Raw genomic sequence first — 100,390 nt, forward strand, 5'->3', positions numbered from 1 at the left:
ACTCTTTCATTGCACTGATTATCATCGGGCGTGAAATCACGATTTCAGCCCTGCGCGAATGGATGGCTAAAATAGGAGCCAGCGGCAGCGTGGCGGTGCATTGGCTGGGCAAGTTCAAGACCGCGGCGCAGATGATCGCCATTCCTTGCCTGTTGTACTGGCGGCCGTTCCATGGCGTATCCCTGGAACTGATCGGCCAGATCCTGATCGTCATCGCCGCCATCCTGACCGTCTGGTCCATGTGCTATTACTTGCGCCGCGCGTGGCCCGAAATACGAGATCGATCCGACCGGCGCAGTTGATGCTTTTCACGAGAGCGCGATGACCGCCGCAAGCCCAGCCCAAGTCCCCGATACGCCAGCCCTGAAACGCCGGGACTGGAGCATTATCGGCCTGATCGCCTCGGCGCACGCTTCGTCACACTTTTTCCAATTGGTGTTTCCCACCTTGTACTTGTCGCTGGCGCACGAGTACGGCTACGATTTCGTCAAGCTGGGAATGCTGGCCTCGGTGTTTTTTCTGGTGTCCTGCCTGGGGCAGGCTTCGTCCGGTTTCGTGGTCGACCGTATCGGTCCCGCGCCGGTATTGCGCTTCGGCCTGGCCAGCTTCGTGGTTTCAGGCGTCCTGATAGCCGCCTCCAACGGCTATGCCATGCTGATGCTGGCGGCCATTATCGGCGGTCTGGGAAATTCGGTGTTCCATCCTGTGGATTACTCCATCATCAATCACCGAGTCAGCCAGCGACGGCTGGGCCATGCCTTCAGCACGCACGGGTTGACGGGCAATCTGGGGTGGGCGCTTACGCCGGTTTTCATGGCGGGCATCATTCATGTGTCTAACTGGCGGATTGCCGCTTATGCGGCGGCCGCGCTGGTGGCGTTTGTCTTGTTGCTGACCTGGCTGGGCCGCGATCTTCTGGCCGGACGGAATGCGGCGCTCGAACCGGAGCAAGCCGCGGCCGCCGATGCGCCGGCCGACCTGGCGCAACAAACGGTCGGCCAGACCCTGGCCATCCTATTGGTGCAGCCCGCGCTGTGGGGCGCCTTCCTATTCTTCGCCTTTACGTCCATGGCGCTGTCGGCCGTCCAGAACTACACCATACCGATGCTCGGCGATGTCTACGGCATCGACAAGGTCATGGCCGGCACGACCTTGTCGGCCTATATGGTCGCCGCCGCCGCGGGCATGCTGGCGGGGGGCTTCCTGGTCGGCGCCACGCCAAACACCGAGCGCACCGTGGCCATTTCGCTGCTCCTGGCGGGCGGGCTGCTGGTCGTGCTGGCTCTGGGATCGGTTCCGCCTTCCTTCGCCATGGTGCTGGTGGCCGCGGCGGGTTTTTGCTCGGGCGTTTCAGCTCCCTCGCGCGACATGCTCATACGGCGGGTAACGCCCAAGGGCGCCACCGGCACGGTCTACGGTCTGGTGTATTCGGGCATGGACGTGGGCTCTTCGCTGGCGCCGGTGGGCTTCGGCCTGATGCTGGATGCCGGCCTGCGTCAGGGACCGTGGTTCGGAGCCGCCACGGGCTTTACGGTGGCGGCGGTGCTGGCCGTGATGGTTGCCAAATCGGCCGGCCGGAGCATCGCGCACACCGCCACGGCACGCGCCTAAGGCGCCTATTGCCTTAGACCGCGGTACTGGCTTACCTCGGCCGGTTCGCTGCCGCGCCATGGATTGATGTCCAGGCCGCCGCGGCGCGTATAGCGGGCATACACCAACAAGGATTGCGGCTTGCAGGCATGCCAGATGTCGCAATACATCTTCTCGACGCAATGCTCGTGGAATTCAGTGTGCCGGCGCAAGGAAACGATATACGCCAGCAAGGCCTCGCGGTCGATGCGCGGACCGGTGTAGCGGACCTGTACGCTGCCCCAGTCCGGCTGGCCGGTTACCGGACAGTTCGATTTCAGTAGTTCCGATACCAGTGTTTCGCTGATGACTTCCCCGTTGGGCAGGCAGCGCAGCAGCCCCGGCGTGGGTTCGTAGGCGGTGATTTCAATGTCGGCGCCATCGATGTTCACGCCTTCCAGGGCCTGGCAGCTTAAGCGCTCGGCCTGCCCAAGTTCATTCAGTGCGATCCGGACCGGCGCGCCGGCGGCCTGGCTCAGGTCGCGTGTCATGATATCGCGCACGGCCTGGGCATTATCGAAACGCTCTTCATTGAAGGAGTTCAGGTAAAGCTTGAACGACTTCGATTCGACCAGCATGGGACTTTCCTGCGGAAAGATGAAACGAGCCAGGGCTGCCGTGGGCTTGCCTTTTTGATTCAGCCACGAGACTTCATAGGCGTTCCAGATATCGGCGCCGTACCAGGGGCCGGGAATTTCCAGCGAACGCCGGTTGGCGGCTCGGTCGATGGGAAACAGAAGGCCGGGATCATAGGAATTGGGGTAGGACACGTCCTGGCCCAGGGGCGCTTGGACTAAGGAAGGATTTTGCATTGCGGCTGATCTAGGGTCGTGACGATGCTGGAAAGGCGGCGTCGAGTTCAAGGACTGCCCTTATTGTACTCTTGGCCACCTGCATTCCCGCATTATGAAAAATGAATTCCAGCTTATGAAAAATTCATGTTGCGCTGCATGATTTCATGTTTCATACGGGAAAATAACGTTTCGCATTAAGAAATAAAAAATATAAGCTATTGTATTTAAACATTAATATTTTTTGTCTTATATAAGACATAAGTGTGGTTTGCCTCGCAGCAAGGGCGTAGACTTTTCTCATCGATTTCATTCTTTCTTCTTCTTTTTCACTTCAAGGAAAGCATCATGAGCACACGAGAAAACGAGATACGCGGCCTGCAGAAGACCTGGGCGGAAGATCCGCGCTGGCAAGGCATCAAGCGCGGCTACGGCGCCGAAGACGTGGTAAGGCTGCGCGGTTCAGTGTCGGTGGAGCATACCCTGGCCCGCCGGGGCGCGGAAAAGCTGTGGGGGCTGTTGCATACAGAGCCTTTCGTCAACTCGCTTGGCGCCCTGACCGGCAACCAGGCCATGCAGCAGGTCAAGGCCGGTCTCAAAGCCATCTACCTTTCGGGCTGGCAGGTGGCTGGCGACGCCAACGGCGCGGGTGAAATGTACCCCGATCAATCCCTGTACCCCGCCAATTCGGTTCCTCAAGTCGTGCGCCGCATCAATAATGCGCTGACGCGCTGCGATCAGATCCAGTGGATGGAAGGTAAAAATCCCGGCGATCCCGATTACCTGGATTACTTCGCCCCCATCGTGGCCGATGCCGAAGCGGGGTTTGGCGGGGTGCTGAACGCTTTTGAATTGATGAAATCCATGATCGAAGCGGGCGCGGCCGGAGTGCACTTCGAAGATCAACTGGCGTCGGTCAAGAAATGCGGTCATATGGGCGGCAAGGTGCTCGTGCCCACCCGCGAAGCCGTCGCCAAGCTGGTGTCGGCCCGCCTGGCCGCCGATGTGCTCAATGTGCCCACGCTGCTGCTGGCCCGCACCGATGCCGATGCGGCCGACCTGCTGACCAGCGATATCGACGATAACGACCGTCCTTTCATTACCGGCGAACGTACCGCCGAGGGCTTTTTCCGTACGCGGGCCGGTATTGACCAGGGCATTGCGCGCGGCCTGGCCTACGCGCCTTATGCCGATTTGCTGTGGTGCGAAACCTCGACTCCCAATCTGGACTACGCCCGTAAATTCGCCGAAGCGATTCATCGCCAATTTCCAGGCAAGATGCTGGCTTATAACTGCTCGCCCTCGTTCAATTGGAAAAAGAACCTGGACGACGCCACGGTGGCGAAGTTCCAGCGCGAGCTGGGCGCCATGGGCTACAAGTTCCAGTTCATCACCCTGGCGGGCTTCCACGCCCTCAACTACGGCATGTTCGAGCTGGCCCACGGCTATGCCCGCCGGCAGATGAGCGCTTTTGTTGAGTTGCAGCAAAAGGAGTTCGCCGCCGCGGATATCGGATTCACCGCCGTGAAGCATCAGCGCGAAGTCGGCACGGGCTACTTCGATGCGGTCACGCAAGCCATCGAAGGCGGCCAGTCCTCGACTACCGCCCTGACCGGCTCCACGGAGGAAGCGCAATTCGAGACCCCATCGGGGGAAGGCCTTAAGGTGGCGTGACCGCCGCCTTGCCTGCAGCCGGCCCGCGCGGGGGCCTGGCCGGTTGCGGGCGCGGGCCTTTTGCGGCGCCTTCGGGCGCCGCACGCATTGTGGGGGCAAGCGCGGACTTGATTAATATCAATACGGTAAATCCCGCCTTTGGTATAGTCTCTGGCCATGCGCGCCTTTTCCATTTTTTCCACCCCCAACGGGCTTTCCGGCGATGATCGGCAAAAGCGCCGCCATATGCTCGCCCGCCTGGGCTTGGGGTGGCTGGCCATGATGCAGGTCATGATGTTCGCCTTTCCGGGCTATCTGCGTTCCGAAAGCATGGCGCCGGACAACCTGCAACTGCTGGACCAAGCCATTTTCATGATGAACTGGATCAGTTTGGTGCTGACGGTGCCCGTCATGCTGTATTGCGCCTGGCCGGTCTGGGGCGGGGCGGTCCGCATGCTGTTGCGCGGGCGGGTCGGCATGGATGTGCCGGTTGCGCTGGGCATCGTCGCGGCATTCATCCCCAGCGCCCACGCCACATGGGTCGGCCACGGCGAAGTCTATTTCGACTCCGTCACGATGTTCGTGGCTTTTCTGCTGACGGCCCGCTACCTTGAATTATGCGCGCGCCAGTCCATCGCCGCGGGCGGGGCCCATCATCTTGTCGAGCAGTTCCGCGCCGCGGTTTCCATTCGCGCCAATCAATTGGCCTTCTGGTTCGTGACCGTGCAAATAGCGCTGGCCTTTATCGTCGGGGCATTTTGGTATGTGTATGCGCCTGCGCATGCGGTGGGCGTCATGGTGGCCTTGCTGGTCATGAGTTGCCCCTGCGCCATGGCGATGTCCGTTCCCACCGCCGTCGCGGCGGCCCATGCCAGCCTGTCCGCCGCGCCCGATCGCGGGGACGGCGATGTGCTGCGCCTGATCCAGGCCGCTGGCGTGGTGTCAAGGCAGAACCTGTACGGTTCCGTGGCCTGGCATTTGTTGATGGTCCCCTTGGCCGTGGCGGGATGGGTGGCCCCTTGGCTGGCGGCCATCAGCATGCTGCTGTCCTCGCTGGCGGTTGCGGCAAATTCGTGGCGCCTGTTCCGGCAACAGACCCGCCGGCCGCCGCTCACCGCCTGGGAGGGTGCGGCGGCGAGGGGGCTGGGGACGGTTGGCCTGGACAGGCCCTAAGCCATGGAGGCCTCTTTATTCCTGCTGCTTCCGATCTCGCTGCTGCTGGTGATCGCCATCGGAGCGGCCTTCTGGTGGGCCATTTTCGCCGGCCAGTTCGACGACACGAACGAAGCGGCGCAATCCATCCTGCTGGACGACGATAATCCCGATACGAAGCAGGTGGCCGGAAAAGATAGCTAGCCGGATCGCGACACAGCGGTCCGAATGTTTTTTATCGATTAAGTGTGGCGCGAAAACGTCAGAAACGGCAGGACTGGACCCATCTTGATGCAAATCAAAGAGGGCTTGGGCCTGCCGGGCCATCATGCTGGCGTCTCGTATTGTTTTATTTGTTTTAGGGGAAGCTCATGGGCACTTCCGATACTGTCGGAAATCAGGCTGAAACCTTCAACTATGGTGTCGTCAGGCAATTCACGATTGCCACCATAGTCTGGGGAGTGGTCGGCATGGCGGTCGGGGTACTGATCGCGGCGCAACTCATCTGGCCAGAACTCAATTTCAACACGCCGTGGCTAAGCTACGGCCGTCTGCGCCCATTGCACACGAACGGCGTGATTTTCGCCTTCGGCGGCAGCGCGCTGTTCGCCACGTCCTATTACGTGGTGCAGCGCACCTGTCAGGCGCGCCTGTTCAGCGACAAACTGGCCGCGTTCACCTTCTGGGGTTGGCAGGCCGTCTTGGTGGGGGCGGTCATCACGCTGCCCATGGGCTTTACCAGCACCAAGGAGTACGCCGAGCTTGAGTGGCCCCTGGATATTCTGATTGCCCTGGTCTGGATCGCCTATGCGGTGGTGTTCTTCGGCACCATCGCCAAGCGCCGTGTCCGGCACATCTATGTGGCGAACTGGTTTTTTGGATCCTACATCCTGACCATCGCCGTCCTGCATATTTTCAATAACCTGGAAATGCCCGTTTCTTGGTGGAAATCGTATTCCATCTACGGCGGCGTGCAGGATGCCATGGTGCAGTGGTGGTACGGCCATAACGCCGTGGGCTTCTTCCTGACCACCAGCTTCCTGGGCATGATGTACTACTTCGTGCCCAAGCAGGCCGAACGCCCCATCTATTCCTATCGCCTGTCCATCGTCCACTTCTGGGCGCTGGCCTTCACTTATATGTGGGCGGGTCCGCATCATTTGCTGTACACCTCTTTGCCCGACTGGACCCAATCGTTGGGGATGGCCCTGTCACTGATCCTGCTGGCGCCTTCCTGGGGCGGCATGATCAACGGCATCATGACCCTGTCGGGCGCCTGGCACAAGCTGCGCACCGACCCGATCCTGAAGTTCCTGGTCGTGGCCCTGTCCTTCTACGGCATGTCCACCTTCGAGGGCTCGATGATGTCCATCCGTACCGTCAATGCGCTGTCGCATTACACCGACTGGACGGTGGGCCACGTGCATTCGGGCGCGCTGGGCTGGGTTGCCATGATCACTTTCGGCTCCTTCTACTACATGATTCCGCGCCTGTACGGACGCAGTTCCATGGCCAGCATGAAGATGGTCGAGCTGCACTTCTGGCTGGCCACCTTGGGCGTGGTGCTGTACATCAGCTCCATGTGGATCGCCGGCGTCATGCAGGGCCTGATGTGGCGGGCAACCGGCGTGGATGGCACCCTGACCTACAGCTTCGTCGAAGCGGTCAAGGCCACTTATCCCTTTTATGTGATCCGCTTGCTGGGCGGCCTGTGCTTCCTGTCGGGCATGTGCCTGATGGCCTGGAACACCTGGATCACCGTTAAGGGCCAGCCCAAGCCGAATCCCGTTGTGTATAAGCGTAGTCCGGATCCTGTTGATCCCGCGCTGCTTGGCCCGGCATCCGCCACGGCCACGGCTTAAGGAGAACCGACATGAGCAAGAAAACTACCGGTTTTTCCCACAAACTGATTGAAACCAACGTCGGCCTGCTCATCATCCTGAGCATATTGGTGATTTCATTCGCCGGCCTGGTGCAGATCGTTCCGCTGTTCTTCCAGCACTCCACAACCGTGCCGACGGCTGGCGTGCAGCCTTACGAGCCGCTCAATCTTATCGGCCGGGACGTCTACATACGCGAGGGCTGCGTGGGCTGCCATTCGCAGCAGATCCGCATGCTCAGTTCCGAGGTGCTGCGCTACGGGCCTTATTCGCTGGCGGGCGAGTCGACCTACGACTATCCCTTCCTGTGGGGCTCCAAGCGCACCGGGCCCGACCTGGCCCGGGTCGGCCAGCGGTATTCCGATGATTGGCACCGCGTGCACTTGCGCAATCCGCGCGACGTCGTGAAGGAATCCAATATGCCTGCCTACCCATGGCTGCAGCGCAACCGCATCGACCAGGAGAATGTCCAGGATCGCATGCGCGCGCTGCGCAAGGTGGGTGTGCCCTATACCGACGAGCAGATCCAGAAGGCGCCCGAGCAACTGAAGGGCAAGACCGAAGAAGACGCACTAGTGGCGTATCTGCAAGGCCTGGGCGTGGCCGGCCGAGAGGCGGCCGCCAAGGCGGTTTCAGAAGGAGCGCTGTGATGGCTATTGTCAATGGAATTGCAACCGTCATTGCGATGCTGACCTTTCTGGGCATCGTATGGTGGGCTTACTCGCGCGGCCGGGCCGACGCGAACCGCGAAGCATCGCTTCTGCCTTTCGCCATGCCCGATGAACGCTTGACCGATAAAGACGCAGGGGGCTCCAATGAGTGATTTCGTCAGTGGCTTCTGGAGCTACTTCATCGCCATCATCTCCATCGGCGGGATCATTTTCTGTCTGTGGCTGCTATTCACCCAGCGAGCCTGGCTGAAGAAAACCGTTCCGCAGGTCGAAGATACGGGACACGTCTGGGATGGCGACCTGACCGAACTGAACACGCCCGTCCCGCGCTGGTGGACGGTGTTCTACGTGGGACTCTGCGTCATCGCCCTGGGCATGCTGTTTTTGTATCCCGGCCTGGGCAGCTACGAGGGCAGCCTGGGCTATACGGCGGCCAAGCAGGTCAAGGCTCAGCAAGAGGCCCTGAACGAGCAGATCCGGCCGGTATACGCCCGGTATAAGGAAATGCCGATCACCGAGGTCGCCCGCGATGATCAGGCGCGCGAGATCGGCCAGCGGCTGTTCCTGAACAACTGTGCGCAATGCCATGGTTCCGACGCCCGGGGCAGCGGCAATTTCCCCAACCTGGCCGATGGCGACTGGCTGTATGGCGGCGCGCCGGAGCAGATACTGCAAACCATCACCAAGGGTCGGCATGGCATGATGCCGCCCTGGAAATCGCAGATCAAGCCGGCCGAGGCGGCCGACATCGCCCAGTATGTGCGTTCCCTGTCCGGCCTGGCCAGCGACCCGCTGCGTGTCGTGCCGGGCAAGCGCGGTTTCGAGACTTTCTGTGTTGCCTGCCACGGCGTTGAAGGCAAGGGCAACACCGCGTTGGGCGCGCCCAACCTGACCGACAACGTCTGGCTTTACGGCAGTTCAGAGGCCTCTATCGTGGAAACCATCCTGAACGGACGCGAGAACCGCATGCCGGCCCAGGAAGGCATCCTGACCGAGGACCAGATCCGCATGCTTGCCGCATGGGTATGGGGCTTGTCCAATCAGGGAATCAGCACGGCAGCAAAATAAAGGCCACACATGAGCAGCGAACCACCTGTCAACCCCACGACGCAAGCGCCCGCGGCGGCGCCCGCCTGGCAACCGCCGCGTGTATCGAAGGTTGGGGGTGGCGTTTCTCCGCAGGTCGAGAAGGCGCTTTCCGATGTGCGCAGCAAGATACACCCGCGCTCGGTGTCGGGTATCTTCGCGCGCTGGCGCATCGCCATGGTGTTCGTCACGCAACTGATCTTCTACGGCCTGCCCTGGCTGCAATGGAATGGCCGGCAGGCCGTCCTGTTCGACCTGGCCGCGCGCAAGTTCTACATTTTCGGCATGGTGCTGTGGCCGCAGGACGTCATCTACCTTGCCGTCCTGCTGGTCATTTCGGCTTTCGCCTTGTTTCTGTTCACCGCGATGGCGGGGCGCCTGTTCTGCGGATACGCTTGCCCCCAGACGGTCTATACCGAGATATTCATGTGGGTCGAGCGGCGCATCGAAGGCGACAGGCTGGCCCGCATCCGTCTGGACGAGCAGCCCTGGACATGGCGCAAGGTCCGCCTGAAGGCCTCCAAGCACATAATCTGGATACTGATAGCCTGGTGGACGGGATCGACCTTCATCGGCTATTTCGCGCCCATACGCGAATTGGGCATGGGCCTGCTTACCTGGTCGCTCGGGCCCTGGCAGTGGTTCTGGATGGTGTTCTATGCCTTTGCGACCTGGGGCAACGCCGGCTTCATGCGGGAAGCTGTCTGCAAGTACATGTGCCCCTATGCGCGCTTCCAGAGCGTGATGGTCGATGACGACACTTTCGTCGTCACCTATGATCACGCGCGCGGCGAACCCAGGGGCGGGCGCTCGCGCCGTATCGACCATAAGGAAGCCGGCATGGGCGATTGCGTCGATTGCAGTCTTTGCGTGCAAGTTTGCCCCACCGGCATCGATATCCGCGATGGCCTGCAGTACATGTGCATAGGATGCGGCGCCTGTGTCGATGCCTGCGATCAGGTCATGGAGAAAATGGACTATGCCAAGGGTCTTATCCGCTATACGTCCGGGCGGGCCATTACCGACGGCCTGACGCAAAACCAGGTTCGCAAGCGCATGTTGCGTCCGCGGGTTCTGGCTTATTCCTTGATATTGGGACTGATCGTCATCGGATTCGCCGTGTCGCTGGCCACGCGCACGACTCTGCGCGTGGATGTCATTCGCGATCGGGGCGTACTGGGCCGCGAGGTGGCCGGCGGCATGGTGGAAAACGTTTACCGCCTTCAGTTCATCAATACGTCGGAATCGCCGCTCAGTCTTACCCTGAGCGCAAATGGCTTGCCTGAACTATCCATCATGACCGCCGATCATGGCGCGACCACCTTGAATGTCGATCCGGCATCGAATCGGCTGGTGCCTGTCGTGCTGCGGGTTCCGGCAGGCAAGGTAAGCCCGGGCCTGTACGATATCGAACTCACGACGGTAGGCAGGTATGGCGACGGACGCGAAACCACCGTGGTCGAGCGTTCCAGTTTTTTTGTGCCAAAATGATTTCAGGAGGTATCCCATGTCCGACATGCAGCGCAGCAGTGCGGCCGAACCGGAAAGCGGCAAGCCGTGGTGGCGCGAACCCTGGCCCTGGATACTCATGGCCGGCCCGGCCGCGGCCATCGTCGGTTGTATCATCACCATCGTGCTGGCCGTGCAGAATTTCGGGGATCAGGCGATTACCGATGGGGGCGTCAAGCGCGGCCTGGTGGTAAGCAAGCAGGTACAGGCTCCGCCGCCGTCCGAAAAGCCCTAGACAATCAAAAAAGCACAAAGGAGACTTGTTATGCGTTGGCGTTCACTGATGTGGATTTTATGGCCCTCGTTCCTGGTCGGCGCGGCCACCAGTGCAACCGTGTTCGCCATGGTCGATCCCCTGGATATCGCCTTTTTCGGCTATATGGAAGCCAGCCGGCAGCAAGTGTATGCGGGCGGTTTTTTTCTTTTCTGGCTGATGGCGGCCTTGTCCAGCGCCTTGAGCCTGCATCTGGCGCCCCGCGGCCGCTTGTTTGACGAATTCGGCGACCCCATAGAACAATGAGGCCGGCGGCCGATGCAAGTCGGTTGCGGATTCAGCCGCAGTCGGTGCCGGCCAGCGCCTGAAGATTGCGCATGTCCAGGATGTGAACTTCGCGTTGCTGGACCCGGATCAGGCCCTCGCGCGCAAAACGGGAAAACAGGCGGCTGACGGTTTCCAGGGTCAGGCCCAGGTAATTGCCGATTTCCTCGCGGCTCATGCGCAAGATGAATTCACTGGCCGAATAGCCCAGCACGACAAGCCTTTGCGACAGGTTGACCAGAAAAGCGGCCAGCCGTTGTTCGGACCGCAAGGCGCCCAAAGCCATGATCAAATGATGCGAACGGCTGATTTCCTTGCTCATGAGACGGCGGAATTGCTGCTGCAGTATGGGCAGATGCTGCGACAACTGATCCATTTCGTCTATGCGTATGACGCAGACCTCGGTGTCTTCCAGCGCGATGGCGTGCGATACATGAGTGTTGTCCAGCAATCCGTCCATGCCCAGGATTTCGCCAGGCAGCAGAAAACCGGTGATCTGCACCTGGCCGGAGGAGTCTTCCAACTGGGTCTTGATCGAACCCGACCGGATGCCGTACACCGCTTCGGTCTTGTCGCCAAGGCGGAACAGCGCGCCTGCCTTGGGGATGCGGATGCGCTCTTTGACCAGCTCGTCCAGCTTGGTGACCTCGCTGCGCGGCATGCCCAGTGGCAGGCAGATTTCACTAAGCATGCATGTGGAGCAGCGTGTCGACTCGGGTGTAACGGAAATTTTCTTCTGCATGTATCAAGTATACGGTAGCGGGGTTTTATTCCAGCAGCTATGACGCCAGTGTGGTTTTTTCGCCAGCGGGGCTCCAGTAGTCGGGCGAGGCATAACGGGCCTTGAGCATGTCGATGAACAGGCGCACCCGCAGGGGCAGATGCTTGCGCTCGGGGAACATGGCGAAAATGCCATTGGCCGGGGCCGCGTAACTATCCAGCACACTGACCAGGCGGCCTTCGGCCAAGTCTTCCTGGACTTCCCACAATGAGCGCCAGGCCAGGCCGATGCCGGCCAGAGTCCACTGATGCAGCACCGACCCGTCGCTGCAGGCCATATTGCCCTTGACGCGCACGGCTCGCAGCTCCCCGTCTTGTTTCAATAGCCATCCCCGGGCTTGATTGCCCTGATTTCCGAACGACAGGCAATTGTGTTGCGCCAGGTCGTCGGGAGTGTTGGGCCGGCCGTATTCCTGAAGGTAGGAAGGGGCGGCGACGATGACTCGTTTATTGTCGGCCAGACGCAGCCCGACAATCTGGGAGTCATCCAGTTCGCCCAGACGGATGGCGCAGTCGTAGCGTTCCTCGATCAGATCGACCAGACGGTCGCTCAAGTCCAGAGTAATGGTGACATCGGGATAAGCGGCGATGAATTCGGGTACCAGAGGAGCTACATGGCGCCGTCCGAATCCCGCCGGAGCGCTGATGCGCAGGTGTCCGCTGGGCTTGATGCTGCCTTGCGAAATGCGCGTTTCCGCATCGTTGAGCTCGCGCAGGATGCGCTGCGCCTCTTCGAACAGTTCGCTCCCTTCCGAGGTCAGCGACAGGCGGCGGGTGGAGCGCAGCAGCAGCTTGATGCCCAGGCGCGCCTCAAGCGAGCTGATGCGCCGGCCCATCATGGCCGGGGCGATGCCTTCCGCGCGGGCGGCTGCCGACAGACTGCCCAGTGTGGCAACGGCCACAAAGCTTTCGAGTTGTTTGAATTTGTCCATACTGGCGATAGGTGGGCGGCGGGCCGGTGCAAGGCCTGCCAGGTGCAATAGTATCAGCAAGGCGGCATGGCGGGCGTGTAGCCGTTGGGCTGAAATACCCTTGAAATCGCCTGTTTCGGCCGCACATATTCACTATTCGAGCACATGCTCTCCCATTTCAGTGAAAACCATATTATGCGATTCGATAAATTGACAACGAAATTCCAGCAGGCCATTGCCGATGCGCAAAGCCTGGCTGTGAAGCATGATAATCCTTACATCGAACCCGCCCACGTCCTGGCTGCTTTGCTGGCCGACACGGACAGCGGCGCCGCCAGCCTTCTTGCGCGTGCCGGCGTGGCGGCAAATCGCCTGGGGCCGGCCCTGAATGCCCAGATAGAAGGCTTTCCCCAGGTACAGGGCGCCGAAGGCAACATTCAGGTCAGCCGCGAACTGCAGGCGGCGCTGGCGCGCACCGACAAAGAAGCCTCCAACCGGGGCGACGCCTACATTGCCAGCGAGCTCTTTTTGCTGGCAATGTCCGACGACAAGGGCGAAACTGGCCGGCTTCTGCGCGAATCGGGCTTGCAGCGAAAGGCGCTGGAAACGGCCATCGAAGCCGTGCGCGGCGGCGCGTCGATATCGGATTCCGAAGGTGAATCCAACCGCGAGGCCCTCTCCAAGTACACCACCGATCTGACCGAGCGCGCCCGGCAGGGCAAGCTGGACCCCGTGATCGGCCGGGACGATGAAATCCGCCGGTCCATTCAGATACTGCAGCGCCGCACCAAGAATAATCCCGTGCTCATCGGCGAACCCGGCGTGGGCAAGACGGCCATCGTCGAAGGCTTGGCGCAACGCATCGTCAACAACGAGGTTCCCGAGACGCTGAAGGGCAAGCGGGTGCTGTCGCTGGACATGGCCGCCTTGCTGGCCGGCGCCAAATACCGCGGCGAGTTCGAAGAGCGCCTGAAAGCCGTCCTTAAGGAACTGTCCCAGGACGATGGCCAGACCATCGTGTTCATCGATGAGCTGCACACCATGGTGGGCGCGGGCAAGGCCGAGGGCGCCATGGATGCGGGCAATATGCTCAAGCCCGCCTTGTCGCGCGGCGAGCTGCATTGCATCGGCGCCACCACGCTGGACGAGTACCGCAAGTACATTGAAAAGGATGCCGCGCTGGAGCGCCGCTTCCAGAAGGTGTTCATCAACGAGCCCGATGTCGAATCCACCATCGCCATCCTGCGCGGATTGCAAGAACGCTACGAACTGCACCATGGCGTTGCTATCACCGATCCGGCCATTGTGGCGGCTGCGGAGCTGTCCAACCGCTATATCACCGACCGCTTCCTGCCGGACAAGGCCATAGACCTGATTGACGAGGCGGCGGCGCGCATCCGCATGGAGATCGACTCCAAGCCCGAAGTGATGGACAAGCTGGATCGCCGCATCATTCAATTGAAGATCGAACGCGAAGCGGTCAACAAGGATACGGACGAAAGTTCGCAGCGCCGCCTGAAGGCCATTGAAGACGAGCTCGTGAAATTGCAGCGCGAGTACAACGACTACGAAGAGGTCTGGAAAGCCGAAAAGGCCGCGGTGCAGGGCTCCCAGACGATCAAGGAAGAAATCGAACGTACCCGGGCTGAAATGGCCGAGCTGCAACGCAAGGGCCAGTTCGATAAATTGGCCGAGCTGCAATACGGCAAGCTGCCCGAGCTGGAAGGCCGCCTGCAAGCCGCCGAGGCTGGGCAGCAGGCCGCCGCCGCGTCCGAGCAACCGCGCCTTTTGCGCACTCAGGTCGGCGCCGAAGAGATCGCGGAAGTCGTGTCGCGGGCGACGGGCATCCCTGTGGCCAAGATGATGCAGGGCGAGCGCGACAAGCTGCTGAAGATGGAAGACTTTCTGCATCAGCGCGTGGTGGGCCAGAACGAAGCCGTCAGCCTGGTGGCCGATGCCATCCGCCGCTCGCGTGCGGGTCTGTCGGATCCATCCCGCCCTTATGGCTCTTTTCTCTTCCTGGGCCCCACCGGGGTGGGGAAGACGGAATTGACCAAGGCGCTGGCCAGCTTCCTGTTCGATTCGGACGATCACATGATACGCATCGACATGAGCGAGTTCATGGAGAAGCATTCGGTGGCTCGCCTGATCGGAGCGCCTCCCGGCTACGTCGGCTACGAAGAGGGCGGCTACCTGACCGAGGCCGTGCGCCGCAAGCCGTATAGCGTCATTTTGCTGGACGAGGTCGAGAAGGCGCATCCGGATGTGTTCAACATCCTTTTGCAGGTGCTGGACGACGGCCGCCTGACCGATGGGCAGGGGCGCACGGTGGATTTCCGCAACACGGTCATCATCATGACGTCCAACCTGGGCTCGCAGCACATCCAGAGCATGGCGGGGCAGCCCTACGATGTGGTCAAGGAGGTTATCTGGGACGAGCTCAAGCAGTCGTTCCGGCCCGAGTTCCTGAACCGGATCGATGAGGTGGTGGTGTTCCATGGCCTGGAGGCCAAGCACATCGAGTCGATTGCACGCATACAGCTGCAACGGCTGGGGCAGCGACTGGCGCAGAAGGAAATGCGGCTGGAAGTGTCGGATGCGGCGTTGGCGCAGTTGGCCCGGGCCGGCTTCGACCCGGTCTTCGGAGCGCGGCCTTTGAAGCGGGCGATTCAGCAGCATATCGAGAACCCGATTGCGCGCCTGATACTGGAGGGCAAATTCGGCCCGAAGGATGTGGTGCCTGTGGATTGGCAGGGCGACAAGTTCGTGTTCTCGCGGACGCTGCAGTAGGCAAATGCGGGCGGTCGGGCGGCATGGCGCCGCCGGCCGCCCGCTATGTCGCTATTCCGGCCGTTGCGGAGCCGATGCGCTGCTCGCCGCTTGCGCCGTTTGCCGGAATGCCATGGCCAGGCCGGCCAGGATCGCCGCCAGCCCGGCCAGGGCCAAAGGCGGCATGGCGTTGCCCAGGATCAGGTAGTCAAGGATGGCGGTGACCACCGGTACCAGGTAGAACAGACTGGTGACGTTGACCACGTTGCCGCTGCGTATCATCCGGTACAGCAGCAACTGGGCCGCCACCGATATGAGCAGTCCCAGCCATAAAAGGGGAATCAGGAATCCCGGGTTCCACTCGAAGTGGAAGGGCTGGAACGGGGCCAGTAACAAACACAGCACCAGGGTTGCGGCATACTGCAATGGCAGCACTTGCGCCGGCGCCTGCTGGCTGCGCTTTTGCAGCATGGCGCCCAGCGTCATGCACAGCAAGGCCCCCAATGCAAAGGCCATGCCCAGCCCGGAGAACTGAGCTCTTGCCAGACTCTGATAAACCACCAATGTCAGGCCGGACAGAGCCAGCAGCAGGCCGGCAAGTCGCCAGGGGGAATAGCGCCGTTCAGTCAGCAAAAGCGTAAGGATGGGCTGAACGCCCAGCAAGGTGGCGATCAGGCCGGGAGTGATGCCATGCGCCATAGCCTGGAAGTAGCAGACGGAGTAGCAGCCTATCAGCAGCAGTCCCGTCCCTGCGACCTGCCGGCGTGTTCCGGGAGCGGGCAGCCAGCGCTTGCCGGGCAGCCCTATCAGCAGCAGCGCGCACAGCGCCACGGAAAAACGCAGGATCAGCAGGGCAAAGACAGAGCCATGGTCCAGGCCCCAGCGGGTGAAGATGGCCGCGCTGCCCCAGAGCAGCACGAAAGCGGACATGGCGGCATAGGCCGTCCATGTGGATGATTTTGTAGTCATGTTGAACTCAACCGTCGAATAAGAAACAGGCCCGGCCGTCCGGCGGACGCAGTGGCGTCAGCGCAAATACGGAGTGGAGGCGGGTCGCGTAGCGGGCTGGATCAGCCCTGGGCGATGATGCGCGGCGGAGGCGGGCTTGCCGCGGCGATGATCGCCGGGGGTGCGACGGAAGAGGGAGGAGGGTTCGTGGCACGCACACCGCCGGCCGCGTAGTTAGCGGCAAGGGCAAATGATTCGGCGCGTGCAATTGCTGTCATGAGGGTGTCGTGCTTGAGAACATAACGCTGGCGTCAAATTCCCATGGCGACCAGTAGGGAAAATATAACATAGTGGTAAAAAGACGATAGGCGGGAAAGCAGATCTTGCCTCGCCTGGCCGGCGGCCGGTTTTTTTCCGCATCCGTTCGAGCGCGATTGCCGCAGGCCGTAGGAGAACATCCACCTTTTTCTGCCCAAAGGCCATACATCATGACTACTGGAACTGTTCGTCTTCATCGCGTCTTGCGCGCAAGCCCCGAGCGTGTCTATCGCGCTTTCCTCGAACCCGACGCTATCGCCAAGTGGTTTCCGCCCTTCGGGTTTACTTGCCAGGTCCACCACATGGACGCCAAGGTTGGCGGGACTCACAAGATGTCGTTTCGCAACTTCAGCAGCGGCTCCAGCCATGCGTTCAGCGGCGAGTATCTTGAATTGGTGCCGTTCGAAAAGATCCGCTACTCGGATCAGTTCGACGATCCGAACTTGCCTGGCCGGATGCTCAACACCATTTCATTGCGGCAGGTGTCCTGCGGGACGGAGCTGAATATCGTACAGGAGGGCGTGCCCGAAGCCATTCCTGTGGAGATGTGCTATTTGGGCTGGCAGGAGTCGCTTGCTCAATTGGCGAAGCTGGTGGAACCCGAGATTCCCGATTGAGCGGGTTTGCACAAAAGCGGGCCAGGGACCGGCGGTTCATTTCCCCTGGCCGCCGCTTCGGTCTTCCGGGCCATGGGGCCGTTGCTGGGGAATCCCCCATCAAAGTGTAAACTCCTAGGTTTTTGTCCCAGGTGGTATGGTGCAAGAACTACCGCGGCGCACAAGTTCCAGCGGGCCGGCGCTTATCCGCCTGCTTGCCCGCTTGAGCGATGCCGATATCCTCGAACCTAGGCAATCGCTTCCGGACCGTCTGAGCCAGTGGCTCGGCTGGACGGACGCTATCGCGTTGGCGGCGGCTTTGAATGGCTCTTCGCCCGCTGCGACGGCAAGCGAAGAGGATCCAGGCAGTGCGGGGCGCAGCTTGTATGTCCGTGTGAAAACAGAGCTGAAAGGCGCGATTGTCGGCGTCAACGCGCCTCCGGCGGCCAGGCAGCGGGGCCATAGGGCCGCCCCTGTGCAGGGCGATTCCAAGCCCGCGGAGCCTGTGGAGTTCGCGACGTATCGGCGGCGCTACATTTCGCTTCAGCAGGCGATGGAGGCCAGTGTCGCCAATCTGCGTTCGCGCCTGCGCGGCATGCTGGCTTGCCAGCCCGGCATGGCTGGCCTTGCGGGCGTGGATGCCGCCATGGAGCAGGCCTTGAATGAGCGCGAGTATCGTCTGCTGGCTGGCTTGCCGGCGCTGCTCGAAACGCGCTTCGAACGCTTGCGCCGGGCCGGCGCGGAGGCGCCCGCCGATGAGCTTGCTGCGTCTCCGGCCGGCGGCGCCGGCGCTTGGCTGGATGTGTTTCACAAGGATATGCAAAGCGTATTACTGGCCGAATTGGATATTCGTTTACAACCGGTCGAAGGGATGCTGGCTGCCCTTCGGGCCTGTTAACCTCAAAACCTTATGAATCGATTTCTTCATTTTCTTGTATTTGCAGTGGGCCTGGCCGGCGTCTGCTGGATCGGCGCCGGCTACCTGGCTTCGAACCCGCTGGCGCTGGCGGTCACGGCGCTCATTGCCGCCGTCTACCTGGTCGGCGCGCTGGAGCTATATCGCTATCAGCAGTCCACGTCCACGCTGACCGCGGCGCTGGCGGACCTTTCCGGGCCTCCAGCCAGCCTGAGCGACTGGCTCTCCAGGATTCATCCCGCTTTGCGTGTATCGGTGCGGCAGCGCGTCCAGGGCGACCGGGCCGGCTTGCCAGGGCCGCTACTGACCCCGTATCTCGTGGGATTGCTGGTTTTGCTGGGTATGCTGGGTACTTTCCTGGGCATGGTCGCCACCTTGCGGGGTACCGGCTTGGCACTGGAGGGCGCAACCGACCTGCAGGCAATCCGCGCATCGCTGGCCGCGCCCGTCAAGGGGCTGGGATTCGCATTCGGCACATCGGTCGCTGGCGTCGCCACGTCGGCGATGCTTGGGCTGTTGTCCGCTTTGTGCCGCCGCGAGCGTATCCGGGCGGCTCAAATGCTCGATACGAAAATCGCAACGGCATTGCGGGTTTACTCACCGGCTCATCAGCGCGATGAGAGTTTCACGCTTTTGCAGCAGCAGACCCAAGGCATGGCTGCCGTGGTGGACAAATTACAAGCCATGATGACGGCCATGGAAAGGCAGGACCGGGTATTGAGCGAAGGATTGGCGGCCCGTCAGGACGATTTCCATGTCAAGGCCGAGGCCGCTTATACGCGCCTGGCCGGCTCAGTGGAACAATCTTTAAGGGAAAGCGTGGCAGAGGGGGCCCGCGCGGCTGCCACGGCGGTCCAGCCCATTGTCGAAACCACGATGGCCGGCCTTGCCCGGGATACCGCGACGTTGCATGATACGGTCACGCAGGCTGTGCAGCGGCAATTGGATGGCTTGTCCACTCGTTTCGAAGCCTCGTCGGCCACGGTGGCGGATATCTGGAAAAACGCATTGGCCGAACATCAGCGCGCCAGCGACTCGCTGGCGGGCGACCTGCGCTTGTCGCTGGATGGCTACTCGCAAACTTTCGAACAGCGCTCCGCCAGCCTGCTGGACCAGGTTTCCGCCCGCATGGAGGCAACGGCAAGCTCGATGTCGCAGGCATGGGACACGGCCCTGTCCCGGCATGAGAGTGCCAGCGGGAAGCTTGCAAGCGACAACCAGCTTGCCCTGGCGTCTACGGTGTCGGCTTTTGAACAGCATTCCGCATCGCTCGTGCGTACCGTGGACCAATCGCAGAGCGAGCTGCGCGCGCAATGGGTGGCGCAGGATGAGCAGCGGCTGGCGGCATGGAACAGCGCGCTGGACGCTACGTCGGCAGCGCTGCTGCGCAAGTGGGACGAGGCGGGTAGCCAGGCGGCGGAACGCCAGCGGCAGCTTTGCGAATCCTGGGTGCAAGCCGCGGACAATGTGGCAGCGCAGGCCCAGGCGCAGGCCAGCGGCACCCTTGCGCAGATCGCGGGGTTGATCCAAACCGCTGAAGAGGCTCCCAAAGCCGCGGCCGGTCTGGTGGCTGAAGTACGCCTGGCCTTTTCCGACAGCATGGCGCGCGACAACACCATGCTCGAAGAGCGCAACCGTCTGCTCGAAACGCTTGGCACCCTGCTCGACGCCGTGAACCACGCCTCGTCGGAGCAGCGCGGGGCGGTCGATGCCTTGCTTGCCGGCTCGGCGGATATGCTGGATCGGGTCGGCGCTCAATTCACCGAGAAGCTGCGGGCCGAAGCCGATGGGCTCGGCAACGTCGCCGCGCAGCTTACCGGCAGCGCCGTCGAAGTCGCGAGCCTGGGAGAAGCCTTCGGGGCCGCCGTGCAATCGTTCGGCCAGTCGAATGCCGCCCTGATGGAGCACCTGCAGCGCATCGAAGCGGTGCTGGACAAGTCGATAGCGCGCAGCGACGAACAACTGGCTTATTACGTGGCGCAGGCGAAAGAGGTCATAGACCTGAGCATCATGTCGCAAAAACAGATTATCGAAGAACTGCAGCAAATGGCCGGCCGGCAGGCATCCGCCGGCCCGGTATCGGCATGAGCGGGGAACTGGACACAGGCGTCGAGCCGACGGCGCCGGTATGGGCCGTCTTCGGCGATTTGATGTCCGTGCTGCTGGGCGCATTCGTTCTCGTCCTGGTGGGCGTTATCGGCGTGCAACTGGAGCTCTCGGCCAGGCTAGACCATGAAATCCAGCAACGCCAGGAGGAAACCCAGCGCCGCAAGACTTTGGAGCAGGCGCTCGCCAGACCGCTGGCGGAGGGCAGGGTGACCTTGGTGGACGGGCGCATCGGGATCAGCGGCAGCGTGCTGTTTGCGCTGAACTCGGCTGACCTGCAATCCGAAGGTCGCGAGGTATTGCGGTCCCTGGTCGGGCCGCTGTCCGATTACCTGCGATCCCACGATCAGGTCCTGATGGTCAGCGGCTTCACCGACGATCAACCCGTACACGAGGGCAATCGAAAGTTTGCGGATAATTGGGAACTCTCGGCCCAGCGCGCCCTGACCGTCACGCGTGCACTGATCGATGAAGGCATCCCGTCCTCGTCGGTTTTCGCGGCCGCGTTCGGCGCCCAGCAACCCGTGGCGCCGAACGCCGACGAGGAAGGGCGCGCTCGCAACCGGCGTGTTGAAATTGCGCCTATTGCCAAACCGTCCGCCACAGCGGTGCCACATGGATAGCCAGGTCGTAAGCGAAGCGGAAACGCTGCTCGCCGCTTGGCGCGAGCGCGGCTTCGATCGCCTGGATCCCGTCCGCTACCATTTCATCGAAGCCCTGGCCAGGCGGGCCGGCACCCACAACGGCGAGGCAAGGCGGCTGCTGGACCAGAGGCTGTCCGAACTGCTGCAAGCCTATCGGGACCGCGGCGCGGGCCATACAGACGATAGCGGCGCGGCCACGGACAAAGCTGTAAGGGACTGCGGCGCACACTCCGGATCCCTGGCCGGACTTGCCTCTTACATCGCCAGCCAGGCGCCAAAGGGCGGCGTGGCCCTTGAGATTCATGATCCCGGCAGTCAGGACGCCTCGCATTCCGAACTCTCGGCCATCGATTATTTCAGAGACGTCTGGTCCAGGGTCGGCGCCCGGCAATTGCTGCGGCAGTCGCAGGCGCAAGTGCCCGAAAACGCCGGCCCCCTTAATTCGACCAACCTGGTCCACCGCTCGCTTGCCCTGATGCGCGATCTGTCCCCCGAGTACCTTCACCACTTCCTGTCCTATGTCGACGCCCTGTCCTGGATGGAGCAGTTGAGCGATGGCGGAACGCCGATGGGTAAAGAAGGATCTTCCGCGCTGGCGGTCAAGAAGGCACCGCGCGGCAGGCAACGCTAGAGCATTTTCGGTTCAGGTGCATACGTGCTTGCGGGTTCTGGCGGCGCGATATTCAGTGGTGACTCAAGATCCGTGTGCGGTGCTCTCTGACGCGTGCCGGGTGGCAAGCCGCCGCAGTTGCTTTGCGGCGGGGGCGTAAGAGGGCGCGCATGTTTGAGCCAGCCATCAGCCCCCAGGCGGCTGATGGCTGGCGAGTTCGCGCCCGACCCCGGCGCAAAGCGGCTGCAAGGGAACCCCGAAGGGGCGCAGCGATCCAAGCCCGGCCCCTGCCCACCGGCCGCGCCGGTTTGATAAGCTGGAGCAGAGCCACACGCTTACCGGCCATAAAGCTTTGTAAACACTTGAACCGAAAATGCGCTAGCGTTTTCTGAACACAGATAAGGAGTCCCAATGTCATTTGAAGGAAGCTGTCACTGCGGAGCCGTTCAATTCAAGGTCGACGCCCAAGTTCCCACCCAAGCCATCAGTTGCAATTGCTCTCACTGCCTGCGCAAAGGATTCTTGTTGTCATTCTTTCCGGCGGAGCAATTCACATTGATGCAGGGCGAAGAGGCGCTGCGTTCCTACAAATTCAACACCCACAAGATCGCCCACCGCTTTTGCCAGATCTGCGGCACCCAGCCTTTCGCCTACGGGGCGAATCCGGACGGATCCGAAGTGCGCGCCGTAAATCTGCGCTGCGTGCCGTCGATAGATCTGAGTGCGCTGGAACTGCAGCACTACGATGGCGCGAAGGCATAGACGGACTGCCATGCACGGAGAGCCGCGAATCTTATTGTCGCGCCTATTCTGGGATACTTATCCGACCTAGGCTGTAGCGCATTTTTATACCGCACTCTTACGCAGCCGGCGCCTGTGCGCCTGGGTGGTTCCGGCGTTTAGGCGTGCGCCGCGGGCTTCCGTAGGGAACGCGGGGGATGTCGGCGGGCGCTGTCTGACCGTAGCGGCACGCAGTGACGCGCAGGGAGTTCGCCCGCCGCCCGCGTGGACGAGGAAGGCGCGGAAGCAAGCACGCCGTGCCGGAACCACCCAGGCGCACAGGCGCCGGCGTGTTCAGTGAAAGAGAATAACCATCAGGACATCAGACAACAGATAATCCGGCCATCAAGACTCCACTCCAGGCGGCGGATTCAACTCCAGCTCATCCTTCCCGTAGAACTTGATCCCGATCTTGATCCGCTCGCGCCCCTGCTCCCGGCGGTGCCGATTCGTATCGCGCAGCGAATACACACACCCGCAATATTCCTGCTGATAGAACTCCTCGCGCTTGCTGATCTCTATCATCCGGGCCGACCCGCCGCCCTTGCGCCAGTTGTACGTCCAATAGACCAGCTCCGGATACCGGGCCGCCGCCCGCTCCCCGCAACCGTTGATCTGATTCATGTCCTTCCAGCGCGAAATCCCCAGCGAACTGGTAATCGTGTCGAAACCATGCTCGTGCGCATACAGCGCCGTGCGCTCGAACCGCATATCGAAGCATACCGTGCAGCGCTGCCCGCGTTCCGGCTCGTTTTCCAGGCCCTTGACCCGCTCGAACCAATTGTCGCGGTCGTAATCCGCATCGATGAATTCGATTCCGTGCTGTTCGGCGAAACGGATATTCTCGTTCTTGCGGATCTCGTATTCGCGGTCCGGATGGATGTTCGGATTGTAAAAATAAATGGAATAGTCAATGCCTGAAGCCGTCATGGCTTCCATGACCTCGCCGGAGCAGGGCGCGCAGCAGGAATGCATCAGCACCTTCTTGCGATGGTCGGGCAGGACGAGTTTGGGGCGTTGAACGTCGGTCATGGCAATAGCGCGCCGTCGCGGCGGCGCATGAAGTAAATCGATAAAGGGCTATTTTAGTCGCCTATCACCAGATTCCAAAGTTGCCTTACCGCCACGCGCTCCTTCTCGAACTGATCGCTGCCCACGCGCGCCTTCTCGGCTCCCTGCAGGCGCAAGGCATGTTGCCGCTTGCGGAATTCCCGGTAGGCGTCGGCCGCTTGGCCGGCCAAATCGGCCGGGATCAGACCCGCTTCAGAGGCCAGGCGCAGCAGGGCGATATTGCCCAGGTTGTCCAACAGCTCGGGATGACGGTGCGAATGGCATAGCACCAAGTATTGTGTAATGAACTCCACATCGACCATGCCGCCGCGATCATGCTTCAGGTCGAAGTCCTGGCTGGGGTTGGGGTGGCCGGCGCTGATTTTCTGGCGCATGGCCCGCACTTCGTTTTTCAGGGCTTCGGGATCGCGCGGAAGCAGCATCACCTGCCGGCGGATGTCTTCGAACCGGCGTCCTATGGTTTCGTCGCCCACCACGAAGCGCGCGCGGGTAATCGCCTGATGCTCCCAGGCCCAGGCATGCTGCGTCTGGTATTGCGAGAAGGCATCCACCGATACGGCCAGCAGGCCCGCATCGCCATCGGGCCTCAGCCGCAGATCGATCTCGTACAGGCGGCCCGAAGACGTCATGGTGGACAGCCAGGACGCCATGCGGCGCCCCAGCTTGGCGTAGATCTCGCTGGCTTCGTCGTTGGGATCGTCGTACAGGAAGACCAAATCCAGATCGGATGCATAGCCGATCTCTTTGCCGCCCAGCCTGCCGTAGGCGATGATGGCGAAATGGGGAGGGGAAAGGGCGCCGGCCGGCTTTCCGCGCGGCTGCACCAGAGGCCAGACCCGCGCGATGGTCTCCGCCAGCATCATGTCGGCAAGGGCCGACAGCCGATCGGCCAGGTGCTCCACCGTCAGGACGCCTTCCAGGTCCTGGGCCAGCAATTGGAAGGTGATCTGATGCTGGATGTCGCGCATCAGGTTCATTTGCTGCTCGACGTCGGGCCGGCCATCGGGCAGGATGCAGGCGTCCAGCTCGCTGTGCATCTGGCGGGCGATCTGCTCGAAGGCGGGCGGTTCCAGCAAGGACCGCCATTCGATCAGGCTATCCAGCAAAATGGGGTAGCGGCTAAGGTATTGCGAAGCCCAGGGGCTGGCGCCGACGATGCGCGCGACCCGGGCCAGGGTTTCGGGATATTCGGCCAGCAGGGCAAGGTAGGCGCTGCGCTGGGCAATGTGCTCCACCAAGTCCAGAAGCCGTACCGCCGTGGCATGGGGATCGCCGGTTTTTCCGGCGGCGCTGACGATGGCTGGCAAAAGCGCCTCGACACGCTTGCGGCTGGTGGACGGCAAGCTGCGGATGCGGTGTCCGTCCAGCAACGAGTCGACCCGTTCGCATATGGTGTCGGGGCGCTCGCCGATAGTTTGCTGAATGTGCTCGGCCAGATCGGCGCAGGGCGCTTCGGCCGGGCTGTCCGCGGCGGCGCCCGCATCGTCGTTGTCGCCCATGCCCGCAATGCGGAACGCGTCGCGGAAAGTCTGCGCCACGAAGGCGCGATGCTCCGACAGTGCCGCTTCGAACTCCGGCTGGGGCATGCCCATGGCCTGAGCCAGGCCGGCGCAGCCTTCCTTGTCGCGCGGCAGCAGGTGGGTTTGTTCGTCTTCCCGGTATTGCAGCAAATGTTCGACGCGCCGAAGAAAGTCGTAGGCCAAGGCCAGCTTGTCCGCCACTTCGGCCGCGATCACGCCCGCTTCTTTTTGCTTGCGCAAGGCATTCAGCAGTCCGCGCTGTTGCAGCGACGGCATGCGGCCGCCGCGTATCAGTTGGTTCAGCTGGACGACAAACTCTATTTCCCGGATGCCCCCTTCGCCCAGCTTGATGTTGTGCACGGTATCGACGCCGTTGCGGGCCAGGGCGCGCCGCTGCCAGTCCAGCCGTATCCGTTCGCGCAGGCCGCGCAATGCCGCCAGAGCGTCGAAATCGAAATACTTGCGATAGACGAAAGGCGTACGAAGGGCTTCAAGCTGCTCCAGCTGGCTTGCGGGGCGGCTTTGGGCGAAGGCCTGGCAGGGAATGATCCGGCCTTTCAGCCAGGCATAGCGCTCCCATTCCCGGCCCTGGGCCACCAGATAATTCTCCAGAGCGTCCAGGCTCCAGGCCAAGGGCCCGGAGTCGCCGTCCGGCCGCAGGCGCAGATCGGTGCGGAAAACCTGGCCGTATTGATCGATTTCAGACAGGATGGGCATCATCCGCTGGGTTACGCGCCCATAGAACTCGTGATGGCTGATCTTGCGTCGTCCCGTGGTTTCGCCTTCTTCGCCGTATAGCATGATAAGGTCGATGTCGGACGACACATTCAATTCCTTGCCGCCCAGCTTTCCCATGCCCACGATCAGCAGTTCCTGGGGCAGGCCGGTGTTTGGGTCCATGGGTTCGCCATGGATTTCGGCCAGGTTCGACGCAACGCTTCGATAGGCTTGCGCCACGGCCAGGTCGGCCAGCGCCGACATCGCCGCGACGACTTCCTGCAAGGGCGCGCTGCCATTGATATCGCGCACCAGCGCGGTGAAGAACACCCGCTCGCGCAGTTGACGCAACACCCGCCGCACATCGTCAATGGGCAGCGCCTTGCCGGAAGGCCCGCCGTTTAGCTCCTCGAACCAGCCGTGGACGGATTTCGGCGTAAGCGCTTGAGCGGCCGCCGCAGTCAACCATTCCTGAAACGGAAGGTTGGCGCCGATCTTGCGGCGCAATGCGCCGGACCAGCGCAACGCCGGCTCTAATATAATGGCTTCGGACATAAGGCGTGCAAGAGGGACGTGGCTTAAAAAAACAGGAAGACGATAACCGTGCAATTGGGTATAAGACCCAAGAAGATACCGCAAATATTACAGTAACAGGCCCTAATCAATCTGTGTTTCGACTTTCTACCGCCATCCTTGGAATTCTGGGCAAGATAGCGCTGCTGATCTACTTCCTGCTTGCCGCCGGTTTCCTCGGCATACGCTATTGGGTGTTGCCCAATATCGATGACTGGCGCCCGCAGATAAGCCAGGCCTTGTCGTCGGCGCTCGATACCGATGTAAGCCTTGGAAAAATCAAGGCCGAATGGACCGGCCTGAATCCCCGTATCGAAATCAGCGATGTCGTCTTTACCGGCCACCAACGGCAAATGCTGCTGACGCTGCCGCGACTGCGGGCGGTACTAAGCTGGCGCAGCGTTTTTTCATTGGCTCCGCTGTTCGTCAGCCTGGATGCGCGCGGCATCGATCTGGATATCCGGCGAAGCCGGGATGGGCGGCTTCATCTTCTTGGCCGATCTTTCGACATGGAATCGATCGACGCGTCCATCGAAGGCGAGTCGGGCAAATTCGTGGACTGGCTGGCCGTCCAGCGGCAGATCGTGCTGCGCGAGGCCACCATTCGTTGGACCGACGAAACCCGCCATGCGTCGGCGCTGGTATTGAACGGTGTAACCTTGAATGTGGTCAACCAGGGTAGGGACCACCGGTTTTCGCTGGCGGCCGTTCCTCCATCCCAGTTGGGCGAGTCGCTGGATGTGCGCGGTACATTTCGGCAAGCGGCGGCTGTCCCAATCGGAGAGTTCACGCCCGCCGGCGGCACAGGCCAGCTTTATGCACGAGTCGAGGACATGCGGCCGCTGGGCTGGTCGCCGTGGGTGGACCTGCCGCAAAGCTTGAAATCGGGCCGGCTTTCGGCTCAGGGTTGGCTGCGATTCGGCGCGGGGAAAATACAGCATTTCACTTCGGATGTCAGCGTAAGCCATGGCCGCTGGGATTTCGGCGACCAGGCACAAGTACAGGCGGGATTCGTGCGCTTGTACCTGGCCGGGCCGTGGAAGGGTCACGAGCGCCTGTTTGGCCCGGGGCAACGCGAGACCACAGAGCCGGGAGCCGCTGATTCCATGCTCGCCATCTCTCCCGTTATCGAGCCTCCCCTGTTTGATTCTTCCGCCGCCATGCCTTCGGCCGCCGATGCGCCGCCATTGGAATTTCGCCTGCAGGCGCGCGAGCTGGATGTTCTGGCCCCCGGCATCTTCGAATACCCGCTGGATTTCGAGCATATCGGCGCCCGGGGATCTGTTCAGGATCTGGCCAGTGGGCGGGTCAGCGTGCAGGCAGAGCAGGCGGATGTCGCGAACAAGGATATGGAGGCGCGCTTGCAGGGCGGTTGGCGCCAGGGCGGGGACGGACCGCCCGGTCTTGTCGACCTGCGCGGCCATTTCAAGCGGGCCTTGATTACCGCGATAGATGAATACCTGCCCAATACCGTCAACCTGGATGCGCGGGAGTGGATGGCCAAAGGGCTGGTGAACGGGCAGATCGAAGATGCGGAGCTGGTCCTGCGCGGCGACCTGGAGTATTTCCCATTCAATGAGGACCCCTCCAAAGGGGACTTCTCGGTGCAGGGGAAATACACCGGAGGCATCATCGACTACCTTCCGCCCGAAGGAAAAACGCTGGGCTGGCCGCGTTTGACGGACATGCGGGGCTCTGTGGCGCTGAACCGCGCGGACTTGCGCCTGGTTGCCGACCAGGCAACCATGTGGCCGACCACGGGGCTGCCCATCCAGTTAAAGAACGTACAGGCGCACATTCCCAATATCGAAGAGAACTCGGTTCTGGGCATACAGGGCGAAACCACCGCCAAGGGCGAGGCCTATCTGGCCCTCATGACGCATTCGCCCTTGGGCGAGTTGCTGGATGGCATTTTCGACGAGGCCAGCGCGGATGGTGTCTGGGAGGTGCCCTTGTCCTTGTCCATTCCATTGCTGCATAGCCGCGAAAGCACGGTGCAGGGGGCCATCCGTTTCTCGGGCAGCACTTTGCGATTGATGCCCGAAATGCCGCCTTTCCAGAAGCTCACCGGCACGATGGATTTTACCGACAGCACGATCAGCACCTCGGACCTGAAGGCCGAGTTCCTGGGCGGGACGGTCAGCGCCGGCGGCGGGGTGGGTGGCGGCCTGAAAGGATTGCAGTTGCAGGGCCGCGCCACGGACAAGGCGCTGACAGGTTTTGTCGGCGTGGAGGGCATGAAGCGTCTGGCAGGCAGTGTGTCCTATAAGGCCACTTTGCGGCGCGGGAAGGACAGGAATTTCATGCTGTCGGCCCATTCCGACCTGAAAGGGCTGGCGCTGGACCTTCCTGCGCCCCTGGGCAAGCCTGCGGAGCAAGCCTTGCCGCTGCAAGTCGACTGGCAGCGTCACACCGACCGTAAAAGCATGGCGCTGAACGTGATGCTGGGCGATCAGGTGCAAGCACGCCTGCTGCATCGCGAAAATCAGAAGGGCGGAAGCTATTTCTATGCGGGCACTGTCGGCGTAAACAAGAAGCCGAATCTTCCCGCGGCGGGCATGAGCCTGGATATCCTTTATCCATCTGTCGACATTGATGCATGGCAGGACATCGCCACTGAGTTTTCCACCTCGATATCAAAGTCGGCCAAGTCGCGTGATCGGCCATTGCTGCCCGACATCGGCGAGCTTCGCTTGCAGGCCAAGCAGGCCGACGTCCAGGGGCTGACCTTGGATGAACTGACGTTTACCGCGCGCCGGCCCGAAAGCGCCCAGTGGCGTGTGGACATCAGCTCGTCGCAGACGGCCGGAACCCTGTTCTGGCGCGAGGCCAAGGGCAGGATAGCGGGCCGGATCGATGCGAACTTCGATCGCCTGTCGCTGGGGCGCGATAAATCCCGGGGAGAAGCGAAAACGGATGACGACAAGGATGACTTCCAGGTCGATGACGATCTGGATATCCCGGGTGTCAATCTTCATGTGAAGAACCTTCGACTTTACGGCCGGGACGTCGGCGAATTGTCGGTGGTGGGAGTCAACCAGGAGCGCGGGCGCTTGTGGCGGCTGGACGAGCTCAAGCTCAGCAGTTCTTCGGCGGTGCTGGAAGGTAATGGGATGTGGCGGCTTAGCGGCCCTCGGCGCGGCCTGAAGCTGGATGCGCATATGGATGCCGGCGACCTTGGTGCCTATTTCGATCAGATCGGATTCAAGGACGTCATGAAAGGCGGCGCAGGGACCGTGCGGGGCAGCTTCGAATGGCGCAACATGCCCTGGGATTTCAGCAAGGCCGATCTGAACGGCAATGTGGAGTTCAAGCTGGAGAAGGGCCGCTTCATCACGCTTAATTCCTACTCGGCGCGTTTGCTGGAATTATTGTCGCTGCAATCGGTAAAGCGTCTTGCTCGCCTGGATTTCAATCCGGCCGGCCTGACCAAAGAGGGCTTTCCCTATGACGACTTGCGCGGGACCGTCGTCTTGAAGGACGGCTTGATGAGCACCAGCGATTACCGCGTCATCGGGCCGGTCGGAACCATTGTCCTGGGCGGCGACGTCAACCTGTTGAACGACACGCTGGATTTGCAGGCGGTGGTCATACCCAATCTGGATGTCAGCGGCGCGGCCATTGCGGCGGGCATTGCCATCAATCCCATCGTGGGCATCGGGGCATTCCTGACGCAATGGTTTTTGCAGGCGCCGTTGGCCAAGGCCATGACGGTCGAGTACCGGATCAGCGGGAACTGGGACGAACCGCAAATCAAGGAGGTCGCCGCGCCGCCTCGAACGGACAGCAAGCAGCGCAGCATCACGCCGTAAGGCGGGCGGCAGGGGGATGCGCGGCCGGTGGCCGGCCGCGCTTGCCGATTTAGTAGATGCCTTGCTGCAGCATGGCGTCGGCCACTTTCACGAAGCCGGCGATGTTGGCGCCGTTCACATAATTGACCGATAGTCCTTCTGTGCCGTGGCGCACGCAATTTTCGTGGATGTCGCGCATGATGGCATGCAGCTTGGTGTCGACCTGTTCGCGCGTCCATTGCAGGCGCTGGGCGTTCTGGCTCATTTCCAGGCCCGATACGGCCACGCCGCCGGCGTTGCTGGCCTTGCCCGGCGCATACAGGATCTTGGCGTGGACGAAGGCATCGACCGCATCCAGGCTGGTGGGCATGTTGGCGCCCTCGGCGACGCAGCGCACGCCATTGGCGATCAGCGTCTTGGCATCGTCCAACTCCAGTTCGTTCTGGGTGGCGCAGGGCAGCGCGACATCGACGGGGATGTGCCAGGGGCGCTTGCCGGCTTCGTACACCAGGTTGAATTTCTTGGCATAGGTTTCGACACGGCCGCGTTCTTCATTTTTCAGGCGGATCAGTTCGGCCAGCTTTTCGGGGGTGAAGCCGGCCTTGTCCACGACAGTGCCGTGCGAGTCGGAAACGGTCACGACCTTGGCACCCAACTGCATGCATTTCTGGATCGCGTACTGGGCCACATTGCCCGAACCCGACACCGATACGGTCAGGCCTTCGATGGACTGGTTGGCATGCTTGAGCATCTCCTCGGCAAAGTACACCGTGCCGTAGCCGGTGGCCTCGGGGCGGATCAGGCTGCCGCCGAAGCTCAGGCCTTTTCCGGTAAAGACGCTGGCCGACGAGTTGGACAGTTTTTTCATCATGCCGGCCATGAAACCGACTTCGCGGGCGCCCACGCCGATGTCGCCGGCGGGGACGTCGGTGTCCGGACCCAGGTGACGGTGAAGCTCAAGAATGAGAGCCTGGCAGAAACGCATGACTTCGCCATCGGACTTGCCTTTGGGGTCGAAGTCCGAACCGCCCTTGCCGCCGCCCATGGGCAGGGTGGTCAGGGCGTTCTTGAATGTCTGCTCGAATGCCAGAAATTTAAGGATGGACAGGTTGACCGAGGGGTGGAAGCGCATGCCGCCCTTGAACGGCCCTATGGCCGAACTGTGCTGTATGCGGAAACCGCGATTGATCTGGACTTTCCCCTGATCGTCGACCCAGGAAATACGGAACTGAATGGCACGTTCGGGCTCCACCAGGCGCTCAAGCAGTCCATGTTCGGCATAGCGCGGGTTGCGTTCAATGAAAGGCCATAAACTATTCATCACTTCTTTGACTGCCTGCATGAACTCGGGTTGGTTCGGGTCGCGGGCACGGATTTGGTCAAGAAATTGATCTAGTGTTGGTAGTTTCATCAAAAGTGCTCTGTTATGCGGCTGAGTGGACAAGACCCAGCAAAGATTAGAAATAATTTCAGTTCGGGATCGACACGTTCACCCCGAAGAGATATTGGGGTGTATAGCGCAAGTAAGCCTCTCGCTAGAGAGGCTTACAGGTGTGGCTTGCCGCTTATTTTTTCATCATGTCGAAAAATTCGGAGTTTGTTTTGGTTGCGCGAATCTTGTCCAAAATAAACTCCATTGCTTCGATTTCGTCCATATCGTGTATGAACTTGCGGAGCACCCAGATCTTTTGTAGAAGCTCTGGCTTGATGAGTAGCTCTTCTCGGCGCGTGCCTGATTTGTTCAGGTTGATGGCCGGATACACCCGTTTTTCGGCCAGGCGGCGCTCCAGATGGACTTCGGAGTTGCCTGTGCCCTTGAATTCTTCGTAAATCACTTCGTCCATGCGGCTGCCGGTTTCGACCAGGGCGGTGCCGATGATGGTCAGCGAGCCGCCTTCTTCGACATTGCGGGCCGCGCCGAAGAAGCGTTTGGGGCGCTGCAGGGCATTGGCGTCCACGCCGCCGGTAAGCACCTTGCCCGAGGCGGGAACGACGGTGTTGTAGGCGCGTGCCAGGCGGGTGATGGAATCGAGCAGAATGACGACGTCTTTCTTGAGTTCGACCAGGCGCTTGGCCTTTTCGATGACCATCTCGGCCACTTGCACGTGGCGCGTGGCAGGCTCGTCGAAAGTGGAGGCGACCACTTCGCCGCGTACAGTACGCTGCATCTCGGTGACTTCCTCGGGGCGTTCATCGACCAGCAGCACAATCATGACCGCGTCGGGGTAGTTCGTGCTGATGGCGTGCGCCATATGCTGCATCATCACCGTCTTGCCCGACTTGGGGCTGGCAACGATAAGGGCGCGCTGACCCTTGCCCAGCGGGGCAAAGATGTCCAGGATGCGGCCTGTGATGTTCTCTTCGCTTTTGATGTCGCGTTCCAGCGTCATCACGTCGTCGGGATGCAGAGGGGTCAGGTTCTCAAACATGATGCGATGCTTGATGGCCTCGGGCTGCATGCCGTTAACCTTGTCCACCTTGACCAGGGCGAAGTAGCGTTCTCCGTCCTTGGGTGTACGGACCTCTCCCTCGATGGAGTCGCCCGTATGCAGATTGAAGCGCCGGATTTGCGAGGGCGAGATGTAGATGTCGTCGGTGCTGGCCAGATAAGAGGTATCGGGCGAGCGCAGGAAACCGAAGCCATCCGGCAACACTTCAAGCACGCCGTCGCCGAAAATCTGCTCGCCTTGCTTGGCCCGCTTCTTCATGATGGCAAACATGAGTTCTTGTTTGCGCAGGCGGCTGGCGTTGTCGATTTCCAGCTCGGCGGCCAATTCCAGCAGCTTCGAAACGTGCTGCGTTTTTAATTCGGTGAGGTGCATGTGAGGAGAGAGGGGGGTATTTGCAAAGTGGTGGCGAGCCCAGAAAAGGCTCGCGCGCAAAAAACAGGTTTACAGGGATTCGTCCAGGAACGCGCTGAGTTGGGATTTGGACAATGCGCCCACTTTGGTTGCGGCGGCTTTGCCGTCTTTGAACAACATAAGTGTGGGAATACCGCGAACGCCGAACTTTGCGGCGGTTTCGGGATTATCGTCGACATTGACCTTGGCAATAATAACACGGCCTTTGTACTGATTGGCTGCTTCATCCAGCAAAGGTGCGATCATTTTGCAGGGGCCGCACCAAGCCGCCCAGTAGTCGACCAGGACGGGAACGTCGGAGTTGATGACGTCGGCCTCGAACGAGGCGTCGCTGACGTGTTTGATGGATTCGCTCATGATAGAAAGGGAAATAGAATGATCGGGATCGGAAAACTATACGGGAATGCTAGGCAACAACACAATGTATTCTATTGACTGTCCAGTGTAGTTTGTTGCGGTATTTCAACAAGCATACCACTGTCGGCGTCCCTGCGCACGGCCCGGTTTGACCGGCCCGTCCAGTGTGCGCCGGCCATGAAAAACACATTGTCCGTAAAATACCCCCCAATTCAATTTGCAAAATTCGAGAATAAATTGGCTATACCACGTTACGACGAAGCATCCATCCGCGTTCTGAAGGGATTGGAGCCGGTACGGCAACGGCCCGGCATGTATACCCGCACCGACAATCCCCTGCACATACTCCAGGAAGTCATAGACAACGCCGCCGATGAAGCGCTGGCCGGCTTCGGCAAGCATATACAGGTTACCTTGCACGCCGACAGCAGTGTTTCCATCGAGGATGACGGTCGCGGCATTCCAGTGGGCATGCATGCCGAAGAGCACGCCCCGGTGGTCGAACTGGTCTTTACCCGCCTGCATGCGGGCGGGAAGTTCGACAAGAAGGATGGCGGAGCCTACGCCTTCTCGGGCGGCCTGCACGGGGTGGGCGTATCCGTCACCAACGCGCTGTCCAAGCGGCTGGAAGTACGGGTCTGGCGCGATGGCGCGACACACGAACTGATCTTCGCCGGCGGCGAAGTGCACACGCCCCTGCGGGCGCTGGAGCCCGTTGGCCGCAGGAAGACCGGGACCCGTGTGCGGGTTTGGCCGGATCCGAAATATTTCGATACGGCCGTCATACCGATGGCTGAACTGGTGCATGCGCTGCGCAGCAAGGCGGTATTGCTCAACGGTATCAAGGTGACGCTGCATGTCGAGAAGACCGGCGAAACGCGCGAATGGCAATATCAGGAAGGCTTGCGCGGCTATCTGGACGAGGCGCTGGGCGATGCCGAGAAGATCATTCCTGTGTTCGAGGGCAAGCAATACGCGGCCCAGGACGACGAGTCCTTTGCGCTGGGCGAGGGCGCCCAATGGGTAGTGGCCTGGACGGTCGACGGCGCCGTGGTGCGCGAATCCTATGTCAACCTTATTTCCACGACGGCCGGAGGGACCCACGAGGCGGGTCTGCGCGACGGCCTGTTCAACGCCGTCAAATCGTTTGCGGAGCTTCATTCCCTGGTGCCCAAGGGCGTGAAGCTGCTGTCCGAGGACGTCTTCGCGCGGGCCAGCTTCGTCTTGTCGGCCAAGGTCCTGGATCCGCAGTTCCAGGGGCAGATCAAGGAGCGCCTGAATAGCCGGGACGCCGTGCGACTGGTCAGCGGCTTCGTCAAGAACGCGCTGGATTTGTGGCTGAGCGCGAACGTCGATTACGGTAAAAAGCTGGCTGAAAGCGCTATCCGCCAGGCTCAGGCACGGGCGCGCTCGTCGCAGAAGGTGGAAAAGCGCAAGAGTTCCGGTGTGGCCGTCCTGCCGGGTAAGCTGACCGATTGCGAGTCGAACGATACGTCGCGCACTGAAGTGTTCCTGGTCGAAGGGGATTCGGCCGGCGGCTCCGCGAAAATGGGCCGCGACAAGGAGTTCCAGGCCATATTGCCTTTGCGCGGCAAAGTGCTCAATTCCTGGGAGGTCGATCGCGACCGGCTGTTCGCCAATACCGAAATCCACGATATTGCGGTGGCCATCGGGGTCGATCCGCATGGCCCGGACGATACGGCCGACTTGTCGGGCTTGCGCTACGGGCGCATCTGCATCCTGTCGGACGCCGACGTCGACGGGTCGCACATACAGGTTTTGCTGCTGACGCTGTTCTTCCGGCATTTCCCCCGACTGGTCGAGGCCGGCCACGTGTTTGTGGCGCGGCCCCCGCTGTTCCGTGTGGATGTGCCCGCGGCGGGCAAGCGCCCGGCGCGCAAAGTGTATTGCCTGGACCAGGGCGAGCTGGATGCCGTGCAGGACAAGATGCGCAATGAAGGTGTCCGGGAAGGCTCATGGAGCATCAGCCGCTTCAAGGGACTGGGCGAAATGAGCGCCGAGCAGCTATGGGACACCACCATGAATCCTGATACGCGGCGGCTGATGCCGATAAGCTACGGCGAGCTGGGCATCGCCGCGACCACGCAGATGTTCGACATGCTGATGGGCAAGGGCGAGTCGGCCCAGCGCCGCACTTGGCTCGAAGAAAAAGGCAATCTGGCCGAGGTCGACGTTTAAACCATGGATGGTCTACCGGCGCGGGCGCTCTCGCTTTATGCGGTTGCGGCGCCCGTCGCGGTTTATTCACGCCCTCCTTACATCGAGATAGACAATGGATAGCAATCAAGCAGGCCTGTTCGACCCGGAAAGCGGCGGCGACGGCATTACCCTGGCGCACTATGCCGAACAGGCTTATCTGGATTACGCGGTGTCGGTGGTTCGGGGCCGCGCCCTGCCCGACGTGGCGGACGGCCAGAAGCCCGTGCAGCGGCGTATTCTTTATGCCATGCAGGCCATGGGGCTTGGCCCCGGGGCCAAGCCGGTAAAGTCCGCCCGCGTGGTCGGCGACGTACTCGGCAAATACCATCCCCACGGCGACCAGGCCGCCTATGACGCCATGGTCCGGATGGCGCAGGACTTCAGCTTGCGCTATCCGCTTATCGACGGCCAGGGCAATTTCGGGTCGCGCGACGGCGACAATGCCGCCGCCATGCGTTATACCGAAGCGCGCCTGACGCCTTTCGCACGCGTGCTGCTCGACGAGCTGGACGAGGGCACGGTCGATTTCGCGCCGAATTACGATGGCAGCCAAAAGGAGCCGGTGCTTCTGCCCGCGCGCCTGCCCGTCATGCTGCTGAACGGCGCTTCGGGCATCGCGGTGGGCATGGCGACCGAGATTCCCTCGCACAATCTGCGCGAGGTGGCCCGCGCTTGCGTCGCGCTGATCCGCAATCCCAAGCTACCGGACGAAGAGCTCTACACCTTGATTCCGGGACCCGACTTCGCGGGCGGCGGACAGATCATTTCCTCGTCCGCGGAAATAGCCCACGTCTATGCCAGCGGCCGGGGCTCCATCAAGGCGCGGGCCCGCTGGCAATTCGAGGAAATGGCGCGCGGACAATGGCAACTGGTGGTAACGGAGTTGCCGCCGGGCACCTCTTCGCAGAAGATTCTTGAGGAAATCGAGGACCGCAGCAATCCCAAGGTCAAGGCGGGCAAGAAAAGCCTGAGCACCGAGCAGCAACAGACCAAGGCCCTGATCCTGGGCCTGCTGGATGCGGTGCGCGACGAATCCGGTAAAGATGCGGCGGTCCGGCTGGTTTTCGAACCCAAGACCAGCCGCATCGATCGTGACGAGTTCGTCAATACCCTGCTGGCCCAGACCAGCATGGAAGGCAGCGTTTCATGCAATCTGGTCTGCATCGGCACGGATGGGCGTCCCGGCCAGCGCGCCTTGAGGCAGGTATTGACCGAGTGGCTGGGATTCCGCGCGCACACCATGACGCGGCGCACCCAATTCCGCCTGGACAAGGTGACCGATCGCATCCATGTGCTGGAAGGGCGCATGGTGGTCTACCTGAATGTGGACGAGGTCATCCAGACCATACGCGAATCGGACGAGCCGCGCGCCGCGCTGATGGAGCGCTTCGACCTGTCGGAAAGACAGGCCGAGGACATCCTGGAAATGCGCTTGCGGCAATTGGCGCGGCTGGAAGGCTTCAAGATCGAGAAAGAACTGGCGGCCCAGCGGGACGAACAGGCCGCGCTGCGCGAGCTCCTGGAAAACCCCAGCGCGTTCAAGCGCCTGATGATCAAGGAGATCGAAGCCGATGCCAAGCAGTATGGCGACGATCGGCGCACCCTGATCGAAGCGGCCGAGCGCGCGGTGCTCGAGACGCGCGTCGTCGAAGAGCCTGTTACGGTCATCATCTCGCAAAAGGGATGGCTGCGCGCGCGGCAGGGCCACGGCCACGATGCCGCGCAATTCGGCTTCAAGGCGGGCGATGCCCTGTACGATGCCATCGAATGCCTCAGCACCGACGAACTGGTGGCCTTTTCCAATACCGGCCGGGTATACACCGTTGCGGTCTCCAGCCTGCCCTCGGCACGGGGCGACGGCCAGCCCATTACGGCCATGGTCGAGACCGAACATGGCGCCCGCATTGTCCATATGATTGCGGGGAATCCGGGGCGGCGCTATGTGTTGGGCACCCAATCGGGCTACGGTTTCATGACGACGCTCAAAGACCTGACGACGCGCCAGCGCGCCGGCAAGCAGTTCATTACCCTGGAAAAGGGCGATGTGCTGCAAAAACCCATCCTGCTGCGCGACACAGATCGCCAACTGGCTCTGCTGTCCCGGAAGGGCAAATTCCTGGTGATAGAACTTGCCGAACTGAAGACGCTGTCGGGAGGCGGGCGCGGCACCATACTGATGGCGCTGGATGCGGGCGATGCGCTGGAGCAGTGGGTGGCCGCCGGGCCGGCGGGCGTGGTGGCCAGCGGCGTCTACCGCAACAAGGAAACGTCCCTGGTGCTGGACGGTGAGGCCTTGGCCGAGTATGTGGGCAAGCGGGCTCGCAAGGGAAAAGTCTTGTCGATCAAGGTGAAGCAACCTACACTTTCCGCCGCCTAGGCCATCCGGCTTAAAATGGCGGTATTTTCGTTTATCTTTCATTATTGGGCGTCATGAGTTTCAAGGTCACAGTTCAACCCAGCCAGCACGAGTTCACAGTCGAAGAGGGGCAGTCCGTCTTGGATGGCGCCCTGGCCGCAGGCATTGTCTTGCCATACAGCTGCCGCAACGGCGCGTGCTCCACCTGCAAGGGCAAGGTGATTGAAGGGTCGTACGACGCCGGAGCAAGCCCGGCGCAAATCCTGTCGCCTGAAGACCTGGAGCATGGCTATACCTTGTTTTGCCAGGCCCGGCCCAGCTCCGACCTGACGATAGAGGCCCATGAAATCCGCATGGCCAGCGACATCCAGATCCGCAAGATGCCGGCCCGTGTCATGGGATTGGAAAAGGCCACCGACGATGTCATGCTCGTCAAGCTGCAATTGCCCGCGGCGGACCCTTTCCGGTACTACGCCGGCCAGTACATCGAGTTCATCCTGAAGGATGGGCGCCGGCGCAGTTATTCCATGGCCACGACGCCCAATGAAAACAATCTGGTTGAATTGCACATACGGCATACGTCGGGCGGTGTGTTCACCGACCATGTGTTCGGCGCGGGCGAAACGCAAATGAAGGTGCGCGAGATTCTGCGCGTCGAAGGGCCGTTCGGCTCGTTCTTCCTGCGCGAAGACAACCCAAAGCCCCTGGTATTCCTGGCCAGCGGCACGGGTTTTGCGCCGATCAAGGCCATCGTCGAGCGTATGATAGTCAATGGCGACCGGCGCAAGACAGTCTTGTATTGGGGTGGCCGACGTCCGGCTGACCTTTACATGCACGAGCTGGCGCAACAGTGGACGAAAGACCTGCCCGACTTCAGCTATGTGCCCGTGGTATCCGAGGCATTGCCCGAGGACGGCTGGACGGGCCGCCAGGGCTTTGTGCATCAGGCCGTGCTGCAAGATATTCCCGACTTGTCGGGACATCAGGTGTATGCCTGCGGCGCACCGGTCATGGTCGATAGCGCGCGCCGGGATTTCATTCAACTGAACGGCTTGCCCGAAGACGAATTCTTTGCTGACGCGTTCACGACCGAGGCCCATGTCGCCGAGTAGGCTTATGGCAAGCGGTAAGGGCGCCGGTGCGAGGCGGACTCTTCGCGGTATGCCGTCCAATCAGCGTTAAAGGACAGGACAATGAGGATAGCAGTACTGGGCAGCGGCGTGATCGGAACGTCGACGGCATGGTGGCTGAAGCAGGCTGGCCATGATGTGGTTGTCATCGATCGCGAAAGCGGCCCCGCCCAGGAAACCAGCCGCGCCAATGGCTGCCAGATTTCCGTGTCGTATTCCGAACCGTGGGCCAATCCGCAGGCCCCCCTCAAGCTTGCGCGCTGGCTGTTCAAGGACGATTCGCCCATTGTCTTCCGGCCCAGCTTCGATCTAAGGCAATGGTGGTGGGGATTGCAATTTCTGCGCGAATGCCTGCCCGGCAGGCTGGCGCCGAATATCCGCGCGATGGTGCGCATGTCGGAATACAGCCGCGGCACGCTGCAGGCGATGCGGCGCGAACTGGGCATCGAATACAACCACCTGGAACGCGGCATACTCAATTTTTATCGCAATCAGTCCGAGTTCGAGGATTCCCAGAGGATGGCGGGCGTGATGCGCGATTTCGGCGTGGACCGCCGTATTGTCACGACCGATGAAATCATTCAGCTGGAACCCGCATTGGCGCCGGTGCGCGACAGCATTGTGGGCGGCGACTACACGGCCGAGGACGAAACCGGCGACATCTATCTGTTCACCAAGGCGCTGGCCGAGAAAGCCGAGCGCGCGGGAGTGGAATTCCGGTTTTCCACTCAATTGAGCCGCCTGGTGTCGGTGGGGGGGCGGATAGAAGGGGCGGAAGTGATTCGGCCCGACGGCCTGTACGATACCGTGCGGGCCGACGCTTATGTGGCGGCGCTGGGCTCGTTTACGCCCTGGTTTGTGTCGCCACTGGGCGTACCGTGCAATGTGTATCCGGCCAAGGGCTATTCGGCAACATTCGATATCGTGGATCCGGCGGCCGCCCCGACGGTCAGCCTGACCGACAGCGCGCATAAGGTCGTCTACAGCCGCTTGGGCAATCAATTGCGCATGGCGGGGACGGCGGAGCTTTCAGGCTACTCGCGCGCGCTTAATACAATCCGTTGCGATAATATGACGCGGCTTGCGAAGGAGTTGTTCCCAAGCGCGCTTGATTTTGATAATGTGTGCTACTGGTCGGGCCTGCGCCCCACGACACCTTCAAACGTCCCGCTTATTGGCAGAACCAAGATTCAGAACCTGTATCTGAATACCGGTCACGGTACCTTGGGATGGACCATGGGGGTGGGGTCGGGGCGTGCGCTGGCGGACCTTATCTCGGGCCGCAAGCCCGAACCTGAATTTCCTTTCCTAGGTTAAATTTAATATGAAATTACACTGGCTTTACGGCGCCCTGTTTTCCGGGCGCAAGCTTGCGTGGGCAAGTGCGGGCGCAATGTTGCTGACATCGATGGCAGCGTCGGCCGCCACCGAGGTTCGAGTCTGGCATTCGCTCAGCCCGTACAACAAGGAAGTCTTCGAGAGCCTGGTCAAGGATTTCAACCGCGACCAGAAAGAGGTCACGGTCAAGCTTAAAGCTTTCGGTAGTGAAGAAGAAATAGAAGCGGCGCTGGACGCCGCCAAGAAGCGCGACGACAGGCCGCAATTGGTGCAATTGGACGATGACCGCGCACCCGACGAGGTAGCCGGCCGTTCGTATATCCAGCCCTTGCACGCCTTGCTGGCCAAGTACCCCATCAAGGACGCAAAGTGGTTCCTGTCGGAGCAGAATACATTTGCACGCGACAGCAAGGGCAGGCTGGTGGCATTCCCTTATATGGTGGACGTGCCTGTCATGTTCTACAACATCGATGCCTTCAAGAAGGCCGATCTCAAGCCGACGGTTCCTCAGCGGGCCTGGAATGGACTGCAGGATCAGTTGGTTACGCTGGCCAACAATGGATCGCGCAACTGTCCGTTGACGTCGGACCAGCCGGTGTCGATCAATCTGGAAAACCTGGCGGCGGTGAATAACCAGCTTTATGCCAGCAACGATAATGGCTTGAAGGCAAAGAGCAAGCCGGCGTTCAGCTTCGACTCCATGTACATACGGCATCTTTCGCTGATGATCAGCTGGGTCCGTTCCGAACTGATGGTGAAGCCGGAATTCGATTCGGTGGCCACCAAGCGTTTTGCGGGCCGCGAATGCGCGGTGCTTCTTTCGACGTCGGGCAATCTGGGTTATTTCAAGAATTCGAAGAAGCTGGATTTTGCGATAAGCGGGCTGCCTTATTATCCGCAGGTCACGCAAAAACCGGGCAATCCTTTCGTGGGCGGTTCGGCGTTGTGGGTGACGGCGGGGCAGTCCAAGGACAGCGATGCGGCCAGCGCGCAGTTTTTGGCCTGGCTTGCGCAGCCGAAGCGGGCGGCCGAGTGGTATCAAAACACGGGTTTCCTGCCTTTGACGGAGCAGGCGTTCGCACAGACGGATAACGGGTATTACAAGGATCTGGGCGATTGGAAGCAACTGGTGGCGGCCAATGCCAAGAATCCCGGCGCCAACAGCCGCGGTTTCAGGATCGATAATTATCCCCAGATTCGGGCGATGTTCCACGCTACGCTGGAGAAGGCCCTGAGCGGGAATCAGCCTGCGCCGACGGCATTGAACACGGCGGCGGTCGAGGCCGGGAAGCTGATGCGGAAGTAGCCGCTGCTTTAATTGTTTGGAAGGCGCCGTCTCTTTTTGGGGCGGCGTTTTTTTTGCCCTTGCGGTGGCTGTGGGAGGACTATGGATCCGTTGTGGTAACGGTCTCTATAAACACGGCTGCATACGGGTTTGATCGCCGGTGGTTGGCTTGATGGGTGGGTAAATACAGCCTGGATGTGTCTGTGTCTTTAACCGATTTTTTTTTAAGCAGATCATTGTTTTTTATTGGTTTTTTCGCGATCAATGGCGCGATAAAAAATTCTATCCGTATATCTCGGTCTGGCGGGCCTGGGCCGATCGCAAGCAAGATGAGCAGCAATGCCGATGTTGGGCGGGGATGACTTGTTTTGGGTGCGAACGATGGCCAGATTGATTGCTGCGTTTTTGTTGCTTGGTTTATTGCCGGCTTGCGCCGGCGTACATGATTGGCCCTCGTTTGTGCAAGCGATCCGGGCTGATAAGACCGGGGCGGTCCAGTACAACTTCGATTGGGAACTGTCGGGCCACAGGGCGGTGGCGCCCGTGCAGGTTTTCGATGATGGCCGCAAGACCTGGCTGCAATTTCCGCCGCAACAGCCCGTGCCGGCGATTTTCGCGGACAGCGCCCAGGGCGGCAGGCCGCTGGCGTATACCCGCGAAGGGCCGTATGTGGTGCTGCAAGGCGTATGGCCGGTCCTGATCTTGCGCGGCGGCCATCTTAAAAGCACGATACGGCGCCCAGAAAGGGTGAAGGCGGCGGCCGGACCGGAGCCGGGCGCCGATGCGCTGGCTGTTGTCCCAAGCGCCGCGCTTGCACCGGCCGTCTCGACTCTGCCAGTGAGTCCAGCGAATTCAGTGAGTCCAGCACGCCAGGCTGAAATACCAGCTTCGGTGCCGACTGCGACGCCAAATTCGGCCAAGGCTGAAAGAAAGGACCTTGCCGCGGGGCCTGCGGGTCGGGTTTTGGTCGAGGCGCCATCGCCGGCGCTGGCCACTGCGCTTACGGCGGCCAGTTTCGACCTGTCGGACGCTGTGCCGGCCGGCGGCTATCAGGTCAGCCCGCAAGACGTCACACTAAGATCGGCGCTGGTTCGATGGGCGCGGCAGGGGGGCTGGACATTCGAGCCGGAGCATTGGGCCATCGATGCGGATATACCCATCGTCGGCACGGCCAGTTTCGAAGCCGATTTCAAGCTGGCGGTGCGCGAACTCGTGGCCTCGACAGAGCTATCCGACCGGCCGGCGCAGCCATGCTTTTATTCCAATCAGGTATTGCGCATTGTGCCGTATGCGCAACCTTGCGACCGTACTGTCGGTGCAACGAGGCCGTCATGACGTGGATTCTTCGATGCGCCCTGGCTGCGGCTTTGTGCGGCTTGCTGTCCGGCTGCGCCCTAAGTGAACGCATGCGTCAGTTGGCGGGGTCGATAGGCGATGCGCAAGCCGCCATTCACGCCGGCCGCGAACACTTTTCGCGCTCCGTGGGAAGCGTCGAGGCGCGGCGCGAGGCTCAGGACGTTGCACGTCCCTGGCTGGCAGGCCGTTCACAACCTTTGGCGCGCGAGCTGACGCTGCCGATGGCGCTTCAGGCGAATGTCAATACGACCTTGATGTTTGCGCAAGGGGAAATGGATCTTCCCGCCTTGGCTCAGCGCATTACGGCGGCGACGAATATTCCGGTGCATGTCCGGCCCGATGCCTTGCTTGCGCTGGATCACTTCCTTCCCCGGCTGAGCGCCGCTGGGGCGGGGGCGGCGCTTGCCGCGCCGGCAACGGTAGCGCTGTCGGGAGGCCCCGAGCCGTTGGCCCGCATCCTGGACCGCATAGGCGCGCGTCTGGGTGTGGCCTGGCGTTATCACAATGAGCGCATCGAGTTCTATCGGACCGAAACCCGCGTGTTCAATGTTCGCGCGCTGACGCTTAATGCCAATGCGGAAGCGTCGTTGGGGCTGGGCGGCCGCAGCGAGTCGGAAGGCTTCGTCAGTACGTCGCGGACCAGCCTGAACAGTCCGGAGCATGATGTGTTCGCGGTGGTGCGCGCCCGCATAGAGCCTTTCCTGTCGCGCGCCGGCGTGCTGGTGGCGGAATCGGGTGCCAGCTCCTCCATCGTTGTGACCGACACTCCCGACGTCCTGAGCCGGATTGCACAGTACCTGGAGCAGGAAAACCGCGCACTGACGCGGCGCGTCCGCCTGGTGTTCGAAGAGCTTACCGTGGCCGTGCAAGACAGCGCCGAAGCGGGCCTGGATTGGAACCTGGTATTTTCCAGCGCAAAAGTGGCGGCAGCCATGAGCATGCCGGGCTCCGGCCTGGCCGAGGCGGGCGCGCTGGGCATAGGCTTGAACGAAGGGCCGTTCAAGAGTTCCGAGGCGGTCATCAAGGCCTTGAGCCGGGTCGGCAAGGTCGTGCGCCGCAGCAGCCTGCCAGTGCTGACGCTGAATCGCAGGCCGGTTACGCATGCGGTGCGCACAACCTTCTCCTATATCGACAAGGTTCAGACCACGGCGCTGGGTCAAAGCGCGGGCGTTGCATTGCCTTCGGTTTCGGTCAGCCAGCGCGAGGAAACGGTGGGGTCCTTGCTGACGCTGGTTCCCGATGCGCAGGACGATGGCCAGATACTGTTGTCGGTGGCTTATGACAACACGGTCGCCCAGCCGCTGAAATCCGTCATGTTTGGAAGCAAGGACAACCCCTTGCAACTGCAGCAGATCACCATAGACGGCAATGGGACGGTGCAGCAGGTGGTACTGCAGCCGGGCCAGCCTCTGATCATTTCCGGCTTCGATCGCACGCATGAAGAAACCGAAGGCCGACGCCTGAACCCGGGTATTCCGCTGGCGCTGGGCGGCAGCGACCGCGCTTCCAGCCAGCAATTGACCACGGTCATGGTGGTCACGGCTCAGCTCGAAGAAGGGTTCTAGGAGCTGCTATGACGGAACCTTTCATACTTTCCTTCCATTCCGCGACGCTGGTGTTCGGCCTGGATTGGTTTCCCCTGATCGGCGCCCGGGCGGAACGCCTGGGCATGCGCATTGCCAAGCGCCACCGGTCCACGCATTGTGTCCTGGCCGGCGAGGGGGCCGGGTCGGTCGGTTTACTGGCCCTGAAATCCGGGCGGCCGCAGAAAAAGAATCTGTATTCGGCCGCGCAGAATGTGGCCGTGCTTTTTGCCACGGGCACCATCGTATTGTTGATGGAGCTGGACGGCGCCGGATACTGGCTGGTGGCCATACACGAAGGGGCCGTGGTGGCGCGCACCGACCGTTTCTATCCCTCTCGCGAAGCGGCGGACGACGTGCTGGCCGAATTGCGCCTGGCCTACCCGCAATTGCTTGTCCTGGGTACGCCCCACGCGCCCGGCATCCCGACCATGGCAGCTATCGAGGCTGCCTGCTCCGCGTCTACGCAACTGCGCCGGATCTCCGGCTGGAGGCCTTTTCTTCCATGGCCGGTGCAGTGCTTTGTTCTTGTTCTTGTGCTCGCGTTGCTGTTGCCCGCCGCATGGCGGGTTCTGCTTCCGGATCGCGCCGAGGCAGGCGCTCATCTGAGGAAGGATCCCACGCAGGCCTGGCGGGACGCTATAGCCCATTCCGCTCAGGGGCGCTACGTTCATGGCGCGCGCGGCTCGCGCATGCTGCTCGAAACTTTCTACGCCTTGCCGGTCAATATACGCGGATGGCGGTTGCGCCAGGCAGAGTGTGTGCCGCAAGCGGTTCAGTGGCAATGCCAGGCCCGCTACGAAAGGCAGGAACCGGACGCGAGCAATAGAAGCTTCCTGGAAAAAATCCGGCCCGAATGGAAGGTCGAATTCACCTCCCTTGATCATGCCTCGGCGATCTGGAGGACCGCTTCGGGCGGTGTGCCGCTGGCCCACCAGCGCCTGGCGGACAGCAAGGCGAACGAGCGTCACTTCTTCAGCGCCTTGCAAGGGTTGCGGGCCGGCTTTGCGGATGTGCAAGTCGGTAAAACACGTCCCCTGCCGATACCGGTGCCGATGGACGAGCAGGGCAGGCCGATCCCGCGCCCCGCGCAGTTGCTCGCGTATTCCTCCCGATCCGTGCAGCTAAGCGGCCCATTGCGATCGGCTGGCCTGCTGTTGCCCCATATGTCCTTCATCGCCTGGAACAAGGCCGCGCTGACCTTGCGTGACATCAATGCGCCCAGCGCCAGAGACAGCGGCCTGACCCTGACACTACAAGGAGTCCTATATGAAAACGAAAGCCCCGCCACGTCTTGAGTCCGCCATTCTGGCGGGCGCCCTGTGGCTGGCGCCGTGCATGGCTCATGGCCTAGCGGCGGCCGAGAGCGACTCCTTGCAGATGTCGGTGCGCGAACTGATGCGCCTGGATGCGGATTTGGCTCTGAAGCACCTGAAGAACCGCATCCGCAAAGAGAACCTGGGAAAGGAAGCCGTCGAGGCCGGCGCGGGGCTGGCAAATAGCGGTGCGCCGAGGCTGGTGGCGATATACGGCGTAGGCCCGAACCTGCTTGCCGAAGTCATGATAGGCCTGCGGCCCTATATTTATCTGCGCGGCAAGGCGCTGGCGGTTGGCGCAAAAGCGGGACCGTCCGAGTACCTGCTGCGCGGTATTTCCGGGACCTGCGTACACCTGGAACGCCAGCAGGAAGCTCATACCTTGTGCCTGCATCCTGGCTTATGGACGGCAAGGCAATGAGGCCATTCTTGTCCTGGCGGCGATCGCCGCTACGGCTGCATGCGCGGGAGCCTCACCCGCGTTTCGACGCCGCCGCCGCGGTCGTCATTTCGCATGCCGATCAACTGGCAGGAATGGTGCCTGGCTTCTCCTGTTCATTGAGCGCACAGTTCGATGCCGAAGGCCTGGCGGGACGCCTGAGTCCGGTCCTGCTTGAAGACCAGACGGTGGCGCTGTTTGCCCTGGCCGAGCATGTGGGCGGCGATCAGGCCGACGAACTGGCCCGCCGCATTGTGCAGCAAGGCTACCGGCTGGCCGACCCCGCCCGCTATGTGTTGGCGGCGCCTTTGCTGCTGGCCATCGCTCGCGGCCAGATCACCGCGCAATCTCTGGCCAGCGCGCCTGCGACCCGGCTGGCGCAATCAAAAACCGCATTAGCCGATGCTTTCCAGGATTTGCTGGAGTGGGGCGTGCGGCACGAAGCCAGCGATATCCATCTGAATGTGCGGCTGCGTGAAGCCGAATCCGAAGTGAAATATACGATTTCGGGGCGCTACCTGACGCCCGAGCGCTTTCGCCGCATGCCTACTAGCACCCTGGTGGACATGCTGTCGGTCGCCTGGATGGACATACGCGGCGGCAATGGGGCGGTGTTCGACCCGTCGATCGAGCAGCAAGGAGCGATGGTCCGGCAGATTGATGGAAAGACCGTCATGCTGCGCTGGTCCTCGCTTGCGGCGGACGCGGGTCCCAGCATCTGCTTGCGCCTGCTGCTGCGCGATCCCGCATCGCGCCTGCCGACGCTGGATGCCTTGGGCTATCTGCCCGATCAAATCGAGCAGATCGACCGTGCGATGCTGTCCGAAAGCGGTGCTGTCGTATTCGCCGGCGCGGTCGGATCGGGCAAATCCACCACCATCGCCGCGCTGATTGCGCGACTCCCGTCGCATCGCAAGGTCGTGACCATAGAGGATCCGGTCGAGTACCTGATTCCGGCCGCCATCCAGAATACCGTTGTCCGCAATCTTGATATCACCGCCCATGATAGCTACGCCGCCAAGCTCAGGGCGCTCAAGCGATCCGCCATGAGCGACGTCCTGCTGGGGGAAATCCGGGATGCGGAAACCGGCAGGGCTTTCATGGACCTGGCGGGGTCCGGCATCAATGTCTACACCACGGTTCACGCGCCATCGGCCGCGTTGATTCCGCAACGGCTTGCTTCCGACTTCATCGGCGTGTCCCGCGATTTCCTGGCAACGCCGGGCATGCTGAAGCTATTGGTGTTTCAGGCGCTGCTGCCTGTCCTTTGCGGGCAGTGCGCGCTACCCGTTGAGCATTTGCTTGATGCGAAGCTGCGCCTGGATAGCACAGACCATCGCACAGGCGATCAATGGAGCGGATGGCTGGAATCCCTGCGGCAGCTGTACCCCGGCGGCGCCGAAAAGTGGCGCATACGCAATCCGCAAGGCTGTCCAGCCTGCATGAAGGCGGGCTTGCCCCAGATGAATGGATATGCGGGGCGCACGGTGGTCGCCGAAATCATCGAACCCGGGATCGCGCACGAAGCCACTTGCTCGGCTCAGGATTGCGCCATGCGCAAGGCCGGGGATGGTGCGATCGATCCGCGCGATGTCGAAGCGCGCTTCCAGGCGTTTGAAACACTGCGCTTGCAGCGCCATGCCCATGCCGGGCGAGGCGGCCAGAATCCCAGGCTGCGGGTGGTGCCATGATGTTCCTGCTGCGCCATTTTTCCGGCGGACGGCCGCTGAGATCCTTGCTGGCCATGTCCGACGGCTGGCGTTTCAGGGCGGCGCGCGCCGACTATTACGATTATCTTTCCGTTCTGTTGCAAGGCATGCAGGGCGGCAGGACGCTGAAAGAGATTTTTGAATCCGACGCGCGCCGCTATGGTAGCGGGTCCGTGCGCGGGCGCCTGTCGCAGCGCTGGCTGCACGCCTATCAGGCGGCGGGCGGTGATCTGTATGCCGCCTGGGCAGGCAGTTTTCCCCAGACCGAGCTCAGTCTGATACGGGCCGCCCAGGCGCTGGGCAATGCGGCGCTGGTCAGGACGCTGGGAGAATTGTCCGCTGTATTGCACCTGTTGCGGCAGACACGAAGCATTCTGGGATCCACCTTATGGGCCGCCGCTTTGGCCGTGGCGGCGGTCTTTGCCATGCTGCTGGCTGTTCCGGGGTTCACGGTACCCCGCTTGCTACATACCTTTTCTTCGGTTCCCGTGGAATACCATGGCCGCCTTACCTCCAGCCTGCTGCGCTGGTCGGAGCTCATTCAAGCGCATTGGGTATTTGTCGCCGTGCTGGCGGCGGGAAGCGGCGGGCTAATGCTGTGGTCCTTGTCCAATGCGTCCGGGCGGTTCAGGCGGAGGCTGGATCGCTACTCGGTGTGGCGCATCTATCGCTATGTACAGGCCTTGCGCCTGTTAAGCCTGCTGTCCATATTGCTGGGCCGCGGCGAAGCCGGCGCGGTCCAGCTGAAGACGGCGCTTTTCCTGTTGAAGGGCGGCGCCTCGGTCTGGCAGGAGGCGCAGGTCGACGGCATGCTGGCCCGCATCGATACTGGCATGGCGGGAGCCGAAACGTTCAACACGGGTTTGCTCGATCGCGAGCAGTTCTGGTTCTTGAGCGACATGATCATGGCGCGCGGCCTGCACGCCGGCCTGGCGCTCGCGGCCGACCGCTTGCGGGTTCATGTGCTGCAAGCGGTGGCGCGGCAGGCCCTGGTCTTGCGCTGGTGCCTGCTGCTGGCAAGCCTGCTCTGTCTTCTGGGCCTGAGCGCGTGGCATTACGCCGTCATCGACGAACTGCGCCGCTCGTTAATGCTTTTTCACGCAAGCCAATAAGGGCCGGCGTATTTCTCAAGGAGCTGACATGCCGACAGGTATCAACCACGCGCAGAAGGGGTTTTCGCTTATCGAGGTGTCCATCGTCACCGCGATCGTATTGCTGCTGGCCATTATCGGCGTCCCAGCCATAGGCGGCTACGTGGTCGAGAACAAGGTGCCCAAGGTGGGCGAAGAGCTGGCGCGCTTCATTTTGCAGACCAAGATCAATGCGCCCAATGGATCGGGGACGCCTTATGCCGGCATCCATACCTCCAACTTCGCCAACCTGGTGCGCGACTCCAGCGTATTTTCGGTGTCGGGCACCGAGTCATCCGTGAAGGTGTTGCACGGACTGGGAACCGATGGGCAGGTCAGCGTGGCCGAAGAGAACGCGGGATCGGCATTTTCCATTACCTTGTCCAAGGTTCACGATGCGGCATGCCCCTCGATCGCCTCCGTCATGCAGCGGGTGTCCGAGACCATTACAGTTGCGGCCGAAGGCCAGACGGCGGCGACCGTCAAGGACGGCAGCATCCATTACAGCGCGCTGGCGGCGGAATCCAGATGCGCCAAGGGCAATGTGAATACCTTCGTTTTTACCGCAAGCTGACGGTTCATGGGTACGCACGCGCAACAGGGCTTTGCCCTGCTCGAACTTATCGTCGCCGCGTTGCTGACGACCTTGGTGGCGGTATGGGGGGCCAATACGCTGGTCAACGCAATGAACGACGCCAGAGCACAGGATGGCGCGGTCTGGATGCTGTCCCTAAGAAATTCGGCGCAAGGCTATCTGGAGCGCTATGCAAACCTTTTGGCCCATGCCGAGCATCCGCAAGCCCTGGGCAGCCAGAGCTATGCCGATTGGGCCGCGCCCAGCCTGGCGGAACTCAAGGCCGACGCGCTGCTCTCGCCCGGCTTTCCCGAGCGGGCCGCGATGGGTGGCGCCACGCTGCGCATTGTGCGTGACGGCCTTTGCCCTGGCCCGGACTGCCGCATCCAGGCCTTGGTGCACAGCAATGCTCCGTTCGTTTATGGGGGCACGGACCGGATCGATGCGCAAAGCGTGGCGCGCTTCCTGATGGCCGCCCGGGGCATGGGCGGATGGGTAATGCCCGCGCAGCCCCTGCTTGTGCGCGGACCGGCATTTGCGTTCCCCAACCCTCCCTGGCCGGGTCCCGCGCTGCCACCCGGGACCGTGGCCATGGCGGTTACCAGCGAACAACTGGACAACGCGCATTTTCTTCGTGTAGGCGATGTGCGCGATCCGGATTTCCAGGGACCGGCCAGCATCCGGGGCGATCTCGTCGCCCGCTCTGACCTGCTCATAGGGCGCTACTTGCACCTTGAAACGCAAGAAGAGCGGTTTGCGCCCTGCGGGCGGGACGGCGCGGTGGCGCGGGAGGCCGATCAGGGCGGTTTGCTGATCTGTCGCGAAGGAAACTGGCGCACAGCCAGCCGGGGCGGCGCCGGCGGCTTTTCCACCAACCATCTGCGGGGCTGCTACAACAGCAAGGGCACTTCCACCGCCAACCCCATCACAGGCGCCTGCTCCTGCCCCGTGGGCGCGGCCATGGTGCAGATATCGGACAGCGGGCCGCAAGAATTTCCCGAAGGGCGCACGGTGGGCTATCTATGCCTGGATTAAGGTGCAGGCGCCCGGGCGGGCTTCTGTGCCGGCATGCAACAGCCCGGCACGGGACGGGGGGAGGGCGGCGGCGCAGCTTGGCGCTTTCATCAAAACTCCCTCTATAATCATTGGTTACCCAATAAATTAGTGTTTTTCTGCAATGAAAACCTCCGAGATACGTCAAAAGTTCCTGTCTTTCTTTGAATCGAAAGGCCATCAGGTCGTGCCTTCGTCCTCCCTGGTTCCCGGCAACGACCCCACCTTGCTGTTCACCAACTCCGGCATGGTGCAGTTCAAGGACGTATTCACGGGCAAGGAAAACAGGCCTTACAAGCGCGCCACGTCGTCGCAGCGCTGCGTAAGGGCCGGGGGCAAGCACAACGATCTGGAAAATGTCGGCTATACGGCCCGGCACCACACGTTTTTCGAGATGCTGGGCAATTTCAGCTTTGGCGACTACTTCAAGCGCGAGGCGATTCATAATGCCTGGGAACTGCTGACCACGGTCTACAAGCTGCCCGCCGAAAAACTCTGGGTCACGGTCTATCACGAGGACGACGAAGCCTACGATGTCTGGGCCAAGGAAATCGGCGTTCCCGCCGAGCGCATCGTGCGCATCGGCGACAACAAGGGCGCGCGCTACGCGTCGGATAATTTCTGGCAAATGGCCGACACCGGCCCTTGCGGACCCTGTTCCGAAATCTTCTACGATCACGGTCCGGAAATCTGGGGAGGCCCTCCGGGCTCGCCCGAGGAAGACGGCGACCGCTACATCGAGATCTGGAACCTGGTGTTCATGCAATTCGAGCGCGACGCCGAAGGAAACATGCCCTTGCTGCCCAAGCCTTGCGTGGATACCGGCATGGGCCTGGAGCGCATCGCCGCCGTACTGCAGCATGTGCATTCCAATTACGAAATCGATCTTTTCCAGTCGCTGATCAAGGCCGCCGCGCGCGAAACGGGCGTGCAGGATCTGGCCAACAATTCGCTGAAGGTCATTGCCGACCATATTCGCGCCTGCAGCTTCCTGATCGTCGATGGCGTCATTCCCAGCAATGAAGGGCGCGGCTATGTGCTGCGCCGCATCGTGCGCCGCGCCTTGCGGCATGGCCACAAGCTGGGCCAGTCGGGCGTTTTCTTCTATCGCCTGGTGGGCGACCTGGTGGCTGAAATGGGCCAGGCCTACTCCGAGCTGGCGTCTCAGCAAGCTCGGGTGGAACAGGTATTGCGCCAGGAAGAAGAACGTTTCAGGGAAACGCTGGAACACGGCATGAAGATCCTGGATTCGGCCCTGGCGGCCGTGCCGGAAAATGGCGTGCTCGATGGGCAGACACTGTTCACGCTTTACGATACCTACGGCTTTCCGGTCGACCTTACCGCCGACATCTGCCGCGAACGCCATGTCCAGGTCGACCTGGATGGCTTTGAAGTGGCCATGGGCCATCAGCGCGAACAGGCGCGCGCTGCCGGCAAGTTCAAGGCCGTGGAAGGGCTGTCCTATAGCGGCGTCGAAACCCGCTTCGAGGGCTACGATCGCCTCGAGGGCCAGGGAAAAATCACCGCGCTGTATGTCGACGGCACCTCGGTGCCATCGATAGCGGCGGGGCAGCAGGCCATCGTCGTTCTGGACGCCACGCCTTTCTATGCGGAGTCGGGCGGCCAGGTGGGCGACGCCGGCTTTCTGGGTTCCGGCGCCGCGCAGTTCCAGGTTGCCGATACGCAAAAAATCCAGAGCGGCGTATTCGGCCATCACGGCCAATTGCTTGAAGGCGCCCTGGCAGTGGGCGATACGGTACAGGCGCAAGTGGATGTGTCCCGCCGCGCGCGTACTGTGCGCAACCATTCCGCCACCCATCTTATGCACAAGGCTTTGCGCCAGGTATTGGGCGGCCATGTGCAGCAGCGCGGTTCCCTGGTGGATCCCGACAAGACACGTTTCGATTTTGCGCACGACGCGCCCATGACCGACAAACAGATTGCCGAGGTCGAGCGCATCGTCAATGCCGAAGTGCTGGCCAACCATGCCACGCAGGCGCAGGTCATGGCCTATGACGAAGCCGTGAAGGGCGGAGCCATGGCTCTGTTCGGCGAAAAATACGGCGATACGGTGCGTGTGCTGGATATCGGCTTTTCGCGCGAGCTGTGCGGCGGAACGCACGTTGCGCGCACCGGCGATATCGGCTTGTTCAAGATCACGTCCGAGGGCGGCGTCGCCGCGGGCGTACGCCGCGTCGAGGCCATCACCGGCGAGAACGCGGTGGCCTGGGCGCAACAGACCAACGCCACGCTGGCCCGCGCCGCCGGCTTGCTGAAGGCCCAGCCCGCCGAGCTGGTCGAGCGCATTGCGCTCATGCAGGGGCAAATGAAAAACCTGGAACGCGACCTGGATCAGCTCAAGAGCAAGCTGGCCGCGTCGGCCGGCAACGATCTGGCCGGCAAGGCGGTCGCGCTCGATGGCAATGCCAAGCTGCTGGTGGCCAACGTCAGCGGGACCGATCCCAAGGCTTTGCGCGGCATGGTGGATCAGTTGAAAGACAAGTTGAAGTCCGCCGTGGTGCTGTTGGCGACGGTTGCCGACGACAAGATCAGCCTGGTGGCCGGCGTGACCGCCGATCTGGCCGGCAAGGTCAAGGCGGGCGATCTGGTCGGCATGGTGGCCTCGCAAGTCGGCGGCAAGGGCGGCGGCCGACCCGACATGGCGATGGGCGGCGGCAGCGATGTTTCGGCTTTGGCCGGCGCGACGGCCAGCGTCGAAGCCTGGGTGCGCGAGCGGCTGGCATGAGCCATCCGAAAGCGCTACGATGACAGGGTTTGCGGCGGACGGTTTTCCGTATACCGTCCGCGCATGGAATGGATCATGACCGATACCCGCAGTGCGCCTCCCGATGCCGACATGGAAGTGGATGCTTCCGGCTTGAAATGCCCCTTGCCCATCTTGCGCGCCAAGAAAGCCCTGGCGCAGCTTGAAAGCGGACAGGTACTGAAAGTTATCACCACCGATACCCATGCGCTGCGCGATTTTCAGGCGTTTGCCAAGCAGACCGGCAACACGCTTGAAGCGCAACTGGAGACCGGAGAATCGGCGCTGCATTTTTTACGCAGGCGCTGAAGCGGCGGTGTCGGGACTGCGGCTCGAAGGCTTATTGATCTTGATTGCCTTGCGGCCTTTCCGCCGCTGTTGCTTTTACATTGGTATTTAAGCGATTCATAGCGATTCGGTTTGCGAAGACAAGCCGAAAAGTGCTAGAATCTTTTGTTTTTCACAACATTTTCAAAGGATTAACAATGGTTGTGATTCGTCTAGCCCGTGGTGGCTCGAAGAAGCGTCCGTTTTACAACGTTGTAGCCGCCGACTCGCGCAATCGCCGCGATGGCCGCTTTATTGAGCGCGTGGGCTTTTACAACCCCGTTGCCAACGAAGGCCAGGAAAACCTGCGTCTTGCCCTGGATCGCGTTCAGTACTGGACCGACAACGGCGCGCAACTGTCGCCCGCGGTAACTCGTCTGGTTAAAGAATTCTCTGCAAAAGCGGCTGCTTGATAGCTTCCGATATTTTCAGGTGAATACGCCAGTTACTTTGCAAGCCGAAGCTCCTGCGGATCTGGTAGAGCTTGGGCGCATCGTATCGGCTTACGGTGTGCGCGGCTGGGTCAAGATTCAGCCTCATTCCTCGGACAGCCAGGTATTGCTTGCGGCAAAAACCTGGTGGCTGAAAGCACCCGTAACGCCTGGCAGCACGGCGGCTGCAAAGCCGGCATTTCAGGCCGGCGTCAAAAATAGCCGGCCGCAAGGCTCAACCGTGGTGGCTGAATTGGACTGCGTCCCGGATCGGGATAGCGCCGAGGCCATGAAAGGGCATACCGTATGGGTGCCCCGCGCCCAGTTCCCCGCCGCGGATGACGACGAATATTATTGGGTCGACCTGATCGGCTGCCGCCTGTTCGGCGAAGGCGATGGCGGGGCCGCGCTTATCGGCACGGTACTGGAAGTCGTCGACAACGGCGCCCATGCCGTTTTGCGCGTGGGTCGGATGGTGCAGGACGAACACGGCAACGACGCCCCCATGCTGAGCGACAAGGGAAGGCAGCTTGAAGTGCTGATTCCTTTTGTCGGCGCCCATGTGCATACCGTCGATATCGCCAATAAACGCCTGGACAGCAATTGGCCGGTTGAATTCTAGCCGGGGCAGGCTTGCCCGCGGCGCATCGCCGTATTGCGCGTTCTCCGGCGCAGACTATAAGGGCGGCACACGCCATGCGTTTCGATGTGATTTCGCTGTTTCCCGACATGTTCTCTGTCGTGCGCGACATGGGCGTGACCGGGCGCGCCCATAAACAGGACCGCTGGTCGCTTGCCGTGTGGAATCCCCGCGATTTCACGCATGACGTCCATCGCACGGTGGACGACCGCCCCTACGGAGGCGGACCCGGCATGGTGATGATGGCCGAACCGCTGGAGCAGGCCGTGAATGCGGCAAAGGCGGCGGCGCAGGCCGCGGCCGCCCTGGCCGGCCGAAATGCGGATCGCGATATTCCGGTGGTGCTCATGAGTCCCACCGGCAGGCGTTTCGACCAGGCTTGCGCCCAGGAGTTCGCGCATGGCGATGGGGCAATACTGATATGCGGGCGCTACGAAGGCGTCGATCAGCGCTTCATCGATCGTTGCGTCACTCATGAGGTCTCCATGGGTGATTTCGTGCTTTCCGGCGGCGAGATCGCCGCACTGGCGATTATCGACAGCGCCGTGCGCCTGCTGCCCGGTGTGCTGAACGATGCCGAATCGGCTTTGCAGGATTCCTTCAATACCGCGCTGACCGGCCTGCTGGACAGTCCGCATTACACGCGGCCTGAAGAGTATTGCGGGTTATCGGTTCCCGACACCTTGATGTCCGGCCATCACGAAAATATCGCGGCGTGGCGGCGGCGTCAGTCGCTGGCCCTGACCGCCGCCCGCCGGCCCGACCTTATCGAATCGGCCCGCCAGGCGGGCCTGCTGTCCAAGGCCGATGAAAAGTTCCTGAAGGAACTCAAGCCAGCTTAGCCAGCTGTTCCCGCACCTTGGCCAGCGTCTCGCCGAACTGCGCCATCCTGGCTTTTTCCTGTTCGACAACCGCCGCGGGCGCGCGCTCCACAAAGCTTGCGTTGGACAGCTTGCCCTGGGCTTTTGCCATCTCCATTTCCAGGCGTTGCACTTCCTTGCCCAGGCGCAGGCGCTCGGCGTCGACGTCGATCTCGACGCGCAGCATAAGCTGTGTCTGGCCGACGATCTGGACCGGCGCGCCCACATCGGGCAGCGTGTCGACGATGTCGACTCCTTCAAGCTTGGCCAGGGCCGTCAAGTACATGGCATTGGCCGCGAGCACGCCGGAATTTCCCTGGGCCACCAGGGGAACTCTTTGGGCCGGCGACAGGTTCATTTCGCCCCGTAGCGCGCGCACGGCTTCAATCTGGGCTTTCAGTTCGGCGACCTGGGCTTCGGCCTGCTCATCGATGGCTTGTGTGTTGGCCACGGGGTAGGGCTGGACGCACAGGCTGGTTTCCTGGCCCGCCGCGCGCTTGCCCGCCACCACGGCGACTTTTTGCCAAAGCTCTTCGGTGATGTAGGGAATGACGGGGTGCGCCAGGCGCAGCACCGTTTCCAGTACGCGGATCAGTGTGCGGCGCGTGCCCAACTGCTGGCCCGGCGTGCCGCTTTGGATCTGCACCTTGGCCAGCTCGACATACCAGTCGCAGTATTCATCCCATACAAAATGATAGATGGCGTTGGCGATATTATCGAAGCGGTAGTCGGCAAAGCCGCGTTCCACCTCGATTTCCAGGCGTTGCAGCTGGCTGACTATCCAGCGGTCCGCAAACGACAGTTCCGATTCGCCGGCCTGGAGGCCCAGTGCATGTCCTTCGGTATTCATCAGCACGAAACGGCTGGCGTTCCAGAGCTTGTTGCAGAAGTTGCGATAGCCTTCGCAGCGTTTCAGGTCGAAGTTGATGTTGCGCCCCAGTGTGGCGTAGGCCGCCATCGTGAAGCGCAGCGCATCGGTGCCGTAGGCCGGAAAGCCGTTGGGGTAGTCTTTGGCGGTCTTCTTGCGGATGCTGGCGGCCTGCTTGGGGTTCATCAGCCCGCTGCTGCGTTTTTCAAGCAGGTCCTCCAGCGCGATGCCGTCGATCAAATCCACCGGGTCTATGGTGTTCCCCTTGGACTTGCTCATTTTCTTGCCGTCCATGTCGCAGACCAGGCCATGCACGTAGACCGTCTGGAAGGGAACCTTGCCGGTCATGTGCATGCTCATCATGACCATGCGCGCAACCCAGAAAAAGATGATGTCGAAGCCCGTGACCAGCACGCTGGAAGGCAGGTAGCGCGCCAGGTCGGGCGTTTCGTCCGGCCAGCCCAGGTCGGTGAACGGCACCAGGGCGGAAGAGAACCAGGTGTCCAGCACATCGTGGTCGCGCGTCAGCGGGCCTGTAACGCCCGCGGCGTCGGCTTTGCGCCGGGCTTCGTCTTCGTTGCGCGCAACGAAGATTTGCCCGTCTTCGGAATACCAGGCGGGAATCTGGTGGCCCCACCACAATTGGCGCGAGATGCACCAGTCCTGGATTTTTTCCAGCCATTGGTTATAGGTCGTTGTCCAGTTTTCCGGGTAGAACTTGATGCGGCCGTCGGCCACCACCTCGAGCGCCACGTCGGTGATGCTTTTACCGGGGTGCAAGGTGTCGGCGGGCGCGGGTTTGCTCATGGCGACGAACCACTGGTCGGTCAGCATGGGCTCGATGACGGTGTTCGTGCGGTCGCCGCGCGGCACCATCAGCTTGTGCGGCTTGACGCTTTGCAATGCGCCTTGTGTTTCCAGGTCCGCCACGATCCGCTTGCGCGCCTCAAAGCGGTCCAGGCCCTGGTAGGCGGCCGGCGCCTCGTCGCCGATCTTGGCGTCCAGGGTCAATACGCTGATCATGTCCAGGCCGTGACGCTGGCCCACTGCATAGTCGTTGAAGTCATGCGCGGGCGTGACCTTGACCACGCCGGTGCCGAATTCCCGATCGACGTAGTCGTCGGCAATGACCGGAATCTGGCGGCCGACCAGCGGCAGGGTGGCCATGGCGCCGATCAGGTGGGCATAGCGCTCGTCCTCCGGGTGCACCATCACGGCCACGTCGCCCAGCATGGTTTCAGGGCGGGTGGTGGCCACCACCAGATGGTCGATGCCGCCAACCGGCGTGCTCAGCGGGTAGCGTATTTCCCACATGAAACCGTCTTCTTCCTCGCTGACGACTTCCAGGTCGGAGACGGCGGTGCCCAGCACCGGATCCCAGTTGACCAGGCGCTTGCCGCGATAGATCAGTCCCTGCTCGTGCAGGCGTACGAAAGTCTCGACCACGCCGCGCGAAAGGTTGTCGTCCATGGTGAAGTATTCGCGTTCCCAATCACAGGACGAACCCAGGCGGCGGAACTGCTCGGTAATGGCATTGCCCGACTTTTGCTTCCATTCCCAGACTTTTTCCACGAACTTTTCCCGGCCCAGGTCGTGGCGCGACACGTTTTGCGCGTCCAGCTGGCGTTCCACCACAATCTGCGTTGCAATGCCGGCATGGTCGGTGCCGGGTATGAACACGGTGTCGTCGCCGCGCATGCGGTGGTAGCGCACCAGGCCGTCCATGACGGTCTGGTTGAAAGCGTGCCCCATATGCAGCGTGCCGGTCACATTGGGCGGGGGAAACTGGATGGCGAAAGGCCGGCTTTCGCCCTTGTTGGCCGGTTCGACATGACGGCCGCCCTTGAAATAGCCGCGGCGCTCCCACTCCGAATACCAGCGCGATTCGATTTCTTGCGGTTCAAAGCTTTTCGAGAGTTGTTCGGGGTCGTTCAATGCGGGATTTGTTGTCATGGTGTAAAAAGTAAATGCGGACAGCCGCGTAGCGGCGAAAGTCTGACTATATATGAAACGTGCAAGGCTTGCGTGGTCCCGCCTCGGGCAGCGATTTGCCCCGCGGGCGGCCGCCATCGGCGGGGCGCGAACATCGTCATTTTATGATGGAGCTGCCTGTCATTGGCGTGTTAAAATGCCCGGTTAACATAAACTTTGCCAAAGTTGTTGTTTTTATTGACGGTTTTTGTTTTTGCAAAGCTTCCGGTTTTGATTTACGAAGCCGTTTTCGCAAACTACCGGTTTGTCTTTTTCTGTTGCGCATGCCAGGCCCACGGGCTGCCCGGCGCCACCGAAAGGTCGAACCGTCATATATATTCTTTGGATTCTACATGGCTATTGAACGCACTCTTTCCATTATCAAGCCCGATGCCGTCGCCAAGAACGTGATCGGCCAGATCGTTGCCCGCTTCGAGAAAGCGAACCTCAAGGTGATCGCCGCCAGCCTGAAGCAGCTCTCGCGCGCCGACGCCGAGCGCTTCTATGCTGTTCACAAAGAGCGTCCCTTCTTCAAGGACCTGGTCGATTTCATGATTTCGGGTCCTGTGTTCGTGCAGGTCCTGGAAGGCGAGAACGCCATTCAAACCAATCGCGACCTGATGGGCGCCACCGATCCCAAGAAAGCTGAACCCGGCACCATCCGCGCCGATTTCGCCGACAGCATCGACGCCAACGCCGTGCACGGCTCCGATGCCGCTGAAACCGCTGCCGTGGAAATCGCTTTCTTCTTCCCTGAAAGCAACATCCACAGCCGCTAATCTTTTGCAAGCCTGCGATATTCATCGCGCCAACGACATGAACTCCAACGAATCCATCAATCTTCTCGGCCTGGATACCGCCGCCCTTACCGACCTGGTCGGGCGGTGGGGCGGCAAGCCATTCCGGGCCAAGCAGCTGCAGCGCTGGTTGCACCAGCGCGGCGCGGATTCGTTCGACGAAATGACCGATCTGGCGCGAGAATTTCGCCAGCAATTGACAGAGCACTGTTCGATTCATGCGCCCGACGTGTCAATCGAACAGCGTTCCGCCGACGGCACCCGCAAGTGGCTGTTCGACGTGGGCAAGAACAACGCCGTGGAAACGGTCTTCATACCCGAAGACGATCGCGGCACCTTGTGCATTTCCAGCCAGGCCGGCTGTACGGTGGCGTGCCCGTTTTGCTCCACCGGCTACCAGGGCTTCAATCGCAACCTGACGACGGCCGAGATCATCGGACAGCTCTGGTATGCCAAGCGGGCATTGCAGGCCGACCTGAAAAGCGCCCGCATCGGCGACGATGCCGCCGCCGCGCCCGAGCCCACGCGCGTCATCAGCAATGTGGTCATGATGGGCATGGGCGAGCCCCTGCTCAATTACGATCAGGTGCTGGGCGCATTGCGCCTCATGCTCGATGACAATGCCTACGGCCTGTCGCGCCGGCGGGTCACAGTATCGACCTCGGGCGTCGTACCCATGATGGACCGCCTGGGCCGCGATTGCCCGGTAGCCCTGGCCGTATCCCTGCATGCGCCCAACGACGCCCTGCGCGACAAACTCGTGCCGCTTAATCGCAAGCACCCCCTGGCCGAGCTTCTGGCAGCCTGCAATCGCTACCTGGAGCATGCTCCGCGCGATTTCATTACTTTCGAATACATTATGCTGGACGGCGTCAACGATACCGACCAGCATGCCCGCGAATTGATTACTATTGCCGATCAGGTGCGTTGCAAGTTCAATTTGATTCCCTTTAATCCGTTTCCGCAGTCTGGCCTGAAGCGCTCGCCGGCATCCCGTGTCCGCCTGTTCGCACAGCGCCTCATGGACGCGGGCGTGGTCACAACAGTACGTAAAACGCGCGGCGACGACATCGCCGCGGCTTGCGGGCAATTGGCGGGCGATGTAAAAGACCGCACGCGCATCAACGAGCGTTTGCCCGATCGCGCGGTCATCGCCATCAAACAGGAGCGTGGATGAATCAACCATTATTGAAAGAGACTCGGTTCGAAGCCGAAGCCCAGGCAGAGCCCACCGGAGTCGGTGCCACACTGCGCAGCCTGCGCGAGGCCAAGCGGCTTACGCCCGCCGAAGTCTCCGCCAGGCTCAAGTTTTCCAGCAGGCAGCTCGAGGCCCTGGAAACCGAGCAATGGGACCGCCTGCCTTCGGGCATGTCCCTGCGTGGTTTCGTCAAGAACTATGCCCGTTACGTTGAAGCCGACGTCGATGCGGTGCTGGTCATGCTCGATAACCAGGTCGGGCCGACGTCCGCCCGTCCCATCGCGGTAAATAACACCAACTCGCTGGGTCCGGCCGATCTGCCCATACAGGGCGAACCCGTGCATCGGCCCTGGGGCTGGCTGATCATCATCCTGATTCTTTTGTTCGTTGCCGGTTTCTATGCCATCGAGCGCGGCTGGGTGCCCGATTCATGGCTGGTGTTCGACTGGCTCAAATCACTGAAAAAATGATCCACAATCCAGACCGAAATCCGGTCGGCAACCCCTTGCCCGTCGGCGCCGCCATGCGGCGGCCCACGCGGCCGGCCATTGTGCGCTGGGGCGACCGCGCGGTACAGGTGGGCGGCGACGCTCCGGTGGTCGTGCAGTCCATGACCAATACCGACACGGCCGATGCCATTGCAACGGCCCTGCAGGTCAAGGAACTGGCCCTGGCCGGCTCCGAGCTTGTGCGTATCACCGTCAATACCCCCGAGGCCGCCCGGGAAGTTCCCGCCATCCGCGAACAGCTGGATCGCATGAACATCGCGGTTCCCCTGGTGGGCGATTTCCATTACAACGGCCACAAGCTGCTGGCGCAGTTTCCCGAATGCGCCCAGGCCCTGTCCAAGTACCGGATCAATCCGGGCAATATGGGCGGCGGCAAAAAGCGCGACGACAACTTCGCCCAGATGATAGAAGTCGCCTGCCGCTACGAAAAGCCGGTGCGCATAGGCGTGAACTGGGGCAGTCTGGACCATGAGCTCATGGCGCGCATGATGGACGAAAACAGCCGGCGGGCCCAGCCCTGGACCGCGCAGGCGGTCATGCGCGATGCGCTGGTCGTCTCGGCCATCACCAATGCTCGGCGTGCCGAAGAACTGGGCCTGTCGCCCAACGCCATCGTGCTGTCCTGCAAAGTCAGCCATGTCCAGGACCTGATCACCGTCTATCAGGACTTGTCCTCGCGTTGCGATTATCCCCTGCACCTGGGGCTGACTGAAGCGGGCATGGGCAGCAAGGGCATCGTGGCCTCGACGGCGGCCTTGTCCGTGCTGCTGCAGCAGGGCATAGGCGACACCATACGTATTTCCCTCACTCCCGAGCCCGGCGGCGACCGGCGGCGCGAGGTCGTCGTGGCTCAGGAAATCCTGCAGACCATGGGCTTGCGCGCCTTCACCCCCATGGTGGTGGCCTGCCCGGGCTGCGGACGCACCAGCAGCACGGTGTTCCAGGAATTGGCCGACAGCATACAAAGCTATTTGCGCGAACAGATGCCGGTCTGGAAGACGCGCTATCCCGGCGTAGAAACCATGAATGTCGCGGTCATGGGCTGCGTGGTCAACGGTCCGGGCGAAAGCCGCCATGCCGATATCGGCATCAGCCTGCCGGGCACCGGCGAAATTCCCTCCGCGCCGGTCTATATTGACGGCGAGCGCAGCGTTACCCTGAAGGGCGACAGCATTGCGCAAGAATTCAAGACCATAGTCGAGCACTATGTCGAACGCCGCTACGGCAACGGCACAGGGCAAGACCTTCAAGCGCGCGGCCCGGCCGCGCAAGAAAAACAAGATCATCCATGACGCAGTCGTTTCAGAAAGTCCATGCCCTGACCGGCATGAAAGATGTATTACCCGATAGCAGCGCCCAATGGGAAAGCCTGGAGGCTGTCGTGCGCGAGTGGCTGGCCGCCTACGGTTACCGAAATATGCGTACGCCCGTGCTGGAGCACACCCGGCTGTTCACGCGAGGCATAGGCGAAGTCACCGACATCGTCGAGAAGGAAATGTATTCTTTCACCGATGCCCTGAACAACGAGCACCTGACCATGCGCCCCGAATTCACGGCCGGCATGGTGCGCGCCACGATCGAGCATAATATCCTCTACGATCGTCCGCAGCGTGTTTACGCGATGGGTCCGGTGTTCCGCCATGAGAAGCCGCAGCGCGGACGCTACCGCCAGTTTCACCAGATCGACGTCGAGGCGCTGGGCTTCGCGGGCCCGGACATCGACGCCGAACTCATCGTCATGCTGGGGCGGCTGTGGAAGCGGCTCGGCCTGTCCGACATACGGCTGGAACTCAATTCGCTGGGCCAGGCCGATGAGCGCGCCGCGCATCGCCAGGCGCTCATCCAGTATCTGGAGCAGCACAAGGACGTGCTGGATGAAGAAGCCCGGCGCCGCATGTACACCAACCCCTTGCGTGTCCTGGATACCAAGAATCCGGCCATGCAGGACATGGCCGACCAGGCGCCGCGCCTGTTCGATTTTCTGGGCGAGGCATCGCTGGCCCACTTCCAGGGCGTATGCGAGCGCCTTCAGGACGCGGGAATCGAGTACCGATTGAATCCGCGCCTGGTGCGCGGCCTGGACTATTACAATCTGACGGTTTTCGAATGGGTCACCGATCGGCTGGGCGCCCAAGGCACGGTTTGCGGCGGCGGCCGCTACGATGGCCTTATCGAATTGCTGGGCGGCAAGCCGGCGCCGGCTGTGGGCTTTGCCATCGGTGTCGAGCGGCTCCTGGACTTGTGGTCGCAAGGCGCCGAACAACCCGCGGCACCGGAATGCCAGGTGTACATGATCCATCAGGGCGGACAAGCCCAGCGGCTGGCCTCGACCCTGGCCGAATCCCTGCGCGATGCCGGCTTGCGCGTCATCGTCCATGCAGGATCGTCGGGATTCAAGTCGCAATTCAAGCGCGCCGATGCCAGCGGGGCGCTGGTTGCGGTTATTCTTGGGGATGATGAACTGGCGTCGCAAGCCGCCAGCGTCAAATGGCTGCGCGGGCAGGCCGCCAGCGATCAACCCCAGCAGGAAACGATCCCCTTGGATCGCTTGGTTACAGAGTTGAAATTAAAGGTTTAAAGCATGGCATACGATTTAGAAGAACAGGAAAAACTGGACGCGCTGCGTGCTTGGTGGGATCGATACGGCACCTTGTGCGCCGTTTTGGTTTTCGTCGTGGTGGCGGCCATTGTGGGCTGGCGCGGCTGGCAGTGGTATCAAGGACACCAGGCCAGCCAGGCCATGGGTTATTTCGAGGCGCTGGAAGGCGCCGCCGGGCAACAAGGCGACGATGCGGTCGCCCGCATCAAGGCGGCCAGTCATACCCTGCGCAGCGATTTCTCCAAATCGGGCTATACCTCGCGCGGCGTGCTGGTTGCCGCCCAAGCGCTGGAGTCCCGCAACGACCTGGACGGCGCCCGTGAGCAACTCGAATGGCTGGTCAAGAACAGCTCCGATGCCGCGTTGGTTCCGCTGGCCAGGTTAAGGCTGGCCGGCGTGCTGCTGGAACAGAAACAGTACGACCAGGCTCTGGCGCAATTGAATGACGCTCCGGCGGCCTTCGCGGGCTTGTATGCCGACCGCCGCGGCGACATATTGCTGGCGCAGGGCAAGGCTGCGGAAGCCCGCGGCGCCTGGGAAAGCGCTCTTAAAGAATTGGGCGCCGACCCCGTGGCGCAAATTGTTCAACTCAAGATCGATGCCTTAGCTGGAGCCTGATTCATGCAAATTGCCGTCTCTCGTCGTGTTTTGCGCAGCACCGTGCTGGCATTGGGCATCGCTGTCCTGGCCGGATGTTCCATGTTTTCAAACAAGAATCCACGCTATGACCCGCTGCCCTTGACCGAGTACGCGGCGGGAGTCTCGGCCAGCATCGCATGGTCGGTGTCCATAGGCGGCGACGGCGGCTATGGCTTCGTGCCCGTCGTGGTGGGCGATTCCGTCTACGCCGCCACGCCCAATGGCCGGGTCAGCAAGCTGGACCTGGCCTCGGGCCGGGTGCAGTGGCAAGGCAGCGCCGATACCGATCTTTCAGCCGGCGTCGGCAGCGACGGCCAGATCACGGCGGTGGCCGCGCCCGACGGCACCGTTATCGCCTTCAATGAGCAGGGCGCCGAAGCATGGCGCGCCAAGGCGACCAGCGCGGTCAACATCCCGCCCGCGGTGGGATCCGGCGTGGTTGCGGTGCGCAGCAGCGACTACCGCATCCAGGCCTTCGACGCGGCGACGGGCGATTTGCTCTGGAATATCCAGAGGCCCGGCCCGGCATTGGCCCTGAAGACCAATATGCAAATGCTGATCGTCGACGGCCTGCTTATTTCCGGCCTGCCGAACGGCAAATTGATGGCCATCGATGCCCGCAGCGGCAACGTTCAGTGGGAAGGCACGGTTTCCGTGTCCCAGGGAGCCACCGACCTGGAGCGCATCAGCGATGTCGTGGGCACGCCCCAGATCCAGGGTCCGCTGCTGTGCGGTGTCACATACCAGGGACGCATGGTATGTTTCGATGTATCGCAGGGCGGCCGTCCCATCTGGGAACAGCGCTTCTCCAGCAAGACGGGCATGGCCACCGATACGCAACATGCCTATGCCGCCGATCAGCGCGACACGGTGCATGCCTATAGCCTGAACGATGGCCACGCAGTCTGGAAGCAAGAGGCCCTGGGCAATCGCCGGCTTACCTCGCCGGCCGTCGTGCCGCAAGCCGTTGCGCTGGGCGACTTCGAAGGTTATGTACATTTTCTATCGCGTTCCGATGGGCACCTGCTGGGCCGGGTGCAAGTCGGCGGCGGTCCTCTCGTCTCGCCGCTGGTCGCCACGCGCCACGGCGTGTTGGTGCAAACGAGCAGCGGGAACCTGGTTTTGGTTGGTGTGAATTGAACAGTATTGTCTTTAAGCCGGTGGTTGCGCTCGTGGGGCGCGCCAACGTGGGCAAGTCCACGTTGTTTAACCGGATTACCCGCTCGCGCGCCGCTTTGGTGGCCGATTTTTCGGGCCTGACCCGGGATCGCCACTACGGCGAGGGCAGGGTCGGCGACCGTCCCTTCCTGGCCGTGGATACGGGCGGGTTCGAGCCGGTGGCCAAGGAAGGCATCCTGTTGGAAATGGCTCGCCAGACTCAGCAGGCCATTGCCGAATCCGATGTCGTGATCTTCCTGGTGGATGCGCGCGCCGGCGTGAATGCGCACGATCACGAAATCGCGCGCCTGCTGCGCAAGACCGGCCAGCGCGTGCTGCTGGCGGTGAACAAGGCTGAAGGCATGCGCTACGGCTCTGCCACCGCCGAATTCCATGAGTTGGGCCTGGGCGAGCCCCATCCGATTTCCGCCTCGCACGGCGACGGCGTGGTCGACCTCATCGAAGAAGCCCTGTCGTATCTAGACCAAGAGGGCGCGGATACATCCGATGGCGAACTGGCGCACGATGCGGCGGCCGACGCGCAAGCCGAAGACGCCGATGATGGCGCCGCCGAGGAATCCGTCGTCCATCGCATCAAACTTGCCATCGTGGGCCGGCCCAACGTGGGCAAGTCCACCTTGATCAATACGCTGTTGGGCGAAGAGCGCGTCATTGCCTTCGACATGCCCGGCACCACCCGCGATGCCATAGAAATCGATTTCGAGCGCGGGGGCGTTCCCTACACGCTGATCGATACCGCCGGCCTGCGCCGGCGCGGCAAGGTCTTCGAAGCGGTCGAGAAATTCTCCGTCATCAAGACATTGCAGGCCATCGAAGCCTGCAATGTGGTCTTGCTGATGCTGGATGCCCAGACCGAGATATCCGACCAGGACGCGCATATCGCGGGCTTCGTGCTGGAAACGGGCAGGGCGCTGGTGGTGGCCATCAATAAGTGGGACGGCCTGGACGGCGAGCGGCGCGACCGCGTTCTGCGCGACTTCGAACGCAAGATGCGTTTTCTGTCCTTCGCCAAGATGCATACGGTCTCGGCCTTGAACGGGCAGGGCGTGAACGCCCTGATCAAGTCGGTGAATGCGGCGCATGCCGCCGCCTTTGCCAAGCTTTCGACGCCCCGGCTTACCCGCGAGCTGCATGCGGCGGTCGAGCAGCAGCAGCCGCCCCGCAAAGGGATTTTCCGCCCCAAGATGCGCTATGCGCACCAAGGGGGACAGAACCCTCCGCTTATCGTCATCCACGGCAATGCGCTGGACGCCATTCCGGATTCGTACAGGCGTTACCTGGAAACCCGGTTCCGCACCGCCTTCAAGCTGGATGGCACGCCGTTGCGCATCGAGTTCAAGTCTTCCCATAATCCTTACCTGCAGGGGGCGCAGTGAGCCGTTACTGGAGCGATCACCTGGCGGATCTGGCGCCTTACGTTGCCGGCGAACAGCCTAAAGTCGCCAATCTGCTGAAACTGAATACCAACGAGCATCCCTACGGCCCATCGCCCAGCGTACTGGAAGCGATCAAGGGTGCCGCCACGGATCGCCTGAGGCTGTATCCCGACAACGAATGCACGGCCCTGCGCGAGGCGATCGCCGCGCTGCACGGCCTGCAGGCCGATCAGGTCTTCGCCGGCAATGGTTCCGATGAAGTCCTGGCGCATATATTCAACGCGCTGTTCAGGCGCGCCGGCCGGCCCTTGCTCATGCCGGATATCTCTTACAGCTTCTATCGCACGTATTGCAAGCTGTACAAGATAGAACCGGATATCGTGCCCCTGGCCGCCGATTACTCGATCCGCGTCGCGGATTACACCGCCAGGCACGCCGTCGCGCCGGCCGGCATCATATTCGCCAATCCGAATGCTCCAACGGGCATGGCGCTGTCTCTGGACGATATAAGCGCCATTGCCGGCGCCAATCCCGACATCCCGGTGGTGGTGGACGAGGCCTATGTCGATTTCGGCGCGGATTCGGCGGTGGCGCTGCTGGGCCGGCACGACAACATCGTGGTTGTGCATACCTTGTCCAAGTCGCGGTCCCTGGCGGGGCTGCGCGTGGGCTTTGCCATGGCCAGCGCCGAAATCGTCGATGGACTGAATCGGGTGAAGGACAGCTTCAACTCCTATCCGCTCGATAGCCTGGCGCAGGCAGGCGCCGTGGCGGCCTTGCGGGATACGGCCCACTTCGATCGGACGCGCCGCGCCGTCATGGATACGCGCGACGGATTGGCGCAACAATTGGCTACGCTTGGATTCCAAGTTTTACCAAGCCAGGCCAATTTTGTCTTTGCGCGTCATCCCCAATTCGACGGCGCGGCGCTAAGCCATGCCCTGCGGGCGCAAGGCATACTGGTCCGCCATTTCAAGCTGCCGCGCATCGATCAATTTCTGCGCATAAGCGTGGGAACTCCCGACGATTGCGCGCGTCTATGTAATACCTTGGCCGAAATCTTAACGAAAACACATTAAAATTAAAGCCATACTACGTATCATCGCCGTTACGCCATGCGAGTTTAGGGAAAACCCTGTAAAGTATGCGTTTCGCCGAAAATTATTTTAAATAACAACACAATTGGAGCCTAGCCAATGAGCAATAAAGGGCAAACACTACAAGATCCATTTCTAAACGCTCTGCGCAAGGATCACGTGCCCGTATCGATTTACCTGGTCAACGGAATCAAGCTGCAAGGGCAGGTTGAATCTTTCGATCAATATGTCGTTCTGTTACGCAATACCGTTACGCAAATGGTGTACAAGCACGCTATTTCCACCGTCGTTCCCGCCCGCCCCGTGGCATTTCAAGTGGATGAGCCTTCTGAATAATTCCCTCCCGACCGCCTTGGCCGGGACGCCCGCCGAGCGCTTCGCGCCGGCGGGTATTTCATTTGGGCTCCCGGCATGAAAGTCCTTATCATCAGCGTCGATCTGGGCGAGCCCGATTACCAGGCGCATGCGGAAGAATTCGTCATGCTCGCCAAGGGGGCGGGCGCCGACATCGTGGCAACCGTCGTGGCGCGCAGGGCGCGTCCCGATGCGGCGCACTTCATCGGATCAGGCAAGCTCGAAGAGGCGATATTGGTGGCCGACGATGCCGGGGCTGAAATCGTGCTGTTCGATCAGCCCCTGACGCCGGCCCAGCAGCGCAACCTGGAACGCGGCTTCAATCGCCGGGTGGTGGATCGTGTTGCATTGATCCTGGACATCTTCGCGCTGCGCGCAAAAAGCCACGAAGGCAAGCTCCAGGTCGAGCTGGCCCAACTGCAGCATCTTTCGACACGCCTGACGCGCATGTGGTCCCACCTTGAGCGCCAGCGTGGCGGCATCGGCATGCGCGGGCCCGGCGAGGCCCAGTTGGAAATGGACCGTCGCATGATAGGCGACAAGGTGCGCCTGCTGCGCGAACGGCTGGCTCGCGTGCAGCGCCAGCGCACCACCCAGCGCCGCTCGCGCTCGCGCGGCAGCATCCTGTCGGTATCGCTGGTGGGATACACCAACGCCGGCAAATCGACCTTGTTCAATGCCTTGACCCGGGCCGGCGCCTATGCGGCCGACCAGTTGTTCGCCACGCTCGACACAACCACACGGCGTGTGTGGATAGAAGGGGCGGGGCAGGTGGTCGTGTCGGATACTGTCGGCTTCATCCGCGATCTGCCTCCCACGCTTATCGCGGCTTTCCGTGCCACGCTCGAGGAAACGGTACAGGCCGACTTGCTGCTTCATGTGGTGGATGCGTCCAGTCCCCAGCGCGATGAACAGATCGCGGAAGTCAACAAAGTTCTGACCGATATCGGGGCCGATGAAATCCCGCGGATATTGGTGTACAACAAAATCGATTCTGCCGGTTACGCGCCACGGGTGGAGCGTAACGAACATGGTACGATTGCACGAGTTTTTGTCAGCGCCTTGGGGCGCCTGGGTTTAGATGGTTTGCGTGGGGCAATTGTCGAATCTGGTCAAATCGCGGGACATAATGCGTTTAATATCGAAAATGTTTAATTTGAATGACCCAGGTTGGGGGCGTGGCAACAATAACGGCTCCGAACCGCCTCGTCGGCCCAACAAGGGCGACGGCCCGCCGGACCTGGATGAGGTCTGGCGCGATTTCAACAACCGCCTCGGCTCCCTGTTCGGGCGCAAGCCCAAACGCAGCCCGTTCGGCGGCGGCGACAACGGCCCGGGAAATGGCGGCGGCGCCGCGCAGTTTCCCAAGGGCTCGCCCAAGATGGTGGCGGTGATCATTGTCATCCTGATCGGCTTGTGGCTGGCCAGCGGCTTTGTCATCGTCCAGGAAGGGCAGGTTGCCGTGGTGACCAAGTTCGGCAAGTACACCAAGACCTTGCCGCCCGGCCTGCAATGGCGGTTGCCGTATCCCATCGAAAGCCACCAAACGGTCAATATTTCGCAATTGCGCACCTTTGAAGTGGGCTTTCGCGGCACGGCGCGCAACAAGGTTCTGCCTGAATCGCTCATGCTGACGACCGACGAGAACATCGTCGACCTGCAATTCGTGGTGCAGTACCGGTTGATTTCCACCGGCGCGCCCGATTACCTGTTCAAGACCAGCCAGCCCGACGAGTCGGTGCGCCAGGCATCCGAAACCGCCATGCGCGAAATCGTCGGCAAGAAGCCCATGGATTTCGTCCTGTATTCCGGTCGTACCGAAGTGGCCACCGAAGTGCAGAAGCTTGCGCAAAGCATACTGGACCGTTACGAAACCGGCATCCAGATCAGCACGGTCGCCATTCAGAACGTCCAGCCGCCCGAACAAGTCCAAGCGGCCTTCGACGATGCCGTCAAGGCTGGCCAGGATCGAGAGCGCCAGATCAACGAAGGCAATGCCTATTCGAACAAGGTCTTGCCCGAGGCGCAGGGCCAGGTGGCCCGCATGCTGCAGGAAGCCGAAGGCTATCGGGCCAAGGTGATAGGCGACGCTCAGGGCGATACGTCGCGCTTTGCCAGCGTGGAAGCCCAGTACGCGAAGGCTCCCGACATCACCCGCGAACGCATGTATTTGTCGACCATGCAGCAAATTCTGGAGAACACCAGCAAGATCATGGTTGATTCGCAAGCCAGCAATAATATGTTGTACCTGCCCCTGGACAAGATCATGCGCCAGGCCGCCGGCGATCGCGCCACCTTCAGCGGTTCGGTAGAAAGCACGTCCTCGGCAGCGGCCGGCACGACGTTGCCGAACAAGTCGACCGCACCCGCACGCAGCCGCACGCCGGACGCGAACGGGTCCGCGACGAAGTCGCTGTCGGTGAATCCGTATTCTCGCTAGGAGGCCATGATGCAACGTTTTTTCCCTGCTTTAGTCGGCCTGGTCATAGTCCTGGCGGTTCTTTCTTCCTGCGTGTTCGTGGTGCGCGAGCGCGACGCCGCACTGGTGTTTGCCTTGGGCGAGGTGCGCGACACCATCACCGAACCGGGCCTGTATTTCAAGCTTCCTCCGCCGTTCGAGAACGTGGTGCGCCTTGACAAGCGCCTGCAGACCATCGAAACCAGCGATCCTGAGCGCATCCAGACCGCCGAGAAGAAGAATCTGCTTATCGATTCCTTCGTCAAGTGGCGTATTGCCGATCCGCGTCTTTTCTACGTTACCTTCGGCGCCAATGACCGTGCGGCCGTCGAGCGGCTTCAGGCTCAGATTCGCGATGCCTTGAACGCCTCCGTCAACGTGCGCACCGTCAAGGAAGTGGTGTCGAACGAACGCGACACCATCATGCGCGAAGTACTCAGCAACGTCGAAGCGCGCGCCAAGCCGCTGGGCGTCCAGGTGGTCGATGTGCGCCTGCGCCGCATCGACTTTGCGCCCGAGATCTCTGAGTCGGTATACCGCCGCATGGAAGCCGAACGCAAGCAGGAAGCTAACCGGTTGCGTGCCACCGGCGCCGCCGATAGCGAACGCATACGCGCCCAGGCCGATCGCGAGCGTCAGGAATTGCTGGCCAAGGCCTACGCCGAGGCTCAGCAGATCCGAGGCGAAGGCGACGGCAAGGCGGCGGGCATTTATGCTGAAGCCTATGGCAAGAACCCCGAGTTCTACAGCCTGTACAAGAGTCTGGAAGGGTATGCCTCGGCGTTTTCCAGTCGCGACGACGCCCTGGTCCTGAGCCCCAAGTCCGACTTCTTCAAGTACTGGAATTCGGCGTCGGGGACCAAGCCGGCCACGCCCTGAACGTCGCTTAACCGTTCATGAATCCGGCCTGGCGTAGCTTGGTCACGGTTCTTGGGTAAGCTAGCTTTTTAATCGGTCCGGTTCGCCGGGCCGATTTCTTTTTGCTTGCTTGAGTGCTGCTGTTGCTTGGGGCAATCCTCCCTCGTGTTCTTAAGCGCTGCGTCGGGCAGGCCGGGGTAGCGTGACGCCATGGACGTGATGGCGATCCGCGCGACAGCTATTTTGGGGGTAAGTGCCATAGCAAACTAGAATGCCAAGCAAGCAAACCGCCCCGTCGGCGTCAACGAGACGAAAACCGCTCACAGAAATAGGTGGAGAGAGCCGTCAACGACCCGATCGGTATCCAACGCAAACCGCAAACCTCATCGCACGCGTGAGCGCCACAAAAACCCCCGCTCTCCTATGTGAGAGACCGCCCCGGTTTCACTTATTCGCCCCTATCGTTTATACTAACGCGTAAGTTTTGTTTATCTTTACCGCAAGCGACTTGGCGGGCTTACGCCCCAGGTCGCTTTTTGTTTGGTTTTTTTTGTCAAGGTTCTTTTCAGGGCTGCATAATGTCCAACTGGTTGTTGCCGGAAAGTCTGGCCGATATCTTGCCGGCCGAAGCGCGCCGCATTGAAGAATTGCGGCGTGACTTGCTGGATCTGTATCGCGCATACGGTTTCGAACTGGTGGCGCCGCCCTTGGTCGAATATCTGGATTCCCTGTTGTCCGGCACGGGTGGCGACCTGAACCTGCGTACCTGCAAGCTTATCGACCAGCTTTCAGGCCGCACCCTGGGCGTACGCGCCGACATCACGCCGCAAGTGTCGCGCATCGACGCGCACCTGCTCAATCGCGAGGGCGTTACACGCCTGTGCTACTGCGGCACGGTGCTGCACGCGCGCCCCGCGGGCCTATTGTCCGATCGCGAGCTGCTGCAGATCGGCGCCGAAATTTTCGGCCATGCCGGCTTCGAGGCCGATATCCAGATCATCGAACTGGCGCTGGAAAGCGTCAAGCGCGCCGGACTGGTCCAGGCCCGCCTTGATCTGAACCACCCCGGCGTGCTGCGGGCCATCATCGAATCCGATCCCGCGCTTGCCGATCAAGCCAGCGCCATCTTCGATTTACTCAGCACCAAAGACATTCCGGGCCTGGCCGAGCTGGGCGCCCGCCTGCCCGACGTTCAACCCGAAAGCATACAGGCCTTGCTGAAACTGGCTTCGTTATACGGCGGAACCGAGGTCATAGCCAAGGCCCGCCGGCAATTGCCGGCCTTGCCGGGTTTGCGCACAGCGCTCGACGAACTGGAGGCGCTGGTCCGGGCTTTGCCCGAACACGATTTCAGCGTCGATCTGGCCGATATGGGCAGCGGCTACGGCTACCATTCGGGCGTGGTGTTTTCCATTTACGCCCAGGGCTGGCACGATGCGCTGGTTCGGGGCGGCCGCTACGATGGCGTCGGGCGCGCCTTTGGCCGCTCGCGGCCCGCCACCGGCTTCAGCCTGGACTTGCGCAAACTGTCCTCGGGCTTGCCGCCGGCCCCGAGGGCCACGGCCATACGCGCTCCCTGGGGCACCGATGCCGCTCTGGTCGACGCATTGCGGCAATTGCGCAACGCGGGCGAAATCGTGGTGCAGATGCTGCCCGGCCAGCCGCATCAACTGGATGAATTTACCGTTGATCGAGAACTGCTTCTGGATGGCGGGGCATGGAAGGTAAGAGCGATTCACTAGCCCGGCTGGCCGGGCTGTTATATCGTATAAGTTAAATCTACTTTGGCCTTTGCGTCTCTCGGGCCGAATCTTTTTTTGATACGTGACATGAGCAAGAATATTGTTGTGATCGGTACCCAGTGGGGTGACGAAGGCAAGGGAAAAATCGTCGACTGGCTGGCCGAATCGGCACAGGGCGTGGTTCGCTTCCAGGGCGGCCATAATGCGGGGCACACTTTGTGGATCAATGGCAAGAAGACCATTCTTCGCCTGATTCCCTCCGGCATCATGCATCCTCACGTTACCTGCTACATAGGCAACGGCGTGGTGCTCTCGCCCGAGGCCTTGCTGAAGGAAATCGGCGAGCTCGAAGAGGCCGGCCTGGACGTGCGTTCGCGCCTGCAGATTTCGCCCGCCTGCCCACTGATCCTGCCTTACCACATTGCCATCGACCAGGCTCGCGAAGCGCGCAAGGGCGAGGGCAAGATCGGCACCACGGGCCGCGGCATAGGCCCGGCCTACGAAGACAAGATAGGGCGTCGCGCCCTGCGGGTGCAAGATCTGTACGATCCCGAAATTTTCGACGAAAAGCTGGCCGAAACCCTGGACTTCCATAATTTCGTATTGACCAACTACCTGGGCGGCAAAGCCGTTTCGGCCGACGAGGTGCGCGACCAGGCCATGGCCTTGGCGCCCGCCATCAAGCCCATGGTGGCCGACGTTTCAAGCAATCTGCATATCGCCAAGAAGGCAGGCCACAAATTGCTGTTCGAAGGCGCGCAGGGCGCGCTGCTCGATATCGATCACGGCACTTATCCCTTCGTTACCAGCAGCAATTGCATTGCCGGTGCGGCGTCGGCCGGCGCGGGCGTCGGTCCGCAGACGCTGGATTATGTATTGGGTATTGCCAAGGCCTACACCACGCGTGTCGGTTCCGGTCCGTTCCCCACCGAACTGCTCGACGACACCGGCGCCCGCCTGGCGACCGTCGGTAAGGAATTCGGCTCGGTAACCGGCAGGCCTCGCCGCTGCGGCTGGTTCGACGGCGCCGCCATGAAACGCTCGGTCATGATCAACGGCATTTCAGGCTTGTGCATCACCAAACTCGACGTCCTGGACGGGGTCGAGCAGATCAAGATCGGCGTGGGCTATCGCTACAAGGGCGAATTCCTGGATGTCCTGCCCTACGGCGCGCATGCCGCCGCCGAAGCAGAGCCCGTGCTGGAAGAAATGGCCGGCTGGACCGAGTCCACCGTGGGCATTACCGAGTACGACAAGCTGCCCGTGAATGCGCGCCGCTACCTGGAACGCATTTCCGAGGTCTGCGATGTGGCCATCGACATGGTGTCCACCGGCCCGGACCGCATGGAAACCATCGTGTTAAGGCACCCCTTCAACGGATAACCGCCATTGCGGATATGCCTGCACGCGCCGCAGCCCATAGCCGGGTTGCGGCTTTTTTGCAGCGGCGGCGCCGCGCGTGCGGGCTGAATGGGGCGCTGGGGCCGGCAAACGCTTTGCCCGAGCGGGAATAGGGGTTTATTATTACGCTCCTTGCAAATAAACCCGGAATAGGGAATTTACCGTCTTATGAATCTGCCGCCGAACACGGATCGCGACCTTTGGGTCAGTTGGGATCAATACCATGCCCTCATCGAGCGATTGGCCTTGAATGTCCATGAGTCCGGATGGCAGTTCGACAAGATCGTGTGCCTGGCCCGGGGCGGAGTGCGCGTGGGCGACATACTGTCCCGCATTTACGATATGCCCCTGGGCATATTGGCCACCAGCAGCTATCGCGAGGCCGCGGGCACGCAGCAGGGACAGCTCGATATCGCCCAGTTCATCACCATTACCCGTGGAACCCTGGACGGCAAGGTGTTGCTGGTTGACGACATGGTCGATACCGGCATGACCTTCAATCGTGTCCGCGACCATCTGCAATCGCAGTTCCCCGCCATTACCGAACTGCGGACCGCCGTACTGTGGTGGAAGGGGCATTCGCAGGCGTCGCCCGATTATTTTGTTGAAAAACTGCCGACCAACCCCTGGATACATCAGCCTTTCGAGGACTACGACAGCATACGTCCCCATCAATTGGAAGCCTGGGTGCGCAAGGGCGTTCGCAGTTGAAGCCGCTTCCGGCGGCCTGCAAGGGTGGCGGACAGCCGTAAAAGCTGTTTTCATGCTAGAATCACAGGTTGTCGTTTGTCCACTAACTAATTTTTAACCTTCAAGGCTTAAGATTACATGCCTATCGTTCGTCTGAAAGAAAACGAGCCCTTTGAAGCCGCTCTTCGCCGCTTCAAGCGCACCATCGAAAAAATCGGCCTTTTGACCGAGCTGCGCTCGCGCGAATTTTACGAAAAGCCCACGGCAGAACGTAAACGCAAGCATGCCGCCGCCGTCAAGCGCCACTACAAACGCATCCGCAGCCAACAACTGCCTCCGCGTCTGTATTGATTGATACCTGAATCATTTGTTCAGGAACTTCTCGCCCGAGTTGATGTTGTCGATGTCGTCGGGCGATACGTACAGTTGCGCAAGGGCGGGGCCAATTTACTTGGCCTGTGCCCCTTCCACAACGAAAAAAGCCCCTCGTTCACGGTAAGCCCGACCAAGCAGTTCTATCACTGTTTTGGTTGTGGAGCCCATGGCAGCGCCATATCTTTCCTGATCGAGCATACCGGGGCCAGTTTTCCCGAAGCAGTCCGCTCACTGGCGTCCAGCGCCGGCATGACCGTGCCCGAGGAATCGCGCAGCCCCAGGCAGCGCGCCGCCGACAAGCGGCGCAAGGAAGAGGTCTCGCGCCACCAGCAGGTGCTGGACATGGCGCAGGCGCATTATCAGCGCGAGCTCAAGCAGTCGCAGGCGGCCATACGCTATCTGAAGCAGCGTGGGCTTTCCGGCGAAATCGCGGCGCGCTTCGGCCTGGGCTGGTCTGGAACCGATCGGCGCGGGCTATCCACCGTTTTTCCGCAGTATGAAGACGCCGTGCTGGTCGAATCCGGCCTGGTGATCGAGTCGGAGGACGGCCGGCGCTACGACCGTTTTCGCGAAAGAATCATGTTTCCCATACGCAACACACGTGGGAGCATTATCGGATTCGGCGGGCGCATCATCGGCAAGGGCGAGCCCAAGTACCTGAATTCGCCCGAGACCAATCTGTTTTCCAAAGGCCATGAGCTGTACGGGCTTTGGGAGGGGCGAGCCGGCATCCGCAGCGAAGGCTACGTATTGGTTGTCGAGGGCTATATGGACGTGGTGGGCCTGGCCCAGCACGGCCTGGCCAATGCCGTGGCAACGCTCGGCACCTCGACCACGCCTTTTCATATCCAGAAGCTGCTGCGCGCCAGCAGCAAGATCGTGTTCAGCTTCGACGGCGACAAAGCGGGCAGGAAGGCGGCCTGGCGCGCGCTGAACACCTGCCTGCCGCTGGTGCGCGACGATGTATCGATGCGCTTCCTGTTCCTTCCGTCCGAACATGATCCCGATTCCTACATCAAGGAATACGGCGCGGAGGCATTCAAGGCGACGGTATCCGAAGCTGTGCCCCTGTCGCGCTTCATGCTTGACGAACTGGCTTCTCGCCATGCCATGCACGAAGCGGAAGGGCGTGCCGCTTGCGTACACGAGGCCAAGCCGTTGCTGGCTTTGCTTCCCGAAAGCACCTTGCGGGTCCAGATCGAGCGAGAGTTCGCCAAGCTGGTTCAGCTCACGCCCGAAGAGCTCGCCCAGATGATCCAGGACTTGCCGGCCGCGCCGGTGCCTTCGGAGGCCTCCGAGCCTGCTCGCGGGGATCACAGCTCTCATTTCGGCGGGGAAGAGCCTCCGGGCTTCATGGATGGCCCGGGTTTCGATCCCGGCGAGCCTCATTTTTATCCCGGTGAATCCGACCCCATGGAGCATCCGGCGCCGGGTCGGGGTGGCGGCCGCAAGCCTGATACGGCCCGACCGGGCGCGGCCCGACGCAATCACAAAGTCCGGACGGTGACGCCTATGGCCAAGCGTCTGTTGCGTTTGTTGCTGGCGCATCCCGAACTGGTCGCCAGCCTGGGGGATCAGCAGCTTGAAATTCTGGAACACGGCCCCCATCTTGTACTTGTACGCGATTTAATCACCCTGGCCAATCTAAGCGGAGCGCGCCACGCGGGAGCCTTATTACAGGCGGCCGACCCGGGATCCGATCTCCAGGCCGTGCTGGATTCCCTGACGCCTGAATTGCTTGCCCAGGAAGATTTGCCGGATCCACAAGCCGAATGGAACGACGCTTTGCGACGCATAGAGCTCGAAGCCATTAAAGCCGAACAGTCGGCACTGGTGGAAGATGGCATGAAAGATGAATTTTCACGTAAAAGGTATCAAGAATTGACGCGGCGAATAGCACTGTTGCAAGGTGCATCTTCGCGTTAAAGTACGGTAAAATAGAGAGTTTTCGCGAAGACGCGACATGCTTGCCCCAAGCACGAAGAGCGTCGTAACATTTAGACTGACCGGCTAGCCCCTTTCGCCTTGCAACGACCATTAAAGCGTCAAGGATTATCTTATTTGGGCTGCATGGGTTTATATGGATGTTATCGACGCGGTATGTTGAGTCTTCACGATGAGTAAGTTCTGCCCTGCAGCACTCGCTGGCTTTGGCCATCGGGTGTTTTTGCGCCTACGGAAGCGACTATGACCCAAGTTACTGGTAAAACCCCCCCGGTGTCCGAGAAGACTGCGATAGCAACAAAAACTGTGGCGGCCAGCAAAAGTGCCGACAAGACAGCAGTAAAGGTTGGGGGAAGCGCCACCGCCCAGAAAGCGACCGCCGTCAAGGCTGCGGCCAAGAAAGCGCCGGCCAAGAAGGCTGTCGCATCCAAGACGGTCGCCAAGAAAGCGGCCCCCACGACGGCTGCCGCCGATAAGAAGCCGGTCGCGAAAACCGCTGCCAAGCCGGCGGACGGCGCCGTGGCGAAGAAGGCCGCCAAAGGCCCCGCCAAGGTGCCTACGGGGCGCCGTCCCGGCCGCCCCGCCAAGAACGCCAACAACGATTCAGCCGATTTCAACGATGACGATTCGGGCGACGCCGAGGTCATCCCCGAGCTCAAGCCCCTGCCCAAGCGCGGCAGCAAGCGCGGCAAGGGCGACAAGGACGTTCCCGCGCGCAACCAGATGACGCCCGAAGAGCAGGAAGCGCGCCGCAACCGCCTGAAGGTCCTGATCAAGCTGGGCAAGGATCGCGGCTACCTGACGTACGGCGAGATCAACGATCACCTGCCCGACGACCTGGTCGACGCCGAAGCCATCGATGGCATCATCAGCACATTCAGCGACATGGGCATCTCGGTCTACGACCAGGCTCCCGACGCCGAAACCCTGCTCATGAGCGACAATGCGCCCGTCGCATCCAGCGATGACGACGTCGAGGACGAAGCCGAAGCGGCATTGACGACGGTCGATTCCGATTTCGGCCGCACCACCGATCCCGTGCGCATGTACATGCGTGAAATGGGGACGGTCGAGCTGCTGACCCGCGAAGGCGAGATCGAAATCGCCAAGCGCATCGAAGACGGCCTGAAGCACATGGTCATGGCCATTGCCGCCTGCCCGACCACGGTCAACGAGATCCTGCAGTACGTGCAGCGCGTCCGCGATGGCGCGGCCCAGATCGATGAAGTCGTCGACGGCCTGATAGACCAGGAAGGCGAGGAATACGCCGGTGCCGGCGTTTCGGTCGACAACGACGAGAACGAAGACGGCCCGGCCGGCGGCATGAGCAGCAAGCAGCTGGAATACCTGCGCACCAAGGCGTTGAAGAAGTTCGAGGTCATCAACGAATGGTTCAGCAAGATGCGCAAGGCGTTCGAGCGCGACGGCTACCAGGCCCAGGAATACATCCAGGCTCAGGAAGCGATACTGAACGAACTGATGGGTGTGCGGTTCACGGCCAAGATGGTCGAGAAGCTGGCCGATACCCTGCGCGAGCAGGTGGCTGAAGTACGCAAGCTCGAACGTGCCGTGCTGCACGCCTGCGTGGACCGTGCCGGCATGCCGCGCGCCTACTTCATCAAGGCCTTCCCGGGCAACGAAACCAACCTGAACTGGGTGCTGGACGAAGTGGCGGCCGGCCATCCGTATTCGGAAACGCTCGAGCGCCATATTCCCGCCGTCCAGGAAATCCAGCAAAAGCTGATCGACCTGCAATCCGCCGTGGTGCTGCCGCTGAAAGACCTCAAGGACGTCAACAAGCGTATGGCCACCGGCGAGGCCAAGGCCCGCAAGGCCAAGCGCGAAATGACCGAGGCCAATCTGCGACTGGTCATTTCCATTGCCAAGAAGTACACCAACCGCGGCTTGCAGTTCCTGGATCTCATCCAGGAAGGCAATATCGGCTTGATGAAAGCGGTGGACAAGTTCGAGTATCGCCGCGGCTACAAGTTCTCCACCTACGCCACATGGTGGATACGGCAGGCCATCACGCGCTCGATCGCCGACCAGGCCCGCACCATCCGTATTCCGGTGCACATGATTGAAACGATCAATAAAATGAATCGTATCAATCGCCAGATTCTGCAGGAGACCGGCGCCGAGCCCGATCCCGCGACCCTGGCCCAGAAAATGGACATGCCCGAAGACAAGGTGCGCAAGATCCTGAAGATCGCCAAGGAACCCATTTCGATGGAAACCCCGATCGGCGACGACGATGATTCCCATCTGGGCGATTTCATCGAAGACACGGGCACCTTGTCGCCGTCCGAATGGGCCTTGCATGGCTCCATGCGCGATGTCGTCAAAGAGGTCCTGGACTCGCTCACGCCGCGTGAAGCCAAGGTTTTGCGCATGCGTTTCGGCATCGAAATGAGCACCGACCAGACCCTGGAAGAAGTCGGCAAGCAGTTCGACGTCACGCGCGAGCGTATTCGTCAGATCGAGGCCAAGGCATTGCGCAAGCTGCGCCATCCCAGCCGCGCCGACAAGCTCAAGAGCTTCCTTGAAGGGCAGTAAGCCTTAAATAGGCTAGGCGAAAAAGCGGCATGCTTCGGCATGCCGCTTTTTTTTGCGCGCGGCCTTATGTTCATAGTTTACGTATACTGCACGTAGACTGAATTCAACGCATTTCTATAATGTTTTATTTGGAAGCCTGCATGCCGCTCAGGACTCATTCGTTCACCGCTTTCTGCACCGCCGCGCTGGCATCCGCAAGCATGCTTGCCGCATCGGCACAGGCCTGCACGCGCTTTGTCTACCATGGCGCGGGCGATGAGGTCATCACAGCGCGTTCCATGGACTGGAAAACGGATGTCGGAACGAATCTGTGGGTATTTCCGCGCGGCATGCAGCGTTCCGGAGAGGCGGGGCCAAACTCGATTCAGTGGACGTCGAAATACGGCAGCGTAATAGCGTCGGGCTACGATATCTCCACCACGGATGGCTTGAACGAGGCCGGCCTGGTCGCCAATGTGCTGTGGCTCGTGGAATCCTCTTATCCGGAATACGACGGCACGACGCCCGGTCTGTCGATTGCCGCCTGGGCGCAGTATGTCCTTGATAACTTTGCCACCGTTCAGGCTGCAGTGGATGTCCTGCGCAAGCAGCCTTTCACCCTGGTAACGGACAATGTGCCTGGCGAAAAACGGCTCGCCACTTTACATCTCTCGCTTTCGGATGCTTCGGGCGACAGTGCAATTATTGAATATATCGATGGCAATCAGGTCATTCACCATAGCCGCAGCTATCAAGTCATGACCAATTCGCCGCTCTTCGAAAAACAGATTGCCATGGAGGAGTACTGGAAGCAGATTGGCGGAACCGTCATGTTGCCCGGCACGAACCGTGCCTCTGACAGGTATGCGCGCGCCATGTTTTACGTGAACGCAATTCCGAAAAGTACGAACGAAATCGAATCCATCGCCAGCGTCTTTTCGGTGATCCGCAATGTTTCCGTCCCCTATGGCCTCACTACGCCTGACCAGCCCAATATTTCTTCGACGCGCTGGCGCACGGTCGCCGACCAGAAGCGCAAACGGTATTTTTTTGAATCGGCGTTGACACCGAATGTTTTTTGGGTCGATCTGGATAAACTGGATTTTTCGGAGAAGACGGGAAAGGTCTTGACGCTTGATTTGGGTCCCAATCAGGCAAGCATCTACTCCGGCATGGCCAACGATCAATTCAAGCAGGCTGAGCCATTCAAATTTCTGGGGCTTTGAGTGTTGGCTGGTCGAGATCGGACTGGATGCCTCTTCAGCCTGATCTGGCCCGGTCTTTGTTTAGCAGTCGATTTTTTTTAAGGATTATTGTGAGCAAAGTAAAAAGCATAGCCGTCATCGTCGGCAGTTTGCGCAAGGATTCGATCAATCGCAAGGTGGCGCAGGGCTTGATCGGGCTGGCGCCCGATACCCTGTCGATGGAGATCGTCGAGATCGGGCATCTGCCCTTGTACAACCAGGATTACGACGCGGATTCCCCCGCGCCTTACACCGAATTCCGGAACGCGATAGCGGCGGTGGACGGCGTGCTGTTCGCCACGCCCGAACATAACCGGTCGATGCCCGCAGCCATGAAGAATGCCGTGGATATCGGGTCCAGGCCCTATGGCAAGAGCGTCTGGAGCGGCAAGCCCGGCGCCATCATCAGCGCGTCGCCGTCGATGCAGGGCGCGTACGGAGCAAGCCAGCACCTGCGCCAGTCGCTGACCTGCCTGAACATCTATTGCATGCCCAATCCCGAGACCTATCTTAGCCAGGCCGACAAGCTGTTCGACCCTGCCGGCGAGCTGACAGAAACGGGACAAGCCCTGCTCAAACGGTTTATGGACGCTTATGCGCAGTGGGTGGCGCGTTTCTAGAGCGAGCCAGATAGCGGTAAAGCGTGCTGCGATGCACGCCCAGTATGCCGGCGGCCTTGCTGATGTTGTGTCGGCATTCATCGAGGACGCGCTGTATGGCTTGCTCGTTGATGTCGCGCAGGGTTGCGTCGGCCGAGTCCGCGGCGAGGGATTGGATACCGTGCCTGGCTTGCGCATCGGCATCGGACATCGGCTGTACCCTGGGCGATTCGCCTACCCGGATCTCGTGGGGCAGGTCGGCGGCCTGGACCAGACTGCCGGCCGGCTTCAGGAAAAGCACATTGCGCAGCGTGCTTTGCATTTCGCGGTAATTGCCGGGCCATGCGTAGTCCGCCAGCGCATCCAGCGCGGAATCGGCCAGCGTCATGGCGCGTTCGGCGCCGCCCAGGCGAGCAAATTCCCGGCATAGAAACTGGCGCAGTCCGCCGCGCTCGCGCAGGGGCGGCAAGGTCGCCTTGTAGTCTTGAAGACGATAAAACAGATCGGCTCGGAAGGCGCCGTCCCGTATCATGGCTGCCAGATTCCGGTTGCTTGCGCTGATGACGCCGAACGAAACCGGAATACGCTTGTCCGACCCCAGCGGTTGCACCTCGCGTTCCTGCAATGCGCGCAGCAAGCGGGTCTGCAGCAGCAAAGGCATATCGCCGATCTCATCCAGGAAAAGAATGCCGCCATGGGCCTCGCGCAGACGTCCCAGCGAGCCCTCGCGCCGCGCCCCGGTGAATGCGCCCGCCTCGTAGCCGAACAATTCGGATTCAATCAGGCCCTCGGGCAGGGCGCCGCAATTGACGGCCACGAAGGGACCGCCCCTCCATTCGCTGCGTGCGTGCAGATGACGGGCGAAGATTTCTTTACCGGCTCCCGTTTCGCCTTGCAGCAAGATGGCCAGCCCCGCGCTCATGGCGCTTAGGGCGTGAGTCAGGATCTGGTCCACATCCCGGCCCAGCGCGGGTAGTTCAGCCTGCCTGTTTGCCGGGCTTGCGGCGGCAGGGCGGGCCGGACGCGGGTTGATTTGGACTAAGGGTGTTTTTCCGACCGAGGCGATGCTATTTCTGCCGTGTCGCAAGCTAGCCAGCAGCGACATGCCGGATCGGGTATGGACGGGTTTTGGCGCTTCGTCCAGTCCGGACCAGCCTTCCATCCAGGCATGGATCGAGCTGTTCAGCAGGCTCCAGTCGGTTTCCAGCAAATGCAGGGCTGCGGCGTTGGCGCCCACTATGCATTCATCTTCGAGCAGCAAAATGGCGCGCTCGGTGGAGTCCAGCAAGGACGATTGGCGCTGAAAAACCAGCTTGTGCAGGCGTGCATCGGTGTTGTCCAGCAAGCGGTTGCTGATCTGGGTGGCGCACATCTGCGCCAGTCCAAGGGCATAGGCGTGCAAGGTGGTGGCTTCGCTGGAAATATCCAGCACACCCAGGATTTCGCCGCGCGGGGAAAGGATGGGCGCCGCATGGCAACTGAGTATGCTGTTCAGTTCAAGGAAATGCTCGCGGCCGTGGACGCGTGTGGCGGCCCCGTCGATCAGCGCCGTGCCGATGGCGTTGGTTCCCCGCAGTGACTCGGCCCAACTGACTCCCGGCCGCAAGGCGACGCGCTCGGCCTTGCGCAGAAATTCGGTGCTGCCGGCTTCCTGCAGGATGACGCCGGCCGCGTCGGCCAGCAGGACGACGCTTTTGGCGCTGGCGACCAGTGCCGCCAGAGTTTCGAGTTCGGGCTGGGCCGCCTGGAGGACAGGCGCATGCTGTTCGCGGCGTGCCTGAAGGTCGGCGCGCGGCATGGGGTCGGGATCGGCATGCAGGGTCGAGTCGATGGCGGCACAGCGTTCCCATGAGCGTTGAATGGCTGCGGCCCAATGAGCGGCGGCATGTCCATGCAGGGATCGTGATACGGCGGGCGTGAGCGAGTTCATGCCGTAAGGTCTCCGGAGTGTCGCGTTATGCGCCGGGGCTGTCGCAAACCCGGTCAACGGATGTCGCGTTGTGCGACAACTGTCTGTTTGAAAAAGATTGTTCCTGTCAGCGGAGTCGCGGGAACAGTTCAACCATACTCCTTTCGCCGCGCCTTGCCTATCCGGCGCAGCGCTGGCATGCATATTGCTTTGACCGGAATACGGCTCCGTACTGCACGGCGCCTTTAATGACCAGGAGACAAGCATGGATCTGACCCAATTGAAGTACTTCGGCATTGATGTCGAATTCCCCTATAAGCGCCACTATGAAAACTATATCGGCGGCAAATGGGTGCCGCCCGTGGCGGGAAATTACTTCGACAACGTTTCGCCGATAAGCGGCGAAACATTCTGCGAAGTGCCGCGTTCGGATGCGGCCGACATCGAATTGGCGCTGGATGCCGCGCATGCCGCCCGCCGCAAGTGGGGCGAAACCTCGACCACGGAGCGCGCCAACATTTTGCTGCGCATCGCCGACAAGATGGAACAGAATCTGAAGGTGCTTGCCGTGGCGGACTCCATCGACAATGGCAAGCCGCTGCGTGAAACCATGGCGGCCGACGTGCCCCTGGCCATCGATCACCTGCGCTATTTCGCCGGTTGCATACGCGCGCAGGAAGGGGGCATCTCCGAGATCGACAACGACACCGTGGCCTATCATTTCCATGAACCCATGGGGGTGGTGGGGCAAATCATTCCATGGAATTTCCCCTTGCTGATGGCTGCATGGAAGCTTGCGCCGGCGCTGGCCGCTGGCAACTGCGTCGTGCTCAAGCCGGCCGAACAGACCCCCGCATCCATACTGGTGCTGGCGGAGCTGATCGGCGACCTGCTGCCGCCGGGCGTGCTGAATATCGTGAACGGTTTCGGCAAAGAGGCCGGCCAGGCGCTGGCAAGCAGCGATCGCATCGCCAAGCTGGCCTTCACGGGCTCCACGCCCACCGGCAAGCATATCCTGCATGCCGCGGCCGACAACCTCATTCCCACCACCGTCGAGCTGGGTGGCAAGAGTCCCAATATTTTCTTTGCCGACGTCATGGATCACGACGATGCATTTTTCGACAAGGCTTTGGAAGGGCTGGCGATGTTTTCGCTGAACCAGGGCGAAGTATGTACCTGCCCATCGCGCGTACTCATACAAGAGTCGATATACGACAAGTTCATCGAACGGGCGGTCAAGCGTGTCGAGGCGATCAAGACAGGCCATCCGCTGGATAGCAAGACGATGGTGGGAGCCCAGGTATCGCAGGTGCAAATGGACAAGATACTGTCCTACATCGATATCGGACGGCAGGAGGGAGCGCAATGCCTGACCGGAGGCGCGCGCAATGCGCCGGGCGAAGGCCTGGATGGCGGATTCTATGTGAAGCCCACGCTCTTGTTCGGCAATAACAGCATGCGCGTATTCCAGGAGGAAATCTTCGGTCCCGTGGCATCGGTCATGACCTTCAAGGATGAAGAGCACGCCCTGGAACTGGCCAACGACACCTTCTATGGCCTGGGCGCCGGCGTATGGACGCGCGACGGTACGCGCGCCTATCGCATGGGCCGCGGGATCCAGGCGGGCAGAGTATGGACCAACTGCTATAACCTGTATCCCGCTCATGCCGCTTTCGGCGGCTACAAGAAGTCGGGCATAGGCCGCGAAAACCACAAGATGGCCTTGTCGGCATACCAGCAAACGAAGTGCCTTCTGGTCAGCTATAGTCCGAACGCACTGGGCTTCTTCTAAACCGCAAGGGCGCGCTAGCCTCGGCGAGCGCGGGCCCGGAGCTTCGATCGGTCATGGTCGGCGCTCCGGGCCTTTGTTTTTGCTTTATCATCGATAAACGACAGTAACGGTCATACGCGTACGGAGGCGACTCATGGCTTGGTCCATCGATTTGAACTGTGACATGGGCGAGAGCTTTGGCGCCTGGAAAATGGGCCAGGATGAAGAGATCCTTCCCTATGTGACCTCGGCCAATATCGCTTGCGGCTTTCATGCCGGAGACCCCGCAACCATGCGCAAGACCGTCGCCGCGGCCATCCGGCACGGCGTGGCGCTGGGCGCGCATCCGGGCTTGCCCGATCTGGCCGGTTTCGGCCGCCGCAATATGGATATCAGTCCCGAGCACGCCTACGACATCGTGGTGGTGCAGGTGGGCGCCTTGGCCGGCGTGGCCGCCAGCCAGGGCGGCCGGCTTCGTCACGTAAAAGCCCATGGCGCGCTGTACAACATGGCCGCCGGGAACGCCGAGCTGGCGGCCGCCATCGCTCAGGCGGTGCATGATGTGGACCCATCGCTGGTGCTTTATGCGCTGGCCTCAAGCGTGCAGGTCGACGCGGCCCGGAGTGCGGGGCTGACCGTGGCGCAGGAAGTGTTCGCCGACCGTACCTACCAAAGCGACGGCTCGCTGACGCCGCGCAAGCAGCCCAATGCCATGATCGAAGACCCCGATGCGTCCATACGCCAGGTGCTGCGCATGATCAAGGATGGGAAGGTCGGTACCGTTCAGGGCGCGGACATCGATGTCGATGCCGACACCTTGTGCATCCATGGCGATCAGCCCGGAGCCGTGGTATTTGCCAAGGCCATACGCAAGGCGCTCGAGGCTGAAGGGATCACGGTCGGTTTCGGCAAGTCATGAGGCCTGGCTGCGGCGCCGCGCTATTGCGTGGACGCACAGTCCAAACACAAGGCCCCAGAAGGCGCTGCCTATACCCATGAAGGCCATGCCCGAAGCCGTGCATATGAAGGTAACCAGCGCGGCTTCGCGGCCATGCTCATCGGCCAGCGCGCCGGCCAGGCTGCCGCCTATGGTGCCCAGCAAGGCCAGGCCGGCGATCGCCGCGACCAGCTCGGTCGGGAAGGCGGCGAACAGGCCCACCACCGTCGCGCCGAAGACGCCCGTGAACAAATAGAAAACACCGGCCCAGACCGAGGCCAGATAGCGTCGGGAGGGATCGGGGTCGGCGTCTTTGCTCATGCAGATGGCGGCGGTAATGGCGGCAAGGTTGAAGGAGAAGCCGCCGAAGGGTCCCAGGATCAAGCCGGCGGCGCCGGTCCAGCCTATCAGCGGTGAGGCGGGCGTCTCGTAGCCATTGGCCCGCAGCACGGCCAGCCCCGGCACGTTCTGCGATGTCATGGTCACAATGAACAGGGGAATGCCCACGCCGATCAGGGCCGATACCGAGAAATCGGGCGGCATCAGCAAGGGCGTTGCCGGCGTCCAACTCAAGGCTTCTAGGTGGATCAGGCCCAGCGAGCCGGCGGACAGCATGCCCACCGCCAGCGACAAGGGAACGGTGTAGCGCGGCAGCCAGGCCCGGCCCAACAGGAAGGCAATGAACATCAGGCCCACCATCAGCCATTGGGTCTGCATGGCGGTAAACAGATCCATGCCGAAACGTATCAGTATGCCGGCCAGCATGGCGGCGGCGATATGCCGGGGCACATACTGCATGATCTTCTGGAACCAGCCCGTAATGCCGCTGATCGTGATCAGCAGAGACGAAAACAGAAACACGCCGATGGCCTGACTCATGGTCAGGCCCGATAGGCTGGTGACCAACAACGCCGCGCCCGGTGTGGACCAGGCGGTCAGAATCGGGCTGCGGTAACGCAAGGACAGGCCTATGCAGCTGGCTCCCATGCCTATGCCCAGCGCCCACATCCATGAGTTCAGTTCGGCGGGCGTGGCGCCCGCGGCGCTGGCCGCCTGGAAGATAATCGCCACCGAACTGGTATAGCCAACCAGCACGGCGATGAAGCCGGCGGAAATATGCGAAATCTTGAACCAGTTGCCCACAGATGCCCGACCCTTATTATTTGAATTGTCAGTGAAGACGTGAAGGTGGCTATGCTAGCACTGTTGGCTGTTACCGCTAGTACGGTCTCGGGCGCCGCGTTGTAATACGAATAGGCGATCTGTGGGCAGTGCCTTAGAGCGTTTGATTTTCACATCTCTTGTATTTATTGATTCTTCATATTTTTGTAACTACAATAAATAGAGCCATGAAAATCACATTCGATCCGGTAGTATTTACGCAGCGTAGCGGTTCCATGCATATCATTAGCATGCGTAAAGCAAACAGCAGAGAGGTGCGAAATTATGTCCGGCAAACATAAACTGACTGTCCCCGGCAGATTGGAGGATGCCGCGATAGATACGGGTATTGCAGCCGACCCGGATACTTATGAGTTGACCGAAGCCGAATTCGGGAAGTTGAGAAAGGTGGGGCGGCCGCGCCTTTCATCTCCAAAAGTGGCATTAACAGTACGTTATGACGCTGATATCATTGCGGCGTTCAAGTCGGGAGGCGAGGGCTGGCAAACACGCATGAACAATGCGCTGCGAGACTGGCTGCGTACGCACCGAGCCTGACGTCAGATGCCCTGGCCATTCTCCAGCACTTCCGTGAACGTCTCGATGAATGCCTTGCTGCGAGCGGGCAGCAGGCGCCGGCCGGGCGTTGCGCACCATACGGTCATGGTGGGTAGCTGCCAATCGGGCAATATGCGCGTAAGAAGGCCTTGCTCCACCAAAGGGCTTGCATAGCGTTCGGACAAGCCTACTATACCCATGCCCTCCACGGCCAGCGTGCGCTGCAGTCCCAGTGAATTTGCCGACACGGTGCTGTCCGGGAAGCCTTCCCTGTGCTCGTTTCCGCGGGACAGCCTCCACGGCTGCGGTTCGCCGTTGCTGGTTATCAGCACCAGCCCCGCATGACGGAGCAGGTCTGAAGGGTCGGTCGGGGTGCCGCGCCCGGCCAGATAGCCTGGGCTTGCATACAGGCCGTTGTGCAGTGTCGTAAGCTTTCTGGCAACCAGCGTGCTGTCGTCGGGCAACTGGTTGGCAATGCGGATGGCAACGTCGAAACGTTCGGCGATAAGGTCCACGCGCCGCGATGACAGATCCAATTCGAGCCGGACCTGCGGGTATGTTTTCGCAAACCGGGTCAGGAAGGGTACGAGTTCCAGTTCATGGAATTCGGGTGGCAGCGATACCCTTAAGGTGCCCTGCGGCGTTTCCTGTTGATGCAGGGCCAGCGCGGCGGCGGCTTCGGTTTCATCCACCAGTCGCTTGGCATGCTTGAGCATGCTTTCCCCGAATTCGGTAATTGCCAGCCTGCGTGTGCTGCGTGTCAGCAGGCGCTGGCCCAGCAGGCTTTCAAGTGCGGTAATGCGCCGCGACAAAGTGGACCTGGGAAGCCCGGTACGCTCGGACGCGCGCGAGAAACTGCCCGCTTCGACGATGCGGGCAAACAGGATGAGGTCGTTGGCATTCAAGCTCATATTCCGCTTTATTGTTCCATAATTGGAATTATTATATCCACCGTTGACCCTTCTAGTCTGATTTTCATTCTAATAGAATAGGTAAGCGCTAGGCCCCGTACTACCTTCGATGGAGCCGGAAGCGATTCAACAACCTTTAATCACGACTGGAATTATTCAAATGGCAAAAGTACTGGTTCTTTATTATTCGGCGTATGGGCACATAGAAACGATGGCCAAGGCGGTGGCCGAAGGCGCGCGCGGCACGGGCGCCACGGTCGATATCAAGCGCGTTCCGGAGCTGGTCCCCGAGGCGGTCGCCAAGGCGTCCCATTACAAGCTGGATCAGGAAGCGCCCATTGCCAAAATCGAAGAGCTCGAACAGTACGATGCCATCATTGTTGGAACCGGTACGCGCTTTGGCCGCATGTCGTCGCAGATGGCTAATTTTCTGGACCAGGCCGGCGGCCTTTGGGCGCGCGGCGCGCTGAACGGTAAAGTGGGTGGCGCCTTTACATCGACCGCCACGCAGCACGGCGGCCAGGAAGTCACCTTGTTCTCCATCCTGACCAACCTGATGCACTTCGGCCTGATCACCGTCGGCTTGCCATACAGTTTCCAGGGCCAGATGACCCTGGACGAAATAACCGGCGGAAGCCCCTACGGCGCCACCACCCTGACCGGCGGCGACGGTTCGCGCCAGCCTTCGGAAAACGAATTGGCGGGCGCGCGCTTCCAGGGCGAGCATATCGCCCAGGTGGCCAACAAGCTGTTCGGCTAATCCCGCGTCGGGCCCTGGCGGCCCGCGCTCCATGGCTCCACGGCCTTGCTATTATGCAAATGCATGGCAGGGCGGAGCGCTTAATCGATCGGGAGAAACATCATGGGTCTGTTGGTGGACGGAAAGTGGACCGATCAGTGGTACGACACCTCGAGCACGGGGGGCAATTTCGTGCGTAGCGATACGCAGTTCCGCAATTGGATTACCCCCGATGGCGCTCCCGGTCCCAGTGGCCACGGCGGTTTTCCCGCTCAGGCAGGGCGTTATCATTTGTATGTATCGCTGGCCTGTCCATGGGCGCATCGCACCTTGATCTTTCGCGCCCTGAAAGGCCTGGAAGACATGATAGGAGTCTCGACGGTCCATCCCTATATGGGTGAAAACGGCTGGACGTTCGAGCCCGCGCCTGGTGTCGTGTCCGATCCATACGGCCAGGCCGATTATCTGTACGAAGTTTATCTGCGGGCCCGGCCAGACTACACCGGCCGCGTAACCGTGCCTGTGTTGTGGGATTCTCACCAGAATGCCATCGTGAACAATGAATCATCCGAAATCATCCGGATGTTCAATTCCGCCTTCGACGGACTGGGCGCCAGGCCCGGCGATTATGCGCCGGCCGATATGCTTGCGCGCATCGATGCCATCAACGCACACGTTTATGAAACGATCAACAATGGGGTATACAAGGCCGGCTTTGCGACAGACCAGGGGGTTTACGAGCGCGAGGTCCGTAAGCTGTTCGACTCGATGGATGGGCTTGAGTCCCTGCTTGCCGGTCAACGCTATTTGCTCGGTCAGCGCATCAGCGAAGCGGACTGGCGCCTGTTCACGACGCTGATTCGCTTTGATGCCGTGTATCACGGCCACTTCAAATGCAATCTTGGAAGGCTGGTCGATTACCCCAACTTGTGGGCGTATACACGCGAACTTTATCAATGGCCGGGCGTTGCCGCCACGCTGAACCTTCAGCACATCAAGCAGCATTACTATTGCAGCCATCGCACTATTAATCCCAATGGCATCGTGCCGGCGGGACCGGTGCTGAATCTTGACGACCCGCATGGGCGCGGACACTTGCCCGCCATAACAGCCTGAGTTGCGCAGGCGCGCCTGATTGCAGGCATTGAATTTGCTGCTGAATCATATCCACTTAGCTTTCATCCAGCTTAACGAGGAATGATCATGCCTAGCACGCAACGAAGCGCCGCCCTGATTGCAGCCGTATGCCTTAACGGGCTCTTTGGAATCGCCTTGCTGATAGGCGGCATATGGCTCGCGGCCCTTGGCGGCTCATGGTATTACTTGCTGTCGGGAGCCGTCCTGATTGCAATCGCCATCATGCTGGCAAAGCGTATACCTGAAGCGCTTTGGCTTTATGCCTTGCTTGTCGTGGCCACGGTGGCGTGGGCCTTGTGGGAAGCGGGCCTGGACTGGTGGCCCCTGGCCGCGCGCGGCGATGTGCTCTTTCTGCTCGGCCTGTTTCTATTGACGCCATGGGTTACGCGGTCTCTCGTTCGCCGCAAGCGGGCCAATCATGAAGCACAGATGCAGCATGAGGCGGCGGCGCGGCGCGCCGCCTGGCCCTTGGTGCTGTCCCTGGGATTGTTCCTGCTTGTCGCGATTGCCTCGTGGTTTGTGGACCCGCATAAGATCGAAGGCGAGCTGCCCGCCGCGCGTGCGCAGCTTGCCGCCGATGCCGAAGGTGTTCCAGCGGGCGAGTGGCATGCCTATGGGCGCACAGGCCATGGCCAGCGTTATTCGCCTTTGACGCAGATCACGCCACAGAATGTCGGCAGGCTGGAAGAGGTCTGGCATTACGAGACGGGCGATGTACGGGGCCGGCCGGGCGACCCGGTGGAAACCACGTTCGAGGTGACACCGCTGAAAATCGGCAACCGGCTTTTCTTCTGCACGCCGCATCAGTCGGTGATTGCGCTGGATGCGACCACAGGCAAGGAAGTCTGGCGATACGATCCCCAAATACGCGGCAAACTGGCCTTGCAGCATTTGACCTGCCGCGGTCTTTCCTACCATCCGGCGCAAGCCGGCGGGGCGGCGCCATCCACGCCGCGGCCGGCGACTCCGGCGGCCGGCGCCGCAGCGGGGCCGGATATCGGCCTGCCCGTTGCGGCGCAAGCCGGACCGGCCGTCGATCATTGTGCGGCCAAGCTCTTCATGCCGACAGCCGATGGACGCATCATTGCGCTTGATCCCGAGAGCGGCTCGGTCTGCCGGGATTTCGGAGGCGGGACGGGGCAGATAAACTTGTGGCGCAACATGCCCAATGTCAATCCGGGCGGATATTATTCAACCTCGCCTGTGGTCGTGACCAAATCCCTGCTCATCGTCGGCGGGACAGTGCTGGATAACGTCTCGACGAAGGAAACGTCCGGCGTAATACGCGCTTTCGACGTCAATACCGGCGAGCTGGTATGGAACTGGGACTCCGGCAATCCGGATGACACCGCCCCGATCGGCGAGGGGGAAACATACACCGCGAATTCTCCCAATAGCTGGTCGATTTCCAGTGTGGACGAAGCCCTGGGCATGGTCTATGTGCCGTTGGGCAATCAACCTCCCGATCAATGGGGCGCGGAGCGCAGTCCGGCGGTTGAACGCTATTCGTCCTCGGTGGTGGCGTTGGATCTGGACACCGGGCGCGTGCGTTGGGTATTCCAGACGGTGCATCACGATCTGTGGGATTACGATGTGCCGGCGCAGCCCAGTCTGATTGACCTGACTGTCGGCGGGAAAACAGTGCACGCGCTGGTGCAGCCCACCAAGCAGGGCGAGCTCTATGTGCTTGACCGCCTTACCGGAAAGCCCGTGCTGCCCGTTACCGAGGCGCCGGCTCCGCAAGGCGCGACGCAGGGAGAGCGCCTGGCGCCCACGCAACCCGTTTCCGCCTTGTCGTACGATCCGCCGCCATTGACGGGAGCCGACATGTGGGGCGCGACCATGTTCGATCAATTGGCCTGCCGCATCGAGCTCGGGACACTGCGCTATGAAGGCCGTTATACGCCGCCGTCGATCCAGGGCACCTTGGTGTATCCGGGAAATTTCGGTGTATTCAACTGGGGCGGCATCGCCGTCGATCCGCAGCGCCAGGTGGCCTTTACGACACCGACCTATCTGGCTTTCATATCGCGTCTGGTGCCGCGGGCGGACGATAAAACCTTGTATGTGCAGGGCGGAAGCCGTCCGCAAGACAGCCTGCCGGCCTTGAACGAAAACTTCGGCGCCCCCTATGCAGTGCAGCTTAGCGCCTTCACCTCCGCGCTTGGCCTGCCTTGCCAGGAACCGCCCTGGGGATATGTGGCTGGAGCGGATCTGACCAACGGGAAGATAGCCTGGAAGCACAAGAATGGAACCGTCATCGACAGTTCGCCTCTGCCCTTGCCCTTCAAGATGGGCGTGCCCAATCTGGGCGGACCCATCATCACCGCGGGGGGAGTGGCCTTCCTGTCGGGCACGCTGGATTACTATGTACGCGCCTATGATCTCAGCAACGGAAAACAGCTGTGGCAGAGCAGGCTTCCGGCGGGGGGGCAGGCCACGCCCATGACTTACACCGGCGCCGATGGGCGGCAATTCTTGCTGGTCGTGGCGGGCGGTCATGGCTCCCTGGGCACCAAGGCGGGCGACGATGTCATCGCCTATGCTTTGCCCAAGGAGTAGGGAAGGAGGGGAAGGGTTCCAAGGCTTTCTTGGCAGTTCTTGACCAGGGAACCTCGAGACCGCGTGTTTATTGGGCGCTCAGAGATTGCCCTAGGGTTATCCCTGGGCTTATGCACAGTTTATGTGGATAAGTAGGGCAGCCATGCATAGCGCCACAGCGCCCAGCAGGCGGCGGCCCACATCCCGACCACGAACAGGATGCCCCAATTGCTTCGTGGTCCGCGTCCCTCGCGTTCCAACCACTCGGCGGCTTTGGCGCGGCACTCGGTCAGCACGCGTTCGGGCACCAGCTTGATTGCCAGGTAAATAAGGACAGGCAGGATGATGACATCGTCCAGATAGCCCAGAACCGGTATGAAGTCCGGGATCAGATCAATAGGGCTCAGCGCATAGGCGACGATGATCGCGCAAAGCGCCTTGGCCAGCAGGGGAGTGCCTGGATGCTTGCAAGCGAACCAAAGCGTTACGCCATCGCGCTTGATGCGGCGCGCCCACGAGCGGATCCGTTCAGAAATGTTCATGCCGATCCAGTCCAGCGCGTCGCGGGCCTTTGGCCGTTCTAAGAAATACTGTCATCGGGACCCTCCAATGTCGATAGCAGCTCCGATAGATGATGGTCCAGCCCGGCCAGTGTGGTGGGCGGCAGCAAGCCCAGGATGTTGCGTTCATTTTCGATATGCGCCTTCACGGCGCGATCAATCAGCTTCAGTCCGGCTGGCGTCAACTGCACCAGCATGCTGCGCGCGTCCTTGCTATTGGGCACCCGTTGCACCAATCCGTTGGCCTCAAGCCGTTGAAGCCGATGCGTCATGGTGCCGGACGTTACCATCAGAGACGAAAACAATGCTGTTGGCGCCAGGCAATACGGCTTTCCAGACCGCCGCAGCGTCGCCAGGACGTCAAACTCCCAGCCCGTCATACCGAACTTCGCAAACGTATCGTCCAGCCGACGCTGAAGCAGCGCGGCGCAACGTTTGATGCGTCCTATCGGACCCATGGGGCTGGCATCCAGATCAGGGCGTTCCTGTCGCCATTGCTCAAGAATGGTGTCTACCGCGTCGGGCTGTCGCTTTCGCATGGTGTATTCCTATTTGTCTTGACTTCAAGATAGTTTGCATTCACACTTCAATTTTATCTTGAATTGAAGATAGTTTCATGGCAAGGCATCCTTCTTACATCGCGTGGGGCGACATCCTATTGACCGCTTTGGCGCCCATTATCTGGGGGTCCACCTATATTGTCACCTCGGAACTGCTGCCCCCTGATCGTCCCTTCACGGCGGCTTTTATCCGAGTGTTTCCCGCAGGCCTGCTGTTGGTTCTTTTGATCAGGCGCTGTCCGGCCCGGACGGAGTGGAGGCGTCTGCTTGCGCTTGCCGCGTTGAACATCGGCGTCTTCCAGGCCCTGCTCTTTGTGGCGGCCTATCGCTTGCCCGGCGGTCTGGCGGCCGTGGTGGGGGCTGTCCAGCCGTTGCTCGTGATGGCGCTGGCCTGGAGCGTGGAACGGCGCGCTCCTGCGCTGTTGGTCGTGTGGGCCAGCGTTCTTGGTGTTTTCGGCATGGCGGTTCTGCTGCTATCGCCCGCCACGGTCTGGGAGCCGGTGGGCATTGCAGCGGCGCTGGCAGCTGCGGCGAGTATGGCCGCCGGCACTTACCTCACACGTCGCTGGAAGATGGGCATGCCGATATTGGCGCTGACAGGTTGGCAACTGCTGGCTGGAGGCCTGATGTTGGCGCCGGTGGCCTTGCTGGCGGATGCGCCGCTTCGGGTCTTGTCTGGACTGCAAGTAATGGCGTATTCCTATCTATGCATCGCCGGTGCGTTGCTGGCTTACGCGCTGTGGTTCCGGGGAGTCGCCCGGTTATCGCCTGTGGCGGCGTCATCGCTGGGGTTGTTGAGCCCCCTGACTGCCGTGATACTCGGATGGACTTTGTTGGGGCAGTCCATGCGGGGAACATCCCTGGCGGGCCTGCTTATGGTGCTCGCCAGCGTACTGACGGTTCAGTGGGCGATGGCCCGGTCCAAGTGATGGCGCGCCATCGGCATTTTTCAACTGCTTCCATGGAGTGTTCCCATGCCTAATCCGATTCAACGCGCGATCGAATCGCGTGTTTCCGTTAACTACTACGACCCTGACCGCACACTGTCCGACGACGTAATCCAGTCGCTGGTTGCCCAGGCCACGCGCGCGCCTTCGGCCTACAACTTTCAGAACTGGCGGTTCATTGCCGTGCGTTCCGCGCAGGCCAAGGCGCGCCTGAAGGCCGTGGCATATGGCCAGCAGAAAGTCGCCGATGCATCGGTGGCATTCATAATCTGCGGCACCTTGGCGGCGCACGAGAAATTGGCGCGCGTCCTCGAGCCTTCGGTGGAGGCCGGCATCATGGACCGGCAAGCGGCGGATAACTGGAAAGCACAGGCGGTTCGCGCACACGCCGCCAATCCTGGCCTGCAGCGCGACGAAGCGATACGCTCGGCTTCGCTGGCGGCCATGACCCTGATGCTGGCCGCCGAAGGCATGGGTCTGGCGTCGGGGGCGATGATAGGATTCGACATGGACAGGTTGGCGCAGGAGTTTGATCTGACAGCCGCCGACGTCCCCGCCATCGTGGTCACCGTAGGATATCCAACGGCCGGAAATTGGCCCCAGAAACCTCGGAAACCGGTAACCGAGGTTCTGGAACTGGTTTGACCGAAGCGATCAATCCCGCACAATCTGTGGGTATCGGCCGGACGAGCTGGTAAAGAAGCAGAATGCGCGTATGCTATGCCATGCGCCTTGCATACACCACACGTTATTCGGGGAGTACACACCATGGCAAAAGGCCAAGTTCGCGGCAATAAAGAAGCCAAGAAACCTAAACAGCCGCCCAAACCGGCTGTTCCAGTGTCGCCATTCGGCACCGGATCTTCAAAAGGAGGCGCTTCGCAATCGGACCCCAAGCGAAAATAGTCTGTGCCGTGAAGGGCCATGCCCATGTTCCGTTGACCGCTTAAAGGCCTATGGAAACGGGCTGGCATCTTAAGGCGCCGGGGGGCCTGCTTTGCGAAGCCGCTATTGATCGTTGCGAGGCCCTTCGGATTTATCCAGTTTTGCGGGTGTGTCATCCTTGGGTTTCAGGGCTGAAGAGTGCGCTCCTTGCGGATTTGGGTTGCCATTGAACTGCGTTGCTTTGCGCCCTTGGGATTCCTGCCGGTTCATCCGTTGACTGGCACCTTCTGACTCCTTGATGGGAGACTTCAATCCCAACTCGGAGCGCGGGTCCTTTTTGATCCCGCTTTCCGCTTGTTCCTTGCTCATTGGGCTATCTTCTTCAAGGGCGCGCGCTTTGGGCCCCTTGATGCCGGGATAGCTTTGCGTCCGGCCTTGGCTGGGCTGCCCCGGATCCTGCTGTCCGGGCTCATCCTGGCGGGCGTGCCCCGGCGTGTTGTGAGCCGGGTTGGCATGGCCGGGGTTTTTCTTGCTAGGTTTGCCGGGTTCGTCTATCCCCGACCGATACTGCCCGGGACTGGCGGGCTCTTTCAGGCGAGGGTCGATCTCGTTGCCTTGCTCCGGATCCTGCGAAGGAGTTTTGGGCTTCTGATCTTGTGTCATGGCATATCTCCGGGGTAAGTGTCCTTGCATCGGGGCCGGCCGCGTTCAAGCGGTATGTGCCGGTACGAGGCAAGTTGCGTGCCCACGGTCCCTGTTGTGCCGGAAGGGGGCGGATAATAGCTTGACACTTGTTTGCGTTTACCCAGTGGTGGTTGTCGACGTTTGTCTATAGACTCATGTGCATCGAAAACACTAACAGGACAATGTCATGTCTTTGGCAAGGCGGTGCGCCGCAGAATCGCTGGGCACTTTTTGGTTGGTATTTGGAGGCTGCGGAAGCGCCTTGTTTGCGGCGGCATATCCCGAATTGGGTATTGGCTTTGCAGGTGTGGCGCTGGCCTTCGGCTTAACGTTGCTGACCATGTGCTACGCCATTGGGCAGGTTTCCGGTTGCCACATTAATCCGGCAGTCACGCTCGGGCTGGTTGCGGGCGGGCGTTTTCCGGCCCGTGAGCTAGTGCCTTATGTCGTAGCGCAAGTGGTAGGCGGCATCTTGGCCGGCGCGGTGCTTTATTTAATCGCAACCGGCAAAGCAGGATTTGATCCGGTCAGCGGGTTTGCTTCAAATGGCTATGGGGAACACTCACCCGACAACTACAGCCTTACCGCTGCGTTGATAGCGGAGATTGTCCTTACGGCCTTCTTTCTATTCATCATTATGGGTGCTACTCACAAGGGTGGCCATGCCGGCTTGGCAGGAGTTGCCATTGGCCTCTCGCTTACCTTGATACACCTTATAAGCATACCTATTACAAACACTTCGGTTAACCCTGCGCGGTCTACGGGTGTGGCCCTGTTCCAGGGAACTTGGGCGATCGAACAACTCTGGTTATTTTGGCTGGCTCCCTTGGTGGGAGGAGTTGTCGGTGCGATTATCTATCGATTCCTGCACCCGGATCGCGACTGAGCATAGCCATAAGCAATTTACCGCCTCCGGGCGGTTTTTTATTGTGAATGGCATGCATAGCCCTCCCGTCACTCATCCGTTCGATCAGATTTCTTGGCGGCCAGGCGAAGACGTTCGGTAAATTGCCGCTCTCTGTCGGCGAGTTCACGGTGGAGGCTGGTCCTTATGGATTCCAAGTCTTTGGCGTCAATGTCGAGCGCCTTGGCCATTTCGTCATATGCCTCTTGGCGTCCCCGTTGGCGGGCCGCCTCGATTGGATCGCTGTCTTTTACTCGGTTTGCAAGGGCGTTCGCTTCATCGGCTTTTTCTTGGGTATGCGCAGCTCTGTCCTTGGTGCGAGCAACCATATTTTTTAACTTACCGCCCACTATATTCGCGATTTCCTTTACTAATGCTTCGATTTGCGGCTGCAACAGGACGAGCAGCCATTTGAGGACGGCTGGAGGGATCGGGAGAGCCATGATTGTTCCCACTTTGTATTGAGATAAACCTTATAGCGCAATTGAAGAGCAAGTTGAAGCGTCCTTGTCGTCGCGTGTGAGCGGTCTTTGCTTGTTACGACGAAAATCACGTGTTCGGAGCTTCCGCTCGCTTGCTTGTCATGCGGGGCCCTCTTCTTGTGGCGAATGCCGGGGAAGAGTGAACACTTTGTCAAAAATCAAAGTGAAGACGAAGGTATAAATTAGAAAGAACAGAAGCAAGGCCAGTTCCATTTTGAAAGCCTTCCAGGGCCCGACGTCGTACCAAAGCATGTAAATCGGCAGGCAAATCAGGATGAGTCCGCCTTCAAAACCACTGGCATGCAAACTACGTACCCAAAAGGTTCGAGCTTTAATGCTATTTCTTTGCTCCCACGACTCAAACGCAGCGTTATATAGGTAGTTCCAGACAACGGCAGCGACCGATACCATGACTGCAACGGGCATTGAACCTTTGGCGTCTGTTCCGCTTAGCGCCATTAAAAATAAAGTGGAAAGAATGATGGCGATGATTTCAAAGACTGACACGTAAACAACGCGTCTTTTAATCGGGCTTAATGTAAACACCTGAAACTCCGTCGAGCATGCAAGCTCTTGTGCAATTTAAGAGCCGGCCCGTCCCGGTAGTTTAGATAAGGTCCACGCAGTGCCACGGTTTCCGCCTGCCAGCGACTTTGTACTTAGAGGCGTGATGTTTGTCAAACGGAGAGCCATTGCGCCAACCCGTCGGACCTTTGGTATTGGATGCTCCGCGAACGGACTCGACGTGATGAGGCGATAATGCGAGCGGTGATCATTCGAATAAATCCATCAGCAGAAATGTTCCATTCTTGCGCTGATGAGAGTTAATAAGAGGGACAAGCCGCTTGAAATGCTCGGATGCACAGTGGGCATCCAGTGCTGCGCGGTCCGGCCACTCTTCGACAAACACGAAGTGGCCAGGATCTTTCTGGTCGACGAACAAGTCGTATGAGATGCAGAGCGGCTCCTTCTTGGTCTTCTCGACCAGTTCGCGATATAGAAGGACAACCTCTGCCAGTCTGTCCGGGCGGATAAAGTCCTGGGCGATCACTTTGAGCATGGCGTTATTTCTCCACCCTAACTTCAAACCACGCTTCCGTCTCGCCCATCTCCCGGAATCCGTCATTTCGAGCTCGCGCAACTGCCGTAATCCATTGCTTGGCCAGCGCGATATCTTCAGCAATCATTTCCGTTTCCGCTGTGTCTTCGGCGGCTTGCCATGCGCGGCGCGCAATCAGAACGGCATCAGGGCCGCCCAGGGCGCGCTCCAGTGTTCGTCGGAACCGATCTTCGGCATCGCGCCTGGCGCGTTCGGTGATATCTGCGGGGGCGTCTTGAAGGGATATGGTGTATGTCATGGATGTGCCCTAGGGTTACTGTTTATTTGTACAGCGTTTTTAGCACAAAAAAGCCCGCACTGGCGGGCTGAAATGCTGCGGATGGACGGGCACGTCAAGTTTTCCCTCATCCATCGAAACCATACAAATTTGGGCTCTCCATCATAAGCGGGGGACAAGCGGCATTCATTAAACTTGTTTTTGCGAAGAACGAGCTTAATGGAGCGAATGCCGATGTCCCCAGTC

89 protein-coding genes and 1 pseudogene (1 of these 90 only partly in view) are annotated in these 100,390 nt (G+C 60.9%); 69 read left to right on the top strand and 21 right to left on the bottom strand.

Features of this window, described 5'->3' with window-relative positions; all coding sequences use genetic code 11:
- Window positions 1-302: the 3' portion of a CDP-diacylglycerol--glycerol-3-phosphate 3-phosphatidyltransferase gene (gene pgsA, locus V0R37_RS19020; protein WP_420376042.1), read on the top strand. 280 nt of this gene lie to the left of the window's left edge; the window shows 302 of its 582 coding nt (coding positions 281-582); its start codon lies beyond the left edge, outside the window; it ends in the stop codon at window positions 300-302.
- Between the two features lie 19 nt (window positions 303-321).
- On the top strand, window positions 322-1,611 hold the full coding sequence (locus V0R37_RS19025; protein ID WP_420376043.1) for an MFS transporter: 1,290 nt from the start codon (window positions 322-324) through the stop codon (window positions 1,609-1,611).
- 5 nt (window positions 1,612-1,616) lie between these two features.
- Here V0R37_RS19025 and queF read toward each other — a convergent pair whose 3' ends face one another.
- Window positions 1,617-2,441: an NADPH-dependent 7-cyano-7-deazaguanine reductase QueF gene (gene queF, locus V0R37_RS19030; RefSeq protein ID WP_420376044.1), complete on the bottom strand. Its 825-nt coding sequence runs from the start codon at window positions 2,439-2,441 to the stop codon at window positions 1,617-1,619.
- Window positions 2,442-2,768: 327 nt separating this feature from the next.
- On the opposite strand from queF, the gene aceA reads away from it, so the two are divergent.
- The 10 genes from aceA (at window position 2,769) to V0R37_RS19080 (ending at window position 10,891) form a co-directional block, all read left to right on the top strand.
- Window positions 2,769-4,094: an isocitrate lyase gene (aceA, locus tag V0R37_RS19035; protein WP_420376045.1), complete on the top strand. Its 1,326-nt coding sequence runs from the start codon at window positions 2,769-2,771 to the stop codon at window positions 4,092-4,094.
- 156 nt (window positions 4,095-4,250) lie between these two features.
- The gene (locus V0R37_RS19040) at window positions 4,251-5,246 is read left to right on the top strand and encodes a P-type ATPase actuator domain-containing protein (protein ID WP_420376046.1); all 996 of its coding nucleotides are present in this window, start codon (window positions 4,251-4,253) and stop codon (window positions 5,244-5,246) included.
- A 3-nt stretch (window positions 5,247-5,249) separates the two neighbouring features.
- Window positions 5,250-5,429 carry a cbb3-type cytochrome oxidase assembly protein CcoS gene (ccoS, locus tag V0R37_RS19045; RefSeq protein ID WP_420376047.1) on the top strand — a complete coding sequence of 60 codons (180 nt, stop codon included), beginning with the start codon at window positions 5,250-5,252 and terminating at the stop codon, window positions 5,427-5,429.
- 167 nt (window positions 5,430-5,596) lie between these two features.
- Window positions 5,597-7,087, top strand: coding sequence for a cytochrome-c oxidase, cbb3-type subunit I (gene ccoN / locus V0R37_RS19050; protein WP_420376048.1), 1,491 nt, complete (start codon window positions 5,597-5,599; stop codon window positions 7,085-7,087).
- An 11-nt stretch (window positions 7,088-7,098) separates the two neighbouring features.
- Window positions 7,099-7,755 carry a cytochrome-c oxidase, cbb3-type subunit II gene (ccoO, locus tag V0R37_RS19055; protein WP_420376049.1) on the top strand — a complete coding sequence of 219 codons (657 nt, stop codon included), beginning with the start codon at window positions 7,099-7,101 and terminating at the stop codon, window positions 7,753-7,755.
- Window positions 7,755-7,928: a cbb3-type cytochrome oxidase subunit 3 gene (locus tag V0R37_RS19060; RefSeq protein ID WP_420376050.1), complete on the top strand. Its 174-nt coding sequence runs from the start codon at window positions 7,755-7,757 to the stop codon at window positions 7,926-7,928. Before ccoO ends, V0R37_RS19060 begins: the two co-directional genes overlap by 1 nt.
- A complete protein-coding gene (gene ccoP / locus V0R37_RS19065; protein ID WP_420376051.1) occupies window positions 7,921-8,844 on the top strand; it encodes a cytochrome-c oxidase, cbb3-type subunit III in 924 nt (307 codons plus the stop codon). The genes V0R37_RS19060 and ccoP overlap by 8 nt, the downstream gene beginning before the upstream one ends.
- A gap of 9 nt (window positions 8,845-8,853) precedes the next feature.
- Window positions 8,854-10,353 (top strand): cytochrome c oxidase accessory protein CcoG, encoded by a 1,500-nt coding sequence (gene ccoG / locus V0R37_RS19070; protein ID WP_420376052.1) that lies wholly within the window; start codon window positions 8,854-8,856, stop codon window positions 10,351-10,353.
- 25 nt (window positions 10,354-10,378) lie between these two features.
- Entirely contained in the window at window positions 10,379-10,606 is a 228-nt protein-coding gene (locus V0R37_RS19075) for a FixH family protein (RefSeq protein WP_420376127.1), read from the top strand.
- Between the two features lie 30 nt (window positions 10,607-10,636).
- Entirely contained in the window at window positions 10,637-10,891 is a 255-nt protein-coding gene (locus V0R37_RS19080) for a hypothetical protein (RefSeq protein WP_420376053.1), read from the top strand.
- 31 nt (window positions 10,892-10,922) lie between these two features.
- Here the strand turns inward: V0R37_RS19080 and fnr are convergent, their stop codons facing one another.
- Together fnr and V0R37_RS19090 are read right to left on the bottom strand one after the other, a co-directional pair.
- Window positions 10,923-11,651 carry a fumarate/nitrate reduction transcriptional regulator Fnr gene (fnr, locus tag V0R37_RS19085; protein WP_420376054.1) on the bottom strand — a complete coding sequence of 243 codons (729 nt, stop codon included), beginning with the start codon at window positions 11,649-11,651 and terminating at the stop codon, window positions 10,923-10,925.
- Between the two features lie 37 nt (window positions 11,652-11,688).
- Window positions 11,689-12,621: a LysR family transcriptional regulator gene (locus V0R37_RS19090; RefSeq protein ID WP_420376055.1), complete on the bottom strand. Its 933-nt coding sequence runs from the start codon at window positions 12,619-12,621 to the stop codon at window positions 11,689-11,691.
- 174 nt (window positions 12,622-12,795) lie between these two features.
- On the opposite strand from V0R37_RS19090, the gene clpB reads away from it, so the two are divergent.
- A complete protein-coding gene (clpB, locus tag V0R37_RS19095) occupies window positions 12,796-15,390 on the top strand; it encodes an ATP-dependent chaperone ClpB (protein ID WP_420376056.1) in 2,595 nt (864 codons plus the stop codon).
- Between the two features lie 51 nt (window positions 15,391-15,441).
- Here clpB and V0R37_RS19100 read toward each other — a convergent pair whose 3' ends face one another.
- Entirely contained in the window at window positions 15,442-16,338 is an 897-nt protein-coding gene (locus V0R37_RS19100) for a DMT family transporter (protein ID WP_420376057.1), read from the bottom strand.
- Between the two features lie 101 nt (window positions 16,339-16,439).
- Window positions 16,440-16,595, bottom strand: a complete 156-nt coding sequence (locus V0R37_RS19105; RefSeq protein WP_420376058.1) for a hypothetical protein — start codon at window positions 16,593-16,595, stop codon at window positions 16,440-16,442.
- A 210-nt stretch (window positions 16,596-16,805) separates the two neighbouring features.
- Between V0R37_RS19105 and V0R37_RS19110 the strand changes: the two genes are divergently transcribed.
- The 6 genes from V0R37_RS19110 to V0R37_RS19135 all read left to right on the top strand — a co-directional run bounded on the left by V0R37_RS19110 (window position 16,806) and on the right by V0R37_RS19135 (window position 22,269).
- Entirely contained in the window at window positions 16,806-17,252 is a 447-nt protein-coding gene (locus V0R37_RS19110) for an SRPBCC family protein (protein ID WP_420376059.1), read from the top strand.
- Between the two features lie 139 nt (window positions 17,253-17,391).
- Window positions 17,392-18,129: a DUF3348 domain-containing protein gene (locus tag V0R37_RS19115; protein WP_420376128.1), complete on the top strand. Its 738-nt coding sequence runs from the start codon at window positions 17,392-17,394 to the stop codon at window positions 18,127-18,129.
- Window positions 18,130-18,141: 12 nt separating this feature from the next.
- The gene (locus tag V0R37_RS19120) at window positions 18,142-20,235 is read left to right on the top strand and encodes a DUF802 domain-containing protein (protein ID WP_420376060.1); all 2,094 of its coding nucleotides are present in this window, start codon (window positions 18,142-18,144) and stop codon (window positions 20,233-20,235) included.
- A complete protein-coding gene (locus V0R37_RS19125) occupies window positions 20,232-20,876 on the top strand; it encodes an OmpA family protein (protein ID WP_420376061.1) in 645 nt (214 codons plus the stop codon). Before V0R37_RS19120 ends, V0R37_RS19125 begins: the two co-directional genes overlap by 4 nt.
- Window positions 20,869-21,528: a DUF2894 domain-containing protein gene (locus V0R37_RS19130; protein WP_420376062.1), complete on the top strand. Its 660-nt coding sequence runs from the start codon at window positions 20,869-20,871 to the stop codon at window positions 21,526-21,528. Before V0R37_RS19125 ends, V0R37_RS19130 begins: the two co-directional genes overlap by 8 nt.
- A 390-nt stretch (window positions 21,529-21,918) precedes the next feature.
- The gene (locus V0R37_RS19135; RefSeq protein WP_420376063.1) at window positions 21,919-22,269 is read left to right on the top strand and encodes a GFA family protein; all 351 of its coding nucleotides are present in this window, start codon (window positions 21,919-21,921) and stop codon (window positions 22,267-22,269) included.
- Between the two features lie 363 nt (window positions 22,270-22,632).
- Here the strand turns inward: V0R37_RS19135 and V0R37_RS19140 are convergent, their stop codons facing one another.
- Window positions 22,633-23,319, bottom strand: a complete 687-nt coding sequence (locus V0R37_RS19140) for an epoxyqueuosine reductase QueH (RefSeq protein ID WP_420376064.1) — start codon at window positions 23,317-23,319, stop codon at window positions 22,633-22,635.
- A gap of 53 nt (window positions 23,320-23,372) precedes the next feature.
- Window positions 23,373-26,150 (bottom strand): bifunctional [glutamate--ammonia ligase]-adenylyl-L-tyrosine phosphorylase/[glutamate--ammonia-ligase] adenylyltransferase, encoded by a 2,778-nt coding sequence (gene glnE / locus V0R37_RS19145; RefSeq protein ID WP_420376065.1) that lies wholly within the window; start codon window positions 26,148-26,150, stop codon window positions 23,373-23,375.
- Window positions 26,151-26,263: 113 nt separating this feature from the next.
- On the opposite strand from glnE, the gene V0R37_RS19150 reads away from it, so the two are divergent.
- Window positions 26,264-29,980, top strand: a complete 3,717-nt coding sequence (locus V0R37_RS19150; RefSeq protein WP_420376066.1) for a YhdP family protein — start codon at window positions 26,264-26,266, stop codon at window positions 29,978-29,980.
- 49 nt (window positions 29,981-30,029) lie between these two features.
- Here V0R37_RS19150 and gdhA read toward each other — a convergent pair whose 3' ends face one another.
- The 3 genes from gdhA to trxA form a co-directional block, all read right to left on the bottom strand.
- On the bottom strand, window positions 30,030-31,370 hold the full coding sequence (gene gdhA, locus V0R37_RS19155) for an NADP-specific glutamate dehydrogenase (RefSeq protein ID WP_420376067.1): 1,341 nt from the start codon (window positions 31,368-31,370) through the stop codon (window positions 30,030-30,032).
- Between the two features lie 154 nt (window positions 31,371-31,524).
- Window positions 31,525-32,781: a transcription termination factor Rho gene (rho, locus tag V0R37_RS19160; RefSeq protein WP_420376068.1), complete on the bottom strand. Its 1,257-nt coding sequence runs from the start codon at window positions 32,779-32,781 to the stop codon at window positions 31,525-31,527.
- Between the two features lie 69 nt (window positions 32,782-32,850).
- Window positions 32,851-33,177 (bottom strand): thioredoxin TrxA, encoded by a 327-nt coding sequence (trxA, locus tag V0R37_RS19165; protein ID WP_264129213.1) that lies wholly within the window; start codon window positions 33,175-33,177, stop codon window positions 32,851-32,853.
- A 237-nt stretch (window positions 33,178-33,414) separates the two neighbouring features.
- On the opposite strand from trxA, the gene V0R37_RS19170 reads away from it, so the two are divergent.
- The 18 genes from V0R37_RS19170 to trmD all read left to right on the top strand — a co-directional run bounded on the left by V0R37_RS19170 (window position 33,415) and on the right by trmD (window position 55,670).
- A complete protein-coding gene (locus V0R37_RS19170; protein WP_420376069.1) occupies window positions 33,415-35,376 on the top strand; it encodes a DNA topoisomerase IV subunit B in 1,962 nt (653 codons plus the stop codon).
- 94 nt (window positions 35,377-35,470) lie between these two features.
- Window positions 35,471-37,774, top strand: coding sequence for a DNA topoisomerase IV subunit A (parC, locus tag V0R37_RS19175; protein ID WP_420376070.1), 2,304 nt, complete (start codon window positions 35,471-35,473; stop codon window positions 37,772-37,774).
- A gap of 53 nt (window positions 37,775-37,827) precedes the next feature.
- Window positions 37,828-38,865 carry a CDP-6-deoxy-delta-3,4-glucoseen reductase gene (locus V0R37_RS19180; protein WP_420376071.1) on the top strand — a complete coding sequence of 346 codons (1,038 nt, stop codon included), beginning with the start codon at window positions 37,828-37,830 and terminating at the stop codon, window positions 38,863-38,865.
- Between the two features lie 81 nt (window positions 38,866-38,946).
- Window positions 38,947-40,200 (top strand): D-amino acid dehydrogenase, encoded by a 1,254-nt coding sequence (locus tag V0R37_RS19185; RefSeq protein WP_420376072.1) that lies wholly within the window; start codon window positions 38,947-38,949, stop codon window positions 40,198-40,200.
- A gap of 7 nt (window positions 40,201-40,207) precedes the next feature.
- Window positions 40,208-41,527, top strand: coding sequence for an extracellular solute-binding protein (locus tag V0R37_RS19190; protein ID WP_420376073.1), 1,320 nt, complete (start codon window positions 40,208-40,210; stop codon window positions 41,525-41,527).
- A 438-nt stretch (window positions 41,528-41,965) separates the two neighbouring features.
- Window positions 41,966-42,841 (top strand): TrbG/VirB9 family P-type conjugative transfer protein, encoded by an 876-nt coding sequence (locus tag V0R37_RS19195; RefSeq protein ID WP_420376074.1) that lies wholly within the window; start codon window positions 41,966-41,968, stop codon window positions 42,839-42,841.
- Window positions 42,838-44,427: a hypothetical protein gene (locus V0R37_RS19200; RefSeq protein ID WP_420376075.1), complete on the top strand. Its 1,590-nt coding sequence runs from the start codon at window positions 42,838-42,840 to the stop codon at window positions 44,425-44,427. The genes V0R37_RS19195 and V0R37_RS19200 overlap by 4 nt, the downstream gene beginning before the upstream one ends.
- 8 nt (window positions 44,428-44,435) lie before the next feature.
- Complete coding sequence (locus V0R37_RS19205; RefSeq protein ID WP_420376076.1) at window positions 44,436-45,743, top strand: hypothetical protein; 1,308 nt, start codon at window positions 44,436-44,438, stop codon at window positions 45,741-45,743.
- Window positions 45,715-46,182, top strand: coding sequence for a hypothetical protein (locus V0R37_RS19210; protein WP_420376077.1), 468 nt, complete (start codon window positions 45,715-45,717; stop codon window positions 46,180-46,182). Before V0R37_RS19205 ends, V0R37_RS19210 begins: the two co-directional genes overlap by 29 nt.
- On the top strand, window positions 46,179-47,891 hold the full coding sequence (locus V0R37_RS19215; protein WP_420376078.1) for a GspE/PulE family protein: 1,713 nt from the start codon (window positions 46,179-46,181) through the stop codon (window positions 47,889-47,891). The genes V0R37_RS19210 and V0R37_RS19215 overlap by 4 nt, the downstream gene beginning before the upstream one ends.
- Window positions 47,888-49,021 carry a hypothetical protein gene (locus V0R37_RS19220; RefSeq protein WP_420376079.1) on the top strand — a complete coding sequence of 378 codons (1,134 nt, stop codon included), beginning with the start codon at window positions 47,888-47,890 and terminating at the stop codon, window positions 49,019-49,021. The genes V0R37_RS19215 and V0R37_RS19220 overlap by 4 nt, the downstream gene beginning before the upstream one ends.
- Window positions 49,022-49,049: 28 nt before the next feature.
- Window positions 49,050-49,613, top strand: a complete 564-nt coding sequence (locus tag V0R37_RS19225) for a type 4 pilus major pilin (protein WP_420376080.1) — start codon at window positions 49,050-49,052, stop codon at window positions 49,611-49,613.
- A gap of 6 nt (window positions 49,614-49,619) precedes the next feature.
- Complete coding sequence (locus V0R37_RS19230; RefSeq protein WP_420376081.1) at window positions 49,620-50,648, top strand: prepilin; 1,029 nt, start codon at window positions 49,620-49,622, stop codon at window positions 50,646-50,648.
- 142 nt (window positions 50,649-50,790) lie between these two features.
- The gene (gene alaS / locus V0R37_RS19235; RefSeq protein ID WP_420376082.1) at window positions 50,791-53,412 is read left to right on the top strand and encodes an alanine--tRNA ligase; all 2,622 of its coding nucleotides are present in this window, start codon (window positions 50,791-50,793) and stop codon (window positions 53,410-53,412) included.
- A gap of 75 nt (window positions 53,413-53,487) precedes the next feature.
- Complete coding sequence (locus tag V0R37_RS19240) at window positions 53,488-53,739, top strand: sulfurtransferase TusA family protein (RefSeq protein ID WP_420376083.1); 252 nt, start codon at window positions 53,488-53,490, stop codon at window positions 53,737-53,739.
- 176 nt (window positions 53,740-53,915) lie between these two features.
- The gene (gene rpsP / locus V0R37_RS19245; protein ID WP_420376084.1) at window positions 53,916-54,170 is read left to right on the top strand and encodes a 30S ribosomal protein S16; all 255 of its coding nucleotides are present in this window, start codon (window positions 53,916-53,918) and stop codon (window positions 54,168-54,170) included.
- Window positions 54,171-54,189: 19 nt separating this feature from the next.
- The gene (gene rimM, locus V0R37_RS19250; RefSeq protein ID WP_420376085.1) at window positions 54,190-54,810 is read left to right on the top strand and encodes a ribosome maturation factor RimM; all 621 of its coding nucleotides are present in this window, start codon (window positions 54,190-54,192) and stop codon (window positions 54,808-54,810) included.
- 74 nt (window positions 54,811-54,884) lie between these two features.
- Entirely contained in the window at window positions 54,885-55,670 is a 786-nt protein-coding gene (gene trmD, locus V0R37_RS19255; RefSeq protein ID WP_420376086.1) for a tRNA (guanosine(37)-N1)-methyltransferase TrmD, read from the top strand.
- On the opposite strand, the gene V0R37_RS19260 is transcribed toward trmD, so the two are convergent.
- A complete protein-coding gene (locus tag V0R37_RS19260) occupies window positions 55,657-58,509 on the bottom strand; it encodes a valine--tRNA ligase (protein ID WP_420376087.1) in 2,853 nt (950 codons plus the stop codon). The genes trmD and V0R37_RS19260 overlap by 14 nt on opposite strands.
- Before the next feature lie 371 nt (window positions 58,510-58,880).
- Here V0R37_RS19260 and ndk point away from each other — a divergent pair, with 371 nt between their 5' ends.
- From ndk to V0R37_RS19365, 21 genes are all read left to right on the top strand, one after another.
- Window positions 58,881-59,306, top strand: a complete 426-nt coding sequence (gene ndk, locus V0R37_RS19265) for a nucleoside-diphosphate kinase (protein ID WP_420376088.1) — start codon at window positions 58,881-58,883, stop codon at window positions 59,304-59,306.
- Window positions 59,307-59,343: 37 nt separating this feature from the next.
- On the top strand, window positions 59,344-60,501 hold the full coding sequence (gene rlmN / locus V0R37_RS19270; RefSeq protein ID WP_420376089.1) for a dual-specificity RNA methyltransferase RlmN: 1,158 nt from the start codon (window positions 59,344-59,346) through the stop codon (window positions 60,499-60,501).
- On the top strand, window positions 60,498-60,992 hold the full coding sequence (locus tag V0R37_RS19275) for a helix-turn-helix domain-containing protein (protein ID WP_420376090.1): 495 nt from the start codon (window positions 60,498-60,500) through the stop codon (window positions 60,990-60,992). The genes rlmN and V0R37_RS19275 overlap by 4 nt, the downstream gene beginning before the upstream one ends.
- Entirely contained in the window at window positions 60,989-62,323 is a 1,335-nt protein-coding gene (ispG, locus tag V0R37_RS19280; RefSeq protein WP_420376129.1) for a flavodoxin-dependent (E)-4-hydroxy-3-methylbut-2-enyl-diphosphate synthase, read from the top strand. The genes V0R37_RS19275 and ispG overlap by 4 nt, the downstream gene beginning before the upstream one ends.
- On the top strand, window positions 62,320-63,609 hold the full coding sequence (gene hisS, locus V0R37_RS19285) for a histidine--tRNA ligase (RefSeq protein ID WP_420376091.1): 1,290 nt from the start codon (window positions 62,320-62,322) through the stop codon (window positions 63,607-63,609). Before ispG ends, hisS begins: the two co-directional genes overlap by 4 nt.
- Window positions 63,610-63,612: 3 nt before the next feature.
- Window positions 63,613-64,248 (top strand): YfgM family protein, encoded by a 636-nt coding sequence (locus V0R37_RS19290; RefSeq protein ID WP_420376092.1) that lies wholly within the window; start codon window positions 63,613-63,615, stop codon window positions 64,246-64,248.
- A gap of 3 nt (window positions 64,249-64,251) precedes the next feature.
- The gene (bamB, locus tag V0R37_RS19295) at window positions 64,252-65,409 is read left to right on the top strand and encodes an outer membrane protein assembly factor BamB (RefSeq protein WP_420376093.1); all 1,158 of its coding nucleotides are present in this window, start codon (window positions 64,252-64,254) and stop codon (window positions 65,407-65,409) included.
- A 5-nt stretch (window positions 65,410-65,414) separates the two neighbouring features.
- On the top strand, window positions 65,415-66,824 hold the full coding sequence (gene der / locus V0R37_RS19300; RefSeq protein ID WP_420376130.1) for a ribosome biogenesis GTPase Der: 1,410 nt from the start codon (window positions 65,415-65,417) through the stop codon (window positions 66,822-66,824).
- Window positions 66,821-67,903 (top strand): histidinol-phosphate transaminase, encoded by a 1,083-nt coding sequence (gene hisC / locus V0R37_RS19305; protein WP_420376094.1) that lies wholly within the window; start codon window positions 66,821-66,823, stop codon window positions 67,901-67,903. The genes der and hisC overlap by 4 nt, the downstream gene beginning before the upstream one ends.
- Before the next feature lie 117 nt (window positions 67,904-68,020).
- The gene (gene hfq, locus V0R37_RS19310; protein ID WP_264129179.1) at window positions 68,021-68,257 is read left to right on the top strand and encodes an RNA chaperone Hfq; all 237 of its coding nucleotides are present in this window, start codon (window positions 68,021-68,023) and stop codon (window positions 68,255-68,257) included.
- Window positions 68,258-68,332: 75 nt separating this feature from the next.
- Window positions 68,333-69,430: a GTPase HflX gene (gene hflX / locus V0R37_RS19315; RefSeq protein ID WP_420376095.1), complete on the top strand. Its 1,098-nt coding sequence runs from the start codon at window positions 68,333-68,335 to the stop codon at window positions 69,428-69,430.
- Entirely contained in the window at window positions 69,405-70,715 is a 1,311-nt protein-coding gene (gene hflK / locus V0R37_RS19320) for an FtsH protease activity modulator HflK (protein ID WP_420376096.1), read from the top strand. The genes hflX and hflK overlap by 26 nt, the downstream gene beginning before the upstream one ends.
- A 9-nt stretch (window positions 70,716-70,724) precedes the next feature.
- Entirely contained in the window at window positions 70,725-71,612 is an 888-nt protein-coding gene (hflC, locus tag V0R37_RS19325) for a protease modulator HflC (RefSeq protein ID WP_420376131.1), read from the top strand.
- Between the two features lie 557 nt (window positions 71,613-72,169).
- Window positions 72,170-73,333: an ATP phosphoribosyltransferase regulatory subunit gene (locus V0R37_RS19330; protein WP_420376097.1), complete on the top strand. Its 1,164-nt coding sequence runs from the start codon at window positions 72,170-72,172 to the stop codon at window positions 73,331-73,333.
- 87 nt (window positions 73,334-73,420) lie between these two features.
- The gene (locus V0R37_RS19335) at window positions 73,421-74,716 is read left to right on the top strand and encodes an adenylosuccinate synthase (RefSeq protein WP_420376098.1); all 1,296 of its coding nucleotides are present in this window, start codon (window positions 73,421-73,423) and stop codon (window positions 74,714-74,716) included.
- A 186-nt stretch (window positions 74,717-74,902) separates the two neighbouring features.
- Window positions 74,903-75,445, top strand: a complete 543-nt coding sequence (locus V0R37_RS19340) for a phosphoribosyltransferase (protein WP_420376099.1) — start codon at window positions 74,903-74,905, stop codon at window positions 75,443-75,445.
- A gap of 117 nt (window positions 75,446-75,562) precedes the next feature.
- Window positions 75,563-75,775 (top strand): 30S ribosomal protein S21, encoded by a 213-nt coding sequence (gene rpsU, locus V0R37_RS19345; RefSeq protein ID WP_013742464.1) that lies wholly within the window; start codon window positions 75,563-75,565, stop codon window positions 75,773-75,775.
- Window positions 75,776-77,725: a DNA primase gene (gene dnaG, locus V0R37_RS19350; protein WP_420376100.1), complete on the top strand. Its 1,950-nt coding sequence runs from the start codon at window positions 75,776-75,778 to the stop codon at window positions 77,723-77,725.
- Between the two features lie 261 nt (window positions 77,726-77,986).
- Window positions 77,987-80,299 (top strand): RNA polymerase sigma factor RpoD, encoded by a 2,313-nt coding sequence (gene rpoD / locus V0R37_RS19355; protein WP_420376101.1) that lies wholly within the window; start codon window positions 77,987-77,989, stop codon window positions 80,297-80,299.
- Between the two features lie 200 nt (window positions 80,300-80,499).
- On the top strand, window positions 80,500-81,504 hold the full coding sequence (locus tag V0R37_RS19360) for a linear amide C-N hydrolase (RefSeq protein WP_420376102.1): 1,005 nt from the start codon (window positions 80,500-80,502) through the stop codon (window positions 81,502-81,504).
- A gap of 89 nt (window positions 81,505-81,593) precedes the next feature.
- On the top strand, window positions 81,594-82,142 hold the full coding sequence (locus tag V0R37_RS19365) for an NADPH-dependent FMN reductase (RefSeq protein ID WP_420376103.1): 549 nt from the start codon (window positions 81,594-81,596) through the stop codon (window positions 82,140-82,142).
- Here the strand turns inward: V0R37_RS19365 and V0R37_RS19370 are convergent.
- Window positions 82,105-84,051 carry a sigma-54-dependent Fis family transcriptional regulator gene (locus V0R37_RS19370; RefSeq protein WP_420376104.1) on the bottom strand — a complete coding sequence of 649 codons (1,947 nt, stop codon included), beginning with the start codon at window positions 84,049-84,051 and terminating at the stop codon, window positions 82,105-82,107. The genes V0R37_RS19365 and V0R37_RS19370 overlap by 38 nt on opposite strands.
- Window positions 84,052-84,295: 244 nt before the next feature.
- Here V0R37_RS19370 and exaC point away from each other — a divergent pair, with 244 nt between their 5' ends.
- The gene (gene exaC / locus V0R37_RS19375) at window positions 84,296-85,822 is read left to right on the top strand and encodes an acetaldehyde dehydrogenase ExaC (protein WP_420376105.1); all 1,527 of its coding nucleotides are present in this window, start codon (window positions 84,296-84,298) and stop codon (window positions 85,820-85,822) included.
- A gap of 133 nt (window positions 85,823-85,955) precedes the next feature.
- Window positions 85,956-86,720 carry a LamB/YcsF family protein gene (locus V0R37_RS19380; protein WP_420376106.1) on the top strand — a complete coding sequence of 255 codons (765 nt, stop codon included), beginning with the start codon at window positions 85,956-85,958 and terminating at the stop codon, window positions 86,718-86,720.
- Here the strand turns inward: V0R37_RS19380 and V0R37_RS19385 are convergent.
- On the bottom strand, window positions 86,715-87,881 hold the full coding sequence (locus V0R37_RS19385; RefSeq protein WP_420376107.1) for a benzoate/H(+) symporter BenE family transporter: 1,167 nt from the start codon (window positions 87,879-87,881) through the stop codon (window positions 86,715-86,717). The genes V0R37_RS19380 and V0R37_RS19385 overlap by 6 nt on opposite strands.
- A gap of 227 nt (window positions 87,882-88,108) precedes the next feature.
- On the opposite strand from V0R37_RS19385, the pseudogene V0R37_RS19390 reads away from it, so the two are divergent.
- Together V0R37_RS19390 and V0R37_RS19395 are read left to right on the top strand one after the other, a co-directional pair.
- A pseudogene (locus V0R37_RS19390) lies at window positions 88,109-88,201 on the top strand (BrnT family toxin); the annotation flags it as partial.
- Complete coding sequence (locus tag V0R37_RS19395; RefSeq protein WP_420376108.1) at window positions 88,185-88,457, top strand: BrnA antitoxin family protein; 273 nt, start codon at window positions 88,185-88,187, stop codon at window positions 88,455-88,457. The pseudogene V0R37_RS19390 and the gene V0R37_RS19395, both read left to right, overlap by 17 nt.
- 2 nt (window positions 88,458-88,459) lie before the next feature.
- On the opposite strand, the gene V0R37_RS19400 is transcribed toward V0R37_RS19395, so the two are convergent.
- Window positions 88,460-89,368, bottom strand: coding sequence for a LysR family transcriptional regulator (locus tag V0R37_RS19400; RefSeq protein ID WP_420376109.1), 909 nt, complete (start codon window positions 89,366-89,368; stop codon window positions 88,460-88,462).
- Window positions 89,369-89,528: 160 nt separating this feature from the next.
- On the opposite strand from V0R37_RS19400, the gene wrbA reads away from it, so the two are divergent.
- From wrbA to V0R37_RS19415, 3 genes are all read left to right on the top strand, one after another.
- Window positions 89,529-90,128: an NAD(P)H:quinone oxidoreductase gene (gene wrbA, locus V0R37_RS19405; RefSeq protein ID WP_420376110.1), complete on the top strand. Its 600-nt coding sequence runs from the start codon at window positions 89,529-89,531 to the stop codon at window positions 90,126-90,128.
- 102 nt (window positions 90,129-90,230) lie between these two features.
- A complete protein-coding gene (locus V0R37_RS19410; RefSeq protein ID WP_420376111.1) occupies window positions 90,231-91,223 on the top strand; it encodes a glutathione S-transferase family protein in 993 nt (330 codons plus the stop codon).
- An 87-nt stretch (window positions 91,224-91,310) separates the two neighbouring features.
- The gene (locus tag V0R37_RS19415) at window positions 91,311-93,806 is read left to right on the top strand and encodes a glucose/quinate/shikimate family membrane-bound PQQ-dependent dehydrogenase (RefSeq protein WP_420376112.1); all 2,496 of its coding nucleotides are present in this window, start codon (window positions 91,311-91,313) and stop codon (window positions 93,804-93,806) included.
- A 119-nt stretch (window positions 93,807-93,925) separates the two neighbouring features.
- Here V0R37_RS19415 and V0R37_RS19420 read toward each other — a convergent pair whose 3' ends face one another.
- Window positions 93,926-94,327: a YkvA family protein gene (locus V0R37_RS19420; protein ID WP_420376113.1), complete on the bottom strand. Its 402-nt coding sequence runs from the start codon at window positions 94,325-94,327 to the stop codon at window positions 93,926-93,928.
- A 38-nt stretch (window positions 94,328-94,365) separates the two neighbouring features.
- On the bottom strand, window positions 94,366-94,884 hold the full coding sequence (locus tag V0R37_RS19425) for a MarR family winged helix-turn-helix transcriptional regulator (RefSeq protein ID WP_420376114.1): 519 nt from the start codon (window positions 94,882-94,884) through the stop codon (window positions 94,366-94,368).
- 77 nt (window positions 94,885-94,961) lie between these two features.
- On the opposite strand from V0R37_RS19425, the gene V0R37_RS19430 reads away from it, so the two are divergent.
- Both V0R37_RS19430 and V0R37_RS19435 read left to right on the top strand, forming a co-directional pair.
- The gene (locus V0R37_RS19430; RefSeq protein WP_420376115.1) at window positions 94,962-95,834 is read left to right on the top strand and encodes an EamA family transporter; all 873 of its coding nucleotides are present in this window, start codon (window positions 94,962-94,964) and stop codon (window positions 95,832-95,834) included.
- A gap of 45 nt (window positions 95,835-95,879) precedes the next feature.
- Window positions 95,880-96,497: a nitroreductase family protein gene (locus V0R37_RS19435; RefSeq protein ID WP_420376116.1), complete on the top strand. Its 618-nt coding sequence runs from the start codon at window positions 95,880-95,882 to the stop codon at window positions 96,495-96,497.
- Between the two features lie 363 nt (window positions 96,498-96,860).
- Here the strand turns inward: V0R37_RS19435 and V0R37_RS19440 are convergent, their stop codons facing one another.
- Window positions 96,861-97,400 carry a hypothetical protein gene (locus V0R37_RS19440; protein ID WP_420376117.1) on the bottom strand — a complete coding sequence of 180 codons (540 nt, stop codon included), beginning with the start codon at window positions 97,398-97,400 and terminating at the stop codon, window positions 96,861-96,863.
- 208 nt (window positions 97,401-97,608) lie between these two features.
- On the opposite strand from V0R37_RS19440, the gene aqpZ reads away from it, so the two are divergent.
- Window positions 97,609-98,307 carry an aquaporin Z gene (gene aqpZ, locus V0R37_RS19445; protein WP_420376118.1) on the top strand — a complete coding sequence of 233 codons (699 nt, stop codon included), beginning with the start codon at window positions 97,609-97,611 and terminating at the stop codon, window positions 98,305-98,307.
- A 68-nt stretch (window positions 98,308-98,375) separates the two neighbouring features.
- Here the strand turns inward: aqpZ and V0R37_RS19450 are convergent, their stop codons facing one another.
- The 4 genes from V0R37_RS19450 to V0R37_RS19465 all read right to left on the bottom strand — a co-directional run bounded on the left by V0R37_RS19450 (window position 98,376) and on the right by V0R37_RS19465 (window position 100,165).
- The gene (locus tag V0R37_RS19450) at window positions 98,376-98,768 is read right to left on the bottom strand and encodes a hypothetical protein (RefSeq protein WP_420376119.1); all 393 of its coding nucleotides are present in this window, start codon (window positions 98,766-98,768) and stop codon (window positions 98,376-98,378) included.
- A gap of 138 nt (window positions 98,769-98,906) precedes the next feature.
- On the bottom strand, window positions 98,907-99,353 hold the full coding sequence (locus V0R37_RS19455; protein WP_420376120.1) for a PACE efflux transporter: 447 nt from the start codon (window positions 99,351-99,353) through the stop codon (window positions 98,907-98,909).
- 226 nt (window positions 99,354-99,579) lie between these two features.
- The gene (locus tag V0R37_RS19460; RefSeq protein ID WP_420376121.1) at window positions 99,580-99,867 is read right to left on the bottom strand and encodes a putative quinol monooxygenase; all 288 of its coding nucleotides are present in this window, start codon (window positions 99,865-99,867) and stop codon (window positions 99,580-99,582) included.
- A gap of 4 nt (window positions 99,868-99,871) precedes the next feature.
- Window positions 99,872-100,165: a hypothetical protein gene (locus tag V0R37_RS19465; protein WP_420376122.1), complete on the bottom strand. Its 294-nt coding sequence runs from the start codon at window positions 100,163-100,165 to the stop codon at window positions 99,872-99,874.
- Window positions 100,166-100,390 lie beyond the last annotated feature (225 nt).

Source organism: Pollutimonas rozaliensis, assembly GCF_048751585.1.
In the GTDB taxonomy this organism is placed as follows: domain Bacteria; phylum Pseudomonadota; class Gammaproteobacteria; order Burkholderiales; family Burkholderiaceae_B.

What these genes read in the sequence shown, in the direction of transcription:
- V0R37_RS19025 (WP_420376043.1), top strand. Translation starts at nt 322, where the DNA reads ATGACCGCCGCAAGCCCAGCCCAAGTCCCCGATACGCCAGCCCTGAAA.
- queF (WP_420376044.1), bottom strand. Translation starts at nt 2,441, where the DNA reads ATGCAAAATCCTTCCTTAGTCCAAGCGCCCCTGGGCCAGGACGTGTCC.
- aceA (WP_420376045.1), top strand. Translation starts at nt 2,769, where the DNA reads ATGAGCACACGAGAAAACGAGATACGCGGCCTGCAGAAGACCTGGGCG.
- V0R37_RS19040 (WP_420376046.1), top strand. Translation starts at nt 4,251, where the DNA reads ATGCGCGCCTTTTCCATTTTTTCCACCCCCAACGGGCTTTCCGGCGAT.
- ccoS (WP_420376047.1), top strand. Translation starts at nt 5,250, where the DNA reads ATGGAGGCCTCTTTATTCCTGCTGCTTCCGATCTCGCTGCTGCTGGTG.
- ccoN (WP_420376048.1), top strand. Translation starts at nt 5,597, where the DNA reads ATGGGCACTTCCGATACTGTCGGAAATCAGGCTGAAACCTTCAACTAT.
- ccoO (WP_420376049.1), top strand. Translation starts at nt 7,099, where the DNA reads ATGAGCAAGAAAACTACCGGTTTTTCCCACAAACTGATTGAAACCAAC.
- V0R37_RS19060 (WP_420376050.1), top strand. Translation starts at nt 7,755, where the DNA reads ATGGCTATTGTCAATGGAATTGCAACCGTCATTGCGATGCTGACCTTT.
- ccoP (WP_420376051.1), top strand. Translation starts at nt 7,921, where the DNA reads ATGAGTGATTTCGTCAGTGGCTTCTGGAGCTACTTCATCGCCATCATC.
- ccoG (WP_420376052.1), top strand. Translation starts at nt 8,854, where the DNA reads ATGAGCAGCGAACCACCTGTCAACCCCACGACGCAAGCGCCCGCGGCG.
- V0R37_RS19075 (WP_420376127.1), top strand. Translation starts at nt 10,379, where the DNA reads ATGCAGCGCAGCAGTGCGGCCGAACCGGAAAGCGGCAAGCCGTGGTGG.
- V0R37_RS19080 (WP_420376053.1), top strand. Translation starts at nt 10,637, where the DNA reads ATGCGTTGGCGTTCACTGATGTGGATTTTATGGCCCTCGTTCCTGGTC.
- fnr (WP_420376054.1), bottom strand. Translation starts at nt 11,651, where the DNA reads ATGCAGAAGAAAATTTCCGTTACACCCGAGTCGACACGCTGCTCCACA.
- V0R37_RS19090 (WP_420376055.1), bottom strand. Translation starts at nt 12,621, where the DNA reads ATGGACAAATTCAAACAACTCGAAAGCTTTGTGGCCGTTGCCACACTG.
- clpB (WP_420376056.1), top strand. Translation starts at nt 12,796, where the DNA reads ATGCGATTCGATAAATTGACAACGAAATTCCAGCAGGCCATTGCCGAT.
- V0R37_RS19100 (WP_420376057.1), bottom strand. Translation starts at nt 16,338, where the DNA reads ATGACTACAAAATCATCCACATGGACGGCCTATGCCGCCATGTCCGCT.
- V0R37_RS19105 (WP_420376058.1), bottom strand. Translation starts at nt 16,595, where the DNA reads ATGACAGCAATTGCACGCGCCGAATCATTTGCCCTTGCCGCTAACTAC.
- V0R37_RS19110 (WP_420376059.1), top strand. Translation starts at nt 16,806, where the DNA reads ATGACTACTGGAACTGTTCGTCTTCATCGCGTCTTGCGCGCAAGCCCC.
- V0R37_RS19120 (WP_420376060.1), top strand. Translation starts at nt 18,142, where the DNA reads ATGAATCGATTTCTTCATTTTCTTGTATTTGCAGTGGGCCTGGCCGGC.
- V0R37_RS19125 (WP_420376061.1), top strand. Translation starts at nt 20,232, where the DNA reads ATGAGCGGGGAACTGGACACAGGCGTCGAGCCGACGGCGCCGGTATGG.
- V0R37_RS19130 (WP_420376062.1), top strand. Translation starts at nt 20,869, where the DNA reads ATGGATAGCCAGGTCGTAAGCGAAGCGGAAACGCTGCTCGCCGCTTGG.
- V0R37_RS19135 (WP_420376063.1), top strand. Translation starts at nt 21,919, where the DNA reads ATGTCATTTGAAGGAAGCTGTCACTGCGGAGCCGTTCAATTCAAGGTC.
- V0R37_RS19140 (WP_420376064.1), bottom strand. Translation starts at nt 23,319, where the DNA reads ATGACCGACGTTCAACGCCCCAAACTCGTCCTGCCCGACCATCGCAAG.
- glnE (WP_420376065.1), bottom strand. Translation starts at nt 26,150, where the DNA reads ATGTCCGAAGCCATTATATTAGAGCCGGCGTTGCGCTGGTCCGGCGCA.
- gdhA (WP_420376067.1), bottom strand. Translation starts at nt 31,370, where the DNA reads ATGAAACTACCAACACTAGATCAATTTCTTGACCAAATCCGTGCCCGC.
- rho (WP_420376068.1), bottom strand. Translation starts at nt 32,781, where the DNA reads ATGCACCTCACCGAATTAAAAACGCAGCACGTTTCGAAGCTGCTGGAA.
- trxA (WP_264129213.1), bottom strand. Translation starts at nt 33,177, where the DNA reads ATGAGCGAATCCATCAAACACGTCAGCGACGCCTCGTTCGAGGCCGAC.
- parC (WP_420376070.1), top strand. Translation starts at nt 35,471, where the DNA reads ATGGATAGCAATCAAGCAGGCCTGTTCGACCCGGAAAGCGGCGGCGAC.
- V0R37_RS19180 (WP_420376071.1), top strand. Translation starts at nt 37,828, where the DNA reads ATGAGTTTCAAGGTCACAGTTCAACCCAGCCAGCACGAGTTCACAGTC.
- V0R37_RS19185 (WP_420376072.1), top strand. Translation starts at nt 38,947, where the DNA reads ATGAGGATAGCAGTACTGGGCAGCGGCGTGATCGGAACGTCGACGGCA.
- V0R37_RS19190 (WP_420376073.1), top strand. Translation starts at nt 40,208, where the DNA reads ATGAAATTACACTGGCTTTACGGCGCCCTGTTTTCCGGGCGCAAGCTT.
- V0R37_RS19200 (WP_420376075.1), top strand. Translation starts at nt 42,838, where the DNA reads ATGACGTGGATTCTTCGATGCGCCCTGGCTGCGGCTTTGTGCGGCTTG.
- V0R37_RS19205 (WP_420376076.1), top strand. Translation starts at nt 44,436, where the DNA reads ATGACGGAACCTTTCATACTTTCCTTCCATTCCGCGACGCTGGTGTTC.
- V0R37_RS19210 (WP_420376077.1), top strand. Translation starts at nt 45,715, where the DNA reads ATGAAAACGAAAGCCCCGCCACGTCTTGAGTCCGCCATTCTGGCGGGC.
- V0R37_RS19215 (WP_420376078.1), top strand. Translation starts at nt 46,179, where the DNA reads ATGAGGCCATTCTTGTCCTGGCGGCGATCGCCGCTACGGCTGCATGCG.
- V0R37_RS19220 (WP_420376079.1), top strand. Translation starts at nt 47,888, where the DNA reads ATGATGTTCCTGCTGCGCCATTTTTCCGGCGGACGGCCGCTGAGATCC.
- V0R37_RS19225 (WP_420376080.1), top strand. Translation starts at nt 49,050, where the DNA reads ATGCCGACAGGTATCAACCACGCGCAGAAGGGGTTTTCGCTTATCGAG.
- V0R37_RS19230 (WP_420376081.1), top strand. Translation starts at nt 49,620, where the DNA reads ATGGGTACGCACGCGCAACAGGGCTTTGCCCTGCTCGAACTTATCGTC.
- alaS (WP_420376082.1), top strand. Translation starts at nt 50,791, where the DNA reads ATGAAAACCTCCGAGATACGTCAAAAGTTCCTGTCTTTCTTTGAATCG.
- V0R37_RS19240 (WP_420376083.1), top strand. Translation starts at nt 53,488, where the DNA reads ATGACCGATACCCGCAGTGCGCCTCCCGATGCCGACATGGAAGTGGAT.
- rpsP (WP_420376084.1), top strand. Translation starts at nt 53,916, where the DNA reads ATGGTTGTGATTCGTCTAGCCCGTGGTGGCTCGAAGAAGCGTCCGTTT.
- trmD (WP_420376086.1), top strand. Translation starts at nt 54,885, where the DNA reads ATGCGTTTCGATGTGATTTCGCTGTTTCCCGACATGTTCTCTGTCGTG.
- V0R37_RS19260 (WP_420376087.1), bottom strand. Translation starts at nt 58,509, where the DNA reads ATGACAACAAATCCCGCATTGAACGACCCCGAACAACTCTCGAAAAGC.
- ndk (WP_420376088.1), top strand. Translation starts at nt 58,881, where the DNA reads ATGGCTATTGAACGCACTCTTTCCATTATCAAGCCCGATGCCGTCGCC.
- rlmN (WP_420376089.1), top strand. Translation starts at nt 59,344, where the DNA reads ATGAACTCCAACGAATCCATCAATCTTCTCGGCCTGGATACCGCCGCC.
- V0R37_RS19275 (WP_420376090.1), top strand. Translation starts at nt 60,498, where the DNA reads ATGAATCAACCATTATTGAAAGAGACTCGGTTCGAAGCCGAAGCCCAG.
- ispG (WP_420376129.1), top strand. Translation starts at nt 60,989, where the DNA reads ATGATCCACAATCCAGACCGAAATCCGGTCGGCAACCCCTTGCCCGTC.
- hisS (WP_420376091.1), top strand. Translation starts at nt 62,320, where the DNA reads ATGACGCAGTCGTTTCAGAAAGTCCATGCCCTGACCGGCATGAAAGAT.
- V0R37_RS19290 (WP_420376092.1), top strand. Translation starts at nt 63,613, where the DNA reads ATGGCATACGATTTAGAAGAACAGGAAAAACTGGACGCGCTGCGTGCT.
- bamB (WP_420376093.1), top strand. Translation starts at nt 64,252, where the DNA reads ATGCAAATTGCCGTCTCTCGTCGTGTTTTGCGCAGCACCGTGCTGGCA.
- hfq (WP_264129179.1), top strand. Translation starts at nt 68,021, where the DNA reads ATGAGCAATAAAGGGCAAACACTACAAGATCCATTTCTAAACGCTCTG.
- hflX (WP_420376095.1), top strand. Translation starts at nt 68,333, where the DNA reads ATGAAAGTCCTTATCATCAGCGTCGATCTGGGCGAGCCCGATTACCAG.
- hflK (WP_420376096.1), top strand. Translation starts at nt 69,405, where the DNA reads ATGCGTTTAATATCGAAAATGTTTAATTTGAATGACCCAGGTTGGGGG.
- hflC (WP_420376131.1), top strand. Translation starts at nt 70,725, where the DNA reads ATGCAACGTTTTTTCCCTGCTTTAGTCGGCCTGGTCATAGTCCTGGCG.
- V0R37_RS19330 (WP_420376097.1), top strand. Translation starts at nt 72,170, where the DNA reads ATGTCCAACTGGTTGTTGCCGGAAAGTCTGGCCGATATCTTGCCGGCC.
- V0R37_RS19335 (WP_420376098.1), top strand. Translation starts at nt 73,421, where the DNA reads ATGAGCAAGAATATTGTTGTGATCGGTACCCAGTGGGGTGACGAAGGC.
- V0R37_RS19340 (WP_420376099.1), top strand. Translation starts at nt 74,903, where the DNA reads ATGAATCTGCCGCCGAACACGGATCGCGACCTTTGGGTCAGTTGGGAT.
- rpsU (WP_013742464.1), top strand. Translation starts at nt 75,563, where the DNA reads ATGCCTATCGTTCGTCTGAAAGAAAACGAGCCCTTTGAAGCCGCTCTT.
- rpoD (WP_420376101.1), top strand. Translation starts at nt 77,987, where the DNA reads ATGACCCAAGTTACTGGTAAAACCCCCCCGGTGTCCGAGAAGACTGCG.
- V0R37_RS19360 (WP_420376102.1), top strand. Translation starts at nt 80,500, where the DNA reads ATGCTTGCCGCATCGGCACAGGCCTGCACGCGCTTTGTCTACCATGGC.
- V0R37_RS19370 (WP_420376104.1), bottom strand. Translation starts at nt 84,051, where the DNA reads ATGAACTCGCTCACGCCCGCCGTATCACGATCCCTGCATGGACATGCC.
- exaC (WP_420376105.1), top strand. Translation starts at nt 84,296, where the DNA reads ATGGATCTGACCCAATTGAAGTACTTCGGCATTGATGTCGAATTCCCC.
- V0R37_RS19380 (WP_420376106.1), top strand. Translation starts at nt 85,956, where the DNA reads ATGGCTTGGTCCATCGATTTGAACTGTGACATGGGCGAGAGCTTTGGC.
- V0R37_RS19395 (WP_420376108.1), top strand. Translation starts at nt 88,185, where the DNA reads ATGTCCGGCAAACATAAACTGACTGTCCCCGGCAGATTGGAGGATGCC.
- V0R37_RS19400 (WP_420376109.1), bottom strand. Translation starts at nt 89,368, where the DNA reads ATGAGCTTGAATGCCAACGACCTCATCCTGTTTGCCCGCATCGTCGAA.
- wrbA (WP_420376110.1), top strand. Translation starts at nt 89,529, where the DNA reads ATGGCAAAAGTACTGGTTCTTTATTATTCGGCGTATGGGCACATAGAA.
- V0R37_RS19410 (WP_420376111.1), top strand. Translation starts at nt 90,231, where the DNA reads ATGGGTCTGTTGGTGGACGGAAAGTGGACCGATCAGTGGTACGACACC.
- V0R37_RS19415 (WP_420376112.1), top strand. Translation starts at nt 91,311, where the DNA reads ATGCCTAGCACGCAACGAAGCGCCGCCCTGATTGCAGCCGTATGCCTT.
- V0R37_RS19420 (WP_420376113.1), bottom strand. Translation starts at nt 94,327, where the DNA reads ATGAACATTTCTGAACGGATCCGCTCGTGGGCGCGCCGCATCAAGCGC.
- V0R37_RS19425 (WP_420376114.1), bottom strand. Translation starts at nt 94,884, where the DNA reads ATGCGAAAGCGACAGCCCGACGCGGTAGACACCATTCTTGAGCAATGG.
- V0R37_RS19430 (WP_420376115.1), top strand. Translation starts at nt 94,962, where the DNA reads ATGGCAAGGCATCCTTCTTACATCGCGTGGGGCGACATCCTATTGACC.
- V0R37_RS19435 (WP_420376116.1), top strand. Translation starts at nt 95,880, where the DNA reads ATGCCTAATCCGATTCAACGCGCGATCGAATCGCGTGTTTCCGTTAAC.
- V0R37_RS19440 (WP_420376117.1), bottom strand. Translation starts at nt 97,400, where the DNA reads ATGACACAAGATCAGAAGCCCAAAACTCCTTCGCAGGATCCGGAGCAA.
- aqpZ (WP_420376118.1), top strand. Translation starts at nt 97,609, where the DNA reads ATGTCTTTGGCAAGGCGGTGCGCCGCAGAATCGCTGGGCACTTTTTGG.
- V0R37_RS19450 (WP_420376119.1), bottom strand. Translation starts at nt 98,768, where the DNA reads ATGGCTCTCCCGATCCCTCCAGCCGTCCTCAAATGGCTGCTCGTCCTG.
- V0R37_RS19460 (WP_420376121.1), bottom strand. Translation starts at nt 99,867, where the DNA reads ATGCTCAAAGTGATCGCCCAGGACTTTATCCGCCCGGACAGACTGGCA.
- V0R37_RS19465 (WP_420376122.1), bottom strand. Translation starts at nt 100,165, where the DNA reads ATGACATACACCATATCCCTTCAAGACGCCCCCGCAGATATCACCGAA.